The sequence below is a fragment of the Methylobacter luteus IMV-B-3098 genome, from assembly GCF_000427625.1.
In the GTDB taxonomy this organism is placed as follows: Bacteria; Pseudomonadota; Gammaproteobacteria; order Methylococcales; family Methylomonadaceae; genus Methylobacter; species Methylobacter luteus.
The window spans coordinates 57,672-173,014 of record NZ_KE386569.1 but is presented as its reverse complement, the minus strand read 5'-3'; the positions used below and the strand labels follow the sequence as shown (position 1 = coordinate 173,014).

Here is a 115,343-nt window from a genome sequence, read left to right as displayed (position 1 = left end):
TCTGGCTCACTTCTTGGCGATCGCGTTCCAGGCCGCCAGCCATGCCTGTGATTGATAAACTTCAGGCTTCTTGTCCAAGGCCCCCGTCAGGAGCAGACACAAGATCTGATTGATGATACCGAAAAAACACGCATACCCGAGGACCGGATCTATGTTACGAATTTCCCCGGCCTTAATACCGGCCTGAATAATTTTTATAATTTTTGCGAAAGGCGCTGTTTCCAGCAAGGGTTTTTCTTCCGGCAAAAACTCATGTATTTTCAGAACCAGCAAAAATTGCATCACATCGGGCGCTTCGCTAGTCAACCTGAACAGCAAATCGACGATTTCGTGCAATTGCTCCGATGATTTTTTATTTCTGCGCCGAATATCATCGATGGATATGTTCAAACTGTCGAAAATATTGGCATATAACGCCGAGGCAATCATCTGTTTGTTTTTGAAATGCTGATAAATACCACTCGTGGTTTTTATACCTGCTGCATCTTTGATGTCTGTTAACGAAGTATTGAAATAACCTTTTTCGGCAAATAGCTTTAAAGCCGCCAGTAGTATCTCATCCTGCGTTTCAGACTTTATCTGTATGTTTTCTTTTTCCTTATCCATTTTCTTCTTTCACAGCTAATTCAATATGCTGTATCTCATGTGTTAAAAAATCCAAGGATTTACCCGGATTCGCAGCATCATTACTGCTCCGTGATAGCTGTCAACGCAGCCCTTAAGTAATTAACCATAGACCACAGTGTTAATAAGACGGCAATATACAGAAGAACATAACCCACAATGTTTACCGGAATGCCAGCCAGATCCTCATGATATAACAATAGCGTAATGGCCAACATTTGGGCAGTCGTTTTCCATTTGCCTAATTGGGAAACCTTGACTTTTGCTCGCTTACCGATTTCCGCCATCCATTCTCTTAGTGAAGCAATCGTTATTTCCCTGCCGATAATAACGGCGGCGGCAATAGCCATATAAGCATTTGGCTGCTGCTGAACAATCAGCACCAGGACAATCGCCACCATCAATTTATCGGCCACCGGATCCAGAAAAGCGCCGAACGGCGTTTCCTGCGCCATTTTTCGGGCCAGATAGCCATCCAGCCAGTCCGTAATGCCTGCGATAATAAAAATCAGCGTACAGGCCAGGTTGGAGTATTGCCAGGGCAGATAAAAAATAACCGTTAATAAAGGAATTAATATAATTCTTAACAGGGTAAGCGTTGTCGGTAAGTTAAATGTCATCTTGATGATGGAATATATCGTAAATTCGTTGCGCTAATTGCTGGCTTATGCCGTCTATACTGCAAAGTGCATCCACGCCAGCCCGTGAAATACCCTGCAGCCCCCCAAACTGTTTCAATAAAACCTGACGTCGCTTAGGCCCCAACCCTGGAATAGATTCCAATAAGGACTGTTTTTTTGCTTTACCGCGACGCTGCCTGTGCCCCGTTATCGCGAACCGGTGGGCTTCATCACGGATATGCTGAATCAACAATAAACCACTAGCGCCGGGTGTTATATCAATAGGTTGATCCTGCTCAACCAGAATCAATTTTTCCATACCGGGTTTTCTATCCGGCCCTTTCGAAACACCCACTATCATAACATTGTTTATGTCTAATTCCGCTAATGCCTTTTGGGCCGCATATACCTGTCCTTTGCCACCATCGATAAATAATATATCGGGCGCAGCATGCTCTCCTTGCTTCAGCCGTTTAAAGCGTCTGAACACAGCCTGATGAATGGCGGCATAGTCATCGCCCCCGGTTATGCCTTCGATATTGAAACGGCGATACGCTGATTTTACCGGACCTTCCCTATCAAAAACAACGCAAGATGCAACCGCCTGGTCGCCCTGGGTATGACTAATATCAAAGCATTCCAGGCGTTTGGGCAACTCCTTGCAGCCCAGTTCTTCCTGCAGACTGAGAAACCGGGCATAAAGCCCCTGTTTATCCGATAATTTGCTCAGCAATGCGTTTTCTGCATTCGTGCAGGCCATTTGCAACCATTTTAAACGCTCTCCTCTGACTCTGGGAGAAATATTAACGGTATGCTTGGCCTGACCGGCCAACACTTCCGTTAACAGTTCTGTTTCCTCCATCTCATGGCTGACGATCAGTTCATAAGGCGCTTGCCTATCCAGATAATATTGCGGAATAAACGCTTGCAGAATGCTGACCGGCTCATGTTCATCGGTTATTTTAGGGAAAAACAGCTTATTGCCCAGATGCTGCCCATTGCGGATAAAGAATACCTGAATACAAGCCACGCCGGCCTTGGCGGCGCAGGCTATGATATCAACATCGCCGCGCTCGCCGTGGACGAAGTTCTTTTCCAGCACAGTACGCAATTTCAAAATCTGGTCTCTATAGATGGCCGCCCGTTCATAGTCAAGATCGGCCGCCGCCATCTCCATCTTAACGACCAATTGATCGATCAGCAGACTGCCTTTGCCTTCCAGAAACAGGATCGTACTATCCACATCCTGGGCATAGCCGGGTTTGTCAATCAACCCTACGCATGGCCCGGTACAGCGTTCTATCTGATATTGCAGACAAGGCCGCGTACGGTTGTTATAGACCGAGTCCTCACACTGCCGGACCGGAAATATCTTTTGCAGCAGTTTCAATGTTTCCTTGACGGCACCGGCACTGGGATAAGGACCAAAATATCGGCCGCGTTTGCTCTTTGCACCGCGATGCATGGTGATGCGCGGAAAATCCTGCTCAGTGGACAGAAAAATATAGGGATAGGACTTGTCATCCCTTAGGCAGATATTATAGCGGGGCTTATAACGTTTGATCTGCTGGCATTCCAGCAATAAAGCCTCGCCTTCGGTATGCGTGACAGTCACTTCGATCGCAGCCACCTTGGCAACCATGGCCTGTTGCTTAGGCGAGGCCGTTTGCGGTTTAAAGTAACTGGAAACACGGTTTTTCAGGTTTTTAGCCTTACCGATATAAATAATCTCGCCTTCATCGTTGAGCATTTTGTAAATGCCCGGACGCGTGGTCAGGCTTTTTAAAAACGCTTTTACATCAAAAGCGTTTTCTGAAATCTCGACATTCACTCTTTATCCAATAATGTCCCAATAGTACGAAAAACATCGGCGAACATCTCTTTTGTCAGCCTGTTGGTCTGCACGTTGTAGCGACTGGTATGGTAGGAATCAATCATCATTCGCCCACCCGGCAATTCATGCAATATATTATGACCAAATTTGGCGCAACTCAGTTTCAATCCATAGGCTTTTAGTACCGCCTGATGGGCAATAGTCCCCAGTGCCAGTATGACTGCGCCTAGCGGCAATGCTTTTAACTCGGCAGCCAGAAAATTGTTGCACAAGGCGATTTCCGCCCCGGTCGGCTTGTTTTGCGGAGGCAGGCATTTTACGGCATTGGTTATGCGACAATTTTTTAACTCCAATCCATCGGCCAACGATTCGGAAGTCGGTTGATTGCTGTAACCGAATTCATACAGCGCTTCATATAACAGCAGCCCCGCATAATCGCCTGTAAATGGCCGACCGGTAGCATTGGCCCCATGCATACCCGGCGCTAAGCCGACAACCAGCAACCGCGCATGGGGATCGCCAAACGGCGCCACCGGACGAGCGTGATAGCCGGGATGGCTCTGTTTAACTTCCAATAGAAATTCATCCAGCCTTTTGCACTGCCGGCACTCTTGATCGAATATTTTTGTTAAATTCATGCTCACAAAAAAGGGCCTTAACGGCCCTTTCTCTCTCTAGCAGCAAATATATTATTCTTTGTCTGCTTCTTTCATACTGAGTCTGACTCTGCCTTGGCGGTCGATTTCTAGAACTTTCACTCTAACCACATCGCCTTCGGACAATTTGTCGCTGACTTTATCGACATGCTCATCCGAAATTTGCGAGATGTGCACCAAACCGTCCTTACCAGGCAGTATCGTTACGAAAGCGCCGAAATCCATCAAGCGGGCGACTTTACCTTCATAGACTCTGCCCACTTCCACTTCTGCCGTAATTTCCTCGATCAGATGGCGAGCTTCTTCTCCGGCCGCTTTATCGACTGAGGCAATTTTAACGAGACCGTCATCGGTCAAATCGATACTCGCACCGGTTTGTTCGGTAATACCGCGAATCGTCGCCCCGCCTTTACCGATAACTTCACGGATCTTGCTCGGATCGATTTTGAACGTGATGATACGCGGCGCATAATCGGACATGTGCTCGCGCGTTGTAGACAGCGCTTTATTCATTTCGCCCAGAATATGCAAACGACCACGTTTTGCCTGTTCCAGAGCCGTCTTCATGATTTCGGCGGTAATACCGTCGATTTTGATGTCCATTTGCAGCGCCGTAATGCCGTTCTCGGAACCGGCCACTTTGAAATCCATATCACCCAGGTGATCTTCATCACCCATGATATCGGACAATACTGCAAAGCTGTCGCCTTCCTTAATCAGGCCCATGGCAATGCCGGCTACCGGCGTAGTGATAGGCACGCCCGCATCCATTAACGCCAGACTGCTGCCACAGACGGAAGCCATGGAACTTGAACCGTTTGACTCGGTGATTTCGGACACGACACGAATCACATATGGAAATTCATCCATATTAGGTAAAACCGCCTGAACACCGCGCTTCGCCAATCGGCCATGGCCGATTTCACGACGCTTTGGCGAACCGACGAAACCGGTTTCGCCGACGCTGAACGGAGGAAAGTTGTAATGCAACATGAAAGGCTCTTTATATTCGCCGGACAGCGCATCGATAATTTGCGCATCGCGTTGAGTACCGAGAGTCGCGACTACTAAGGCCTGCGTTTCGCCACGCGTAAATAGGGCGGAACCATGGGTTCTGGGCAGTACGCCGGTCCTGATCGTGATCGGTCTGATTGAATCCAGAGTACGTCCGTCGATACGTTTGCCTTCATTCAGAATAGAATTGCGGACTATCTTTTTTTCCAGATATTCGATAATGGCGCGAATATCCTGTTCCGCGTATTGTCCTTCGGCTGTCAGTTTTTCAACGGCCGCATTTCTGATGCCTTTCAACTGTTCTTGTCTGATCAGTTTTTCAGCCACTTGATAAGCGGCTTTAATGCCCGCCTCAACTTCCGCCGTTACCAATCTTTCCAGTTCGGCATTCACTTCAGGCGCTACCCACTCAACGATTCCGGCGCCGGCTTGTTGGGCAAATTCATTAATGGCATTGATGGCTGTCTGCATTTGCTCGTGACCGAACAAAACCGCCCCCAGCATGACTTCTTCAGATAAACCGTGCGCTTCTGATTCAACCATTAAGACGGCGTGCGCAGTGCCTGCAACGACCAATTCCAACTGGGAGTCTTTCAACGCTGCCGGGGACGGGTTTAATAAATAGTCACCGTCCTTATAACCAACGCAGGCAGCGCCTACCGGACCGTTAAAAGGCAATCCTGAAACGGCCAGCGCGGCAGAGGCACCCAGTAAGGCTGGAATGTCAGGATCAACTTCCGGATTCAATGATACGACGGTGGCGATAATCTGAACTTCGTTCGTGTAACCCTCTGGAAAAAGAGGGCGGATCGGTCTATCAATTAAACGAGACGTTAAAGTCTCTTTTTCGCTGGGACGCCCTTCTCTCTTGAAAAAACCGCCGGGAATTTTGCCGGCGGCGTAAGTTTTTTCCTGATAATTAACAGTCAATGGAAAAAAATCGCCGCCATTAGCTTCTTTTTTACCAACAACTGTGACCAGCAGTGAAGTGCCATCGACATCGATCATAACAGCACCGTCCGCTTGACGTGCTATTTCACCGGTTTCTAACGTAACGAGCCGATCGCCGTACTGAAATTCTTTCCTAATAGGATTCACTATAAGGTTCCTTTGTGTAAAGGTTATTTGAAGATTTATTCAATCCATGACTTGCTAAAGCAGAAACGGCACCAGTATGTGCCGTTTCTTTTGTGCTTTTTTATTTGCGTAAGCCTAGACGCTCAATTAATGAACGATAACGATTACCGTCTTTATTTTTTAGATAATCCAACAACTTGCGACGCTGATTAACCATGCGCAACAAGCCGCGACGTGAATGGTTGTCTTTTTTGTGTGTTGCAAAGTGTGGCGTTAAATGGGTAATGTGCGCGGTCAATAAAGCAATTTGTACTTCGGGTGAACCGGTATCAGTTTCTGACAGTCGATAGGCTTCTACGACTGCTTTTTTCTGTTCTGCAGTGAATGGCATTTATAATCCCTATTAAGATTAAAAAATTAAAAATAAAGCCGTCTATGACGACTATTGAATACACTGTTTCCACGATAGGGGGTAGAAACAGTTGTAATTTTTTAGCCCGAGAACTATTTAGTTCAGGCAGGCTCGTCGTTCAGATTGAACAATTTTTTCGGCGCTAGTTTACCATCCAATAGCATTTCTCCCAAGCCCAAAAAAACCCTGGCATGATACATGCGTACCATACCCGGCAAGGCTTCTTTGATCTGGAGCGCTTGCCCTTGCTTTATACGGATTGCTTCGCTCTCGGACAGTTGCACGGCGGGCAGGGACTCCAAGGGCTTATCGACATCAATCAGGCATTGCTGCAGTTCCTGCTCATCCATTTCGGACAACTGTTCCAGTGTCCTGGCATTTTCGATAACGAATTGACCGGCTTCCAGTCGACGCAATTGTTTTACCGTTCCGCCGCAACCGAGTTCATGGCCGATATCTTCCGCCAGCGAACGGATATAGGTCCCTTTCGAACAGCGTACATCCAGCGCCAGCTGGTCTTTGGAAAAGCTTAACAATTGCAAGTCGTATATCGCGATACGCCTGGCTTTTCGCTCTACGGTTTCACCGGCCCGGGCCAATTCATAAAGTTTTTTGCCGTGATGCTTTAAAGCCGAATACATCGGAGGCACCTGATCGATTTCACCGGTAAACTTTTTCAGACAGGCCTTGATATCATCAAGGGACAACTCAGGCACCGGCCTGGTCTCAAGAATCCGCCCCTCCGCGTCGCCCGTATCCGTCATGACTCCAAGCTGAATCAGCACCTCGTAGCGCTTATCATCATCGAGCATCAATGCCGAAACTTTGGTCGCCTCGCCAAAACACAGCGGCAACAGGCCTGTTGCCAATGGATCCAGACTGCCGGTATGCCCGGCTTTATTGGCGTCAAACAAACGCCTCACTTCCTGCAGGGCCTTGTTTGAAGAAACTCCCAGGCGTTTGTCCAGCAGCAGAATGCCGTGGACATTGCGCCCGGATTTGCGCTTACTCATGCCCGGCTAATTCCTGTCTTTTTTATCCAGATCACTTAAAAGTTCGGCAACCCGCATGCCGGTATCAAACGAATCATCGTAGTAGAAACGCAATTCGGATATATGCCTTAAGCGCATCCTTTTAGCTAGCTCATGACGGATAACAGGCGCCAATTCATTCAGCCATTTGACATTGTTCCGTTTACCCTGTTCATCGGCATTCAGGACCGTAACGTAAACTTTTGCCACAGCGAGATCCTTGCTGACTTCGACCTCGTTGATGGTAATAAAGCCCAATCTGGAGTCAGTAATATCCCGCTGCAGAATCAAGGAAAGCTCTTTCTGCATCTGTGATGAAACACGTGCGCTACGACCGAATTCTTTTGCCATAAAGGTTACAGTTCCCGTTTAACTTCTATACGTTCAAACACCTCGATCTGATCGCCGACCCTGACATCGTTGTAATTTTTCACACCAATGCCACACTCCATGCCCATCTTGACTTCAGTGGCGTCTTCCTTGAAGCGGCGCAACGATTCCAACTGGCCTTCATAGATAACCACATTGTTGCGCAGTACACGTATCGGCAGATTTCTCTTAACATATCCATCAATGACCATACAGCCGGCGATAGCTCCGAATTTAGGCGACCGGAAAACATCGCGAACTTCAGCAAGACCGACGATCTGCTCTTTAATTTCAGGTGCCAGCATACCGCTGATGGATTTTTTGACTTCATCAATCGCATCATAGATGACGCTGTAATAATGCAGGTCAATGCCTTTCTCTTCGATCAATTTCCGAGCCGTGGCATCAGCGCGAACATTAAAGCCCATCAGGATTGCGCCCGAAGCCAGTGCCAGGTTGGCGTCGCCTTCATTAATGCCGCCGACACCGCCATAAACGACCTTCACCTCGACCTCATCCGTAGAAAGACTGACTAAGGATTCGCGCAATGCCTCCAGACTGCCTTGAACATCGGTCTTGATGACCAGATTCAAACTCGCGGTTTCACCGCTGGTCATTTTCAAGAAGACCTCATCCAGTTTCGATGCCTGCTGTGCGGCATGACGACTGGTTTTGCTTCTGTCTTCACGGTGTTCGGCCAATTCTCTGGCGATTCGTTCACTTTGCACCACTAAAAATTCATCCCCGGCGTTCGGTGTGCCGGATAAACCGAGAATTTCCACCGGTGTACTCGGAATCGCTTCCTTAATGGCTTTGCCGTTCTCATTAAACATGGCTCTGACACGGCCGAATTCATGGCCGCACAAAACTATCTGGCCTTTTTCCAGCGTGCCTTTCTGCACCAGCACCGTTGCCACGGCGCCGCGGCCCTTATCCAGCCTCGATTCAATGACAATACCGGATGCGGCACCCTCAACCGGCGCAGTCAATTCCAGAATTTCAGCCTGCAGGATCAAGGCTTCGATCAACTCGTCGATCCCTTCACCAGTCTTAGCCGAAATTTTCAGGAACTGTACATCGCCGCCCCATTCTTCTGGCATGACATTGATAGCGGACAACTCCTGCATGACCTTATCGGGGTTGGCGTCGGGCTTATCGATTTTATTGATCGCAACGATAATCGGCACGTTGGCCGCTCTGGCGTGCTCTACGGCTTCTTTTGTCTGTGGCATCACACCGTCATCGGCAGCTACGACGACAATGACAACGTCAGTCACATCAGCTCCACGCGCACGCATGGCCGTAAATGCGGCGTGACCCGGCGTATCTAAAAACGTTACCGAGCCGTGATCGGTTTTCACCTGATACGCGCCGATATGCTGTGTAATGCCGCCTGCCTCGCCAGCAGCCACGCGTGTCTTGCGGATATAATCCAAGAGAGATGTCTTGCCGTGATCGACATGCCCCATAATCGTTACGATGGGCGCCCGTGGCAAGGCAACACGGTTATCCTCGGCTTTGGCTTCGGCCAGCATTTCCTGCTCAAGATCATCCTCGCTCTGCATAATGGCTTTATGACCCATTTCTTCAACCAGAATAGCCGCTGTTTCCTGGTCTATGCTCTGGTTGATCGTCGCCATCATGCCCAGTTTCATCAAATGCTTGATTACTTCAGCCGCCTTCACGCTCATTTTCTGGGCAAGATCCGAAACGATAATCGATTCAGGTATCGTGACGTCTTTCACGATAGGCGCAACCGGCATCTCAAACTGATGCCTGCTTTCAGGCTGTATAGCCGCACGCTCAAATTGCTTGCCGCCTTTTTTCTTGGCGCGTTTGCCTTCTTTACCGCCAGCGCGTGCGCCTTCTTCCTGTATTTTCTTCTTTTGCAGCATTTCCTGTTTCGCTGCGGCTTGCTGCCTTACTTTTTCAGCATTTCGTTTAATGGACTCTTCGAGGCGACGCTCCTTTTCTTCCTGTTTTTTCCTGACATCTTCGGCTTCTTTGGTTTTACCGGGCTTGTCGTGCTTGACTTTCTTTTCTTCCTTGATTTTTAAGGTTTCATACTCAATCTCGAATTCTGCTTCAGGCTCGGCCTCGATTTCAGGCGCAGCTGCAATCTCAGGTTGGACTTCAGACTCAACCTCTTCAACTTTGACTTCTTGACTCGCCTCGGCCGCTTTTGCCTGTTTCTCAGGCTGTTGAGACTCTTCGCCTTGCTTTAGCACTTCCTCTTGCTTCAGGCGCTCTTCTTCCTGCTTCCGGCGGGCCTCTTCCTCGCGCTCAAGCTGTCTTTGCTGCTCTTCCTGCGCCTGTCTGGCAAGTTCCAACTCTTTTTGTTCGTCAGATTCGCTGACTTCAGTCCGCTTGATATACGTCTTCTTTTTACGTACTTCAACGCTGATTGTCTTCGTCGTACTGCCCGGCACACTTGCCTGTTTAAGCTCGCTGACTTTTCTGCGTTTCAAAGTCACGCGTTTAGGCGTACCTTCATCGGAGCCCTCGGATTTACCATGCCGCTTACGCAAATGCGCCAGCAACTGCATTTTCTCATCATCACTAATTACATCATCAGGGGCGCTAGCGGATAATCCTGCTTCTTTCAGCTGCTCTAATAATCGTTCCAAAGGTATTTTTACTACCTCAGCTAAATGCCGTACTGTTTTTTCGCTCATTTCCTACCCCTTACTTACTCGCCTTTTCCTCGGCAAACCAAGGCTCACGTGCCTTCATAATCAATTTTGCCGCCCGATCTTCATCTATTCCGGAAAGCCTCAGCAAATCGTCCACCGACTGCTCCGCCAAGTCATCCATCGTAATAATGCCCTGACTGGCCATCTCGTAGGCCAGATCTCTGTTCATGCCTTCCATCTCCAGCAAGTCCTGCGCTGGCTCAGCTGTTTCCAGTTTTTCTTCCGAGGCAATGGCGCTAATCAATAAGGCATCCTTAGCCCTGCTTCTGAGCTCGTTAACGAGTTCTTCATCGAACCCTTCAATTTCCAGCATTTCACTGACCGGAACATAGGCCACCTCTTCAATCGTATTAAAGCCTTCCTCGACCAGAATGGCCGCGATCTCTTCATCGATATCCAGCTGTTCAATAAATAGGCGTTTTATTTCGCCTTCTTCAGCTTCGCTTTTTTCTTCGGCTTTAGATGCGTCGATAACGTTTAACTCCCATCCGGTCAACTGGGTCGCCAGCCGGACATTTTGCCCGCCTCGACCGATAGCCTGGGACAAGTTATCCGAACTGACAGCCAGATCCATGCTGTGCTTGTCTTCATCAATGACGATGGACTGAATTTCAGCAGGTGACATGGCATTAATAACGTATTGAGCATCACTTTGATTCCAAAGGATAATATCAACGCGTTCCCCGGCCAGCTCATTGGAGACCGCTTGTACTCTGGAGCCTCTCATGCCTACGCACGCGCCGACCGGATCCAGGCGCGGGTCATTGCTCCTTACCGCCACCTTAGCCCTGGAGCCTGGATCGCGCGCCGCCGCCAGAATTTCAATCAGACCTTCACCGGCTTCGGGCACTTCAAGACGAAATAGTGCGATAAGCAATTCCGGAGCGGTTCGACTGACGAATAATTGAGGTCCCCGAGGCTCTGAACGTACGTCTTTCAGATATCCTCTGATTCTATCACCGATGCGTACGGGCTCGCGTGGAATCATGTCTTCCTTGGCAATATAGGCCTCTATGTGCCCGCCCAGATCCAGATAAACGCTGCCTTTTTCAATGCGTTTTACGATACCGGTAATCAGTTCACCGACGCGACTTTTATAGGCTTCGACAATTTTCCGACGTTCGGCTTCTCTGACCTTATGAATGATGACCTGCTTGGCTGTCTGCGCGGCAATGCGCCCGAAATCAACCGACTCAATTTCCTCTTCAACGATATCGCCTACCTGCACATTCGGGTTGTCCAGCTGGGCTACTTCCAGAAGAATTTGTGTTTCCGGAAACTCCACATCTCCGTCGATATTAGGGTTGGCATCGACGACTTCCCAGCACCGGTACGTGACATAATCACCGGTTTTCCGGTCAATCACGACACGGGCTTTAATCTGATTTGCATGACGCTTGATAGTGGCCGCTTCTAATGCTGATTCTATCGCTTGAAAAACAATTTCTTTTTCAATATCCCTTTCATTAGAAAAAACATCTACTACCAACAAAATTTCTTTATTTGCCACTGCGTCCTCCTTTTTCAATTAAATAGTCAGGAACCAACCGCGCTTTGCTCATTGCGCTGAATGGCACCTCAAAAACCTCATCACCTTCCTGAAGCGTAACAATATCGTCTGTGACTTTTTCAATCCGACCTGTAATTTTTCTACGCCCAGCCAAGGATTTAAATAAATTCACCAATACCGTGCTGCCGATATATCGTTCGAACTGACTTATTTTAAAAAACGGTCTGTCCTCGCCCGGCGAAGAAATTTCTAACTGATAGTTGCCTTGTATGGGATCTTCGACATCCAGGACGCCGCTGATTTGATGACTGACACGCGTGCAGTCGTCAAGCAGAATACCGTTCTCACTGTCAATATAAATTCTTAACAGACCATGTTTAGGGTGTGGATTATATTCAATGCCTACACATTCATAACCTAAACCTTCAACAATTGGCTCGATTAGATTAACCAAATGCTCAGGAGCCTGTTTCATTTTTTCCTCGCTTATTTTCGCACATAAAAAAAGAGCCAGAGGCTCTTCCATAAACAATCAATAGAGGACTTCCAAATTACCAAAGTCCAGAAAATAAAAAACCCCATAAATGGGGTTCCTAAAAAGTGGTAGCGGGGGCAGGATTTGAACCTACGACCTTCGGGTTATGAGCCCGACGAGCTACCAAGCTGCTCCACCCCGCGATTGATAATTGTATTATAAAGACTTTTTCGGATTTGGCAACCTATTTTTGTATTTTACAGTGCTATAGAGCAATCTGCCGTTTCGCATTGCCTAAATCCAACCCCAGTCAACAGCCACCAATAACACGATAGCCGCAAATATGCCTGCCAAAACATCGTCCAACATGATGCCCAACCCGCCCTTTACACTTTGGTCTATCCATCTAATAGGCCATGGCTTGAGTATGTCGAATATTCTGAACAATACAAAACCCAGCACCAGCGCTTGCCATGTCGATGGAGCCAGCCACATCGTGATCAAATAACCTGCAACTTCATCCCAGACTATGCCGCCGAAGTCATGTTCACCCAGTTTTTCCGCCGCCCGGCCGCATATGCTTATACCGGAAATAATCACAATTAGCGTCAACAAGCTATAAACAACGATATCGGCCTGCGCAAACAGCCAATATACAGGTACGGCCGCCAGGGTACCCAAGGTACCGGGGGCTTTTTTCGACAGACCTGAACCAAAACCGAAAGCTAGAAATAAAACCGGATCCGACAGGATCTGTTTCGGCGTCAGTTTGTTTTTACCGAGTTGCGTATTAAGAAAAATGCTCAAAACCTTTTACCTGTAATGATTGAATGTTACCCGATTTGTTAAGTCGCAACCCGGGCTGAGACTCAATCACGCCAATTTTCCTGCAATCGATAGGCAGCAGCCCTGCTTTATCGGGTGATACGGAAAAGCACAATTCATAGTCATCCCCGGCACAAAGAGGCATCTGCCAGTCACCGGTATCGCTTATGTAGTCCAGTACGGCTGACGACAGTGGCAAGTCGTCCCAATTCAGGCAGGCACCCACATTGCTTTGCTCCAGAATATGCCCCAAATCCCCGGCCAAACCATCCGATAAGTCAATGCAGGCATTGGCTATGCCAATTAAGGACTGGCCGGCTACACAAGCAGGATCGGGCTTATTGAACCGCTTTAAAGCCGCATCGGGATTTGCGCAGTTATAGCCCTGCCTTATTTTCAACCCCAGCCCAGCATCACCCAGGCAACCGGTCATATAGATGAAATCGCCCGGCCTGGCCATTGAACGCGTTAAAGCCTGCCCGCGCGGCACCAGTCCCATGGCCTGCACGGTCAGCGTCAATGGGCCGGACGTCGTATCGCCACCGATCAGATCCACTGAATAGCGCTCAGCCAGTGCCAAAAAACCCGTGGCAAAAGCCGCCAGCCAATCCTCATCAACTCTCGGCAGGGTCAGCGCCAGCATCACGGAGACAGGTTTGGCCCCCATGCTGGCCAGATCACTCAAATTAACAGCCAGCAATTTATGTCCGAGCTGTTCGGGATCGGTTCCGGCAAAGAAATGCACATTTTCGACCATTGTGTCGGTCGTTACGGCCAACTCATAACCTTCAGGAATGGCCAGCAATGCGCAATCATCGCCAACTCCCAAACGCGTAGTCGGATTTTGTACAAGCTGGCTAGTAAAGAACCGCCGAATCAGGGCAAATTCCGAAACCGGCATTACGGCTGTTTACCTTCCGATCTGGTTTTAATTTCAAGCGCTCTTTGCTTCTGAGCCACTTTATCGAGGATGCCGTTAACGTATCTATGGCTGCCATCGGCGCCAAAATCCTTAGCGAGATTAATACCTTCATTCAAAACGACCCGATATGGCATATCCAGTCGATGCATCAGTTCGTAAACGCCGATGCGCAAGATGGCTCTTTCGACCGGATCGATCTTATCGACCGGACGGTCGACAAATTCGGACAAAGCCTGATCAATGGCGGCCAGATTTTTGGGAATGCCGTAAAACAGCTCGGTGAAATAGCTTTTTTGGGCATTTTTCAGCCGATCTTCCTCCAGGAACTGACGCTCGATTTCGCTGAGATTCTGCCCCGTCATCTGCCATTGATACAATGCCTGAACAGCACTTCTACGGGCATTGGTACGCGCTTGACTCATCAGACTTCCAGATTCTTGAACAGGCTTACCATCTCGATTGCCGACATGGCGGCTTCCGCGCCTTTATTGCCGGCTTTCGTACCCGCACGCTCTATCGCCTGCTCTATCGTATCGACAGTCAGCACGCCAAAGCTGACCGGCACATCGTATTGCAGCGAGACATTGGCCAGCCCCTTGACGCACTCGCCGGCTACATATTCAAAATGCGGCGTACCGCCCCGGATCACTGCGCCTATGGCAATAATCGCATCGTATTTCTTGGCTGCCGCTACACGCTGAACAACCATAGGCAGTTCAAACGCGCCGGGCGCCTTGACCAGATCAATATCGGCCTTAGCCGCACCATGGCGCACCAGCGCATCAATAGCACCGGCTTCCAGCTGCTCGACGATAAAACTGTTAAAACGGGATGCCACGATACAGAATTTGCCGTCCTGGGCCGATAAATTTCCTTCATAAGTCTTTATTGCCGACATTTTTCTTCTCAATTTAAATTGCTAATATTGTTTTCTGAAACGATACCCTCACCGGTATCGACACCGACATGCTCGGCCACTTCCAGATCAAATCCGGACAACCCGACATATCTTTTTTGAGTCCCTAACACTTTCAATTTGCGCACACCGAGGTCCGCCAATATCCGCGAACCGGTGCCCGTTGTCCGCCAGTCCATTGCTTCTACAACCTGCGCGGAGTTGGAAATGCCGTGATCTTCCAATTGATAATGATGAATCAACTCCACCAGGGATTTATTGTCTTCGCTCTGCCTGATGACCACCAGAACGCCGCGACCTTCCTCGGCTATTTTTTGCAAGGCTTCACGGATTGAAACGCTGCCGCCGCTACGCTTGGAGGCAAATAAATCATCGAGCAAATTGCGCGCATGAACTCGGACCAAAACCGGCTCATCGCCTGAGATCTGTCCCATCACCAGCGCCAGATGCAGATTGTTGTCATTGCGATCCTGATAAGCGTAAAGCCTGAAATCGCCGAATTCCGTTGGCAGGGCGCACTCGCTGATGCGCTCCAGGGTATTTTCGTGCTGGATACGATAATGGATCAAATCCGCAATGGTGCCGATCTTCAGGTTGTGCTGCTGCGCAAAGACTTCCAGATCCGGCCGCCTGGCCATCGAGCCGTCTTCATTAAGAATCTCGACGATAACGGCCGCAGGCTCCACACCGGCCAGGCGCGCCAGATCACAGCCCGCTTCGGTATGCCCGGCCCGATTCAATACACCGCCGGGCTTGGCCATTAACGGAAAAATATGGCCGGGCTGCACCAGATCTTCGGCTTTCGCATCGGCGGCAACGGCGGCTTGCACGGTACGCGCCCGGTCAGCTGCCGAAATGCCCGTTGTCACGCCCGTTGCCGCTTCGATAGAGACCGTGAAATTGGTCGAGTGCGCGGTTTTATTTTCATTGACCATCAGCGGCAGGCGTAACTGCTGGCAGCGTTCACTGGTCAAAGTCAGGCAAATCAGGCCACGCCCATAGCGGGCCATGAAATTGATGTCTTCGGGACGCGTAAATGCCGCCGCCATGAGCAGATCGCCTTCATTCTCGCGATCCTCATCGTCCATGATGACGACCATCTTGCCCTGACGCAGGTCTTCTATGATTTCTTCAATCGTATTCACTGATGCCCCTAGCCCAAAAAGCCTGCTTGTTGCAATAAAGCCTCTGTTACGCCACCCTGGGCACTAGACGCCGCATCACCTTTCATCAAGCGCTCCATATAGCGCGCCAGCAAATCGACTTCCAGATTGACCCGGGTTCCGGCCACCGCCTCACCCAGCGTCGTCTCCTTCAGCGTGTGCGGCACGATATTGACGCTGAACGTGGCGCCGTCCACGTCGTTGACGGTCAGGCTGATACCGTTGATACAGATAGAGCCTTTCTCGGCAATATATTTGGCCAGGTTATCGGGCGCTTTGAATTTAAACCGGAAAGAGCGTCCGTCCGGTTTTTTTTCCATGACTGTACCGATACCATCGACGTGTCCGCTGACGATATGCCCGCCCATGCGCGTAGAAGGCGTCAGGGCCAGCTCCAGATTCACCGAGGTGCCGACAGCGGCATCGCCTAACAAGGTCCTGGATAACGTTTCGTTGGACACATCGGCACAAAAATAATCCTTGCCCAGCTCGACAGCCGTCAAACAGACACCGTTAACGGCGATGCTGTCGCCCAGCGCGACGTCGTCAAGCGGCAATTTACCGGTGCTGATCTTGAACCGGCAATCGCCGGCCCGATGTTCGATGGCCGCTATTTTTCCGATGGCCAGTATGATGCCTGTAAACATGGAAATACCCCTGATTACTGCGATGTAAGTGTTAATTTTAAATCCGGGCCTACGTGTCTGACATCGCGCAAATGAAAACTCTTCTTGTCGCTCATCTGCCGCATGCCTGGCACTGTAAATAACCCTCGGCCTTGATCGCCCAGAACACAGGGCGCCATATAAACGATCCATTCGTCGACCAGGTTTTCGGCCAGCAAAGCCCCATTCAAAATGGCGCCCGCTTCTACCAATACCTCATTGACCTGCTGCCCAGCCAGAAAATTCAGGACCGCCTGCAGATCAAGCCGCCCCTGGTGACCGGGCAAACCGTAAACTTCGAAACCGGCTTGCTGCAACTGCTGCCACCGTTGTTCGTCCTGCGAGCAGGTTAAAATCAAACTGCGCCCCGACAGGTTCGTCATCTGCGCCGTCACCGACATCTTCAACTGTGAGTCCAGCACGACTCTGACAGGCTGCACGACTTCATCGTCCATGCGCGCGTTCAGCGCAGGATCATCAGCCAGAACGGTATTGATTCCGGTCAGGATCGCCGAACTCTGCGCCCTTAACTTATGCACATCGGCCCTGGCCTCGGCGGAAGTAATCCACTTGCTTTCGCCCGACGCCATGGCGGTCCGGCCATCCAGACTCATCGCCAGCTTGCTGCGCACAAAAGGGCGATTCTCGGTCATTCTTTTGATAAAACCACGGTTCAATGCCCGCGCATCCTGCTCCAATACGCCGCAACAGACTTCGATGCCGGCAGCTTTCAGCATCTCGAGTCCTTGGCCTGCTACGAGAGGATTTGGATCCTGCATGGCTGCCACAACCCGACTGACGCCGGCCTTTATCAGCGCGTCGCAGCAAGGCGGCGTTTTGCCGTGATGGCTACAGGGTTCCAATGTCACATAAGCGGTTGCGCCTCTGGCATCGGCCACGGTTTTTAAGGCTTCGACTTCTGCATGCCCCTGGCCGGCTTTAACATGCCAGCCTTCGCCTATGACAACATTATCTTTGACTAAAACGCAGCCGACGCGCGGATTCGGATCGGTCGTATAAAGCCCTCTTTTAGCCAGACTGATAGCTCTCGCCATATAAATGGCGTCCTGCTGTGTTGACCGTACCATTTATTTTTTCTGTAGATGCTCAATCATGTCGGTGAATTCACTGACATCCTGAAAACTGCGATAAACCGAGGCAAAACGCACAAAAGCGACATGATCGAGCACGCTCAGTTCTTTCATGACTTTCTCGCCCAGCTCCTGCGCCGATATTTCCCGCTCGCCCTTGGCCATCAGCTCTCTTTTTATGCGATTGATGGCCGCCTCGATATCATCGCTGCCGACTGGGCGTTTTTCCAGTGCCCGCAACATGCCCGACCGCAACTTGTTTTCCTCGAACGGCTCGCGAATGCCATTGCGCTTCACAATGCGGGGCAGCGTTAATTCGGCCGCCTCATAGGTCGTGAATCTTTCCTTACAGGCGATACATTCGCGTCGACGACGAACCTGATCGCCTTCATTCGCCAACCGGGAATCAATAACGCGCGTATCTTGTGCCCCGCAGAACGGACATCGCATAACTTAAGCCACTATTTTTGTGCGCCGGAAATCCAGCCTTCAAATTCAAAATTGCCAATTTTATAACACAATGCCCTGTCTCCGTATTTTATTTTCTGATATACCAGCCATCCTGCTTTAAATAATGATCGCGGGTGTATATAGTGCCATGTCTCAAACAACAATCACGACTCCGCTAAGATGAAAGAACAGGAAGGCGTCATCAAGTACCGGCTTAGCCACACGCAACAACCGATCACGCCTGCGTTGTCATTAACCGAGATCAATGCCTGGCGCACAGTGCTTTTCCGGCTCGGCCTTATCGGGCAACGCGCCGATAAATATGACAACCTCGGATTCGGCAATATCAGCCAGCGCCTGAAACCCGGCAGCAGTCAATTCATTATCAGCGGCACCCAGACCGGACATATCGAGCACTTAAAGCCTGAGCATTATTGTCTCATCACTGAAGCGGAACCTGAAAAAAACCGGATACAGTCGCTCGGGCTATGCCAACCTTCTTCCGAATCGCTGACACATGCCAGCGTCTATGCTCAAAGCCCTGCCATACAAGCTGTCATACACGTACACAGCCCTGAAATCTGGCGCCACACCGAAGCACTCAATCTGCCTCATACCTTGGCCGACATTCCTTACGGCACGGTTGAAATGGCGTTGGCTGTCGAGCAATTATTCCAATCAGGTAACTTGCGGCAGATTTCGCTATTTACCATGCTCGGCCATGAAGACGGCGTGGTGACGTTCGGCGGCACCTTACAGTCAGCGGCGCAGGAACTGATTAACCATTTATCATTGGCACTCGGCATTGAACAGTAATCCAATAATGAATAGAATAGCATTCTATATTAGCCATTATTAATAAAGATATGCCTGAAATACTGATTTACACATCCACTCTTTGCCCTTACTGCGTTATGGCCAAGCGGCTGCTCGACAAAAAAGGCGCCCACTATACTGAGCTCAATGTCGATAAGCAGCCTGGACTGAGAGAAGAAATGATGCGCAAAACCCAGCGGCGGACCGTGCCTCAAATTTATATCGGCGATTATCATGTCGGCGGGTTTGATGATCTTTACACGCTGGAGCAGCAAAAGAAACTGGATGCCTTACTGTCAGACGCATCTTAAGAACAACATTTTCTCGCGTTAAATGCTGTCATTTGTAAAATATTCGTTCAGCAACGAAAAAAGCCATTTTTTTCAGACATTCCTACAAACACGAGGCGTACGATGGATCACTACAAACTGGTTTTACCCGAACATCTGAATCATTACGGCTATTTATTCGGCGGCAATCTGCTGCATTGGATTGATGAAATTGGCTATATCGCAGCCAATCTTCAGTTTCCTGGCCATGAGTTTGTCACGATTGGACTTGATAATGTGGTGTTTAAACAGAGCATCAAGCTCGGTTCCATCCTGAAGTTTGACACTAACCTGACCAGGCTTGGCAAGACATCCGCAACTTACAATGTCAAAGTGTCGTGCGAAGACCGCGATACCGGCAGCATTGCCCAGGTTTTTGAAACCAATATCACATTCGTCAGCATTGACAAGACCGGCAATAAAAAGCCGATCAATGAGAACGATGCTGACCTGCAAGATCTTCAACAAGGGACTATCATCCCCTGATCCGTTACAGGTTCATGCAACGGATCAGGACTTATTCGGCCTCGTATCTGAATACGGCCTTTCTTGCCTAGCTTTCCAGACCTCTTAACAGGTCGTTTTTAATATCATCAATATTTTCGAGGCCTACGGAAACCCGAACCAGTCCATCCTTAATACCGGCCGCGGCGCGAACTTCCGGCGCCAACCGGCCATGAGTGGTCGAGGCCGGATGCGTGATGGTGGTCTTGACATCGCCCAGATTGGCGGTAATCGACAGCATTTTGGTGGAATCGATCAACCGCCAGGCCTGCTCCTTGCCGCCGTTCAGTTCAAAACTGACTACAGCGCCGAAGTGCGCCTGCTGGCGCCTGGCCAATTCATGCTGAGCATGGGATGTCAGGCCGGGATAGTGAACTTTGGCGACGCCCGGCTGCTGCTCCAGCCATTTGGCCAGTTCGAAAGCGCTGTCGCAGTGCGCTTTCATTCTGACAGCCAGCGTTTCCAGGCCCGATAAAAATACCCAGGCGTTGAACGGGCTCATGGTCGAGCCGCCCGTGCGCAGATAGGGATAGATATGCTTCTCGATCAGTTCCTCGCTGGCCACGACGGCGCCGCCGACGCAGCGCCCCTGTCCGTCTATGTATTTGGTTGCCGAATGCACAACAATATCGGCGCCCAATGCCAGAGGTTTTTGCAGCACCGGCGTACAGAAAACATTGTCGACAACCAGCAAACAGCCGTGGTTATGCGCGATTGCGGCGATGCGTTCGATATCGGCGATTTCGATCAGCGGATTGGATGGCGTTTCCAGGAATAGAAAGCGTGTATTTGGTTTGATGGCCGATTCCCAAGCCGCCAGATCGGTCAGTTCCACGAAATCGGTCTCGACGCCAAACTTGCCGAAATAATTCTGGAACATCAGCACGGTATTGCCGAAGACGCTACGCGAACAGACGACATGATCGCCGGCTTTCAACAAGCCCATGCCGACCGCCATGATGGCCGCCATACCCGACGCAAAAGCCAGACAACGCTCGCCTTTCTCCATCAGCGCAAGCCGTTCCTGAAAGGCATTGACGGTCGGATTCGTGAAACGCGAATAGATATTGCCGGCCTTTTGGCCGGTAAAGCGCAAAGCCGCTTCTTCGGCGCTGTCGAAGACATAACTGGACGTGGCGAAAATCGGCATGCTGTGCTCATCTTCATGAGTCCGCCTGTGCCCTGCTCTTATGGCCTGAGTTTCCAGAGAATATTCGTTCCAGTTAATGTCTTTCATCGTTTTTTAATTTATTAAGAAGAAAAAAGAGATCTCGATCAATGAGCGTTCCGCACCTTGTTGTGCCTCAACCGCAATTCTGCATTTCGATAATAAAATTCTGCGAATTGCGTTCTGCCTGCGCACTATCGTTACGCTGAGCTTCAATGCGCTCCAGATAGGCCTCATCGATATCGCCGGTAATGTATTCATTGCTGAAACATGAAGTGTCGAAATGCTTGATGTTCGGATTTCCTTTGCGGACGGCATCGATCAAATCGCCTAAATCCTGATAAATCATGCGGTCGGCCCCGATCGCTGCGCATACCTCTTCCTCGGAACGATTATGCGCGATCAGTTCGTGAGCGGCCGGCATATCGATGCCGTAAACATTCGGATAGCGAACAGGCGGCGCCGCGGACGCAAAATAAACTTTTCTGGCGCCGGCATCCCGGGCCATCTGGATAATCTGCTCGGAAGTCGTGCCCCTGACGACCGAATCGTCAACCAGCAATACATTCTTGCCTTCGAACTCCAGACCTATGGCGTTTAACTTTTGCCTGACCGATTTTTGCCGCATCTTCTGACCGGGCATGATAAAAGTCCGGCCGATATAGCGGTTTTTCATGAAGCCTTCGCGGAACTTGACGCCGAGCACATTGGCCATCTGCAAAGCGGCCGTGCGACTGGTATCGGGAATCGGGATGACGACATCAATATCATGATCCGGCCATTCGCGCAGCACTTTTGCAGCCAGTTTCTCGCCCATACGCAAACGGGCCTTATAGACGGAGATATCATCAATGATGGAATCAGGACGGGCGAAATACACATACTCAAAAATACAAGGACAGTGATCGACCGTATCGGCACACTGTTTAGTGTGCAATACGCCTGACTCCTCGATAAATACGGCTTCGCCGGGCTCAAGGTCTCTGATCAGTTCAAAGCCGAGTACATCCAATGCCACACTTTCCGAAGCAATCATGAATTCCGACCCCTGGTCAGACTTCCTTTCACCAAACACCACAGGCCGGATACCATGCGGGTCCCTGAAGCCCAGAACCCCAAACCCGGCAATCATAATTACAACCGCATAAGCGCCTCGGCAGCGCCGGTGTACGCCCGATACGGCCGCAAACACATCATCCACGCTTAATTGCAATTTACCCAATGTTTGTAACTCATGGGCAAAAACATTTAGCAGAACCTCGGAATCGGAGTCGGTATTAATATGGCGCTGGTCTTCGACAAACAAGGCTTTTTTCAACTCTTCGGTGTTAGTCAGATTGCCATTATGCGCCAGCGTCAAACCGAAAGGAGAGTTCACGTAGAAAGGCTGAGCTTCGGCGGAACTGGTACAGCCGGCCGTAGGATAACGTACATGGGCAATGCCCATATTGCCCCTTAGTCTCATCATCTGGTCATTGTTAAAAACATCCCGCGCCAGCCCGTTCTCTTTGCGCAAATGCAGTCGCCCTTTCTCACAAGTGACGATTCCTGCGGCATCCTGGCCTCGATGTTGCAAAACTGTTAAGGCATCATATAATTCCTGATTAACAGCTTGATGTGAAACGATAGCAGCAATACCACACATTCTTTTTTAACCTGATCCTTACAAATATTAATGATAATTAATATAACCTGCCACACCTGACGGGTTATGATCCCGCAGCCAAAGCGCGAGCGATTGAAAAGGTGGAATAAATTGAGATTCTTTCCACCAGGAATCTTCCGGCAACGATGTCAGCCCTGCCAGCATGATCATGACCGCGACAACAACCAACCCTCGGACAAAGCCAAAAATCATGCCGAGAAATCGATCGCTAACGGTTAATCCGTTATTATTAACTGATTCTTCTCCCAATAAAAAGCTGATCAGGGCACCGAGAATCAGCGTGATCACCAACAGGCATACAAACGATACGGCGATTCTGGCTAACGGGTAGCTGATAGCCGGCCCCAGAAAACGCGAAAACTCACGACTGAAATTCAAGCCCACCCAGACTGCCAAAACCCAGAACACTAATGAAAACGCTTCCTTGCCAAAACCGCGTATCAAGCCTATGACCAGATAAATAAAAACGAGGCCAATAATGACAAAGTCCACCCAGATCATACGCCTGCCCGCTTTATCTGCGTTTCAGTCAGTCTCACTCTGAGACCAGAATGGACTTGATCTTATTTTGCTTATTCAATTTTTCCTGCATGGCTATAGCGCGTTTTTGATCCAGCTCGGGACCGACTTTGAGGCGGTATAAAGTTTTTCCGTTAACCTGAGCAGTTTCCAGTGACACGGGAAAACCTTGTTTACGTAATTCAGTCCACAGTGTCGTGGCGTTTTCTTCGCGACTGAAACTTCCCGCACGTATGTACCAGCGCGTCAGACCAACACCTGATTTCGCAGGCGCGGCTTTTTGCGGTTCAGCGGGTTTATTTGTTTCTATCGGTTTTTCATGGACTGTCTCTCCATGCATTGATTTTGCGGCAACCGTTTTTGACTCTCTCACAGGCTTCTTAGCCACAACCGGCGCTTTAGCATCGACTGGTTTCTCGTGATGCGTTTTCTCCGGCATGACTTGGGGACCGGCTTCTATCGGTTCCTCGACCACTTGCGCGGCCTCTTCTACGATTCCAAACTCCTGCGCGCCTTCAGCATCCGCAGGGCCAGGATAATTCAGTTCTTCCTGACTCAATTCAGCCTGGGCAATTTCTGTTTCATTGAGAGGTCTGTCAGGATAAGCAGCATTCTCAGCGCTTGAAGATTCATCCTTCGCTGGATTCAGAACCTGCTCGGCATTAGCGGGCAATCTATCCGCATTTTCTTCGACAATCGGCGCCTCGGGAATAATCAATTCGCTGACGACTTGACCGCTATTATCGACAGGATCATCAAACAGCATAGGAATAAAAATGGCAGCCAGCGCCGTTACAACTACCGCACCGATTAATCGTTGTTTTAACTCTTGATCCATTTTATCAACTCACCTTTTTTCAAATTCAGCCAGGCAATCAGATACCAGAAAAAACGATCCAAAAACCAGCAGCAGATCGCCTTCCTGGGACTGGTTTTTTGCAGCAGCGAATGCGTCGGAAAAACCGTTAAAACCGAAAAATACATTAGACACTGAACTTTGCGCGAAAATCTCACGCATAAGCGTTTCCGTAGCCGCACGGGGATTGGCTAAAGGCGCAAAAAACCAGTCAAAGACCACCGGATGCATGATTTCAATCACACCGGCGATGTCTTTATCTTTCATCATTGAAAAAACGGCATGTATGCGCCTGCCGGGAAACGTCGCGGCCACATAATCAGCCAGCGTTCTTACCGCCTGAGGGTTGTGACCCACATCCAGCAGCACTGGAATTTGGTCATCGATCAATTGGAACCGGCCGGCTAATTGGACTTTCTCCAGCCCGTGCCGAATTGATGCTTCACTGACAGGTAAAATTTCAGCCATTTCGGCTACTGCCAAGATAACCGATGACGCATTACGAAACTGATGCTCGCCTTTTAAGCCCGGTTCGGGTAATTGGGTCAGTTGCCGGTCGCCTGCAAACCAGTCCCACCCCGTTGCCTGTTTTTTATAGCCAAAATCCTTGCCCAGGCAATAGAGCCGCGCCTGCTCGTCGGCAGCGACCTGCACCAAGGATGCCGGCGGCTCGGGGTCACCGACTATAGCGGGCGTAGCGACCCGGAAAATGCCGGCTTTTTCCCTGCCGATAGCTTCGCGGGTTTCGCCGAGCCAATCGACATGATCAATACAGATACTCGTTATCAGAGCCACGTTGGGATTGATAATATTGACTGCATCCAGACGTCCGCCCAGGCCGACTTCGAGCAATTGGATATCCAACTCCGAACGCCGGAATATATCCAGCGCCGCCAGGGTGCCAAATTCAAAATAACTTAACGAGATATCGCCGCGAACCGATTCGATCCTGGAAAAAGCCTCACAAATCAACTCATCCGATATCGGTTTACCGTCTATCTTGATTCTTTCGTTATACTTCAGAATGTGCGGAGAAGTATACGCACCGACGCGATAGCCCTGGGCTCTGTAGATGGCTTCAAGATAAGCGATACACGAGCCTTTGCCGTTAGTGCCAGCAACTGTAATGGTCGGAGGTTTAACTCCATCGGGATTAAGGGCATGAAAAACCCGTGCTGCCCGTTCCAATCCCAAGTCTATTGTCAGCGGATGTAAGCTTTCTTGCCAGGTCAGCCAGCCTTGTAACGAATCAAAATGCATCATTAACTGATAATGCCTGAATACTGATAGGCATAAGGGAATTACGCGTCCAGCTCGGATTGGGGGCTATCGGCAAATTCTTCGGTTTCGGCAATGGCTGCTACCGATTCAATCGGGGCAAATACGTCTACTACTGACTCGATCAGTGCTTCTGTTTCTGTCTCTACCCTGCCTGCCATCAGCATGGATAAAATGCTGGCTATTTTATCGCGCATCTCACGTCTGTCTATGATCATGTCGATAGCGCCATGTTCCTGTAAAAACTCACTGCGCTGAAAACCTTCGGGCAATTTCTCGCGGACGGTCTGCTCTATGACGCGAGGCCCCGCGAAACCGATCAGCGCCTTGGGTTCGGCCACGTTAATATCGCCCAGCATGGCTAGACTGGCCGACACACCGCCCATAGTGGGATCGGTCATAAAGGAAATGTAAGGAATGCCGGCTTCGGACAATTTCGTTAATGCGGCGCTGGTTTTTGCCATCTGGAATAATGAAAATAATGATTCCTGCATGCGCGCCCCGCCGCTGGCTGTAAAGACTACAAAAGGCGCACCCAGCGCAAGACTCGTATTGATGCCGCGGACAAATCGCTCGCCGACAACAGAGCCCATCGAGCCGCCCATGAAATTGAAGTCGAAGGCCGCAACAACAATGTCCTTGCCCTTCAGCTTGCCTTTCATGACCACCATCGCGTCGCTTTCCTTGGTTTGTTTTTGCGCTTGCGCAATCCGGTCCTTGTATTTCTTGCTGTCTTTGAACTTTAGAGGATCGGTAGGCTTCACATTCTTGCCGATTTCTTCACGCCCTTCCTCATCCAGAAACATATTCAGGCGCGCTCTGGCCGAAATGCGCAAATGATGTTCGCATTTCGGACAGACACTGAAGTTTCTCTCCAGCTCAATATTGTAAAGAATCGCATTACAACTGGGGCACTTGTTCCACAAGCCTTCCGGCACGGAATTTCTTTTGTTCGACCCGTTTATTCTGATTGTCGAAGGAACTAATTTCTTAAACCAACTCATTACTATACGCTCCGTAGCGCTTCATCATATGCTTACAACGGTAAACCGGCTCGTGGTAAACCATTACATCCGGTTATAAGCAACCGGATGTAATTGCGTTCTATACTATGCCTCAACTGTCCATTGCCTGACGCATGGCTGACAATAATTCAACAATTTCATGTTTAGCCCGTTCGGGTTCATGTAGATTCGCTTCAATTTTACTGATCAACGTACTGCCGATGACCACGCCGTCACCTATCCCCGCGATAGTCTTGGCTGTTTCAGCATCCTTGACGCCGAAACCGATACCGACCGGCAAACGGGTATTCGCCCTTATCTGCTTCAGCTTGTTTTCAACATCGGCCGTATTCAGATGGCCTGCGCCGGTGACGCCTTTCAGGGAAACATAGTAAAGATATCCGCTGCCCAGGGCGTCCATTTTTCTGATGCGCTCATCGCTGCTGTTCGGCGCCAGCAGGAAAATCGGATCGATGCCGCGCGCCTTGAGCAGGCCCATGCATTCCTCGCCTTCCTCGGGCGGCAGATCGACCGTCAATACGCCGTCAATCTGGGCCTGTTGCGCGGCATTGGCGAAAGCCTCATAACCCATGGCTTCAATAGGATTTAAATAACCCATCAATACCAAAGGTGTGTGTGTATCGGTTTTTCTGAATTCCTCAGCCAGGGCTAAAGTCTTGCGCAGGCTCATTTTCTGCACCAGCGCGCGCTCGCTGGCCCGCTGGATAACAGGCCCATCGGCCATCGGATCAGAAAATGGAACGCCCAGCTCGATAACATCGGCGCCGGCCTTAACCATCGCGTGCATCATAGGCACAGTAAAGTCAGGATGCGGGTCGCCGGCCGTGATAAACGGAATCAAAGCCTTGCGGCCGGCTTTAGAGAGTTCTTCAAATTTAGCGGCTAATCGGCTCACAGTGCTATGCCCTCGCGTTGTGCCATCGTATGCATGTCTTTATCACCGCGACCGGACAGATTCACAATGATGATTTCGTCCTTTTTCATGGTCGGGGCCAGTTTCATGGTATAGGCCATGGCATGGCTGGACTCCAGTGCCGGAATAATGCCTTCCATGCGTGTCAGGGCATGAAACCCTTCCAAAGCCTCATTATCGGTAATATTGACGTACTGCGCCCGGCCGGTATCCTTGAGCCATGCATGCTCCGGACCTACGCCCGGATAATCCAGACCCGCCGAAATCGAATGCGTTTCGATGATTTCGCCGTCGTCATCTTCCATCAGATACGTGCGGTTGCCATGTAAAACGCCCGGACGTCCCGCGCATAACGGTGCGGAATGGCGGCCTGTTTCGATGCCGTCACCGGCCGCTTCAACACCGTACATTTTGACCGAAGCATCATCGATAAACGGGTAGAACAGACCGATGGCATTGGAGCCGCCACCGACGCAGGCGACCAGCGCATCGGGCAGGCGTCCGGTCATTTCCTGGCATTGCTGCTTGGCTTCGCGGCCGATAATGGCCTGGAAATCCCTGACCATGGCCGGATAAGGATGCGGACCTGCTACGGTGCCGATAATGTAAAAAGTATTGTCGACGTTGGTAACCCAATCCCGGAGGGCTTCGTTCAGTGCATCCTTGAGGGTTTTTGAACCGGACTCGACCGCGACGACTTTAGCGCCCAGGAGCTTCATGCGGTAAACGTTCAATGCCTGACGCGCCACGTCGACAGCGCCCATGTAGACCACGCACTCGAGCCCCAGCCGTGCCGCGACCGTTGCTGTCGCAACACCATGCTGGCCGGCACCGGTCTCGGCGATGATGCGCGTCTTGCCCATGCGTTTGGCCAGCAATGCCTGACCGATTGTATTGTTGACCTTATGCGCACCGGTATGATTGAGGTCTTCGCGCTTCAAATAGATTTGCGCGCCGCCCAGCTCGCGGCTCCAGCGTTCTGCATGATACAAAGGCGAAGGACGGCCGACATAATATTTTAAATCGGCATCCAGCTCGGCAATGAAATCCGGGTCTGTTAAATACTGCTGATAGGCTGCATTTAATTCCTGAATAGGTGGTATTAATGTTTCTGCTACAAACATTCCGCCGTAGGGGCCGAAATGTCCCCGCTCATCGGGCATATTATATTTTTTTGTCATGTTATTAACTTTTGTCACCCTCATTAACTGCTCTTAAAAATGCCGCCATTTTCAGCGCATCCTTAATCCCTTTCTCCGCCTCCACGCCACTGCTGACATCGAGCGCATACGGCCTTACCGCCTGTACAGCCTGCTTTGCATTTTCCGCAGCCAGTCCGCCTGCCAGCACGATCGGCAAGGCGCACTGCCGCGGAATCAAATCCCAGTCAAACCGACTGCCCGTTCCGCCTTTGGCATCCGGATGCCAGGCATCCAGAAGCAATCCCGCCGCATCGTGATAGTGCTGCGTCAGAGCCGGGATATTGACGCCTTGCTGCATGCTGACCGCTTTCATATAGCGTTTACCATAAATCCGACAAGCCTCGGCTGGCTCATCGCCATGAAACTGGAGGCAATCGACCGGCACCCGTTCCAGAACCTCACGTATCCTCGCTTCCTGTTCATCGACAAACAAAGCCACAACGGAGACGAATGCCGGCAAGGCATTGACGATTTTAACAGCCTGCTCGATATCAACATTTCTTGGACTGGGTGGATAGAAAACCAGGCCAATCGCGTCCACGCTCAATTGAGCGGCACAAACGGCATCTTCAACACGGGTAAAGCCGCAAATTTTAACGCGAGTTCGCATAAAGTGATATGAGAATTTGTTCAAAAAACCAGCCGACTAGAATAACATAAAACCGAGCTGGTGGCGCCTGCAATATATAAAAAATTCGTTATTAAACAATCGCGAGTCCAATAAAAAAGGCTGACATAAGCCAGCCTTATGTTTGATGACGCAGAATAGGATCAATGCGTGTGAGTGTGGGTATGGCCATCGGATGCATGCTTATGATCGTGCGCATGGTTGTCTGTCGCATGCTCTTGATCGTGCGTATGGCCGGCCACTGCCTCTTCGTGATGATGCACAGGGGTATCTGCCGCATACTCATGATCGAGCGCATGACTGCTTCCCGTATGCTCAGAAGCGGGCGCTGGGCTATCTTCCGAATCCCCCTGACCATGCTTATGGCCATGATCATGATCATCCTCAGCATCCTGCTGACCATGCATGTGACCATCTTTCGGCTGTGTGACAGCTTCAACGCCCACGCCGTACTTATAAACCATCAGTCCGCCCAGATCGGAGCCCAATACTATCAAGCTACAAAGCAATGCAGTCAAAGTCAGAAAAAGACCATTTGCCACGCCCTGAATCAAACCTCTGCTTGCAATGCGCCAAATCGAAAGCAGAACAGCAATGACCAGCGCAGCAATGCCAATCTGTTCAAGACGCTCCATAATATCATGCACATTTTCCCCATGCGCTACAGAATCAGCGGCCATAAAGCCGGAAATCACTGCAAACACAGTGGCGACAGTGCCAAAATAAAGAAGCCAACTAGCGGCAGTGCGCCATTGCGCTTTTTTTGCCAGCGTGCCAACTAAATCCAAAGCAAAAAATGCCGATAAAAATGCGATAGGAAAATGCACCAACAGCGGATGAATATTATGCAAGCCCGCCAAGCCAGGCATAAGGACTGAAAAAATATCTGTCGGCTCTTTGCTTAAAAGCCCTTCGATAAAACTGAGAAAGCCAGCCACACTATTCGCAACGCCGCCGCCATGGTCGCCACCGCCATGAACCTGGAAAGATAAAAAGTTACTCACATCAATCATACTTGTCGTTTATTAGAAAAAAGAAACTAACCCGAAACATTGATAATTGCAAATCAGGCAACACACCTTTAATCTGACCATCAAATCAGTCAAACCGTTTGGCATCGGCCGGCAATTTATCAAATACCGCATGTTTGGCAATACAATAATGTTCAGGATAATAAACCGCACCTAAATAAAGCCCTTCGGGAGGCGCCGTGATGCCGCCCAGCTTACGGCTTTTCACCCTAAGCAATTCCCGGGTCCAATCTACAGGCTGTTTGCCCATGCCAATAGCCATCAATACACCAGCAATATTCCTGACCATGTGGTGCAAAAAAGCATTGGCGGAAATATCCATGATCACTTGATCGCCTTGTCGATAGACGTCAATAAAATGCATGATGCGCCAGGGACTTTTAGACTGGCAGCCCTGCGCCCTGAACGAGGAAAAATCATGATTGCCGATCAGATACTGCGCCGCCTGATGCATCTTATCGGCATCCAGCGGGTTATAGCACCAGGTGACCCGACCATGCTGCAAGGCCGGTTTAGCCGGACGATTCAGTATGATATAGCGATAAAAACGCGCGACGGCGCTGTATCGGGCATGAAAATCGCCTACCGCCGCTTTTATCCAGGTGATTTTAACATCATCGGGCAAATTGCTGTTGCCGCCTAACATCCAGGCATGCAATTCCCTTTTTACATCGACATCAAAATGCACAACTTGTTCAAAAGCATGCACGCCGGCATCGGTCCTGCCGGCACACATCACGGTAACGGGCTGATCCGCGACTTTCGACAGGGCCTGCTCGAGCGTTTGCTGAATACTGCGCTTATCGGGCTGCCACTGCCATCCTGAAAAGCCGCTGCCATCATACTCCACGCCTAAAACGATACGCATCATTTCAGACCCTTGCGGGCAATCGGCCCGCCGCCATAACACAACATTAAACTATACTCTCATTACCATTAATGGATATAAACCGGCATCCCGGCTTGCACGCGATCAAACAAATCCAGCACATCGGCATTTTTCATACGGATACAACCGTGCGACTCAGGCTTGCCGTTCATTAACTCATCGGGACAGCCATGGATGTAAATGTACCGCCAGGCTGTATCGACTTCGCCGTAGCGATTCTTTCCCGGCTCCAGTCCACCCAGCCACAGAATCCGCGTTAATATCCAGTCCCGCTGCGGATACTGCCCGCCCAATTCGGCGCTGTAAATTTCGCCGGTCGGCCGCCTGCCGACAAAAACCGCATGCAGCGGCTGACCGGCGCCGATTTTCGCCCTGACCTTGTGCCAACCTGTCGGCGTACATTCGCTGCCTCGGCGCTCGCCAGCGCCGTTTCTGGCTGTGGACACGGCATAACTTTGCAGGATTTGGCCGTTGTCTATAATACTCAGCTGTTGATGGCTGATTGAAATATCCAGAAATAAATCGGTTTTCATAGGCCCAATTGGATTTTTACCTTAAGTCGTAGCATTCGGTCATTGACCGCTTCCCGGTTTCACCGATACGCCAAACCGCTAAAAAACTAATTAAAGCGGCCGCCGAAACATAACCGCCCACCCAGGCCAGTCCGCCCTGATTAACCAGCAATTGCGAAATATACGGCGCACACGACGCGCCTAGAATGCCACCGAGGTTATAGGCGGCACCCGCCCCCGTGTAGCGCACCGCCACCGGAAACAACTCGGGCAGCAAAGCGCCCATCGGCGCAAAGGTTGCACCCATCAAGAAAAGCGACAGCGACAAAAATAGCGTGATTTGCAACACTGATCCGCTGCTCAGCATCGGAGCGAGCGCAAAACCCGCCAGAACGGCGACAAAACCGCTGATCAACAGCACGGGGCTGCGGCCGAACCTGTCACTGGCCCAGGCCGATAACGGCGTTGCGAGTGCCATGAATAAGATAGCCACACACAGCATGCCTAAAAATTGCTGCCGGGGAATCGATAATGTATTGGTCCCGTAACTCAGGCAGAATACCGTCGCGGTATAAAACAACGTGTAACAGACCACCATCGCCAGAGCGCCCAGCAACACGGCACGCAGGTGCTGCCTCAGCAAAACCGTCAGCGGCATTTTCAAAGGTGGCTGTTGCTGCAGAAGTGCTGAAAACTCGGGCGTTTCGGCTAGCTTCATGCGCACATACAAACCCACCGCGACCAGTACGCCACTGGCCAGAAAAGGCAGACGCCAGCCCCAAGCCTGAAAGTCCGCATCGTTCAAGCTGACCGCAAGCAGCCAGAAACTCAGCGTCGCCAGCAAAAAACCCACGGACGGTCCCAGTTGCGGAAACATGCCGTACCAGGCCCGGCGGCCGGCTGGCGCATATTCCGTGGCCAGCAGCACCGCCCCGCCCCACTCGCCGCCCAGACCCAGACCCTGCCCGAAGCGCAACAGGCAAAGCGCAACCGGCGCCCATGTGCCTAGCGTGTCATAGCCGGGCAGGCAGCCGATCAGGAGCGTAGACAAACCCATGACCAACAGTGAAGCCGCCAAAGTCGCCTTGCGCCCGATCCGGTCGCCGAAATGACCGAACAGCACCGCTCCCAATGGCCGCGCGATAAAAGCAATGCCAAACGTCAGAAAAGCGCTCATCGCCTGAACCGCCGGGTCGCTCTGCGGAAAAAACACGCGCCCGATCACCAAAGCCGAAGCCGTCGCATAGATATAAAAATCATAGAATTCAATGGCTGTGCCGATAAAGCTGGCAAAGGCTATATGGGCAATGGAAGGCGTCGTGTTTTGGGTTGTCATGGCTTATTCTAACTGTTGTATGCAGAAATTACAGGCGCAAAAAAACCATGAGCGTTACCGAAATTGGATACATAACTGAATTCTATAGGCGGCACTGCTTTATACGCCCATCCCTGGGCTATAAACAATCTAAACACTATTTCTTTTCGAATAAAGCGATCGATTCCACATGCCCGGTCTGTGGGAACATATCCATGACGCCGGCTTTGATCAGCTTGTAGCCTAACTCATTGACCAGTATGCCGGCATCGCGAGCCAGTGTTGACGGATTGCAGGATACATAAACGATCTGCTCGGGACTCCATTTTTTGAAATGAGGCAGCACTTCCGAGGCGCCGGCTCTGGACGGGTCAAGCATGATCTTGTTGTACTTGCGGTTGGCCCAGGGCTGATCGCTGATGTCCTTGCTTAAATCGGCGGCATAAAATTCCACGTTCTCTATGCCGTTATGGCGCGCGTTTTCCCTGGCGTGCCTGACCAGCGGCAGATCGCCTTCGACGCCGACGACGCGGCCGGCAAATCTTGCCATCGGCAGCGTGAAATTGCCGAGGCCGCAAAACAGGTCCAGAACCGTATCGTTTTCATTGAGATCCAGCGTATCCAGCACGCGGTTGATCATCTGCCGATTGATCTCGTAATTGACCTGCGTGAACATGGCCGGTCTGAATTTGAATTCCACGGACTGATCCGGCAACGCATAAGTCGGTATGACTTCCGGCTCGCCGTCCAGTGGCTCGATGGTGTCAGGGCCTTTCGGCTGCAGGCAGATGCTCATGCGGTGCTCTCGTCCGAACGCGCGCATGCGCTCCCTGTCGGCATCGGTCGGCGGCTCCAGCACGCGGATAGCCAGCACGCAGTCGTCATCGCCGATCGCCACTTCGATCTGCGGAATTTTATCTCTGATCGTCAAATCGGCGATCATCTCGCCCAACGCGGTCAGCCGCTTGCCCACGATCGGATGCATGACGATGCAACTGTCGATCTCGGCCAGATACGGATGGCGTCTTTCCCTGAAGCCCACCAGCACGCGATTTTTCTTGGCGACGTATTTGACGCCCATGCGCGCCTTGCGCCGATAGCCCCAATGCGGCCCTTCCAGCGGCTCCCACAATTGCGGAATCTCCACTTTACCGATGCGCCTGAACTGCTCGATCAGCAGATCCTGCTTGATGCGGATTTGCGCGCTTGAGTCGACATGCTGAAAGCTGCAACCGCCGCAGATGCCATAGTGCGCGCACTCGGCATCAACACGGTCATTGGCGCGGCTCAATAGATTGACCACCTTGCCTTCGGCATAATCCCGGCGGATTTCGGTATAGACAAACTCGACATCCTCGCCCGGCAACGACTCATCTATAAAGACGACCTTGCCTTCCACATGCGTGACGCCGCGCCCGTCATGCGCCAGCGATTCTATGGTGACCCTGACCGGTGTTTCCGGCAGCTGCTTTTTTCTCGATCTGTTACGTGACATGCTTACTTCTGCTTCCAACTTCCGTTAGATGATTGATACCACCAGCCGCGCTGAGCGTTATTGATCCAGCGGGTGGCAAAGGTTGATTTGATTTGGGCGACCCATTCGGGATGACCATTGGCTTTGGCAATGGCCTGGTAAAGATGCTCGCGGTCGGCATTTTCGGCCGCAACCAATTTGTTGACTTTGTTTCTGTCCTGCAGAGGCACTTTGCCGGCATCTCTTACTGTTAACAGCCCGTCTGCCTGTATGCCGATATAGCCGGCATCATAATAGCGCTTTAACGATGGAAAACGGCTTTGCATAACGGCGCGCGCCTGCCTGATTTCCGGGCTGTCAATGGATAAATTAGCCTCCTCGGCCTGCGCCGGCGAAACCATTACATTGATAACGCTGTCCAGCGACCGGAAAACAGCTACCTGCCAATCGGACAGACTGGATCTGGGCTCGGTTTTTTCCGGCGTCTCCTCTTCCTGGATGCCTTTGATGATTTCATCGGCAGCCTTTTCCGCGGCCGCGGCCGGGAAATAAATATTGATCGTCACACAGGCGGTCAACAATAATGCGCCGAATACGGCTATTTTTTTCATGATTTGCTCCCAATTATTCTATGCGTACTTCATCGGTAGTTGAAATACGTGCCAACCGCTCCATCAACACGTTCCAGTCAACCCGCGGATTATAGCCGATCACGTCGATCCGCGGCAGACCACCGCCTTTAATAAGATAATAGCCCTGCTGCGCCGCTTCCACGCCCATCATTTGGCAGACGCCTTCGTGCAGGTAACAGCCCACGCCGATCTTGTCGTACATGAACGTTTCAAAAAAACGCAGAAAACTTCTGGACAGGACATCTGCCGCACCTCCGCCGCCGATGCTGGCGATATTCCTGACCGCTTTCTGACTGATCCGGTGTCTGGAATCATCGTCATCGGGCGTGCCGAACCAGGCATAAAAACTGACCGGCTTCCAGTTTTCCATATACAACTGCTGGACATAGCCCGACAACCGCCCGGTGATGCCGCCGAACTCAAACCGGCGCGTCAATTGATCCAGATCCAGGTTGTCGATTTCCAGTTCGGCATGAAACTTCGGGAAATCGGTAAACAGTCCCGACGATGCCACGTTCGTGACCTTGACCTCTCCGCCAAAAACCTTGATGTTCAGCTCGCCTTCCAGGCTCAGCGTTTTGTCGCGGTAATCGACGCCGGGAATATGACCGCTGATCGTTCCGGACAACGGCGTCCAGTTCAGCGCGTTTGATAATTGCTCCAGCGACACCTTGTCGACATTGCCTTCGAAGTAAACCTCAGGCTCCCCCTCCGGCCTGCTCTGCCATTTAAACTCATTGACGGCGATAATACCGTCCAAAAAAGGCAACTTAGTCTTCTCGAGCAGACTGATAGTTCCTGCCCTGGCCAGAAATGAAAGCCGGGCCGGACCAGCAGGCAAGGCGCGTACCTGTAGTCGCTGCCAGACCAATTCCGAGGGTCTGTTAAAGGTTTCGTTACTGGACCAGTTGATGATGCCGGCGCCGCCCTGAATCGCCAGGCGCCCCGATTCATCGTTCACATCCAGGTCGCTAAAACCGGCGGTCAGACCGGTCAACGCATTCTGCGCGATGGAAAAGTCGGCCTTCATCCGTCCCGCCAGAGACACGCCTTCCAGTGCCGTCGCTTCAAACAGTGACTTTAGATAGGCCGCCGACAGCTCCGCCAGATCCTCGCTGGTCAGCGTCATATCGGCCTTTTCGACTTTTACGCCATGGTCATAACGAATCACCGCAGCGCCCTTTAATGCCGCCGCGCCCGGATGATGATAGCTGGCCGACTTGATCCCGGCTTGCCGGGTTTTATCATTCCAGTCGCCCTGCCCATCCAGCACAATCGTTTGCGCGCCCGCCGTCAGATAGAGCGGCTCGGCATAAATCGCACCACTGCTGACTTCCGTATGATTTTGCCATTGCCATATTCCGCCTTCACGGAAGGCTTCCAGCCGGGTCGCCAGATTCAGATTTTCGGCGGCAAAACGCGCATCAAGACTCTGTCCCGACAGATCTTTCAGATCGACCGCCACATTGATAGCATCGATGATGTCATGCGAGCCCGAGGCGTTGATCCAAAAACTGATGCGGCCGCCTTTCAGTTCAGCCGATGGCAACTTGATCAATTCCTGCATCAGCCTGGCATCGACCCTGCGGGCGCGGACTTTCAGCCGCCATTGATGGCCGATTTCCTCACCCTCGACCGCAAACCGGCCGCCGGCCCAATGCAGATTGGTGAACGTGAAGGTGCTGCGGTTTTCCGTCACCTGAAAAGAAAAATCGGCGGCCGGCGACTGCCAGCGTTGCGAGCGGATTTCAGCCCGCCCCTTGGCGCAGGCCATGGTCTTGTTCTCCCAGGAAAAAGCCGTGCAGCGGATATTGGCCAGATTCAGATCGTTAAAAGGCTTGGGCAGGGCCAGCTTGTCAATGGTCAGGTCCAGTTGCTGCGGACTTTTGGCCAGCTCCGTCAAGGCGACATGAACACCCTGCAATTGCCAGCCCCTGGCTTGAATGGTTCCGATATTGACCGAAACGGCATCCAGGGCATTGGCGGACGGCACGATCAAAAAACAGACAATCGCCAGGAAAATCCTCATCATCAGCAATGCAAAGGCAGCCGGCCACCCGGATCAGCCCGGAAAAACGCCGGTCGACAAATAGCGGTCGCCCCGATCGCAGATAATGACCACGATCACGGCATTTTCGACTTCGGCCGACAGCCTCAGTGCCACGGACACGGCGCCGCCCGATGAGATGCCGGCAAAAATGCCCTCCTCGGCCGCCAGCGCGCGCGTGACATTCTCGGCCGAAGTCTGATCGACATCGATAATGCGGTCGACGCGCTCGGCCTGGTAAATTTTCGGCAGATATTCCTTGGGCCAGCGCCGGATGCCGGGGATTTTGGACTCGCCCTCCGGCTGCACGCCGATGATCTGGATGGCCGAGTTCTGTTCCTTCAGGTATTTGGCCGTGCCCATGATCGTGCCGGTCGTGCCCATGGAACTGACGAAATGCGTGATTGTACCTTGCGTGTCACGCCAGATTTCAGGGCCGGTGCCTTCATAATGCGCACGCGGATTGTCGGGGTTGGAAAACTGGTCGAGGATTTTGCCTTTACCTGCTGCCTCCATTTCCCGGGCCAGATCGATCGCGGCCTCCATGCTGCCGGCCGCCGGCGTCAGAATGATCTCGGCACCGTAGGCTTTCATCGATGCCCGGCGTTCCTCGCTCATATTGTCGGGCATGATCAAAGTCATCCTGTAGCCCTTGATGGCCGCGGCCATGGCCAGGGCGATGCCGGTATTGCCGCTGGTCGCTTCAATCAGCCGGTCGCCGGGTTTGATTTCGCCTCTGGCCTCGGCATGCTTGATCATGCTGATTGCCGGCCGGTCCTTTACCGAGCCGGCCGGATTGTTGCCTTCCAGCTTGACCAGAATGGTATTGCTGGTGTCACCGGGTAAACGTTGAAGTCTGACTAACGGCGTATTGCCGACAAAGGATTCGATAGTAGGAAAAGTCATGGCTGTCATTATCGGGTAAAAAAAGATGAAGTGATTATCCCATAAAAAGGAACGGCACAGATTCGGTTTTTATTTGCCGATTCCCTATAAAAACTGATAGATTTCCCGCCTATTTAAACATTCATCCCTTGATATGCCTATGAACACCGATGATATCGCCCGCGTAAAATCCTATCTGCTCGGCTTGCAGGACCACATCTGCTCTGCCCTGGAAGGCGAGGAACCCGAAGCCCGGTTTATTGAAGACAATTGGGAAAGGCCGGAAGGAGGCGGCGGCAGAACGCGCGTGCTCGCGAACGGCCAGGTATTCGAGCAGGGCGGCGTGAACTTCTCTCATGTATCGGGCATTAATCTGCCGCCTTCGGCCACGGCCAAGCGTCCTGAACTGGCCGACCGCGAGTTTCAGGCCATGGGCGTGTCGCTGGTCATCCATCCCAATAATCCGTATGTGCCGACCTCGCATGCCAATGTACGCTTCTTTATCGCCGAAAAACCGGGCGAGCCGACCATCTGGTGGTTTGGAGGCGGCTTTGATCTGACGCCGTTTTATCCGTTCCACGAAGACGTCATACATTGGCATCAAACGGCGCGCGCCGCCTGCCAGCCTTTCGGAGACCAGGTCTATCCTGCCTACAAAAAATGGTGCGACGAGTATTTTTTCCTCAAGCACCGCAATGAAACGCGCGGCGCCGGCGGACTGTTTTTCGATGATTTGAATGAGTGGGGATTTGAACGCTGCTTTGCCTTCATGCAAAGCGTCGGCAATCATTATACCGAAGCCTATCTGCCCATCGTGCAGAAACGCAAGGATACGCCTTTCGGCGACCGAGAGCGCGATTTCCAGCTTTACCGCCGGGGCCGCTATGTCGAATTCAACCTGGTCTATGACAGAGGCACATTGTTCGGCCTGCAATCGGGCGGCCGGACCGAATCGATCCTGATGTCCATGCCGCCTGTCGCTCACTGGCGCTACAACTGGCAGCCGGAGCCCGGCAGTGCCGAGGCGCGGCTTTATGAGCAATATCTGCAGCCGCAGGATTGGCTGGCCGGCAACTGACGATCAGAAGATGGGACGCGGGAAGCACATAGCCCTTCCCGCGTCCGGACCGGCAGGCTTTCAAGGCCTCCCGTTAACGATGGGCTTATTGCAATGCGGAAAAGGTGTAAACGTAATCGTTGTCCTTCATAGGCATGTGACATGCAAAGCATTCCTTGACCTTGGCTTCCTCGTGCATGACCAGCTTGCTGCCGTCCCAATGCGCAAATCCCCAACCGCCGGTAGCGGCATATTTTTTACTGTCCTTGATCATGGCTTCGGCTCCGGCAAATTCGCCGGGCACGATCGCTTGCGGCCAATTGGGATGCGCGCGTTCTTTCCATACCACTTTGGCTAAAACCGTACCGTCCGGCCAGGGCTTGGTTTGATCCTTGCGCGCGGCTTCTATGGCCGTATCGTTGCCCAAAATGGCGCGCAAAGTTTCTTTCTCGGTCCGATGAGAAACCGACAGCAATCGCCAGTCTTTATATTCCCCGTGCGACGGCTTGGCAGCCGCTGGCGCCGTTTTGGTTTCCGCTACTGCCGTTGCCGATAGCGCCAACAACATCACGGTAAGAGAGAATCTCAACTTAAGATTCCGCATTTTTTTCATATTACCTCTCCATTCTGGATACATTTAAACTTCACAGCATTACTGTTGCTCTTCTTGAATCCGGATCAAAAGAATAGCCCTTCAACATAAGTTCAACCGCAGTTTTATATCAGAAAACAGCCTTCATACCTATCGTTTCATTAATAGCTTTAAATAGCTGACCATTCACATAATCTGATTTATGAATATATCAGACGGAATTTGCCTCAATATATTTAAAAACATCAATATTATCATACAGATAATATTTAACCCCCCCACAGGCTTGACTCAATACTCCAAAATTTCAGCATAAAAGTGGCCGATTTAAATTTTATTTAAGTAAAAGTACTTATTCTTCCATTTCCTCAGTCTTTCCCTAGGAGTCTGTCGGACAGGGTTCAGTATTATGATTCTTATTTGACCGATATGGATTATTGGCGGCATTGAGTCTTCGGTTCTGCCCAACCAAGAGCTATTTCGGGTTATTTTTCCGTTATCCGGCCGCCAGCACATGCATTCGCTTTAAATTGAAGGCCATAGTCACCAGTTTCCACTCACCAGCTACCGCATCAAGACCTCTCAGCGAGAATTGGCGGAAGCCCAGTACCTGTTTGATGATCCCAAATACCGGCTCGACCGTGCTTTTGCGTTTACCATAAAGCGTGCGGCCACTCTGGGTTTTGAGTTTCCAGGCCATTTTGACCAGCGGGTCATCGCTTTCAGGTTCCGGTGCATCCGGCGTCAGGCGTTCCGCCAATGGCAGATGATGGGCTTCCCGGCCCAGCGCGATGAGGGGTGTAATTTTTTGCTCCACACAGGCCTGGATGTTGTCTTTGCTGAAGTAGCCGTTGTCGGCCAGCAGCATTTCCGGCTTGCCGAGGCTGTCCGGCAAGGCGTTCAGCGCTTTCAGCATCGGCTCGACTTGCCGCTTGTCGTTGGTATGCTGGCTGAGCGTGGCGGCAACCACCAGCAGGCTGTCAACATCGACGGCCGCCTGGGCATTGTAGCCCTGCACGAAGCCGTCCTTGCTCGGCATGATCCGCGATGCTTCGTCGGTCAGGTTGATCTGGTCCTTAGCTTGGGGGCCGGTTTCGGGCGCCTTGGGCTCCTGGCCTCGGGGTTTTTTGCCCGCCTGGCGCTGGCGCTCCCGGTCAGCCAGTCTCTCCTGGTGGTCTTTTTGGGCTTGTTCGTCCCGTTCTTTAACCCGTTCGGCAATCTTGGCCTTGGCTTCCGCCAAGGCTTTCAAGCGATCTTCCCGACGCGCGACTTCCGCCGGCAAATCGATACCGTCGGCCAATTCTTCCTGATCAACGTCCGCTGCCTTTTTCAGCAGGGCCTGCACTTCCTCACGCAATTGCGCTTCCAGCTTTTCGATGTGGCCATGGGACAAGGCCTTGTGCTTCGAGGCATTGGCCTTGATTTTGGTACCATCCAGCGAAATCTGTCCCAGCTTGACGAGTTTCATCGTCTGCGCCAGTGTCAGCACTTGTACGAACAAGTCCTCCAACTCCACCAGAAAGGTCTTGCGGAAATGAGCCAGGGTGTCATGATCGGGATGATGATTGGCAGCAATGAACCGAAACGCCACTGAATCGTAGGTTGCCCGCTCGATCTTGCGACTGGAGAACGTGCCGGTCGCATAACCATAGATCAGCAGGGCCAACAGCAGTGCCGGATGATAAGCCGCTGAACCCCGTCCAGAATAATGGCCTGTCAGTTTTGATAGATCGAGCTGATCGATCACTTCGACGATAAAGCGTGCCAGGTGGTCTTCCGGCAACCATTCGTCCACGGACGGCGGAAGCAAATACTGTTGGTTACGATCAAACTGAATAAAGCGACTCATCAGAAATCATGGCGGTAAAATGATTGAACTCATCACTATTTTACAACTGATGAGATTTAAATGCTGATAAGTCCGACAGACTCCTAGAGAAATTAATTAACAATTATTATTAAAAAACGAGCAATACATCACATTTTTATCTTTCTAATCGCTCCAAAAATGTTATTTGCATCTCATTTTTTTGCGCATTTTTATATCCATCCTTTTTGATAGTTATATCTCTTTGCTTTTCAGGATATAACTCCCAACCGGATTATCTACTATGAAGTTCAAAAGTATTTTCACCACATCACTGCTTGCGTCATCAATTATTTCATTAACGCCCGCCTATGCCGAAAAAGGCCCTGCTCCCGATTTATTTGACGATTTCGGTATTCAGCAATTAAAGAACAAAATATTGTCCAAAAAGGCCATCAAAGGCAGGAACCGTACCGTTACGGTTCATCCCGATCTGCTATGGTCGGATAAATTGACGCTCAATCTTTTTGATGATGTTGTGGTAACAGCCGTTCGCGATCGTCTGATCGACAAGGTCAAAGGCAGCAGCACCTGGATCGGCCACGTTGAAGGCGAGCCTGAAAGCGAAGTCTTTCTGACCATTCGCGGTCAAACCATGTCAGGTACTGTTCAGGTAGGCGATAAGACCTACGAGATAGAATCCAAAGGCAACAATCAGCACGACATCACCCAAGTCGATCCAGATAAAAACCCGCCCCATAGCCATCCCCAGGAACCTGAAGATCTCCCCATCTCCGAAGGTGAGATTGATCCGGCATCAGCGCCCTCGGAACCCGCTACCAGCGAAGCCGCGACTGCCGGCACAGTCATTGACCTGATGGTGCTCTATACCCCGAAAGCCAAAGCCAATGCTTCCGGACAGACAGGCATTGAAGCCAAGATAGCCAATGCGGTAGCCAAAGCCAACCAGGCATACATCAACAGCAAGATCGATATGCAGCTTAATGTCGTTTATACGGGGGAAGTCAGTTATACCGAGACCGGCAATATGTCGACCACCCTGACCGATCTGAAAGGCACCAGCGACGGCAAAATGGACGCGGTTCATAACTTGCGCAACCAGTACGGCGCCGATCAGGTCGCGCTGGTCACCGCCGACACCAACGCTTGCGGCATCGCTTATGTCATGAATAACCCAAGCAGCTCGTTTGCCCCCTATGCATTCAGTGTCGTGCATGATGACTCCACCTATGCTTGCCTTTCCGATAATACCCTCGCTCATGAATTAGGGCATAATCAGGGCGATCAACATGACAGGGCCAATTCATCCAATCCCGGCGCCTACGATTATTCTTACGGCTATCGGTTATGTCAGACCGGCGGATTCCGGACGATCATGTCCTATAGCTGCACCGGCGGCTCCCGGGTCAGCTATTTTTCCAGCCCGAATGTATCACTGCCGTCCGGCCAGGTGACGGGCAGCTCGACAGAAAACAACGCGCTATCGATGAACAACACCAAAGCCATCGTCGCGGCATTCAGGTCCGCGGCCCCTGTCACCACTGTTTCCACGGTTCCCAGCGCGCCCGGTAATTTGGCGGCTGCAGCGCTTTCCGACAGTGAAATCTCTTTAACATGGTCCGACACATCCAGTAATGAAACCGGCTTCAGACTGGAAAGATCCGCCAATGGCGGCAACTGGACCGAGATCGCAGCAACCGGCGGCAACACAACCGGCTTCACCGATACGGGCCTTGTTGCATCGACAACATACCAGTACCGTATCCGCGCCTATAACAGCAACGGCAATTCAAGCTACTCCGGTATCAGCAGCGCAACCACAAAGGCCACGGGTTCCTCGGCGTGCACCAAAAATACGCCGGCATTGACCATGGCGCCGAGCGCCTTATACAGCAAACCGGGAGCGACTATAAAATTCAATATTGCCTTGAAGAATCAGGATACATCGACTTGCGGCATCAGCACGTTCGCATTAACCGGTAATGGCGGTGTTGCGATAGGATCTTACGCCCTAAGCCCTGCGGCCTCCACTTCCGCTGTCTGGTCTGTCGCCGCGCCAAGCACTAACGGCCCTTATACAAGATCGGCGACTGCTTCGGCAACAGGCCATACCAGCGTGACAAAGTCAGCGACAGTCACTGTGGACGGCATTGCGCCTACTGCGCCGGGCAACCTGAAAGCGTATGTCTTCTATAGAACCTGGGTGGCGCTTTCCTGGACGGCGTCAACTGATTCGGGCTCTGGCATTTCCAAATACGTTGTTAAACGTAACGGCACTACCGTAGCCACCACAACCAGTAACACATATACTGACAAACCAGGCACCAAGGGTACTTTTACTTATACAGTGACAGCCTATGATAAAGCGGGCAATATGAAAGGAAGCAGCGTTTTAGTTACAGTCAAGTGACGGCATAATAGAAAAAAGTACATACTGCTTTTAAAAGAAAAGGGCGCTTCGGCGCCCTTTTTTGTGCATAACACCTTCCGAAAGTCGGCTCTGAAAAAAGAGGCGTAAAACCTTGAGGACAAATTTTTCAAGGACAAAAAAACGGAGCCCGAAGGCTCCGTTCTTAATTAATCTTCCGATGCGACGTTAATCTTTTTCGGTTGGACCGCTTCACGCTTTGGGATTACGATTTCAAGCACCCCGTGTCTTGATCTGGCACTGATGCCCTCGGCGTTGGCCGTATCAGGCAAACTGAACCGGCGGTAAAAAGAACCATAAGTCCGCTCGACACGCTTATAGTTTTCGCGCTCGGTCTTCGCTTCGGTTTTCTTTTCACCCCTGATAGTCAATACGCCCTCTTCCATGCTCAGATCGATATCTTCCGGTTTCACGCCGGGCAAGTCGGCCAGCAACACATATTTATCGCTTTCCTCCTTGATATCGACCGCAGGCGCCCATTCCGCCGTTGCGATTGAGCCCTCGCCGCCGGCCGTGCCTTCATACGCCCGTTCCAGCTCTTTTTGCAATTGATTCAGTAAACTCCAGGGTTCATAACGAGTAATAGCCATAATCATCTCCAGATAGAGTCAAATTACCAGTAATAAATCGAAAAACCGTTTCAATTCGGCATTCGCTGATGATATGAGGCGACCTGGCAATTTTTCAAGCCGCACAGATGCTGAAATTTTTAGGCTTGTATTCGCCTCACCCATGGAACGAATACAGGCGATGAATGAAATCGCTACCCTGCCATTGCCTGCTTTGGCAGGCAGAAGCTTCGCTGCAAAGCTCAATCCTCTACATATCCAGCGGACTTCTTACCCCACGCCCGCCCTTGTTCAAGACATGGGTATAAATCATCGTCGTCTGTACATCCTTATGACCAAGCAGTTCCTGGACCGTGCGAATGTCATAGCCGGAATCGAGTAAATGCGTCGCAAACGAGTGGCGTAGCGTATGCGGCGTGGCCAGCTTTGTTATACCGCTGGCCTGCACCGCCTTTTTCATCGCCCGCTGCAATAATTTTTCATCAATATGATGCCGACGCTCGATGCCGCTGCGCGGATCAAGTGAGAAGCTGCCGGAAGGGAAAATATATTGCCAGGCCCATTCAGTCGACGCATTAGGATATTTGCGTTCCAGCGCATCCGGCAGATAAACCGATGCCTTGCCCAGTCGGCTATCATCATCGAACAAGGCGCGACGCTGTTGCAAATGCGCTTGCAGAGAAACCTTCAACGACTCCGGCAACATCGTTACCCGATCCTTGGCGCCCTTGCCGTCGCGGATCAAAATCTCGCCGCGTTCAAAATCCACATCCTTCACCCGGAGGCGCACGCACTCCATCAAGCGCATGCCCGTGCCGTACAGGAGATTGGCCATCAAGCCATGGATTCCGCTCATCCGCACCAATACAGCCCTCACCTCGGTGCGCGTCAACACATTCGGCAAACGTTGCGGCTGCTTGGCGCGCACGACATTATTCAGCCACGGCAAATCGATTAACAGCACCTCTTTATACAAAAACAGCAAACCGGATAACGCCTGATTTTGCGTTGAGGCCGACACTTTTCCTTCCACTGCCAGATGCGTTAAAAAAGCTTCCACCTCGGCCATTCCCATCTCTTGTGGATGACGTTTCCCGTGAAACAGAATGAAACGCTTAATCCACTGTACATATTGCCTTTCGGTACGAATGCTATAGTGCTTGACACGGATACGCTCGCGGACCTGATCAAGGAGTTTTGGAGGTGTGTTTTGAGTTTGCATAAATAAGGTTGATATCAATATAGCGATTACTATAGAATCACACCTAACGGATTGCAAGAGTGGCATTATACACCTGTGATTTCATTTTTATATACACCTGAGAAGGTGTCTACTTATAGTTAGACCACACACTCACATGGCCTCTTCTGCAGAACTCTTCCAGCAACAACTTGGTGCACAAGTTGCCGCGCTATTGGGTGGCAAATACAAGTTCTTTAAATCCCGTCTGGAGCTTCGTGCCGAAGCGCCAGACGGGCACAACGTCATTATTCTTTCAGGTTCAAACAAGTGGTCGCCACACATATCCTTGTCCTTCTACTTCGGACGTAATTTTTCAGATGCCAAGAGAGTGGAAAAGCTTTTGGGCGAGCACCAGTTTTACTATCACATCCAGCAGTACTCTTTGAATCGCGAATCCATGCAAGGCTTGACCTATCGCGGCCCTTATACGTGGTCCGTCGATATAACGGCTCCACCTGATTCTTTAGCGTCAGAATTAGTTGCAGCCATCCATGGAATTGCAGACCCATTTTTTGAACGCTTCGCCACAATCAAGGCCGCTCGTGATGCACTAGCCGCCGATGATCCTTGGTGCTTTGGCGGGAAACCGTTCTGGAGGCAACTTTTGCTTCTTGATTTGGCCATGGAAAATCAAACGCATTTCGAGCGCTGGGCTGAGAGGCTTGACGATTTCACTCGAAGCCAGGCTGATGAAGAACTCTCCAAATACCGAGCGGCGGCGCCAAATGTGGTCTAACCTAGCGCTCAACCTCCCCCTGTGTCAGGATAACTGTCGCCTCTAATTTTCATTGATTGACTATTAGAGGTAATGAAATTGAAAAAGAAGACTTATTATACGAAAGCTTTTCGCCAACAGGCGTTGGAGAAAGTTTATAACCGGGGCGATCGTACCGTTCAAGCGATTGCCGATGACTTGAACATAAACAGCTGGACGTTGAAGAACTGGATGAAATTACCGAAAAACGTGGTTGAGGGCCAAGCCGACCTGATGACAAAACGACCTCAAGACTGGAATCAGAGCGAACGTTTTCAACTGATCCTGGATAGTCAGGGCAAGGCAGGGGAAACATTGCATGCCTGGTGCCGGGAACAAGGGATTTTTCCGCATCATTTACACGCCTGGCGTAAAGCCTTTGAAACCGGCACGTCGGAGACTGCCGTCAGTCGCGCTGACTGGCGAGAACTGCAAGTGAGCCATCAAGCGTTACAGCGGGAGCTGAAGCGCAAGGAAAAAGCCTTGGCGGAAGCGGCGGCCTTACTGGTTCTGCAAAAAAAGTATCAGGCGCTCTGGGAGGAAAAGGACGCATGATTTCCCTGTCAGAGCGCCAACAAATTGTGTCTTGGCTAGACGAAGCCCACGCCGCCGGAGCCCGTCGGCATCGAGCCTGCGACTTATTGGGGATCACCTTGCGCACGTTGCAGCGCTGGCAGCAATCGGGTGAAGTCGCGGAAGACGGTCGTCGCGGCCGCCAGCTGATTCCCGCGAACAAACTCAGTGAGCAGGAGCGTCAGTCCGTGTTGTCGGTAGCCAATTCGGCCGAATTTGCCGCGCTGGCGCCCAGCCAGATCGTGCCGATTCTGGCCGAGCGGGGTCAGTATCTGGCTTCGGAATCGACCTTCTACCGGATCTTGCGCGAGGCGAAGCAACTTCAGCATCGCCAGGCCAGTCGGGCGGCCACCGACTGCCGCAAGCCGAAAGCCCTGAAGGCCACGGCGCCCAATCAGCTGTACAGCTGGGATATTACCTATCTGCCCACGGCCGTCAAAGGGGTATTCCTGTATCTTTATCTGTTTATGGATGTTTACAGCCGCAAGATTGTCGGTTGGCAGGTGTACGAACGCGAAAGCAGCGAATGGGCGGCGGACATTGTGCGGGATATCGTGCANCGGGAAGGCNTCCCCCGTCAGCAGGTGACCCTGCATTCTGACAACGGCGGCCCCATGAAGGGCGCCACGATGCTGGCGACCCTGCAGGCCTTGGGCATCCTGCCGTCGTTCTCGCGACCGGCGGTGAGCAATGATAATCCGTATTCGGAAGCCTTGTTCAAGACCCTCAAATATCGGCCGGACTATCCGGTCCACCCCTTTGCGGATTTGAATCAGGCCCGACGCTGGGTGGCTGGCTTTGTGGACTGGTATAACCATGAACATCGGCACAGCGCCATTCAGTTTGTCACGCCAGATCAGCGGCATAGCGGACAAGACTTCGCGATTTTGAAACAGCGAAAGGCGGCCTATCAAGCCGCCAAAAAGCGCCGTCCGGAACGCTGGCGGAGCAAAACACGAAATTGGGAGCCTGTACTTGAGGTCTATTTGAACCCTGACCAGAAGGACAAAAATATAATTCGGCAGGCGCTGAAAAAAGCGGCCTGATTTAACTGTTGAGGCGACAGTTATTTTGACAATTACCGACCTCGCTCCCTTCGGTCGCTGGACGCTGCGCGATAAAGCCGCGCAGCGCCGGTTAGCTCTTCGTTAGGCATTTCGGAGTTGACTTCCAGAAACTTATCTGTAACGATGCATACTATGAATACAAGCTGTTCGCGCCAATCTTTTCGAATTATTTCCATCATTCCATAGGAATGGTGGGTTTTGACGCGACAGTAGTTTTTCAAACCCGCCCAAGAGGCGGGTTTTTATTGTCAGCTTCTTGGGCTTTAGCTAAAGCCATAGGAAGCAACATGAAAAAAGTAGCAATATTTGGTAATGCGGGAGGAGGCAAGTCTACGCTGGCTAAGCAGTTGGCCGAAGCCACTAGCCTTCCCCTATACTCTCTGGACAAAATAAAATACCAGGCAGGGGGCGGAGAAGTTCCACATGCTGAATATCTCAACATCCATTCTGGTCTCTTAATGCAAGAGGAATGGATCATTGATGGATTTGGTTGCATCTCATCAGCATGGGAACGTTTCTCTGTTGCAGATACGCTAATTTTTATTGATCTACCGTTATTAACACATGGCATGTGGGTGACAAAGCGGCTGCTAAAAGGTTTATTTGTAAATCCCGAAGGTTGGCCTGATAACAGCCCAATATTCAAGGGGACACTTAATAGTTACCGGGTTCTTTGGCTGTGCCATAGAAAACTGACTCCCGCATACCGACAACTTGTTTCCGACTCTATGAAATCAAAGAAAGTTCTTCACTTGAGGTCGCCACGCGCCATTAGGGAGTTTCTAAATGGCATTCGGTCTGAATAATAGTCATCACATAGACATGCCTAACAATCGCGTAAATTCGGACTGCCCAAAGCTGCGCCGCTTCGCTCTGCATCTTTGGGCAGCCTGTTATGGGAAGTGTTAGGCACTCAAAAAAGGAACGGCAATGCACCCGATAGAACTTCTGATCAACAAGGCGGATACCGCGATAAACCAAGAAGATTTCTCGACTTTGATCGACATCTATTCCGATGATGCTGTCCTTGTGGTTAAGCCGGGAATGAATGCTGTGGGAAAAGAACAGATCAAGAAAGCATTTGAAGCAATTGCGGCTCACTTCGAACACAGTCTGGATGTTGAGCAAGCTGGGATGGTAATCCTGGAAACTGGAGATACTGTGTTGGTGCTGGCCAAGACTGTTGTCTCAGCAAAGAATCTCCCGGCTACAGAACGGAAGGCTACCTATGTTTTCAAAAAAGGCAACGACAATCGGTGGGTGTGCGCGATTGATAATTCCTATGGTCACGATCTCCTTGAAGCAAATGCCTAACCACGCCATCAACTCGGACGCGCAAAAGCTACGCTGCGCTCTGCATTTGCGCGCCGGTTATGGCAAACGTTAGAGAGCAAGCATAGAAATATGGTAACAGACGATTTTGTGAGTGAGCTCAATGACTGGGATGGTAAGCTTTCAGATGATGAATGGTATTTCTGTAAACTGAGAGAGCGCTTGGTTAATTCGCTGAATCAAGAAGAAGCATTTAACCAAATACCAAGCATCGTCGAAGTGATTTTAAAAAATAGCGATGAATTCGTATGTATGGAGGGTTTTGAGCTATTGCTTTCTATAGTGAGAAAATCGGAAACGACGGAGGCTCCGCCTAAGCTAAAAGAGCAATGGGAAATATTAAAGGCACATATGAATCAATTTGGTGACTACGAAAAGCGTAAATTTGACGAACTGTCGCATTGGTATCGAATAAATGCTCTCTAACACTACGCTCAACTCGGACGCTCGCTACCGCTCGCGCCGGTTAGCTCTACGTTAGAGTGCTATGGCAACCCATTGCTGCGAAACTATGAACTACTGGGCAAACTTCAAGTGCTCAGAACACCCTGACGTTTTCGCGTGTCCAGATAACGTCGTTTTCTTCAAGTCGCGCCCGCGCCAATATGGGATTATTGTTCACGATGGAGGTTCTTCCTTTATTGAGATAAAGTTTTGTCCGTGGTGCGGTTCTTCGTTACAAGAGAGGAATAAAAAATGATTCATCTAAGGTTCGGCACTCTAACCCTGCGCTCAAGCGGGACTGCGCAAAAGCGGCGCAGCCCCTTAGCTCCACGTTAGCGCCATACAGGGACAACCATGGAATTACTAGTACAGCTTCTAATTGGCATTGCATGGCCCATTGCCGTGATCTGGATCGCGTACCTCTTCAAAGGAGAGTTACGTTTGCTGCTCCAACGCATGTCCCAGTTCAAATACAAAGATGTTGAAGCCAAGTTTGAAGGTGGTCTCGCTGAGGCAGAAGCAAAAGCAATTGCAATTGAAAAATCCACCCCATCATTACCACCTCGACCGGAATTAACTTCAAAACTAGAGCAGCTACGCCGCATTTCCGATGTTTCACCCCGTGCCGCGATTCTGGAGGCTTGGGTGTTAGTTGAGGAAGCGGCGGGCAAATCAGGCTTCGTACAAGGCGCAACTATTCCTCGTGTAAACCCACATCTGTTTGTTGAAGAGCTTGTGCGCCTTGGTAAATTACCAACAGGTAGTGACAAGCTGCTTGATCACATGCGTAGACTACGTAATCAGGCAGCACACCTATCGGATTTCAGTCTCAATCAAGACGAAGCTGATAGGTACTTGCAACTAGCAGCAAGAATGTCGGAGCTCATTCTTAATGCCGAATAGCGCTAACATGGCGCTCAACCGGAGCGCGGTTATAATCCGGTTTTATTTTTCAGCTTTCCGTGCCGCGCCCGGTTAGCTCTACGTTAGGCTTAAAAGGGAGTAACAATGGATAATCAAAGCATTAACCAAGCATCAAAGAAAAGACTGCTACTATCCTGGTATCTTGATTTCTTGTTCTTTATGACCCTATGGGTTCTGCTTTCCTATTTTTTGGGCCTCGATGAAAGCATGCCGTTCTGGGAGCCCTATGTCGTATTTGTGGTTATACGCCTCATAACTTCAAAATTTATTGGCTCGATCGGGTATACGTTCCTGAGTATCAATAAAGACGATATGTCCGTCAATAACGATATTTTAATAAAAGAAAATTGGCTAACTATACTGCTCGGTGTCTTATTAGTTCTCGAAGGAACAAAGCAACTTGTAAGATGGACTCAAATGTTTGTTTCACAACCTGCGTTTGGCTTTTTTCCTGATGAAACAACACAGATTGTAATACATCTAGCTTTTGGGGTGTTTTTCATTTTGGCAGGATACTGGTTCTTAAAACTCGATGTAAAAGGCATCATTGTAGGTATTGGGGTTGCGCTGCTTAACCTTGTTTCTGACGTATTAAGCTGGAAACTATGGGATCCTGTAGTGGAGCAAATGGTGCTGAAGCGGAGAGAGGTTCAAGGATTGCCTGTAAGAGAGGGAGAGATAGAAATGATGCAATCTTTTATGCCTGAAGGAATGGTTGTTGTTGCAACAATAGGAATAATCGCAATGGCAATAACATATCCGAGATTCAAAAATGCCTAACATGGCGCTCAACCGGAGCGCGGTTACAATGCGGTTTTATTTTTTCAGCTTTCCGGGCCGCGCCCGGTTAGCTCTACGTTAGCGAGCAAAGAATGAAGATCTCCGGCCACGGTCTTGAATCAATTTTTACTTTCTCCTCCCCAGACAGTGAGGGGTGGATGAAGACCATTGTTCAAATTCGTGCGCCTAAGTTTGAAGGCAACTTTTCATGCACGGTTGAAAAGAAGGAATGGAGTAGTTTCATTCAAACCCTAAGGCATCTCGAAGCATCGGTTGGGGAAAATGTCGAGGCTTCATGGGGTAACATGGAAGAAAATATTGAGTTCCACTTTGCGTTGCACAAAAACGGCGCGTTAGAGGTGGTGTACAAATTTAGCCCCGAGAATTTCAGTCTTGGACCAACGCTTTCCGGTATGTTTACGGCTGATCAAACCTTTTTGCAAAGTTGGGTTAAGTCTGGTGAAGAGGTGCTAGAAAATGCCCGCTAACCCTGCGCTCAAGTGGACGCTCCGCTTCGCTGCGCGCCCCTTAGCTTCACGTTAGGCACTTAAATCTTCGAAATACGTAATAAGATAAGGATAAAATTATGTCAAGAAAAGCTAGCTGTTCCTGCGGAGAACTTCAAGTTGAAGTAAACGGCGAACCAAAAATGGTTGTTGCCTGTTCCTGCACTAACTGTCAAAAAAGAACTGGGTCAGTTTTTGGAGTAAGCGCCTATTTTTCAAATGATCAGGTGGTAGCTAAAAATGGGAAGTTTAAGTCTTTTACAAGCACAGGTGATTCCGGTGGTAAATTAGAGCGCCATTTTTGTCCCAATTGTGGTTCTACTGTTTTCTGGGAGGCTGGTTTTGTTCCACAATCTGTAGGCATAGCAGTTGGTTGTTTTTCTGATCCCAAGTTTCCTCAACCTATAGCCGCTGCTTGGTGTGCATCAAAGCATGAGTGGGTATCCTTTCCAAATGGTATGCCCACTTCAAATAGCCAAGATTTTTCCAAAGGTGCCTAACAAATAGCTGCAGCTGACCATTTGCCGCGGGGCTTTTTTGGGGGCCGCTTCGCTATTTTCCCCCAAAAAAGTCCCACGTCAAATGGCAGCTGAGCATGGCGTTAGGTGCAACAAGGGGCGCGTCTATGAAAGAGCGAAACACGGAAGTAAGCATCGAGATAGATCGCTCAAAGTGGCACAAGCCGTCGTATCTTGGCCACTACGATGAAAAGGCAACTCATTACGAGGGGCTCCGCGCTCGTTGTTTGAAGTGTGGCAAGTCGTTCGTCTTTTCAGCGGAAGCACAAAAGCAAGCCTTTGAAGTAGAACAGAGATATCCATGCTGGCTCCCTACGCTCTGTCCAACTTGCAGCCAAGAATGGAAGGTTCTTGAAGAAACAATTCTTCAATACGAGCATTCTTGGGAAGCCAATCGTAGGGTGTTGGCTCGTGATAGGGAATTCTTGCGCAAGTGGTTGGCACTGCTGCAGGAAGCACGCCCCTATGGAAAGAAGCACTTTGAATCTCGCGTTCGTATGCTCGTCAAAACCATCGCGAAATCTGAATGAGCGGCCGAATAGCACCTAACAAGCTCGTCAACTCGGACAGGCGAAAGCGGCGCCGCTGCGCTCTGCCGCTTCCGCCTGCCGGTTACGCGCAGCGTTATGCACCTTAGGAGGTTCGTATGTTGAAACGTCTATTGCTTGTCGGCATACTTTGCGCTCCTGTCGCTGCCTGGGCATTCTTTAAGCCTGTTCGAGTGGTTGCACCTGAACTGACTGGGGTTTCCTGCATCAATGACACATTGTGTACAGATGATGTGTCCCGATATCAGGAAGCTGCCAAGCTGTACGATGAGGCTTTGCATTTTGTCGAGTTATCTGTTGGATCGATTGAGAATAAACCCCGCGTCATTTTCTGCAGTTCTGACACCTGTTCTCAATTCTTTGAAATGGGGCAACGTGCGGGCGTGAATGTAGGCACATTTGGTATTGTCATCAGCCCTCGCGCATGGAAACCGTACTATGTTCGCCATGAAATGATTCACCACCTTCAGAATGAGAAACTTGGCATGATACAAGCATGGCGTGAACCCAAATGGTTTATGGAAGGTATGGCGTACTCTCTCAGCGAAGATCCCCGCCAAAAGCTATCCGAGCCTTTTGAGCAGTACCGCTCTCAATTTGAGGGTTGGTATAGTCTGGTAGGCAAAGAGCGGCTATGGACAGAGGCCAATAACTTATGAAATTGCATAACATTACACTCAACCGGAGCGCGGTTACAATGCGGTTTTATTTTTTCAGTCTTCCGGACCGCGCCCGGTTAGCTCCACGTTAGCGCCCAATACATCAGGAGTCACTATGAACGATCAAGACACACCTGTAGCCGTTGTGGCAACACAGGTTGCACCACGTTCGAAACTCACAAACTATCCAGAACCCTTCGCCTCACGCATGAAGGGGCGAGAGAAGAGCCCTCTCGGCGACGTGTTTGGTCTTTCAAACTTTGGGGTAAATCTAACGCGCCTTTTGCCCGGTGCTGGTTCAGCCTTACGTCATGCTCATGCTAAGCAAGATGAGTTCATCTACATATTGAATGGTCGCCCCGTGCTACTTACCGATACAGGGGAAACGCAACTTTCGCCTGGCATGTGCGCGGGATTCAAAGCTGGCACAGGCAATGGGCACCAGTTGCTTAATCGCACAAATGAAGAAGTGATTTACCTTGAAATTGGTGACCGCAGCGCAGGAGATTCCGTCGTGTACCCCGACGATGACATACAGGCGGTTTTTGTCGAGGGTAAATGGCAATTTGCACACAAAGACGGTACGCCATATTGAAGTCCGCGCTAACCCGGCAGTCAACACGGACGCTGCGCGATAAAGCCGCGCAGCGCCGGTTACTTTTACGTTAAAGAGCACATGGACGCTGAGAATACTCATCAAGTTTTCGACTGGCTGTGGTCTTCCGGACAGCTTTCAGAACGTGATATTGTCCGGTTGCCCACGCTGGGCATTGAGGTCGTCGTAAACCTTGCTCTTCCAACTTCTTCCAACGCTTTGCCCGGAGAAGCTGAACTCATCACCAAGCAAGGCCTGGCATATATCCAAATTCCCGTGGGATGGGAGAGACCTGAACCTGAACAGTTCGTCCAGTTTATTGGTGTACTCAACGCCTTTGCTAAGCGCAAGATTTGGATACACTGCGCCAAGAACATGCGCGTATCGGCCTTTATCTACCTCTACCGCAAGCACGTACTTGGCGAGAGCGAGGAGCAGGCATCTTTTCCCATGCGAGAGGTCTGGAGTCCAAACGAAACTTGGCAAGAATTCATAAACTGCGTAGCGGCGTTGCACTCTAACCATGCGCTCAACCGGGACTGGCTTACAGCCAGCCCCTTAGCTCCACGTTAGACCTCACATGAATAGCCCACTTCGTTGCGCCATCATCGTGGGAGCCGCCGTGTTTGCGGTTCATCTCGCATTGGCTTTGGCATTGTTCATTTCCATCCACGTCGGAGGCGGCGCACAGGCCGAATTCGCGTGGTTCTGGTTCATGTGGCTGGACTACCCGATAAGCAACTTCGCATGGAAATTCTTGGCAACAACACCTCCTGTCGTGGCCCTCATGGACTGGGGTTACACCTGGGGCAGCGGTCCGAATTTTCGGGCGCTTTTCATCCACGGCCTCATCGGGGGGGCTCAGTGGTTTCTTGTTGGAGCGCTCGTCGGTTCCTTCTTCTGGCCGCGAACCGGGTATATCGCCACATGGAGGCAACGTGAGGTCTAACATGGCGCTCGACCTCGCTCCCTTCGGTCGCTGGACGCTGCGCGATAAAGCCGCGCAGCGCCGGTCAGCTCTACGTTAGACAGAAGGAAATTATGAAGCACCTACTCGCTGTGGTATTTGTACTGTTTACATTTCGAGCCTATGCCGTTGGTTGGGAAGAAAGCGACAAAGTAGCTGCCATATTTAAAGGCTCCGGCGTGAACGGCACGTTCGTTCTCTATGATGTCATCGAGCAACGGCTAATTGGCTACGACAAAGCTCGCGCTGAAACACGCTATATTCCGGCTTCAACGTTCAAGATTCCCCACTCGCTGATCGGACTTTCAGTTGGTGCGGTAGAAAGTGTTGACGAGGTTCTGCCTTATGGCGGCCAACCACAGCCGTTCAAGACTTGGGAGAAGGATATGGGATTGCGCGATGCGATTACTCTGTCCAATGTCCCGATCTACCAAAGTTTGGCCCGACGTATCGGCTTAACGCGTATGAGCGAGAATCTTTCAAAGCTTGATTTCGGAAATGCAGAAATAGGTACTTCCATCGATACCTTTTGGCTGAATGGCCCACTCAAAATCAGTGCTGTGGAGCAAACTCGTTTTCTTGCTAAGTTGGCTCAGGGGGCATTGCCGTTCCCCCAGTCGGTTCAGAAAAGCGTTCGCGAAATCGTCCTAATGGAGCGGGGAGAAAATTGGGCGCTATATGGTAAAACGGGTTGGGAAAACGCTCCTAACCGAGGTATTGGTTGGTGGATCGGGTGGGTACAAAAAGGCGATCGTGTATATGCGTTTGCATTGAACATGGATATTCAGCACGCAACCGATGCCAACAAACGTGTAGAACTGGGCAAAGCAAGCCTTAAAGTGTTGGGGATACTGTGACAACTAAACAGATGACTAACAATCGCATGCACTCGGACAGCAAAAAGCGCCACTTCACTCTGCCTTTTGCTGCCGGTGATGCACTGCGTTAGCTGTAAAGACTATGAACATTGAAGAATTATCCGAACAGCTTTACGAAGACCTGAATGGGTTCATTAATTCCATAAGCATTAATAATGAATATATGACAGTAGCTATGGAATGTGATGATTGGGCGAACCAGGAACGTAAGCTCAATATTCAGCTTCTGTGTAAAGGTGTGCGTGAAAGCACCATTAATGTTGGCCCTATTAGTTTTGTTAAGTGGCAAGGTGAGCATGTAGTGCTTTCTGAATACAGCGAAGAGCATGTTCATCTTTACTTTTCATCTGCGCCGAAAGATCCGTACTCTGTTATTGGTCATCTATACACAGCCCACCAATCTTTCTTTTCAGATTGGCGTCCCTTCACAATGCATATCCATGCAAGTGCAACCATTCTTACTGGAGGAAACGGTTTGTTAGCCAGAGGGCCTCGCTCACTTATAGAAATTTTAGCCTCCTCAGTTGAAGGACAATTACATGTCAATATCGTAAAGAGCTATTCACCAAACTCAAAATATATGGCTTTAATAATTGATGATACTTTTGTCATCTGCGAGTCAATCTCTTTGGTAGAATCAACAGCTAACATGTCATTCAACCGGGACGCGCTACCGCGCGCCCGTTAATTCCAACGTTAGGTCGCTATGCACTACACACTCACTCCCCGTGGTAACGCTGCTCTAATGGCCCTCATGGCTGCCGCATTGCTCGCTTGCTTTCTTACTGGGAACGGCCCGTCATTGGCCATCCTGGCAGTGTTTATGGTCGCGGGCGCCTTTGCCGGCCTACTTCAAAACATCGCCCTTCGTCGCAATGTCAGCCAGTTCCAATCTGCAAGCTCTGCGTTCCAAGTTCGCGCCGTACTTGTTTCATCGTTTCCGGGCAAAGCATCTGTCGCTCTGCTTTGGTTATCCGGCTTGGCTCTGATTCTGTTGCTTGTAAATGGTGGGCAACACGCAACTATCCAAACAATCGTTGGTGCCTATGCTACGTTCTCCTTTGCCCGTGAGACCGCAGCTTTTCCTGCTCTCTTCGTACTGCAAAGCGGGCAGTTTCATGTCTAAGCACCACGCGTCTAACCCGGCGCTCAACCTCGCTCCCTTCGGTCGCTGGACGCTGCGCGATAAAGCCGCGCAGTGCCGGTTAGCTCTACGTTAGCGCCCAATACATCAGGAGTCACTATGAACGATCAAGACACACCTGTAGCCGTTGTGGCAACAGAGGTTGCACCACGCTCGAAACTCACAAACTATCCAGAACCCTTCGCCTCACGCATGAAGGGGCGAGAGAAGAGCCCTCTCGGCGACGTGTTTGGTCTTTCAAACTTTGGGGTAAATCTAACGCGCCTTTTGCCCGGTGCTGGTTCAGCCTTGCGTCATGCTCATGCTAAGCAAGATGAGTTCATCTACATATTGAATGGTCGCCCCGTGCTACTTACCGATACAGGGGAAACGCAACTTTCGCCTGGCATGTGCGCGGGATTCAAAGCTGGCACAGGCAATGGGCACCAGTTGCTTAATCGCACAAATGAAGAAGTGATTTACCTTGAAATTGGTGACCGCAGCGCAGGAGATTCCGTCGTGTACCCCGACGATGACATACAGGCGGTTTTTGTCGAGGGTAAATGGCAATTTGCACACAAAGACGGTACGCCATATTGAAGTCCGCGCTAGCCCGGCAGTCAACACGGATGCTGCGCGATAAAGCCGCGCAGCGCCGGTTACTTTTACGTTATGCGTCTTGAGAGACTCGTATGTTGAAACAACTATTACTTACCGGCATGCTATGCATCCCTGCTGCTGTCTGGGCATTCATTAAGCCTGTTCGAGCTCGTAGCTCGTAGGCTGGGTTGATAAACCCAGCATTTCTAAGCCGCCAAAGCTGGGTTTCCGCAAAGCTCCAACCCAGCCTACATGCTAAAAGATGGTACTTACCTTGCCAAGGAATATGGAGGCCAAGGCCGTTATGCATTCATTACGCACAGCCATGGCCATTTCGAAGGCGGCGATATTGGAGAAGCTATTTGTACCGATGGCTTCTTGGTTTCGAAACTGCCTGCTAAATTCGGCAAGATAAAAAAAGCGCTTAAGTCAACTGATTATGTTTTAACAAAGTGCGACGAAGCAATGTGATTTTATGAATCTCGCAATCCTCGCGCTATACGCCAATACGGCTAACCCGTAAGGCGGATTCGCTTCAGCAATCCGCCATCATCAATTCGGCAATGGCAGTTTGCTAGCGCGAAACTGCCCTACGTCTTCGGCGATTTTTCAAGCCGCACCACGGGCGTTAAAATCTTTAAGCCTGTGCGGCCTCTACACTCTGATTGACAGACTGTTTAACCCACCCAAACCCTGGCGTTCCTGAACATGCGCATCCACGCGCCATATTCCTGCCAGTCATCCGGATGCCATGAGTTTTGCAGCGTTCTGAAACAACGTTCCGGATGTGGCATCATGATGGTAAACCGGCCGTCGGTCGTGGTCAGGCCGGTGATGCCGAGCGGCGAACCGTTGGGATTGGCCGGGAAGTGCGTCGTCACTTCGCCATAGTTATCGACATAGCACAAAGCAACGGCTCCGGCATCCAGGGCCACGGCAGGGTCCATGGCGAATTCGGCGCGGCCTTCGCCATGCGCAATCGCCACGGGCATTCTGGAGCCTTCCATGCCGGCGAGCAGGATGGACGGCGATTTTTTAACTTCAACCATGGCCACGCGCGCTTCGAATTGCTCGGAAGTATTTCGCATAAACCGTGGCCAATGATCGGCGCCGGGGATGATGTCTTTCAATCCCGACATCATCTGGCAACCGTTGCAGACGCCCAGGCCGAATGTGTCCTGGCGCTGGAAGAACGCCGCAAACTCATCGCGCGCGCGCGGATTGAACAGGATCGATTTGGCCCAGCCGCCGCCCGCGCCCAGCACGTCGCCGTAAGAGAAACCGCCGCAGGCCACAAGGCCTCTGAACTCAGCAAGGCTGACGCGGCCTTCGATGATGTCACTCATGTGTACGTCGATGCTGGTGAAGCCGGCGCGGTCGAACGCCGCCGCCATCTCGACATGGCCGTTGACGCCCTGCTCGCGCAGAATCGCGACCTTGGGTTTAGCCGCGGCAACGAAAGGCGCGCTGACATCGTCGTTGACATCAAAAGTTAACCGGACATTCAGGCCCGGATCGTTATCGTCGGCGATGCGCTCGAACTGTTGCTTCGCACAGTCCGGATTATCGCGCAGAGCCTGCATGCGGTAGCTGAGCTCGGACCAGACGGCCTGCAGTTCAGCGCGGCCGGCCGAATAAATCAGTTTTCCGGCATGACTGATCGACAATTGCGGCTCTTCAATGACATTACCAATGACATAAGTGCAATCTATCAAGCCGGCATCGCGCAGCAAGTCGATGACTTCCTCGCAATCATTCTGGCGAACCTGTATGACGGCGCCGAGTTCTTCATTGAACAAGGCCGCCAGCGCATCATCGCCCAGGCTGTCCAGCGTCATCGACGCGCCCAGCCGCCCGGCGAACATCATTTCGGCGACCGCAGCCAGCAGGCCGCCGTCGGAACGGTCATGATACGCCAGCAACTTGTCCTGGCAGTTCAACTCCTGAACCGCATCGAAAAAGGCTTTGAATAAAGCCGGATCGTCGAGGTCGGGGCACTCGTTGCCGATCTGTTTGTAAACCTGCGCCAGCACGGAACCGCCCAGGCGGTTTCTGCCGGCGCCCAGATCGATCAGGATCAGCACGCTGTGCTCGCCCGGCGTGGCTCTTAACTGCGGCGTCAGGGTTTTGCTGATATCGGACACCGGCGCGAACGCGGTGATGATCAACGACAGCGGCGACGTCATGGTCTTCTCGCCGGACTGGTCTTTCCAGACCGTCTTCATCGACAGCGAGTCCTTGCCTACCGGTATGGCGATGCCCAGTTGCGGACACAAGTCCATGCCGACCGCCTTGACGGTATCGAACAAGGCTGCGTCTTCGCCCGGAAAACCGGCCGCAGCCATCCAGTTCGCGGACAGCTTGATTTTCTGCAGTGAATCAATGCTCGCTGCCGCCAGATTGGTCAAGGCCTCGCCTATCGCCATGCGGCCCGATGCCGGCGCGTCAATCACCGCAATCGGCGTACGCTCGCCCATGGCCATAGCTTCGCCGGTCAGGGCATGAAAGCCCGAAGCGGTCACGGCCACATCGGCCACCGGCACCTGCCAGGGACCGACCATCTGATCGCGCGCCACCAGGCCGGTCACGGAACGGTCGCCTATATGAATCAGGAAGCTTTTGTCGGCAACGGCCGGGAACGACAGCACGCGCTTGACGGCCTCGCTCAGTTCGATGCCGCTCGTATCGAGCGCGCTCAACTGCGGCTGCACATGCTCCGCCTGACGGTGCATTTTCGGCGGCTTGCCGAACAGCACCGACATCGGCAGATCGACCGGGTTGTTGCCGAACCAGGCATCGTTCAATACTAAATGCTCTTCATCCGTCGCTTCGCCTATGACGGCATACAAACAATGCTCGCGCTCGCAGAAGGACTTGAACAATTCCAGGGATTCGGGCTTGATGGCGACGACATAGCGCTCCTGCGCCTCGTTGCACCAAATCTGCATCGGCGACATGCCTTTGTCGGCATTCTGCACGTTGCGCAATTCGAAGCGTCCGCCGCGCTCGCAGTCATGAATGATTTCCGGCACGGCATTGGATAAACCGCCCGCGCCGATATCGTGGATCGACACAATCGGCGTCTCGTCGCCGAGGGAATTACAATGATTGATGACCTCCTGGCAACGGCGTTCCATTTCCGGGTTCTCGCGCTGCACGGAGGCAAAATCCAGCATTTCGGAGCTCTCGCCGGAGGCCTGCGAAGAGGCCGCGCCGCCGCCCAGACCGATCAGCATGGCCGGGCCGCCCAGGATGATGATCAACGAACCGGCCGGAATCGGCTGTTTCTTGACCAGCATCGGGCGGATGTTGCCCACCCCGCCCGCGATCATGATCGGTTTATGATAACCCCTGAATTCATTGCCGTTACCGCCCGGCGCGGGTTGTTCAAAGCTGCGGAAATAGCCGGCCAGATTGGGCCGGCCGAATTCGTTATTGAAGGCCGCGCCGCCGATCGGGCCTTCAAGCATGATATCGAGGGCTGATGCGATGCGCTCGGGCTTGCCGTTGTCCTCTTCCCAGGGCTGCAAATACTCGGGCACTCTCAGATGTGATACGGAAAATCCGGTCAGGCCGGCTTTCGGCGTGGAACCCCGCCCGGTCGCGCCTTCGTCCCGGATTTCGCCGCCGGAACCGGTGGCCGCGCCCGGATGCGGCGAAATGGCCGTGGGGTGGTTATGCGTTTCCACCTTCATCAGCACATGCGCCTCTTCTTCGACATAGGCATATTCATGCGTTTTGGCGTTGCGAATGAAAACCTGCGCGGCCGAACCTTCAATCACCGAGGCGTTATCGCTATAGGCCGACAGGATGCCTGCCGGGCTTTTTTCAGCCGTGTTGCGGATCATGCGGAACAACGACTGCGCCTGCGCTACGCCGTCTATGGTCCAGTCGGCATTGAAAATCTTGTGGCGGCAATGCTCCGAGTTGGCCTGGGCGAACATCATTAATTCAACATCGGACGGGTTTCTGCCGAGTGCCTTGAAACTGTCGGTCAGGTAATCGATTTCGTCGTCCGACAACGCCAGGCCCAGTTCAACATTGGCTTTGATCAGTGCTTCACGGCCCTGCTCGATGATCGCCACGCTTAATAACGGTTGAGGCTCATGATGGGCGAACAGATCGGGTTCGGCTTCGCCGTCTACCACGGTCTGCGTCATGCGGTCATGCAGCAAGGCCGCCAGGCGTTCCTTGATAGCGGCCGATAGCGGCGCCTGGGCATCGAGCGTGTACTCAACGCCGCGCTCGATACGTTTGACGGCCGATAAGCCGCAACGCTGGGCAATCTCGGTCGCCTTGCTGGACCAGGGTGAAATCGTGCCGGATCGCGGAATAACCAGTAAACGCTCGGTCCCGCTGACATCGGCCGGTAGAGAAGCGCCATAGGACAGCAGGTGGTTCAATACCGTTGTCTGGCTGTCATCCAGATCACTTTCCAGATCGACGAAGTGCACAAACCGTGCCGAGACCGTATTGATCGTTGAATCCATAGCCTGCAGCTCAGCCAGCAGTTTTTGAATGCGAAAGTCAGAAAGTGCAGAGGTTCCGGGGATTTTTAGCATAGAAGATAATGATGAAGAATTAAAAAAATAATCTTTGAGGGCGACTTCGGCCGCCCGGCGTTGCAAGTGCGCTTGGGCACTTTTTCGTATAGACAAACTTTTTGTGCGGGCGTACTCAGCACAACATAAAAGAAGCTTAGTCAGACTGATCAGCGGCCATTGTTTCCTCTAGCAGGGTCAGCAATTTTAAACCGGGGCCTTCGGATATTGGTTGCCGGTCTTCATCCAGAACAACAACTTCCGAACTTTGGTTATTGGCAACCAGCTTGAGAATGTATTCCTTCTCGTTAGCCTGAACACCTTTGAACAGAAAAACGACCTCATCCCATACCGATCCGTCTTCTATGGTCTGCTCATCGGGGTCATACTGGACATGAAACAGCGCGTCTTCCTGATTGCGCTCGGTGACTTCCAGCGATTTCCGGCTTAGCGCCTTGCCGACCATGCGCCAGGCTCTTGAGACCGGCGCACCGATGCGTAAGCGGGTCTCTCCGCTGTCGAATTTAACCAACTCAACCGGAATGACGCGTGGTGTTTCGCCCTCTTCTTCCACTGAAGGCTCAACGGGCGCTGCCTGTGCCTGTTCGGGCGCAGGCATGGACTCAGCCGAGTCGGCATCCGACGCGCTTAACGCCGCGTTCTTATCCAGATCGGGCGGCAGTTTCAGCGGCGGAATTTCAGTGGTGAACTGATAATCTTTTTCCTTATCCGGAAAGTAACTTTGAATGTAGCCGCAGGCCGTTAAATTACTCAACATAGCGGCAACAGCGATAAGCGAGCCTAATCTGGATTTCATCATGGGCTTATATAACTTCAGCCTGACGCATCGCCTCGCGCACGGCACCAAAGCAGTCCTCGGTCAGCCAGGTCAACGGCAGGCGTATGCCTTTGCCCATCAAGCCCATTTCGGCAACGGCCCATTTGACCGGAATCGGATTGGATTGGATGAACAGGTTTTTATGCAAGCCCGCCAGTTTGGCGTCAATTGCCGAAGCCGTTTCTCTATCGCCCTTAATCGCCGCCATAATCATTTCATGGACCAATTTGGGTGCCACGTTGCCGGTCACGGTGATCGTGCCGTTGCCGCCCAGCAAGCAGAATTCGCGGCTGGTCGCATCGTCACCGGTATAGATGGCAAAATCGTCCCCCGTTAAATCGCGGATTTTTTTAACCCGGGACAAATCGCCGGTCGCTTCCTTAACGCCGACGATATTCCTGACGTGGGACAGACGGCCTACCGTTTCCGGCAGCATATCGCAGGCGGTGCGGCCTGGTACGTTGTATAAAATCTGCGGAATATCGACGGCCTCGGCGATGGCTTTATGATGCAGATACAAGCCTTCCTGGGTCGGCTTGTTGTAATAAGGTGTCACGATCAGACAGGCATCGGCGCCGACTTCCTTGGCCCGGCGTGTCAGGCTAATAGCTTCAGTGGTTGAGTTGGCGCCGGTTCCAGCAATGACGGGGATCCGGCCGCCGACATAATCGACAACCAGTTTGATGACTCCACAATGTTCATCTTCGTCCAGTGTCGCCGACTCGCCTGTCGTGCCTACCGCAACGATCGCATCAGTCCCCTGCTCAATATGATATTCCACCAGTTTTTTCAGACTGTTCCTGTCCACCGCACCGCTTTCCTCCATCGGCGTTACTAAAGCTACGATACTACCTTGAATCATGAAATCTCTCGATCAGAATTAAAACTGTTACAAAACTGCCGCCATTATAACAAGCAAATAAGCAAAACTCAGCCAGCCTGTAAGTACAAATTACATTATAACCTCAATATTTAGCCAGAAATCTGTCCAGGGCATTGGCAAAATCCTGCCTGTCCCGCTGTCCGAGCGGCGATGGCCCGCCCGATACCTGCCCGGCGCTGCGCAATTCGTCCATGAGATCCCGCATGGCTAACCGCTCTTTGATGTTGTCCCTGGTATAAAGCTCGCCGCGCGGATTGAGGGCATGAGCATTTTTCGCTATGACCTCGGCAGCCAGCGGAATATCGGCAGTAATCACCAGATCGTTTTCCTGTAATTGCCGGACAATATAATGATCAGCCGCATCAAAGCCGCCCGGAACCTGCACGGCTCGAATCACTCGCGATGGCGGCGTGGCCAAAAAGTGATTGGCGACGAGAATAAGCGCAAGTTGCTTGCGTTCAGCCGCGCGAAACAGAATATCCTTGATCACATTAGGACACGCATCCGCATCCACCCAAATCTTCATATCCGCTCCAAGTCCTGATCAATTTATGCAAATACTAATATAATGCGGTACAATGCCCGGTTATACAAACACTCCTCTGCGCGCATGCGCCTTCCATTTCCTACAGGTAAATACATGTCCAACGATGTTTCAACATTACCCTCTTTCCGTGACTTAGCGCTGAGCGAACCGGTGCTACGCGCATTGGATGATGTCGGTTATGAAACACCTTCGCCGATTCAGGCGCAAACCATCCCGCATTTGCTGGCAGGCAAAGACGTCCTGGGGCAGGCGCAAACAGGCACCGGCAAAACAGCAGCCTTCGCGTTGCCTATCCTGTCGCGCCTGGATCTCAAACAAAAAGACCCGCAGGTTCTGGTGCTGGCGCCAACGCGCGAACTGGCCATTCAGGTGGCGGAAGCGTTTCAACGTTATGCCGCGCATTTAAAAGGCTTCCATGTGCTGCCCATTTACGGCGGACAGGATTACAGCTCCCAACTGCGCCAGCTCAAGCGCGGCGCTCATGTCGTGGTCGGCACGCCGGGACGGGTCATGGACCACATGCGCAAAGGCACGCTAAAACTGGACGGCCTGAGCTATCTGGTACTTGACGAGGCCGACGAAATGCTGCGCATGGGCTTTATCGATGACGTGGAATGGATCCTTGAGCAGGTTCCTGAACAGCGGCAGATAGCGCTGTTTTCAGCGACCATGCCGACGGCCATCCGTAAAATCGCGCAGGAATATCTGGTTGATCCGGTCCAAGTCACGATCAAAGTCACGACCACCTCGGCCGAAAACATACGGCAACGGTATTGGATGGTCAGCGGCGTGCACAAACTGGACGCGTTGACGCGCATCCTGGAAGTCGAAACGTTCGACGGCATGATTATCTTCGTCAGAACCAAAACCGCCACCGTTGAACTGGCCGAGAAACTCGAAGCGCGCGGCTTTTCCGCCGCCGCCATCAACGGCGACATGTCGCAGGCCCTGCGCGAACGCACGATTGCCAATCTGAAAAACGGCAAACTGGACATTTTAATTGCTACAGACGTGGCGGCTCGCGGCCTGGACGTAGACCGTATCACGCATGTCGTCAACTATGACATCCCCTACGACACCGAATCCTATGTTCACCGCATCGGCAGAACCGGCCGCGCGGGCCGCACCGGCGACGCCATTCTGTTTATTGCTCCACGGGAAAAAAAGCTGCTCGGCAATATAGAAAAAGCGACCAAGCAAAAAGTTGAGGAAATGGGTCTGCCTTCGACCGAAATCATCAACAACAAGCGTATCGCCCGTTTCAAACAGAGTATTACCGACACTCTGGCAGCGGAAGAACTCAGCTTTTTCAGCCAACTGCTGGAACAGTACCAGCAGGAACATAATGTTTCGGCACTCGAAATAGCCGCCGCCCTGGCGAAAATGGTTCAAGGCGATACGCCGCTGTTGATGCAGCCGCCTAAAAAAACCAAGGAAAGCAGAGAAGACAAACCGGCCAGATCAGAGCGATCACACAAGGAAGAGCGAGCGCCGAAAGACCGCAAATCCAGACGCGGCAGCGCAGACATTGAAATGGAATTGTTCCGCATCGAAGTTGGTCACATGCATGGCGTGAAACCCGGCAATATCGTCGGCGCCATAGCCAACGAGACCGGCCTTGACGGCGAGCATATCGCGCGCATTAAAATTGAAGATGACTACAGTATGGTGGAACTGCCCGCCGGCATGCCCAAGGCATTGTTTCAGGAGCTGAAAAAAGTGCGTGTGGCCGGCCAAGCGCTCAACATATCGAGAATTGAGCCAGGGGCCGGAAAAATGGACGATGGCGCGAAAAAAGCGGTAAAAAGCAAAAAAAGGATGAGTTCCACCTCCAAGCGCGCCAAATCAAAAGCCGCTGATTGATAAAAAACATTAAAGGGCGACCAGCCGGTCGCCCTGCAACAGCATAGACTTACTGATTCCAAATGCAGGCGCCGCCGCTGGCTTTATCGACAGCTTCCAGACGCTGTTGATGCGCCTGTAGTTCCTCTTCATTGCAGCGAATGACTTTCAGCGCGGGTCGTTCAGTCGATAAAACGCTATACACTCTGTTCATGCCAACCTCTTCCTGCTCCGCCAGATCTTCGTCAAGCAAGGAAAACTGACCGCCGGTCATGACCAGGAATACGTCGGCCAGAATCTCGGCATCCAGCAACGCGCCGTGCAAATCACGGTGGCTGTTATCGATGCCATAGCGTTTACAGAGCGCATCCAGACTGTTTCTCTGCCCTGGATGCTTCTTGCGGGCAAAAGTCAGAGTATCGAATACCCCGCTGTAATCGGCGACATTGCCGGTCTCATTATTGAGCCGCGAAAATTCATGATTGATAAACCCGACATCGAACGGCGCATTATGAATGATTAACTCGGCGCCACGGATAAACGCGATAAAATCCTCGGCAATATCCTCGAAGCGCGGCTTATCCTCCAAGAACTCGTTGGTAATGCCATGCACCTCGATAGCGCCCTGATCAATGGTGCGGTCAGGGTTGATATAGACATGAAACCGGTTCTGCGTTAAACGACGATTAACCAGTTCCACGCAACCGATCTCAATGATTCGGTGCCCTTCCTGAGGATTAAGTCCTGTGGTTTCGGTATCGAGCACCACCTGCCTGACTTTCGGCTTTGCCATCTGTCTACTCTTGAAATTTAAATAAAACGCTTAGACTCATCATCCTGCAAACGGACCGCCATGACATCACATTTTGCATCATGCAGGACACTATTCGCCGTTGAACCCAATAACAACGCAAGGCCATGCCGGCCATGCGAGCCCAGCACGATAAGATCGACTTTTTCACGCTCGGCAATCGATACAATCTCCTGGTGAGGAACGCCCCAGACCAGCCATCTATGAGCGCAATCAACACCTAACTCATCCGCTGTTTGCATTAACTGGGCTTTCTCCGTTTCCAGCAAACCATAGCCCGAATCCTGATCCAGTGGGATCACGGTGCCGTAAGCCGTATCGGGCATGGGAATATTATCCAGCACATGAATAATGCTCAACCAGGCCTGATATTTTCTTGACAGCGCCTTGGCTTTTCGGGCTACCGTCCCGTCATGTTCGGAATAATCCACGGCCAGTAAAATATGCTGATAATCGTTCATAACTTTCACCTGATTTAGCGGCCTTAAATTAAGCCCGTAAAGCTCAATATAGAGGGATTTAGCCGACTAATCTATTTAACAAGAAAGTCCCGCATCATGCCCATATCCTCATGCTCAAGATTATGGCAATGGTACATGAATACACCTTTATAATCATTAAATGGCTTCAGAATCGTGACCTTCTCTCCCGGCATGACCAGCACGGTATCTTTCCAGCCACTGTCAACAAAACCCGCTTCTACCGATTCATACGCCGGTTTAAAGCGCGGATCAATTTCACGCTTCAGCACCTGGAATTGCTCGCCATGAATATGCATGGGATGGGGCATTGCCATCATCCCCCCCATGCCCATGCCCATGCCGCCACTAAAACCATTGTCGAATGCGATGACTTGCAGGGTATTAACCGGAATAATCTCATCAGCCCGGATATCGTCCATTTCATAGGAGCGGCCATTCAGCAAGGCGGACATATGGCGCATGGATAACAGAATGTTCCTGGGGGTGTCGGCATTAGCCGCATCCTGAAGGCGTAGTGGTTTTATAGCGGTCAAGTATTCGGGCAGTTTATCCTGCGCCTGCGCCTGCCTGGAAACCTTGACCTTCAGCACGGCATAATCACTGCCTAAAGGCAAGTCGCTGCCGGCCATCATCATGCCACGACCGCCCATCATGCCGCCACGCATGCCTCCCATCATTCCGCCTCGGCTCCCCATCATTCCTCCGCGCATGCCTCCCATCATCCCGCCATGCATGGAAGCCTCAAATGGAAGACTGCGCAAAGTCATCTCGGACCCTACATTTTTACCGCTGAAGTCCACCCAGATCTCCCGCCGCTCTCCCGGAGCCAGCATGACATAGGCACGTCGTTCGGGACGTTCCAGCAAACCGCCATCAACACCAATGACCGTCATAGGCGTACCGTCATCCCAGGCCAATTTGTAAATACGCGAATTGGAACCGTTCAATAATCTCAGCCGGTAGGCCCGGCTGGCAACCGGCAGAACATAATCGGGTTGACCATTGACCACGATCTGATTCCCCAGAAACCCCTGCATGCGCTGCATCATGTGATTGCTGTAGTGCAACTGGTTCTGGTCATCGAAGGTACGATCCTGAATAGCCAGCGCCACATCATATTCGCCCCTAGGCAGATCCAAAGCCCGTTCTTCCTCATCACTGACGATAAAGAGTCCTGCCAGACCCGAATAAACCTGCTTGGCAGTGACGCTGTGCGTATGCGCATGATACCAATAGAATCCGGCACGGTTCAGAACCTTGAACTCATAAACGAATGTCTGCCCCTGATTAATCGCATACATGGGATTGCCGTCCATCTTGGAAGGAACATGCATACCGTGCCAATGCAAAATGGATTGTGCCGGCAAGTTGTTCTTCAGGATAATTCTGACCCTCTGCCCTTTTTGCAACTGTATGGTGGGCGCGATATAACTTTCAGCATGATTGACTATAGCGGTTTCAGGACCTTTCAGAACTTTGCCGAAAACTTTCCAGACCCGCGTCTCAGGCCCTCTAAAAATAGGTATATCGACAACTTCCTGCGTTAATTCAATTTCCACATCCGGTTCAAAATCGCTGGATGCCTGATTGCCCATGCCTATCATGCCTTGTGCATATGACAAAAACGGGTAAACAGTAGCCATTGCGGCCGTCAGCCCAGCAAATTTCAGCAATCTGCGGCGTTGAATATTGATCGTGTTTGGCATTTGCATACTCCGGATATTGAGCAAAATAAGTTTATGGTAATTTTGTAATACATAAAGTCTTGCCTGTAAAGCAGATTCTCAATACTGCTCTTGCTACAGCTTAATTTAATCGTAGAAGGACCTGAACGAGCTTGAGGAAATATGATTATCTGATCTTATCAAGTTATAGAACATCTATCCATTACTTGGAAACATACCCTGAGTTTTTGAAGAAATTCAGGCTTTCATCGACATGAAAATGATCCTGCCTGTGGCGTGCCAATGAAATGGGATAGCATTCCCTAATCAATCTTGGTGTTTTTTTACTGGAAAATTTTCCACGCCATTGACGGTCAACACTGTCCGATCTCCAAGGCTAAGCGACTTTATGCTGCAACAGCGCACGATGCGCATTAGAGGCTATTGGATTAACTTTCCTGTATATAAACGATGCCGATATCGCCGATCCGTCTGATTCAGTTGCGCCACTGTGATTCAGGAACAGCATGGCAAATTCCCTGTCGAAAGTTTATAGAATCAAACAGGAGAAGACAGTGAGAAGAATTTATTTTTTGTCGCCGAACATTGAAACGACTCATAAAATTGTTGACGAATTACATGCGGAGGGAATTGAAGATCGCTATATCCACATATTAGCCAAACGGGACACCCCCCTGGAGGATCTGCCTGAAGCAACGGTATTTCAGAAAACCGATTTTATACCGGCGGTGGAGCGAGGCGCGGCGCTGGGTGGCACAACAGGCTTGCTGGTGGGACTTATCGGTTTACGCCTCGCGGGATTCGTGATTGCCGGCGGCCCCGTTCTTGGCGTTTTGCTATACGGGGCGACCATCGGCGCCATGATGAGCGGTTTGGCCGGTCTCCAGGTTGGAAATTCAAAAGTCAAAAAATATGAGGAAGCTATTGAACGCGGCGAACTGCTGGTCATGGTCGATATCCACAAGGAACGCATCGACGCAATTAGTCAATTAATTACTAAACATCATCCTGGCGCTCAATTTGAAGGTATTGAGCCGCTTTTACCGCCGTCTTATAAATAGTCCTTATAAATCAGCCTGAAATCAGGAGGATTTCAGGTGATAACCATAAAAATTGCCATGAAAATGGCTGTCGCTAGCCAAAACCGAAAAGAAATTACCGGTTACGCGGGCGGTGCACAAATTTTGGATTTATCAAATGCGGCATGAGATGATCGCCAGATTGACATTCGCCCGCCTGGTGAAGTGGCGACGGGGCGCGTCATTGACGCCTTCGTTGGAGGCCACTCTGTTGCTTCGATTGACGCTGACCAAACCGCCGCCGGTGCGACTGACGCTGAGTTTGCTGCCGAATTCATCTATCGCCCCATCTTGGCAGTAAAGTTTTGATAGCAAGCCACCGCTAGCACATCTTAAGGGATACACTCACTGAGCTTCACTCAACGGATGTTTTTATCCATTTCACGCTCAAGGGGGGCTTCAAACTCCTCCAGAGCCAATTGCTTTTGGCTGCGATTCCGGATCATAAGTGCAAAGTTTTTGGCAGGATGGAGTCTCTTTTTTTGCGTTTAATCATATCCACCCATCAATAAAATATAATCTATATCAACGATTTATACTTTATTTAAAGATTCCGATTATTTCAGTTAAAGAAACAAATTATCCAGTTTTTTAAGCATTGTTAATGGCGGAAATTTACGTATAGTTTTAATTGGAGTTCTTAACGACAGATTTAAAACTAGAGGATATTGATATGAATAATTTTCAAAAAGATATTCTGATCGGCCTGATTTTCATCACCGGTATTTTAGGTTTTATTTCAGGCGAATTTATCATTTCAACCGTACTGTTTGCATCCGCCGCTGTTGCCAGCAACGTCCTGCATTATGAAAAATAGGTTGCGGATTACCTATCTGATCAAGTTTTATTTGATATGTGACAGTAGAATAATGACTTTATCTCGTCATTTTGTTTGAGAGAACTCCCGGTATGCGCCGGGAGCCCTTTACCACGATCTCGTCAAATTAATGCCGGTTGCCTATGTAAGAGCCTGCCGCTGCACCGAGGCCGGCTGCGATAGGATCGCCTCGACCTACTTCATAGCCCAGAGCGCTGCCTAAAACACCACCAACAAGCCCTGCCCCGGTACGCTGGTCATAATAACCCCTGTCCGGATAGTAGTTAGCCTGTGGCTGAGGGTAGTAATGGTGGACCTCAGGCTGCGCGTAGTGATGGTGAACAATTTCACGCTGAGGATAATAATGATAAACCTCTGTATGCGGTTGATAATCCCAACCGCGATGGTGATGATGCCCGTGATGATGATGGTGATGATGGCCATCAGCAGATGCAAAAGAAGAATATCCTGCTATTGCCAAAGTCAATTGCGTCAAGATGAATAATTTTTTCATTGTATCCCTCTCCTTTGTGATTCGATAAAGCCTAATCGGGAGATTCGTTAAGCTTCCGGTTTTATTTATTTTGGCTTAATTCTATGACTTATTTCTTAACACTAGCTGAACATAATTTCCATTGTAAAAAATTACTGGGACACGGCTTTATCAAGATTTATTAATGGCGAAAGCAAGCAGGCTTGTCATGTCATAGCCGCAAATTTGACTAGGGCTAAAACAAAAAAGGCCCCGATAAATCGGAGCCTTTGGAATTCATGGTGCCCAGGGGCGGAATCGAACCGTCGACACGAGGATTTTCAGTCCTCTGCTCTACCGACTGAGCTACCTGGGCTTTTTTGAGGTGATGCTGTTTTTCTTGTTAATTTTTTTGTAATGGTGCCCAGGGGCGGAATCGAACCGTCGACACGAGGATTTTCAGTCCTCTGCTCTACCGACTGAGCTACCTGGGCGGTACTACAAAAGAGCGCCATTAAACCCGATTATCTGATCCCCGTCAATAAAAATATAATTTCATTCCGAAGAACCTGCGTTCAGCGGGCTTTCTTCCCTTCGGAACAATCTGATAATAAAACGAAATACTTTTTTTATGCCTATCCATAACCGCGGCAACAACCAGACCATCAGCAGGACAAACAATACCAGCGCTATTAGAAACAGCACCGGATGATTGATACAAGCCCAGACTCCGCCAATAACCGCCACATCCTCGCCTACAGATGCAAACCAGTTAGTGAAAGGTTCTGGCGAAGTATTGATCAGTACGCGCGTGCCGGCTTTGGTTGCATGTGTGCCGGCCGCCAGACCGCCGCCCAGTATTGCCGCCGCCAATTCAACCGCAGGATTTAAATCACCGACAGTACCGGCTGCCAGCATCGCTCCGGCGGGAATGCGAATAAACGTGTGTATAGTGTCCCAGCCGGTATCGACGCCGGGCATTTTGTCGGCGAAAAACTCAATAAAATACATGACCCCGGCCGCCCCCATGACCATCGGGTTTGCGACTATCTGTAAATCCGGCGGCAAATTCAGATTACCGGTATTGGCAAGATAACCCAGAGTGAACAGCGTCGCATAAAGATTAATGCCGCTGGCCCAGGCCAGCCCCATTGTCAATGCCAGCGTCGTTGAAATTTGATCCAGCGCTTCCATAGAGTGCCCTTTTTGTTAAAAAAATTGCGTTCAGCATAGTCTATTTTGCTGAACTTCCAATTAACGCAAAAATCTTAATGACTGTTGCATCAATGTTTAGTCACTTTATTTTTTACCACATTTAAATCGAGACCATGTAGAATTGGCACAATCATTTTCGTAACTTTGGGATTTTAAAGTGAGTTTTAGAGGTACAACCATACTTTCTGTTCGCCGCGGCGGCAAAGTGGTGATTGGCGGTGATGGCCAAGTCACCTTAGGCAATACAGTCATGAAGGGCAACGCCCGTAAAGTGCGCCGTTTATATCATGACAAGGTTATTGCCGGTTTTGCCGGCGCTACGGCTGATGCGTTCACTTTGTTCGAGCATTTTGAAGGCAAGCTGGAAAAGCACCGTGGCAACCTGACGCGCGCCGCCGTGGAAATGGCCAAAGATTGGCGCACAGACCGCGCCCTGCGCAAACTGGAAGCCCTGCTGACGATTGCCGATGCCAAAACCTCCCTGATTCTTTCCGGTACCGGCGACGTCATCGAACCCGAGCATGACTTGATGGCCATTGGTTCCGGCGGTGCTTTTGCGCAGGCAGCGGCACGCGCCTTGTTGGAAAATACCGATTTAAGCGCTCGCGAAATTGTCGAAAGATCGTTAAGGATAGCCGGCGATATCTGTATTTATACCAATCACAATTTGACCATAGAAGAATTGGACGCAGATCCTAGTGAGTAAACGAATGACTCAAATGACCCCTAAAGAAATTGTAAGCGAACTGGATAAGCACATCATCGGCCAGGCCAGCGCTAAACGCTCTGTCGCTATCGCGCTGCGCAACCGCTGGCGCCGCCAACAGGTTGATGCTGCTTTACGCGAAGAAATCACTCCGAAGAATATTTTGATGATCGGTCCTACCGGCGTTGGTAAAACCGAAATCGCCCGCCGCCTGGCACGTCTGGCCAATGCGCCTTTCATTAAAATAGAAGCGACCAAATTTACCGAGGTCGGCTATGTCGGCCGCGATGTTGAATCGATTATCCGTGATCTGGCCGATACAGCCGTCAAAATAACGCGCATGGCGGAAATGGAAAAGGTTCAGAATCGCGCTTACGATGCCGCCGAAGAAAAAATATTGGATATTCTGCTGCCGCGGGCCGGCAGCGGCATGCTGTCCGATACTGAGGAATCAACCCGCCAGAAAATGCGCAAGAAACTGCGCGAGGGCGATCTGGATGACAAGGAAGTAGAAGTCGATGTGCACGTCGCGCCCGTAGGCGTCGAGATCATGGCGCCTCCCGGCATGGAGGAAATGACCAGCCAACTGCAGGGCATGTTCCAAAATCTGAGCACGGGTAAAAGAAAATCGCGCAAGATGAAAATCGGCAAAGCCTTGAAAGTTCTTCAGGAAGAAGAAGCCGCCAAGCTGATCAATGAAGAAGACATTAAAGCGCGCGCCGTGGAAGCCGTGGAACAGAACGGCATCGTCTTTCTCGACGAAATCGACAAGATCTGCAAACGTTCCGAACTCGGCGGCAGTGGCGGCGAAGTCTCCCGCGAAGGCGTGCAGCGCGATCTGTTGCCATTGGTTGAAGGCAGCACCGTCAGCACCAAATACGGCACCATCAAAACCGATCATGTTCTGTTTATCGCATCCGGCGCCTTCCATTTGACCAAACCCTCTGACCTGATTCCCGAACTGCAGGGCCGGTTCCCTATTCGCGTTGAACTCGATGCGCTGACGGCCGATGATTTCGTGCGCATCCTGACAGAACCGAATGCGTCATTGACCGAACAGTACCAGGCCCTGCTGGCAACGGAAGGCGTTTCAGTGACGTTTGCCGCCGACGGAATCCAGCGCATTGCCGAACTGGGCTTCCAGGTTAATGAAAAAACCGAGAATATCGGCGCCAGACGACTGCACACGATCCTGGAACGGCTGCTGGAAGACATTTCCTATAACGCACCGGACCTTACCGAGAAAACCATCGTTATTGATGCCGCTTATGTCGACGGACATCTTGCCGAGTTCGTGCAGGATGAAGACCTGAGCCGTTATATTCTGTAATTATCATGCGACTGACCGTACCCCCCTGTCACACCATTCCCACTGAAATCAAGCTGCATCAGGTGTCCCGCCTGCTTGAAATCAGTTTTGACGACGGCAGCGTTTTCAAGCTGCCGTATGAATACCTGCGCGTCTACACGCCATCGGCTGAAGCGGTCGGTCATGCACCGGGCCAGGAAGTGCTGCAGGTCGGCAAGGAAGACGTCACGATTGCAGAAATCAAACCGGTAGGCAACTACGGCATCGCCCCGGTATATAGTGATGGCCATAACACCGGCATTTACACATGGGATTTGCTGTACAAGCTAGGCGCCGAATACCCGGCCTTATGGGCCGACTATCTCCAGCGACTGGAGGCGGCCGGGCATCAACGCAAAACATCGCCACTACCTACAGAACATTAGAATACCAAGCATGACAATGACAAATAACAACACCACCCATTTCGGTTTTAAACAGGTAGCCAAAGAGGACAAAGTCAAGCTGGTCCGCGGCGTATTTGATTCCGTGGCGGGTCAATATGACATCATGAACGACCTGATGTCGATGGGCATCCATCGCATCTGGAAGCGCATTGCCGTGCAGCTGAGCAATGTACGCAAAGGCGAGCGGGTGCTCGATCTGGCCGGCGGCACCGGCGATTTGACCATGCTGTTCGAAAAACGCGTCGGCCAGGATGGCCAGATAGTTTTGGCCGACATCAATTCCGAAATGCTGCGCACGGGCCGCGACCGGCTGATTGATAAAGGACTGGTCGGCAATATCCGCTATGCGCAAGTCAATGCCGAATGCCTCCCCTTTGAAGACAATACCTTCGATTGCGTCTGCATAGGCTTCGGCCTGCGCAATGTAACCGACAAAGATGCAGCCTTGCGCTCCATGTACAGAGTGCTGAAACCCGGCGGCCGCGTCATCGTGCTGGAATTCTCACATCCGACCGACAAGGTCACCGAAAAAGTCTACGATTTTTATTCGTTTAATCTGCTGCCCAAAATCGGCAAGATCGTAGCCAAGGATGAAGACAGTTACCGTTACCTGGCCGAATCCATCCGCATGCATCCGAAACAGGATGAACTGAAAAAAATGATGGAAAATGCCGGTCTTGAGCGTTGCGAATATTTCAACATGACGCAAGGCATCGTGGCCGTGCACAGAGGTTATAAAATCTGACATGGCGATCAAACCGTTGCTGGCCGGTGCATTGGAAGCCGCGCTTAACCAGTACCTCGCGCTGGACCCGGATAGCCGCTATTTTCTGGAGCCATTGGCCGGGAAAGTCATCGCCGTTACGATTTTGCCGTTCAATGAAACCCTTTATCTGTGCCCGACGAAGGAATCCATTCAGTGTCTGGATCATTTTCCCGATCAGCCCGACACTCGATTGACAGGCTCGGTCTGGGCACTGGGCCTGATGGGGCTCAGCTCGAAACCGATGCGTTCCGTTTTTTCCGGCGACGTGAAAATTGAAGGCGACATGCACACCGGTCGCAAATTTCAGGAACTGTTCGATAAACTGGACATTGATCTGGAAGAAAAACTGTCGCATTACACCGGTGATATTATCGCGCATCAGATCGGCCGTTTTTTCCGCGCCGGCCAGCGCTGGGGAAAGGATTCCATTGAGACCTTCAGGCTGAACGCAGCGGAATTTCTGCAGGAAGAAACCCGCGATTTGCCGGCTGGGCCGGAAATGGATATTTTTTATCACCAGGTTGATGAGCTACGCACCGATTTTGACCGCCTGTTAAGCCGGGCTGAACGTCTGGACGATGCGTTAACGAATTTAAAGCAGAAATAAATCCGGCCTTGCCCTACTGATACCCTCTCTGGTGGGCATGAAAAGCCACACCCACCCTAAAAACTAAAGGTAAATACGTGATCCGCCCCAAATTATTATTGCGCCTGATCCATATTAACTGGGTCCTGGTCTTTCACGGCCTGGACGAAATCGTTTTAAAAACCCATTTATTCCGCCCCGTTCGTTTTTTAGCCGTTTTCTCTCCCAACTACTGGCTCAAACGACAAACCGCCTCGCGTGCCGTGCGCATTCGTCGGGCTTTGGAAGATCTCGGTCCCATTTATGTCAAATTCGGCCAGGCGTTATCGACCCGGAAAGACCTGCTGCCTGATGACATTGCCGATGAACTGGTCAAGCTACAGGATCGGGTTCCGCCGTTTCCGAATGAAATCGCCCGTGGCATCATTGAAAAAGAACTCGGCATGCCCGTCTCTGATGCCTTTGCCGAATTCAATCCTGAACCTTTGGCTTCGGCCTCAGTCGCCCAGGTTCACACGGCCGTATTACACAGCGGCGAACAGGTCGTTGTTAAGGTTCTGCGTCCCGATATCGAAGAACGCATTCACTCCGACGTAGGCCTGCTTTATGAACTGGCCCGCTTCGCCGAAAAATTCTGGCCCGATGCAAGGCGATTGCGCGCGCTGGAAGTCGTTGCCGAATTTGAAAAAACAACGCTGGATGAACTTGACCTGATTCGCGAAGCCGCCAATGCGACCAAACTGCGCCGCAACTTCGAGAACTCCGAGATTATTTACATACCGGAAGTCCACTGGCCGCTGACGCGCCAGAAAGTCATGGTTATGGAGCGCATTCAGGGCATTCCTGTCGGCGAGATCGCAGCGTTGCGGGAAGGCGGCGCCGATTTTAAACTGCTGGCTGAACGCGGCGTGGAAATCTTTTTCACACAGGTGTTCCGCGACAACTTCTTTCATGCCGACATGCACCCCGGCAATATCTTCGTCGATCTGCCGGCCAAATACATCGCTGTCGATTTCGGCATTGTCGGCTCCCTGTCCTTGTCCGATCAACGCTATCTGGCCGAGAATTTTCTGGCCTTCTTCAATCGCGATTACCGCCGGGTCGCACAAATGCACGTCGAGTCCGGCTGGGTGCCCGGTTCAACACGCATAGAAGAGTTCGAATCAGCCATACGCAGCGTGTGCGAACCAATCTTCGAAAAACCGCTCAAAGACATTTCCTTCGGACAATTGCTGCTGCGCCTGTTTCAAACCGCGCGGCGTTTTGACATGCGTGTGCAACCGCAACTGGTATTGCTGCAGAAAACCCTGCTCAATATCGAGGGGCTCGGGCGTGAACTCTATCCCGATCTGGACTTATGGCAGACGGCCAAGCCTTTCCTGGAAAAATGGTTCCATGAACGCATGAGCCCTAAAGCCAAAATCGATAAAATCATCAAACAATTCCCGGAATTGGCCGAGCAGTTTCCGGAAATTCCCTCGTTGATTTATAAGGCCCTGGACAATGCCGCACACGCAAGACCCAATGCCGAAGCGCACAACCGCGAACTCGCCCTGTTGCGCCAGCAAATGGAGAGCAATCACCGCCGGACGGTATGGGCCATCCTGGCCAGTGCGGTTATGATCAGCATGGCGGTTTTCTTTCAATGAGCCGGAACAAAGCCAAAGTATGATCAGGCTTTGTATGAAATAATTGTCAAAAAATACCAATAAAAACATAAACAGGAGAGTCTATTATGTCGATTAAGAGAATGGCCGATCTGGATTTATCAGGCAAACGCGTACTGATTCGTCAGGATCTGAATGTGCCTGTGAAAAACGGCAAAGTCACCAGCGATATCCGTATTCAAGCCAGCGTACCGACAATTCAAAAGGCCTTGGCAGGCGGCGCTGCCGTCATATTGCTATCGCATCTGGGCAGGCCCGAGGAAGGGCAATACGCGGAAGACGCGTCACTAAAGCCGGTAGCCGAGCGCTTGTCGGAATTGCTCGGCCAGCCTGTCAGACTGGAGAAAGACTGGCTGGACGGCATTGACATCAAGAGCGGCGAAGTCGTACTCTGCGAGAACGTGCGTTTCAATGTCGGCGAGGGCAAGGACAGCGATGAGCTGGGCCGCAAAATGGCCGCGCTCTGCGATATCTTTGTAATGGACGCCTTTGGCACCGCGCACAGGGCGCAGGCCTCGACGCACAGCGTCGCCAAGCACGCGCCTGTCGCCTGCGCCGGCCCTTTGTTGGCCAGCGAACTGGATGCGCTGGGCAAAGCGCTGGAAACGCCGGTCAAACCTTTGATCGCGATTGTCGGCGGCTCCAAGGTGTCCACTAAACTGACGGTCCTGAAATCATTGTCTGAAAAAGTCGATCAACTGATCGTCGGCGGCGGCATTGCCAATACGTTTATTGCGGCCGCAGGCTTTCCTGTCGGCAAATCGCTTTACGAAGAAGACCTGATTGAAGAAGCCAAGCAACTGATCGAAATGGCCAAAAAGAATGGCTCGGATATCCCTATCCCGGTCGATGTGGTTTGCGCGAAGGAGTTCTCGGAAACCGCCATCGCCTCGGTCAAGAAAGTCGAGGACGTTGAGGCCGACGACATGATCATGGACATCGGTCCCGAAACGGCAAAGCACTATGCGCAGCTGCTGAAATCGGCCGGCACTATCGTCTGGAACGGCCCTGTCGGCGTGTTCGAATTCGACCAGTTCGGTAACGGCACGAAATCGCTGGCTACGGCTATCGCGGAAAGCAGCGCCTTCTCGATCGCTGGTGGCGGCGACACGCTGGCGGCTATCGACAAATACGGCATTAATGATAAAGTGTCCTATACCTCTACCGGCGGCGGTGCGTTCCTGGAATTTCTTGAAGGCAAAGAGCTTCCGGCCGTTTCCATTTTAAAATCACGAGCCTAGAGGTTTAAGTCCGGCGGTGTTTTTTATATAATGCACCGCCCTTTCATTTAAGTCAGTTAAAGACGACTCAATGAAACCGATCCCCGTCAGCCCGGTCGAACGGACTGACCCCCCTTTTAATTTATCAGGTTTAAAAATGGCCAGAGTCACGATCGAAGATTGTTTAGAAAATGTAGAAAACCGTTTCAAACTGGTTTTATTAGCCAGTACCCGAGCGCGTCAGCTCAGTAAGGGTGCGGATGAATTTGTCCAGCGCAATAAAGACAAGGATACGGTTGTCGCTTTACGCGAAATTGCGGCCGGCCATGTCACACCAGACAATGTCAACCTGCTGCATCGTACGGGCGACAGTCAGGAAACGACCAGCACCATGTTTTAATCGCTTCAGCCATGTTGAATATAGTCGCCGACACTATCGAACTGGAACGCCCTCAGGACAAACTGATCCGGCGTTTATGCGAGATTTTGAGCGACTATCTGGATCAGGCTCAGATCGATGAAATTGTCCGCGCTTATGAATTTGGCGCAACCGCTCACGCTGGCCAATTTCGTAAAACTGGCGAAGCCTATATTTGCCACCCTATTTCCGTTGCCATCAGCCTGGCTGAAATGCGCATGGACGCGCATGGCATCATGGCGGCCATCCTGCACGATGTCATTGAAGACACCCCGATCAGCAAGAAAGAGTTAGCCAAACAGTTCGGCCAGGAAGTGGCGGAACTGGTCGACGGGGTGACCAAACTCACCAAAATCGACAGCAAATCGCATGCCGAGGCGCAGGCCGAAAATGTCCGTAAAATGTTTATGGCCATGGCCAAAGACCTGCGCGTCATTATGGTCAAACTGGCTGACCGGCTACACAACATGCAGACGCTCGGCGCCATGAAGCCCGCAAAAAAGCGCCGCATTGCCCGTGAAACGCTCGACATCTATGCCCCGATCGCCAACCGGCTGGGCATGAACAATATCCGGCACAAGCTCGAGTCGTTGGGCTTTGAAGCAATGTACCCGCTGCGCCATGCCATTCTGAAAAACGCTGTCAGAAAAGCTCGCGGCAATCGCCGCAAGATTGTCGATACGATAGAAAACGCGATAAAAAACCGCCTGGAACAGGCCGGCCTGCACTGCGAGGTAGCTGGGCGCGAAAAGAATCTTTTCAGCATCTACCAGAAAATGCTGAACAAGAAGATTTCTTTTTCGGATGTTTTCGACGTCTATGCCTTCAGGATTTATTGCGACGATGTCGATAATTGTTACCGCGTCCTGGGCATCGTGCACAATCTGTACAAACCCATTCCGGGCCGGTTCAAGGACTATATCGCGTTGCCCAAGGCCAACGGCTATCAGTCCCTGCACACGATACTGATCGGCCCTTACGGCGTACCGATCGAAATCCAGATCAGAACGCACGAAATGCACCGCATGTCGGAATCGGGCATCGCGGCGCACTGGCTGTATAAATCCGACGACGATAAACCCGAGAAATTCCAGGCGGGCGCCAACGAATGGCTGCGTGAACTGCTGGAAATCCAGAAGTCGGCCGGCGATTCGCTGGAGTTTATCGATAACCTGAAAGTCGACCTGTTCCCGCAGGAAGTGTTTGTCTTTACGCCTCAGGGCGGCATTATCAAACTGCCGCGCGGCGCGACCATTATCGATTTCGCCTATGCCGTCCATACCGATATCGGCAATGCCTGTGTTTCCGCCCGAATCGACAAGCAACTGGTGCCGCTGCAATCGACGCTGGAAAATGGCGTCACGGTGGAAGTCATCACCGCTTCCTGGGCCCGGCCCAATCCGCTTTGGCTCAACTATGTCATTACCGCCAAGGCCCGCTCCAGCATACGCACGTATCTGAAGCACTTTAAACAGCAGGAAGCCATCAATCTCGGCCGCCGTTTGCTGGAAAAAGAGCTGCAAGCCATGCATCTGCATCTGGAAAGCATCGAGCAAGCCCGCATACTGGCGCTGCTCGATGCGATGTCCATGCACAATCTGGAGGAATTGCTCGAAGACATCGGACTGGGCAACAAAATGCCGTTCCTGATTGCCAAGCGCCTCACGCAGGATGACGTGCATGCAGCCGTCAAACTCGATAACAGCGAGAGCGGCGTAAAAAATCCGCTGATCATCAAAGGCACGGAAGGCATGGTCATTACCTTGGCCAAATGCTGCCGGCCCATTCCGGGCGATTCGATCATCGGCTTTTTCAATCCCGGCCGCGGCATTGTGGTGCATCACCACGAATGCCGTAACCGCATCGAAGCCAGAAAAAAACAGACCAGCTGGCTGGATGTCGAATGGAGTCCCGACGCCGTCGGCGACTTTCCGGCCGAAATTCGCATAGAAATACTGAATCAGCGCGGCTCCCTGGCGACGATTGCTTCGACGATCTCCGAGCTGAATTCCAACATCGAGAATGTCTCCGTGGTCGATCAGGACGACCGCGTTTCAGTTGACTTGATCACGTTGACGGTCAAAGACCGTGTGCATCTGGCCCAGATCATGCGCAAGCTGAAGGAATTATCGATTGTGCTGAAAATCAACCGGGTCAAAGCTTAGAAATAGTAAGGCATCTGTCGCTATCGTGAGCAAGCCGGTTCTTAAGCATTAGCTTTTCCGGTCATCTACCTAAAATCAATCTTCATCTATCCGCTATAAACACCGCCCCAGTTTGCAGGGCGAGTTTATTCGTCCTTTGAAAGCAGACAACACAGCATTTTTAAGCCAACTTAGCCATTTGCCCACGCTGGACCCAAGAAAATTTCCGCCAGATTCCTTATAATGCGCATGTAAGTGCGATTCTCGCCCAACTATTTAACTACTTTGCTAACAGATACACAGGAATAACAATGACAAAAGAAATCATCCAGACCGATAAAGCGCCTCAGGCCATCGGCACCTATTCGCAAGCGGTTAAAGTCGGCAACACCGTTTATCTTTCAGGCCAGATTCCATTGGTTCCGGCCACGATGACCATCATCGACGGCGACATCTCGGCGCAGATCACACAGGTATTCGAAAACCTGAAAGCGGTGGCCGAAGCGGCCGGCGGCGATCTGTCCGATATCGTCAAACTGAACGTGTTTTTAACCGATCTGTCCCACTTCCCTATCGTCAATGAGATCATGGGCCGCTATTTTCAGGCGCCTTATCCGGCACGCGCCGCGATCGGCGTGGCTGCATTGCCTAAAGATGCCGGCGTGGAAATGGATGGTATCATGCAGCTGAAAGCGTAACCCATCCAGCCAAAGCTTATCCTTTAAACCTGCCAATGAAGAACCCGGATTATCTGCATCAATCGGTCGCTTCATTGGCGGGCATAGGCGGCCAAACTGCGCAGCGCCTGGAAAAACTCGGCATCCGCACGATCCAGGACCTGATTTTTCACCTGCCGCACCGCTATGAAGACCGCACGCGCGTCTATCCTGTCGGCTCGTTGATGCCGGGCATGACCGTGCTGATCTGCGGCCGGGTTGAATTCACGGACATTCTGCCCCGAGGCCGTAAAAGCCTGATCTGCCGCATCAGCGACGGCACCGGATTCATCAGCCTGAAATTCTTTCATTTCAGCGCCAGCCAGCACAATGCGCTGCAGCCGGGCACGCTGATCAGCTGTTTCGCGGAAGTGCGCCACGGCTTTGCCGGGTTCGAAATGGTTCACCCCGAGTATAAAATCATCTCAAGCCCGGACAGCTGCGTGACTGAAACCTGCCTGACGCCCGTTTATCCGCTGACCGAAGGCCTCAGGCAGGCGACGTTAAGAAAAGCCATCAAACAGGCCCTGTCTATCTGCGTCCAGGAAAACCGGCTGTTGCCGGACTGGATCCCCGAGTCGATCTTAAAGCGCTACCATTACCCTTCCCTGCTGGAGGCCATACGAACCCTGCATGCACCGGATGAGTCGATCTCGATGACGGCCCTGCAGAACGGCAGCGTACCAGCATTGAAACGGCTGGCCTTCGAAGAACTGCTGGCTCATCACCTGAGTCTCAGGCAATCGAGAAATAAAATCAAGGTCTGGCAAGCGCCCCGGCTTCCTGGCAATCCGGTCATCAGTGAACATTTCATCCGCGTCCTGCCTTTCAGCCTGACCCGTGCGCAACAGCGCGTCATGGCCGAAATAGAGGCCGATTGCTGCCAGAGCCATCCGATGATGCGACTGGTTCAGGGCGATGTCGGCTCCGGCAAGACCGTCGTGGCCGCCTATGCGGCCTTGCTGGCGCTGTCGGCAGGCTTTCAGGTTGCGATCATGGCGCCGACCGAATTGCTGGCCGAACAGCACTTTCGCAGCTTCAGCAACTGGTTCGAGAATTTCCAGACGCAAGTGGTGTTTCTGACCGGTCAACTGAAAGGCAGCTCAAGAAAAGACACCTTGCAAGCCCTGACCGACGGCAGCGCCGGCGTCATCATCGGCACACATGCGCTGTTCCAGGAAAGCGTCAACTTTCACCGGCTGGGCCTGATTATTATCGATGAGCAGCACCGCTTCGGCGTGCACCAGCGGCTGGCGCTCAGGGAAAAAGGTCAGCAGACAGGGCTACGTCCGCATCAGTTGGTCATGACCGCGACCCCGATTCCACGCACGCTGGCCATGCTGCAATATTCGGATCTCGACATCTCGATCATCGACGAACTGCCGCCGGGCAGGAAACCGATCGTCACGAGCGTCATCCCCGCCGAGCGGCGCGACGACGTCATCGCGCGCATCGGCAATTGGGTCGCCCGGAAAAGACAGGCCTACTGGGTCTGCACGCTGATCGAGGAATCGGAAGTGTTGCAGTGCGAGGCAGCCGAGAAAACCGCCGAACGACTGACCCAGGCTTTGCCGAGTGTGCGCATTGGTCTGGTTCACGGACGCATGAAAGCAGCCGAAAAGGAGGCCGTTATGCAGGCCTTCAAGCAGCATCGGCTCGATCTGCTGGTTGCGACTACCGTCATCGAGGTCGGTGTCGACGTGCCCAATGCCGGCCTGATGATTATTGAAAACCCGGAAAGGCTGGGCCTGTCCCAGCTGCATCAGTTGCGCGGCCGCGTCGGTCGCGGCGAAGGTGATAGTTTCTGCCTGCTCATGTATCAGTCGCCTCTATCCGATACGGCCCGCCAGCGGCTCGGCATTTTAAGGGACAGCAATGACGGTTTCGTGATCGCCGAGAAAGACCTGCAACTGCGCGGTCCGGGTGAGGTCATGGGCACGCGGCAAACAGGAGCCATGCATTTTAAAATTGCCGATTTATCCCGCGATTCGGACTTACTGGATAATATCCAGCAGATCGCTGACACTTTTTTCAATGAATCCCCCGAAGCCGTACAGCCATTGATCGATCGCTGGCTGGGCGATGCAACAGACTACGCAGAGGTTTAGACCCGTTGGCCAACAAAAGCTTTTTATTCACGCAAGAACCCGGCTGGTTCGAGAACCGCCCGGGCACCCGCCATTGCCTTCCCGAAGACGTTCAGTCCTGGACTTATGAGACAGGCTCATTGACACAGCGCCTGCGCGATTATCACGGTGATGCCGTCGCCGTCAAAGTGCTTCAGCAACAATGGCGCACGCCGTTTTTAAGCGAGCGCAGGCTACTGAAATTACCCGAAAACCGCTACAGCCTGATTCGTGAAGTGCTGCTGCATGCCGACGGCAAGCCGCTGATCCTGGCCAGAACCATCATCCCGGCCCGAACCCTCAAAGTCGCCAAGCGCAGTTTGGCGCACCTGGGTAGCCGCCCGCTGGGCGAAGTGATTTTTTCCTACCCCAAGCTTGCGCGCCTGGAAATGGACGTGGCCCTGACCAGCCCGGCCATCTGGACCCGGGCAGCGATTGCCGAAGCGGGTATTACCGGACCGGTATGGGGCAGAAGAACCGTCTATGCCATTCGGCGCCGGCAGATGCTGGTCAGTGAGTTCTTTCTGCCGGCCGCGCTAGCGGTTTTGTAGTCGCGCCGTATAAAGCCACACATCAATCGAACTTTACGGCCGCTTAATGGCACTGGGATGGCGAATCAGCATCGAAAAGCCGTTCTTGTTTTTATTGAGCCAGCCGCGAACTTCGACATTCCGCCCCAAATAGCTGTTCATGTCCGGAAACAGCGACAACCACTTGCGCTCAATGCGCGCTTCAAACCGGTTGGAAAACTCCAGATAACTGTATTTCCGGCTGTTGCGGATATTAGAAACCTTGCCCACCAGCCGCGTCCATCCCGCATATCCCTGACCGGCAAGACTACTGACCGGCATGGCTGCATATTCAGCACGTTGCCAAATACCCAGTCCGGCCTGCTCGACCTGATCCTGGGCTTTGACCAACGTTTCGGCATGCAACAGATTGGGTGGATAAATACTGACGGCTGCAAGCCCTGCCGCGACCAGCTGCAGATTGATATGCTCATTGTCCTCGGTGAACAGATGCGCCAGAGTTCTCTTATATTTATCAGTTTTCTCGATATCGGTTTCCAGACGGACTTTGTCGTACTGTAGCTTATTGGTCAGCCAGAGTTTCGCCTCATCACCTCCGGCCTGGGCGTCTTCATTTCTGTGCCGGACTTCCGGCGTATTGATACCTAATAGCCGAACCTTACGACCATCCTCCAGCAGTACCGTATCGCCGTCGAATACTTTTTTAACGCGGTAAAAGGAATAACCCGGCTTGATATCGATGACTTTCGCATCAGGAAATGACCGGTCAGAGAAATGCTGGTTGCCACGGCCGTCCTGCCATTGATAGATTTCAGCGCCTGCCCAGGACGGCCACGCCAGCAGTAAAATCAGTAAAAACTTCATGAACCTGCCTGTATTATAATGATTGAAAATAATCTGTGTCCCAACCTGACAACCTCTACCGCCTTATGCTCACGATCATCCAACGCGTCACCACCGCCAAAGTCACCGTCAATAACGAAATCATAGGCCAAATCGGCAAAGGCATCATGGCGCTAGTCGCCGTTGAAAGAGATGACAGTGAAAAAGAAGCGCAACGGCTGCTGGAGCGCATACTTAACTATCGCATTTTTGCCGACGACAATGATCGCATGAATTTGAGTCTGCGCGATATCGACGGCGGCCTGTTGCTGGTCCCGCAATTCACCCTGGCCGCCGATACCAACAGCGGAAATCGCCCCAGCTTCACTCCGGCCGCATCGCCGGAAAAGGGGCAGCAGCTGTTCGGCTATCTGCAACAGATAGCCAGCGCGACTTACCCGCATGTCGAATTCGGCCAATTCGGCGCTGACATGCAGGTTGCGCTGATCAATGACGGGCCGGTGACGTTCACCTTAAGAACGACAAGCTAACCACGATAACTGAGCTTGGCTGCTAGCAAGCGGGGATAATTGAACTATATTGACTTTTTTATAATAACTGATGTTACGCACGGATCGTTTTTTATGTCATTTTCCGCGCCAAGCACAGCAGCTCTTAAGCCTATCCTGCCAAATGTTCGCACTGCATGCGTCTCGGCGAAATCCGACTGCAGGCCAAAGCCCTGCTCTGCCCAGACAGCACGCTAAGCTCCCGCTACCAATCATCCGTTTTGTCGTCCTCATAAGGCTGAGATTTAACATTTTTGGGAATTTTCGGCATTTTTGCCGTTCTGAGTAAGATCAACGCGCCGCCTAAAACAAAAAGCAGAGCGATGATGAATAATATTATCCACATAGAACACTCCTGAATTGACAGATAATCAGCCCGATACCAGCGACGGCTCAGGCGCGCCGCCCGTGCAATAACTTTAACCGATCGGCCGGGCACGAAGCTATATCCCTTAATCGACGCAAATTACGATAGAATATAGTCAATCAAGACCATTTATATAAATTTCATGAAACAAGTTGAACTGCTTTCTCCCGCCGGAACCCTGAAAAACATGCGCTATGCCTTTGCATTCGGTGCCGATGCCGTCTATGCCGGACAGCCTCGCTACAGCCTCAGAGTACGCAATAATGATTTTCTTGAAGACAATCTGGCCAAAGGTATCAGTGAGGCGCATGCGCTGGGTAAAAAATTTTTCCTGGCCACGAATGTGATTCCTCACAATGCCAAAATCAAAACCTTTCTGACCGATATTGCACCCATTATCGCCATGAAACCGGATGCCTTGATCATGGCCGATCCGGGGCTGATCATGATGGTGCGCGAAACCTGGCCCGACATGCCTGTCCATCTGTCCGTGCAGGCTAACACCGTCAATTATGCCACGGTAAAATTCTGGCAGACCATGGGTGTTGAGCGCATCATTCTGTCACGCGAACTGTCTTTGGATGAGATCGAGGAAATCCGCCAGCGCTGCCCCGACATGGAACTGGAAGTGTTTGTGCACGGCGCGCTGTGTATCGCCTATTCCGGCCGTTGCCTGTTGTCGGGTTATTTCAACCACCGCGATCCGAACCAGGGCACCTGCACGAATTCCTGCCGCTGGAAATACGACACGCTGCCCGCGCATGAAAATGCCGAAGGCGACTACGTGCTCGATGGCGGAGCCCTGTCCATGGCTGACATCAGCACGGCCAGTTGCGGCGGCGCGGATCGGCATCCATTGGCGGACAAGGTTTATTTCCTCGAAGAGGAAGGCCGCAAGGGCGAACTGCTGCCGGTCATGGAGGACGAAAACGGCACTTACATCATGAATTCGAAAGACCTGCGCGCCATCGAGCACGTGCAGCGTCTGGTTGAGATCGGCGTGGACAGCCTTAAAATCGAAGGCCGCACCAAGTCGCATTACTATGTTGCACGTACGGCGCAGACCTACCGCCAGGCCATTGACGATGCCCTGGCGGGTCGAGCCTTCCGGCCCGAACTGATCGGCGTGCTGGAAAACCTGGCCAACCGGGGCTATACGGACGGCTTTTATCAGCGCCATCATACGCATGAATACCAGAACTATATCACCGGGTATTCAAAAAGCCATCAGCAGCAGTTTTGCGGTGAAATCAGAAGTTATGACAAGGAAACTGGCTTGGCCGTGATCGATGTCAAAAACAAATTTGCGGTCGGCGATAAAATCGAAGTGATTCTGCCGGAAGGCAACCGGGACATTACCGTGGAACGCATGCTGGACATGTATGGCCGCGATATGCAGGAAGCACCGGGCGGGGGTTATGAAGTCAAGATACCGATGCCTGAAACCACCAGTAACCACGGCCTGATCGCGCGTTACTTCGCTTGATCAATTAATCACAGGTGGCCAAACCGGTCGCCCTATACCCTGGATTTTGACTATGAATTTCACGACTGCCGATCTTTGCGATGCCCATTCGGAAGAAGAACATTTCCAGATTGCCGAGCCCCTGTTCAAATCCTATGGCGCCAACCCGGCTTTCTATGGCCGGATCACCACGCTGAAAGTTTTCGAAGATAATGTGCTGGTCAGGCGAACGCTGGAAGAGAAAGTCGAAGACCGGGTCTTGGTCATCGACGGCGGCGGCTCGCACCGCTGCGCCCTACTGGGCAGCAATCTGGCCAGGCTGGCCGTCGACAACGGCTGGCAGGGCATCGTCATTTATGGCTGCCTGCGCGATTCCGCCATTATTGACCAGCTCCCTATCGGCATACGCGCGCTGCATACGCATCCATTGAAAAGCCATAAGAGAGGCATTGGGGATCGCGATATGCTCGTCACTTTTGCCGGGGTCAACTTCAAAAAAGATCATTTTTTATACGCCGATACCGATGGAATTATCGTGTCGGATACAATGTTGAGTTAGAATAAAATCAAATTAACCAAGTAAAGAAGTCAAGATATGCAAATTGTACTCGCTAACCCACGCGGATTCTGTGCCGGTGTAGACCGGGCCATCGAAATTGTTGACCAGGCCCTGGAAACGTTCGGAGCGCCAATCTACGTCCGCCACGAAGTGGTTCACAACCGTACTGTAGTTGAAGGCCTTAAACAAAAAGGCGCTATTTTCATTGAAGATTTATCCGACGTGCCGGTCGGCTCCTACCTGATTTTCAGCGCCCACGGCGTATCCAAGCAAGTACAACAAGAAGCCGAAGAGCGTAATTTAACCGTTTTCGATGCCACTTGTCCGCTGGTCACGAAAGTACATTTGCAGGTCGCCAAACACGCCAAATCCGATCGCGAAGTCATCCTGATCGGCCATGCCGGCCACCCGGAAGTGGAAGGCACAATGGGACAATATGAAAAATGCACCGAAAACGGAGGCATTTACCTGGTTGAAACGCCGGAAGATGTTAAAAATTTGAAAGTCAATAATCCGGATAACCTGGCTTACGTCACGCAGACAACCTTGTCGATGACCGACACCAAGATCATGGTCGACGCCTTGAGAGCGCGTTTCTCCGGCATTCAGGAGCAGAAAAAAGACGACATCTGTTACGCGACCCAGAACCGCCAGGATGCGGTCTATGAACTGGCCAAAACTTCCGACATTATCCTCGTCGTCGGCTCGCCCAACAGCTCCAACTCCAACCGCCTGCGCGAGATCGCCGAACAGCTCGGCAAACCGGCCTATCTGATCGATACAGCGAAAGACATGAAACAGGACTGGTTCAACGGCGTTAATGTAGTCGGCGTCACGGCTGGCGCCTCGGCACCGGAAGTCCTGGTTCAGGAAGTCATCAATCAGCTCAAGCAATGGGGCGGTGAATCAACTACCGAGATCCAAGGCATAGAAGAAAAAGTCGTGTTCTCTTTGCCCAAGGAATTAAAAAAACACATGAACTGACCGTGCATTCCGGGTGACCGTTCCGGCGGTCACCCAAAGGCATTTCCCTTCTGACTGCCCAAGTCATTGTTTTCACGAGCAGAATGCTCAAACTGCAAAAAAGACTGGCAACGCAATATTATTTATTGCTAATATGTTTTTTCATTTTTTTCAGGAGACAACCATGACCTTAACCCCAATGGATCTTGTTGCCCAAGCCAAGCAACATATCACTGAAATAAACATTGATGATGCCAAAAACGAACTCGGGAAGAGCATGATTCTGGACGTCAGGGAACCGGCCGAATACACGGCAGGCCACCTGCCCGAAGCTGTCAATATTCCACGCGGGGTACTGGAATTCAAAATAGGCTCGCACCCCGATTTTCAGGATAAGCAGGGTGAGAAAATTATCGTTTACTGCCAGACCGGCGGCCGCTCGGCATTGGCGGCTGAAGCGTTGAACAAGATCGGATACAACAATGCTGTCAGCATGGCCGGCGGATTCAAAGCCTGGTCAGACAACGGCAATGAAGTGAAAGTGTGACAGAACTCGAATCTGTACGTCTGGACAAATGGCTATGGGCTGCGCGTTTTTTTAAAACGCGCAAGCTGGCCTCTGATGCCGTTTCCGGCGGCAAGGTCCATCTGAACGACCAACGCACAAAACCCAGCAAGGAAATCAAACCCGGCGCAAAGCTTTCCATCAGCAAAGATCACTACACCTGGGACATTACCGTCATCGCGATCAGCGAGCAGCGCCGTCCGGCCAAAGAAGCAGTCCTGCTCTATGAGGAAGCCGCCGAAAGCCAGGAAAAACGCCAGCAGCAAATGATTCAGCAGCGTGAACAGCGGGAATTATTCGGCCTGAACAATAGGGATCACAAACCGAACAAGAAAGAAAGGCGCCTGATTCATCGCTTTAAGCAAGGGTGACTACAAACAGGTTGGCGGCTTAGGCAAGCCGGCCAGTTTGCAGGCGTATTTTAACGGTCCTTCGGGAAACAGCTTATGCAAATACCGGCTGTTGCCTTTTTCCTCGCCCAATGCCTTGGCAACGGCTTTGGTGAATACCCGCGCGTTCGGCAAGTGCTTGAACTGCCGATAGTAATCGCGGATAAACAGGATGATTTCCCAGTGGCGCTCATCCAGCTCAATATTATCTGATTCCGCCAATCGCCTTGCGACCTCTTCATTCCAGTCAGCAGCATTGACCAGAAAGCCCTGATCGGTGACATCCAAAGACCGGCCCTGAACGGTCAAGACCATGACTGAATCACGTGATTGTTGACAGCCAGCTCGACCAGCCCGGCATAATCAATGATGTCAATGCCTTCGACCAGTTCATCAGCGGCAATGCCGCGCACAGCCACATCCTCCGACAAGACACACAGGCGGTTCGTGCCGAGCAGCTGCGTCAATGAGGCGCTCAGCAGACCATCCCGAAGAATCCGCAATACCGCGTTTTCAAGAAACACCACGACATCGCCGGCCTCAATGCGTTCCAGAACGGCTGTCTCTATCGGTGACTGAAAAACAAGGTGCAACACGTTAATGGTTATCCGTTAATTTAAGCCCGATAATGCCGGCAATGACCAGCGTAATGGACAGCAATCGGTACAGGTCGGTCGATTCCTTGAATAGAAAAATGCCGATTATCGCCACGCCTACTGCGCCCATGCCTGTCCAGACCGCATAAGCGGTTCCAAGCGGCAGGGTTTTAATGGCCAGCATCAGCAGATAAAAACTGCAGCCCCCCGATATCATGGTGATGATACTGGGCCAGAGCTTGGTAAAGCCTTCGTTATATTTAAGGCTTAAAGCAAACACAATTTCTGCGAGACCCGCAGAAAACAACAGCAACCACGCCAACGCACACCTCTTAATTCATGCATAAAAAATATCGCCTATTTTACAATAGGCGACTCAATAGCATGAGGAATTTTAATAGTACCCATGATTACCAGACATTAACGGGCAAAAACCGGTCAGCCTGAGATTAATAATATCTTCCATAACCGTGCCTGTCATAATAGCCATAATGATCATTGCGCTTCAGATCGGAAATCCGCTCGGAAACATGATTCAATCCGTTGTTTAAAATGCGGCGTTCGGGCCTGGTCAGCATGCCATCGCTTTTAAATCGGCTCTCGACCCTGGCGATTTTTTGCTGCTGTTTTCTGAGAGCGAGTACTTCTCTGGGCGAAAGTTGCCCGCGATGAATGCCTTTCTCGATTTGCCGCCGCTGATTCTGCTGACGAACGTCAATCCAGTCGCCCTGTCTGTCATAATGATGATAATCAGGTGAGTAGTGGCCTCTGAAATCAGCCTGCACAAAAGATGTAAAAAACAAACCTGCAATTAAACCGATAACTCTTAAACTTTTCATGGCAAACCTCCATCGTTAGGGTTGACTGTAGATTAAGAAGCACGGCATGAATGCAAACTGAACGCTGCAAGAAGTGATAAAATCCCCACATGACCATTATTCTCCCATCCGCTCAGCGCAAAATATATACGGTTACACAGCTCAACAGGGAAACCAGCCAATTACTTGGCGATCATTTTCTGACCGTTCTGGTCGAAGGCGAAATATCCAACTTAAGCACGCCCTCCTCCGGCCATCTTTATTTTTCATTGAAAGATACCAATGCACAGGTCCGTTGCGCCCTGTTCAAAAACCAGCAGCGCAAGTTCGGATTCAAACCCGAAAACGGCAAGCAAGTCATTGTCAAGGCGCAAGTCAGCCTTTATGAACCCAGAGGCGATTACCAGCTTATCGTCGAACAGATCGAAGAAGCCGGCGACGGCGCCTTACGCCGGGCTTTTGATGCCTTAAAGCTCAAACTGCTGACGGAAGGTCTGTTCGATAGCGCCAATAAGAAAAATCTGCCCGTCCTGCCGAAAACCATCGGCGTTATCACCTCGCCGTCGGGTGCTGCCATCCGGGACATTCTGACCGTTCTGCGCAGGCGTTTCGCGGCTGTGCCGGTCATGATCTATCCGGCAGCCGTGCAGGGAGACAATGCCAAACATGAGATCGCCAAAGCCATAGCCACAGCCAACAGGCAAGCCCTGTGCGATGTGATTATTCTTGGCCGGGGCGGCGGTTCACTCGAAGATTTATGGGCTTTCAATGAGGAAATCGTGGCGCGCGCCATTTTTGCCAGCGACATCCCGATCATTACCGGCATAGGCCATGAGACTGACTTTACCATTGCCGACTTCGTCGCCGACCTGCGCGCGCCGACGCCCTCAGCCGCGGCGGAACATGCCGTGCCCGATCAACAAGCCTGGCTGGCGCAATTCGTTTATCTGGAATCGCGGTTGCATCAACTACTGCAGCGAAAGCTAAACCAGACCCAGCAGACATTGGACTGGCTCAGCAGACGACTGCAACAGCAGCACCCGGGGCAGAAACTGGCAAGAAACATGCAGCGCATGGATGAACTGGAATCAAGGCTTCATCAAGCCATGCATGCCAGGCTGCGCCAGCATGCCAGCCTGCTGGAAGCCAGAACGGCCAAATTGTGGCAACACAGCCCCATCATTACGATAAACAGCCATACACAGCGGCAACACTACCTCAACAAACGCTTGACCAGCGCCATGCGATATCGTCTGGAACAACTGGACCAACGTTTATTGAACGCCAGTCAGACCCTGAACGCCGTCAGCCCCCTGGCAACGCTGAACCGAGGCTATGCCATGGCCATCCATTTGCCGTCCGGCCAAATTATCAGGTCCACCGACCAGCTCAAAGCAGGCGATTTGATCCGGACTCGCCTCGCCCAGGGCCAATTCACGAGTCAAATCAAAACCATTGATTAGAATATCCTGATCATTCTGATACGAATCATTTTATTTTTGTTGCGATAAAGCCAAAACACCTATAAAGTTGCGCGATTTTATCGCGTGTCGGGTCCAAACAGACCCAAAATCTTATTGGGTTGTTGATACTATTATGAGAATACTGATTCTTGGCGCCGGCATGACCGGTGCTTCGGTCGCCGAGGCACTGGCGAGCGAAGAAAACGATATTGTTGTCATCGATTATAAAACCCATCTGCTGGATGCCTTGAAGGAACGCTTCGATATCGCCACGGTCGTTGGCAATGCCGCCCACCCCAGCGTTCTGGAACAAGCTGGCGTATATAATACCGATATGGTCATTGCCGTAACCGACCGCGATGAAACCAATATGCTGGCCTGCACGATCATCAACAAGCTCTATAGCCGCCCGAAAACGATCGCCCGCATCCGCGCCATCGATTACCTGCAAAATCCCAAACTGTTCGCTCCCGGAGGCATTCCTGTCGATATCGTGATCAGCCCGGAGCAAATCGTCATGGAATCGATACGCAACCTGATTGAACTGCCGGGCGTCTTGCAGATTACCGATTTCGCCGACGGACTGGTGCGGCTGTTTTCGTTGAAAGTGGGCCCGGACGGCTTTTTAACCGGCAAAAAAATCAAGGAACTGAAAGGTCGCCTGTCAGGCGGCAAAATTCGTATAGCGGCTATTTTCAGGCAAGGACGACCTTTGGTCGCGAATGGCGAGGCCTTTATCGCCACCGGTGACGAGGTGTTCATCGTGGCCCCGCGCAAGGAAGTGCAGCAAGTATTGAAAGACCTGCGGAAACTGGAAGCTCCGTTAAAACGCATTATCATTGCCGGCGGCGGACATATCGGTAAGCGTCTGGCGCTGGCCCTGGAAAAAAACCATCAGGTCAAAATCATCGAACGGAATCCGGAACGCGCCCAAAAAATCGCCAATGATCTTAATCGCACCGTGGTACTGCAGGGCGATTGCACCGATGAATCCCTCCTGCTCGATGAGTCCATCGATAAAACCGACCTGTTTTGTGCGGTTACCGACCATGACGGCGAAAACATTATCTCGGCTTCGCTGGCGAAACAGTTGGGCGTTCGCAAGGCAATATGCCTGCTCAACAACCGATCTTACACAAAGTTACTGCCCGGCACCGGCATCGACGTGGCTGTCCAGCCCAACGTTGAAACGTTGGGCAGCATCCTGAAATACGTCAGACGCGGCGATGTGGCGCGCGTCAGTTCCTTATGCGGCGGCACCGCCGAAGCAATCGAGGCCGTCGCACACAAAGGCAATGGCGAGAACTCGGTAGTAGGGCTGCAAGTGGACGCCATTCAGTGGCCGGAAGGCATCGTACTGGGTGCTTTGATCCGCGACCGGCAGGTTATTTCCATACATCATGACACAGTCTTCGAGGAAGGCGATCATGTCGTGATGTTTGCACTGGATAAAAAACTAGTCACTTATATTGAGCAGAAATTTCAACCCCTCAGTAAATAACCCTTTCGGCGATGCTCTATAAAGTCGTTTGGCCTAAGCCCGTGTTGTCATCGCTACATGACTAAATTGTCGTATTTCGAATATATACGTCATTTATCGCAGTTGTGCTTTTAAACCATTACACAATTCCAGCATTTTCATGAATGTCATTTTTACTATTATCCATATTTTTGGCCTGGTCACGATAGGCTTTAGCGCCTTGATGGCTACCTGCCTGATGACATCATTGATCAGCCATGACGGCGCCACGATCGCTTTTTTTGAAGGCACAGGGATTACTTTGCTGCTGGGCGCTTTAATGTTTTTTCCAAGTCTACGCACATCTAAAAAAGTATCCAGGCAAACAAGTTTTCTTTTGGTGTCTATGACGTGGTCGCTGATTCCGGCGTTTTGCACGCTGCCATTCATGATCTATATGCCGGAAATCAGTTTTATCGATGCGTATTTCGAGACAGTCTCCGGCCTGACCACTACCGGCGCATCGACACTGAGCGGACTGGATCATTTACCGATGTCGCTCAACCTCTGGCGCCATGAACTGAATTGGATCGGTGGCATGGGCATCATCATTTTGGCGGTAGCCATCCTGCCTATCCTCGGTATCGGCGGCATGCAGTTATATAAGGCCGAAGCGCCAGGCGCAGTCAAGGAGTCCGAGTTGCCTCCGCGCATAGCGCAAACGGCAAAAGCCCTGTGGCTGGTCTACGCAGGCTATACTGTAATCTGCATCATCGCATTGAAACTGGCCGGAATGACCTGGTTTGATGCAGTCTGCCATGCGTTTTCCGCTATGAGTTTAGGCGGATTTTCAACGCATGACAGCAGCATCGGCTTTTTTAACTCGCCTGCTATTGAAATGGTATTAACTGCATTTCAATTACTGGCAGCCATTAATTTCGCGACCCACTTCATTGCAATCCGAAAACAGACCCTGAAACCTTATGCCAAGGATATGGAAGCGAGAAGCTTCCTGATATTGATGTTTGTCAGCTGTATTGCAGCAACTACAGCCTTATGGTACCAGGGTACGTATCCGGATTATTTAACCGCATTACGTCACGCTTCATTCAACCTGGTCACTATCGCCACCTCCAGCGGCTATTCCAGCCAGGATTTCAACCAGTGGCCTATTTTCGTGTCAATGCTGATGTTATTCCTGAGCTGTATTTCCGCATCTTCCGGCTCTACCGGCGGCGGCATACGCATGATCCGCACAATTATTCTGGTGAAACAATCACGCCTGGAGCTCTACAAATTTATCCATCCTTTTTCAATTAAGCCTTTGAAAATAGGCAACAATATTATCAATCACAATATTGTTGCGTCCGTGACCGGGTTTATTTTTCTGTACTTTATCAGTATCGTTATCATGGTTTTCACGCTGCTGCTGAGCGGCATGGACTTCCTCAGCGCATTCACAGCCATTATTGCCAGCTTTAACAACACGGGCCCCGGCCTCAATCAAGTCGGTCCTGCGACTAATTACGCCAGCCTGACCGATTTCCAGACCGGTGTTTGCATCATTGCCATGCTGCTGGGACGCGTGCAGATCTTTTCGATGATTATCTTGTTTGTGCCTGAGTTCTGGAAAAAATAAGGCGATGATTACCTTTGTCTTTAGACTACGGTTTAGTAAAGGACCATTGCTGTAATACTTTATAAAAAACACCTTCCGGCACACTGCACGATTCCATCAGACAAAATGATTCGGCATGCCAGGTAATGGGTGTGAAATCCTGTTCGATGGCCCGAGCTTGTCTGGCCAGGGTAATATGCGGCGTATACGGCCTCGTATCGGTTTGCACACCGCAGTCCGCCGCCGCTTTATCCAGCGCTTCCGCCAACGCCACCACCTCCTGCCCGAATTGCTGACAGGTCAGGCATAAAATCCTGGGCCTGCTCCAGTAACTCAACCGGTCAAACGTCAATGTAAAAGGTTCGATGGAAATGCCTGCAACGCTTTTCCTGATCGCAGCTTCAGTCGCTTCATCAACATTGCCTAAAAAAACCAGCGTCGCATGCAGATTTTGTGCGGGCACCCACCTTACCCCCTTAGCGTCGATGGTTTTCTGTAACCGCATGAGTTCTTGTCTGGTTTCATCGTCCGGCCATAATGCAAAAAATAGCTTTTTCATGAGCGAACCCTCTCAATGCTGAAAAATTCCTTGTATAAATATTCAGCGCATCAGTCAAGCAAAGTTCAAATTAATGAATTTCATGACCCTTAAAACGAAAAAAGCCGCAGCCCGCTCTAAGCGGGCTGCGGCTTTTGCTTTCGATAAATGCCTCAGCTTACAGCTTAGCCAATACGGCTGCGACCGTTTCACCCATCGAAGACGGCGTCGGACAAATCGTAACGCCCAGCTCTTTCAGCATCGCGACTTTCTCTGCCGCGCTTTCGCCCGCCGATGAAATAATCGCGCCGGCATGTCCCATGCGACGGCCTTCGGGCGCCGTTAAACCGGCGATATAAGCCACGACCGGCTTGCTCATGTTTTGCTTGGCGAAGATGCCGGCTTCCACTTCTTGCGGACCGCCGATCTCGCCGATCATGACCACGACCTTGGTTTCCGAATCCTGTTCGAATTTCTCCAGGATATCGCGGTGCGAGCTGCCGTTGATGGGATCGCCGCCGATACCGACCGAAGTGGAAACACCGATGCCCAAACGTTTCATCTGGTCAGCGGCTTCATAGCCCAAGGTGCCTGAACGCCCGACGATACCGACATTGCCCTTCATATAGATGTGTCCCGGCATAATGCCGAGCATGGCGCGTCCGGGACTGATCGTACCGGCGCAGTTAGGGCCGGTCAGCACCATTCTTTTCTCTTTGGGGAATCGGCGCAGAAAGTTTTTCACTTTCATCATGTCCTGTGTAGGAATACCATCGGTGATCGCTACGCAGTATTTGATGCCCGCATCGGCCGCTTCCATGATCGAGTCGGCCGCGTAAGCAGGAGGAACAAAAATGATACTGGCTTCGGCGCCGACTTTCTGCACGGATTCCTTGACCGTATTAAAGACGGGCAGCCCCAGATGCGTCTGCCCCCCCTTGCCCGGCGTGATGCCGCCGACAACATTGGAACCGTAATTAATCATGTCCTGGGCATGAAAAGTACCGATTTTGCCGGTAAAGCCCTGAACAATAATGCGTGTGTTTTCGTTAATTAAAATAGCCATTTATAGTTTCCCCTTAGCCAGCTTTTGCGACAGCTTCATTACGCGCTTGAACGGCTTTTTCAGCAGCTTCTGCCAATGTTTCTGCCGTAATGATAGGCAAACCACTTTCAGCAATAATTCTACGTCCCTCTTCCACGTTCGTGCCGGACAAACGTACGATCAACGGAATTTTCATATCGATTTTCTTGACCGCTTCGACCACGCCTTCAGCGATCCAGTCACAGCGGTTGATGCCGGCGAAGATGTTGACCAGCATCGCTTTGACGTTTTCATCGGCCAATACCAGGCGGAAGGCTTTTTCGGTACGCTCGGCTGAAGCGCCACCGCCAACATCGAGGAAGTTGGCAGGCTCACCGCCGGCCAGTTTGATCATGTCCATCGTCGCCATGGCCAGACCGGCGCCGTTAATCATGCAACCGATATCGCCGTCCAGGCCGACATAGCTCAAACCGCGGTCTGCCGCAGCCATCTCGCGCGCATCTTCCTGGGTCTTATCGCGCAGCTCGGCTACTTTCGGCTGACGGAACAAGGCATTGTCGTCAAAGCCCATTTTCGCATCCAGGGCAATCAGCTCGCCGCTGCCGGTAACAACCAGCGGGTTAATTTCCAGCATGTTGGCATCCAGATCGCGCAGCGCACGGTAGCAGCCTTTAATTGTCTTGACGGCATGGCTCAGCATGGCCGCATCCATGCCCAAGGCGAAGGCCATTTCACGCGCCTGAAAATCCTGCAGACCTACCGCCGGCTCAATGTAGATTTTAGTAATCGCTTCAGGATTGGTTTCAGCCAGTTCCTCGATTTCCATACCACCCTGCGCCGAGCCGACCATGACGATACGCTCGGAACTGCGGTCCACCAAAAAGCAGAAATAAAGCTCTTTCGCGATATCGGTTCCGGCTTCAACATACAGTCTTGAGCAGACTTTACCGGCCGGTCCTGTTTGATGCGTGACCAGTCTCTTGCCCAGCAGCGCTTCCGCGGCCGCCTCAACTTCTCTGTCTGTTTTGCAGATTTTAATGCCGCCGGCTTTACCACGAGCTCCCGAATGAATCTGTGCCTTTACAGCCCAGACATTGCCGCCGATTTCCCTGGAGCGTTGCACCGCTTCTTCCGGGCTGTAAGCCATTCCACCTTCAGCGATTTTAACTCCGTAACCGCTTAAAATTTCTTTCGCTTGATACTCATGAATATCCACAGCATCTCTCTCTAAATTAATATTTTAAAAATTATCAGCAATAGGCCTGTTTGATAAGTGTGGCCCCGTCTCTGTTGTTATTTATTATCTGGTTTTAGCAGCAATGGCTTCAGCAGCTCTCACGACATTGTTCGCCATTCTTTCCGATGCCGCGTCGATCAAGCGGCCATCGAGCGCCGCCGCGCCTTTGCCCTGTGCCGCCGCTTCCTTCAAAGCGGCTAGTATGCGTTGTGCTTTCTCGACTTCAGCCGCAGGCGGTGTAAACACTTCATTGGCCAATTCCACCTGAGACGGATGAATCGCCCATTTACCCTCGCAGCCGAGCGCTGCCGCGCGTCTTGCGGCCATTTTATAACCTTCGGGATCTTTAATGTCGCCAAATGGTCCGTCAATAGGGCGCAGGCCGAATGCACGACAAGCGACAGTCATGCGGCTGATTGCGGCATGCCACTGATCGCCCGGATAATCGGGGTTCAGGCCGCCGATGTTGGTGGTTCTGGCGCGGTTGCTGGCCGCATAGTCGGCCACGCCAAAATGCAGGGCCTCCAGGCGACCGGAAGCGCCACTGCGCGCGATATCTTCAACATTGGCCATGCCCAGCGCCGTTTCGATCAGCGCCTCAATGCCGATTTTATTTTTTAGTCCCTGCTGCATTTCCAGCTGATTGAGCATCGCCTCAACCATATAGACATCGCCATAAACGCCGACTTTCGGAATCAGGATGGTGTCAATTTTGCTACCGGCCTGCTCGACCAGATCAACCACATCGCGCACCATATATTGAGTATCGAGACCGTTGATACGTACTGAAAGGGTAACCCCATGACCTTTCCAATCCAGATCGTTGATCGCTTCGATGACATTTTTACGTGCTTGCAACTTATCATCGGGAGCAACCGCATCTTCAAGATCAAGAAAGATGAAATCCACGCCGCTCTTCATCGCTTTTTCGAACATACCGGGGTTTGAGCCCGGAACAGCTAGTTCACAGCGTTGAACCCGTTGAACTGACGCTTCATATAATGTGTGACTCATTGATACCTTCCAATTTTATAATTAAACTAGGGACCCTGTTTTCAGTGCTTGCACGGCCTTCTCCGGCTTAAGCCGGACATAAATTAACCGACCATTTTACTTTCAGAGTCGTCAAAGTCAATTTTTAAAGCGCATGTTACCAATCAGTTCTTGCCGATTTATAGCGGCTATGTCATTATTGGGCGTTTTTTTGAGCTTTTATCTAATGCTCAACCTTGTTTTAATTTGATATTCTACTAATTATTTTTAAAGAGGCGATACAATGGCTGGTCGTAACCACCTATATATTCCTGGCCCTACCAACGTGCCAAGTGAAGTTCTGAATGCTATGCATGTCAACATGGAAGATCATCGCTCACCTATCTTCCCCAAGCTGCTGAAGCCTCTTTTACAGGACCTTAAAAAAGTATTTAAAACAGAAACCGGGCAGGCATTTATTTTCCCCGCCACCGGTACTGCAGGCTGGGAAATTGCCTTAACCAATACCTTAAACCCGGGCGATAAGGTATTGATCTATCGTTTCGGCCAATTTAGCCACTTATGGGCTGAAATGGCAAAACGCCTGGGCTTCAATGTTGAAATTCACCAGGAAACCTGGGGCAAAGGCATTCCTCTGGACAAATTGGAAGCCCGTTTAAAAGAAGATACAAAACACGAAATCAAAGCTGTTTTGGCGACCCACAATGAAACGGCAACTGGCGTTACCAGCGATATCGGCGGCGTGCGCAAAGCCATGGACGCGGCCAACCACCCTGCCCTGTTATTCGTTGACGGCGTCAGCTCGATTGCCAGCCTGGATTTCCGTATGGATGAATGGGGTGTTGACGGCGCTATCAGTGGCTCGCAAAAAGGCTTTATGCTGCCGGCCGGCGGCGCATTTTTGGCTTTCAGCCAGAAGGCATTGCACGCAACTGAAGCATCCACCTATCCGCGTTGCTTCCTGGATTTAAGAGACCAGATGACGGCGAATAAAGACGGCTATACACCGTATACGCCTGCACTGCCTATCCTCTACGGCCTGCGCAAGTCGCTGGACTTGTTATTGGAAGAAGGGCTGGAAAATGTTTACGCCCGCCACTATCGCCTGGCCGAAGGCACGCGTAACGCCGTTGCCGCATGGGGATTGAAGTTATGCGCACAACCCGGTTTTGAGTCGGATACGGTATCCGCGATTGTTGTACCTGAAGACAAAGATGCTCGTGATGTAATCAGCACAGCATTCAATAAGTACAATATCTCATTGGGTGCGGGTCTGTCAGAAGTCGCTGGCAAGGTTTTCCGTATTGGTCATGTCGGCGACATGAATGACGTGTCCATGCTGGGCGCGATCGCCGGCGTTGAAATGGCGATGCTGGATAACGGCTTCGATATCAAGCCTGGCTCAGGCGTTGCTGCCGCGATTGAATATTACCGGTCCACGGCAAAATAACGCGACTGCATAATCAGCATAGAAACCCAAACAAAGGCATCCCGTTATTAACGGTGATGCCTTTGTGCTTTATAGCGTTACTTTTTTCAAATCCCAAAATACAAGTTTCTTACTTGGAGGATATTAATGAGCAAACCTAAAGTCTTCGTCACGCGCAAGTGGCCCGAATCCGTTGAAGCCAAACTGAAAGAGCTTTATGACGTTACTTTAAATGAATACGACCGCCCGCTGTCTGCCGCTCATTTCAAAGACGCGCTGCAAAGCTACGATGCCGTATGCCCGACCGTTTGCGACTCATTCCCGGCGGATGTCATTAATGTCCCGAACAAGCGCTGCAAGATCCTGGGCAACTTCGGTGTCGGTTTCAATCATATCGACATCCATGCCGCCAAGGAACAGGGCCTGGTTGTCACCAATACACCCGGCGTATTAACCGAAAGCACCGCCGATATCGCCATGACCCTGTTACTGATGTCGGCGCGGCGCGGCGCCGAAGGCGACCGTTTGGTTCGCGCCAGACAATGGACCGGCTGGTGCCCGACTCATATGATGAGTTCCGATGTCACGGACGCCACATTAGGCCTGATCGGTTTTGGCCGCATTGCTCAGGCCATGGCGCGAAAAGCCCATCATGGTTTCAATATGAAAATCTTTTATTTCAGTCCCCGTGCCGCAGATCAGCAAGTCGTTAATGAGCTCGATGCGACGCGCTGTGATTCAATTGAAGAGCTTATGCAGGTCTCCGACTTCGTTTCGCTGCACTGTCCGGGAGGCGCCGAAACGCGGCATTTAATCAATGAAGAGCGGCTTAACCAAATGAAACCGACGGCTCATTTGATCAACACTGCGCGCGGCGATGTCGTCGACAGCAAAGCGTTAATCAAAGCCCTGAGAGAAAAAAGAATCGCTGGCGCCGGCCTGGATGTTTATGAAGGCGAGCCCAACATTGACGAAGGTTTTCTAACATTGGACAACGTATCGCTATTGCCTCACTTAGGCAGCGCCACTATTGCTACGCGTACGGCCATGGGAGAAAAAGTACTGAAAAATCTGGCGGCCTTTTTTGCTGGACAGGAACCACCCGATCGGGTCGTTTAATTAAAGAAAGGGCGGTTAAACCGCCCTTTTTTGTTTTTACTGAAAAAGATTTTCAAAGTAAATGCCTGATAGAATCCCTTTCCTCTTTTAATTCGGCCTCCGTAGCCCGCATTCTTTGCATACTGAACTCGTTGATATCAAGCCCTTTGACTATATTGATCTGGCCATCAACGACCGTGACAGGGTAGGAATAAACCAAGCCCGGCTCGATGCCGTAACTGCCATCCGATGGCACCGACATACTGACCCAATCGCCTTCCTTGGTGCCCAAGGCCCAGTTGCCCATCTGATTGATCGCGGCATTGGCCGCCGATGCGGCACTGGACTGTCCGCCTCTGGCTTTTATGATCGCCGCCCCGCGTTGTTGAACGGTAGGTATAAATTCTTTTACAAACCAGTTATGATCAACCAGCGACAAGGCTTCCTGACCTTTGACCCTGGCATGATGCAGATCAGGATACTGGGTAGTGGAATGATTGCCCCAGATAGTCATGTTTTTTACATCGGATGGCAATACGCCGCACTTTTCAGCCAATTGACTTATTGCCCGGTTATGGTCCAGCCGACTCATGGCGGAAAAATTCTCCGGCTTTAAATCCGGCGCATTATTTAAAGCGATCAAGGCATTGGTGTTGGCTGGATTGCCTGTTATCAGTATTTTTATATTCCGGTTGGCCACTTCATTCAAGGCCTTGCCTTGAATCGCGAAAATCTCCGCATTGACCTCCAGCAAGTCTTTACGCTCCATGCCGGGCCCGCGCGGACGCGCACCAATCAAAAAAGCGTAATCGACGTCCCTGAACGCCACTTTAGGATCGGCCGTGACTTCAATGCGATGCAGCAGCGGATAAGCGCAATCCTTCAATTCCATGACCACGCCCTGTAAAGCATCCATAGCCGGCGGAATTTCCAGCAAATGCAGAACGATCGGTTGCTCAGAACCAAGCAGTGAACCCGCCGCCAAGCGAAATAGCAATGAATAACTGATTTGCCCTGCCGCACCTGTAACCGCGATATGAACGGGTGTTTTCATCTGTTTTCCTAGTTTCTATAATGTTTTTCAGAACTTATGGTTAAGTTCCAAATGATCGGAAATCATATAACATCCAACTCTTTTATATTCCCGACACCACATATCTATTTAATACCCAACTATCCATACTACATAACTACAGCACAATTTAAATAAATAATAACGAAAAGCCCACGTTCCACGCAACCTAATAAGCCCTCACCCCTCAAAACATGTCAAATAATGAGCACTACCTCTCAATGCCGCATAAAGTAATGCTTAAATGGAGCACTAAAGGGTTTATCGAGTATAATGCCGCGATTTACGAATCGTATTTCTGGGTAATTTTCTAAACCACTCTCAGGTAAGTTAATGAAAAAACTGCTATTCCAATTCGATACAGACGCTCACCCCTCCGTTTTCGATACTGTTGTAGGCTATGATGGCGGTGCGGATCATGTGGTCGGGTACGGAGGACTGACACCGGACAACATCACTTCCCTAGTGGAAGGCACTATTTTCACGCGCGCACCTAAGGAAAAGAAAAACACAGCCATTTTCGTCGGTGGCAGCGACATGGTCGCAGGCCAGGAGCTCTTTACGGCCGTACAAAAGCATTTCTTCCCCGGCTTCCAGGTCTCTATCATGCTGGACAGCAACGGCAGCAACACCACCGCGGCCGCAGGCGTGGCCAAACTGGCTACCAGCGGCACCATAGCCGGTAAAAAAGCCGTGATACTGGCCGGCACAGGCCCGGTAGGCCAGCGCGCGGCCGTCATGCTGGCACAGGAAGGCGCCGAAGTCTCGCTGACGTCCCGCACGATGGAGCGCGCCGTACAAGCCTGCAATGCCATGAAAGCACGCTTCGGGGTTGACTTGATCCCTGTTGAAGCGACTGATAACGAGGCCAGAGCCAAAGCCATCGAATACGCGAACATCGTTTTTGCGACCGGCAAGGCGGGCGTCGAACTGCTCACAGCCGACCAATGGCAAAACAACAGCCATATCGAAATGATGGCCGACGCCAATGCAACGCCCCCGATCGGCATCGGCGGCACAGATATGATGGACAAAGGCATCGAACGCCACGGCAAAATCATCTGGGGAGCTATCGGCTTTGGCACGTTGAAGCTGGCTTTACACCGTGCCTGCATAGCCAAACTGTTTGAAGATAACAGACAGGTTTTTGATGCCGAAAACATCTTTGCTCTCGCTATGGAAATGGCTTGATCGCCTGACAGAAGTTGATATGAGCAATTCCGCCAATCCCGCCTCAATCGATGCCATCAGAAAAAATGCACTCAACATTTTTCAAGCCGGCATTGAGGCCTCCAACCCTTATAAAGCCGTTAAACGCTGCCTTACTGCTGGCGATCATCATATCGAAATCCGGTTAAATTTAAATGACAGCAATCAGAAACTCCTGGGCAGGTGGTCAAAAGTTCATATGATTGCCTTCGGAAAGGCAGCCTGCGCCATGGCCAGGGCCGCCCAGGAAATCATCCCGGCGCATCTGCTGGCAGGCCGGGGCATTGCCGTGACTAACTATGAAAATGCAACCGCCATCGATAACTTCGAGGTCATCGGCGCATCGCATCCGCTGCCCGATGCGGCCGGGCTTAAAGGCGCTCGATTGATTGCCGATCAGGTGCGCGGCGCACAAAAGGATGAGCTCGTGCTGGTGCTGGTCAGCGGCGGCGGCTCGGCACTGATCCCCTACCCGGTGCCTTCAATTAGGTTGGAGGAGAAAATTGCCACGACGGATCTGTTACTGGCCTGCGGCGCCAACATCAATCAGATCAACTGCGTACGCAAGCATTTATCGCTAATCAAGGGCGGCGGCCTGGCTAAAATGGCGGTACCGGCCGATCTGCATGCACTGATTTTATCCGATGTTTTGGGAGACGATTTAAGCGCCATCGCCAGCGGGCCTACCGTGCCTGACGATACCACATTCGCCGATGCCATCGATGTTTTCAAATCCAAAGGCGTCTGGGACAAAGTACCCGCCAATGTCCGGCATCATCTGGAACAAGGGCTGCAAGGCAACGTATCCGAAACGCCTAAATCGGGCGACAAAGCGTTTAAGCATAGCACTCACACGCTGATCGGCAGTAATGCCATCAGCGTCGGCGCGATCATAAAAGCATCCGAAGACCTCGGTTACGAAGCAACACTCTATAACGATCACCTGTGCGGCGAAGCCAGAGACGAAGCTGAAAAGCTGGTCCTCCATGCCAAGCGGCTCATCGATAACGGCATCACAAAACCGGTTGCCTTGTTGGCAGGCGGTGAAACGACAGTCACCCTGAAAGGCACCGGACGCGGCGGCCGCAACCAGGAGATGGCGCTGGCCTTCGCTTGTGCCGCCGAGAAACACGGCTTAACCGGCAACTGGACCTTTTTAAGCGGCGGCACCGACGGACGGGACGGACCGACCGATGCAGCCGGAGGCCTGGTTGACCCGGACACGATCCAGCGCATGCGGCAGACCGGCATTGATCCGCAAACGCTGCTGAATAACAATGACGCCTACAGCGCCTTAAAAAACGCCGGAGACTTACTTGATACGGGCGCAACCGGGACCAATGTTGCCGACCTGCAGGTATTGCTGATCCATCCACAATCTTGAATACAAAAACTCTATATCGGGAGACATAAATGTTTAAAAAATCCATGACAATCGCCGGTTTTGATGACGAATTGTTCCAGGCGATGGAAGAAGAGCGTCATCGTCAGGAAGATCATATCGAGCTGATTGCCTCTGAAAACTACGCCAGCCCGCGCGTGATGGAAGCACAGGGTTCCCTGCTGACCAACAAATATGCCGAAGGCTACCCGGGCAGACGTTATTACGGTGGTTGTGAATTTGTCGACAAGGCCGAGCAACTGGCGATTAACCGCGCCAAGGAACTGTTCGGCGCCGACTACGCCAACGTCCAGCCCCACTCCGGCTCTCAGGCCAACATGGCCGTGTTCATGGCTCTGATTCAGCCCGGCGACACCATTTTAGGTCTGGCGCTGTCCGATGGCGGCCATTTGACGCACGGCGCCAAACCGAACTTTTCCGGCAAGATCTACAATGCCATACAATATCATCTGGATCCGAAGACCGGCCTGGTTGATTACGACGAAGTCAGACGCCTGGCGCTGGAACACCGCCCTAAAATGATCGTGGCCGGTTTTTCCGCCTATTCACGCGTCATGGACTGGGCGCGCTTCAGAGAAATCGCCGATGAAGTCGGCGCTTATCTGTTTGTCGATATCGCGCATGTTGCAGGCCTCATTGCCGCCGGACTGTATCCCAACCCCATGCCTTATGCCGATGTCGTTACCAGCACCACGCACAAAAGCCTGCGCGGCCCTCGCGGCGGCCTCATCCTGTGCAAAAGCAACCCGGACCTGGAGAAAAAGCTCGACTCCAATATTTTCCCGGGCATTCAGGGCGGCCCTTTAATGCATGTCATCGCGGCAAAAGCCGTGGCTTTCAAGGAAGCCATGCAGCCTGAATTCCGCACTTATCAACAGCAAGTGATCAAGAATGCCAAAGCCATGGCCGAAGTATTCATGAATCGCGGCTTTGACGTCGTTTCGGGCGGCACTGACAACCACCTGATGCTGGTTTCGCTGATTCCTAAAGGCATCACCGGTAAAGCCGCTGACGCCGCCTTAGGCAAAGCGCATATTACCGTTAATAAAAATGCCGTGCCTAACGACCCTGAATCGCCTTTTGTCACCAGCGGCATTCGCGTCGGCACGCCGGCACCGACGTCGCGCGGCTTTAAAGAGCCACAAATGATTGAAATCGCCAACCTGATGTGCGATGTCATGGAAAACATGGATGACGAAAACGTCATCGCCGCAGTGCGCGAAAAAGTCAGCCTGCTGTGCGCTCGCTTCCCTGTTTACAGTGAATAAGCTGTAAAAAACAGATTAAGCCCTTACATGGCCTGCTTCATTAATCTGAATGAAGCAGGCTTTTGACGTTTACTGAATTGAAAAATCACATCAGATCGGGAGGTACTATGTCTGATATTGAAATCGCCCAGAAGGCGAACATGAAACCCATCATCGGATTGGTTAAAGAGCAATACGGCATTGATGCCGAGTATCTGGACCCTATCGGCCATTACAAAGCGAAAATGTCGCTGGAATACGTCAATAGCCTGAGCGACAAGAAAGACGGCAAGCTGATTCTGGTGACGGCGATCAGCCCGACTCCGGCCGGTGAAGGCAAAACCACCACAACGGTGGGGCTTGGCGATGCCTTGAACCGCATCGGCAAAAAAGCCATGATGTGCCTGCGTGAGCCATCCCTGGGCCCTTGCTTCGGTGTCAAAGGAGGAGCAGCTGGCGGCGGATACTCGCAAGTCGTGCCGATGGAAGACATCAACCTGCATTTTACCGGTGATTTCCATGCGATCGGTGTAGCGCACAACCTGCTGTCAGCCTTGATAGACAACCACATCAACCACGGCAACGAGCTGGACATAGACCCCCGGCGCATCCAGTGGAAGCGCGTCGTCGACATGAACGACCGCGCCCTGCGCAATATTGTCGTCGGCATGGGCGGTCCCGCCAACGGTTATCTGCGTGAAGACGGCTATGACATCGTCGTCGCCTCCGAAATCATGGCGATTCTGTGCTTGGCGACAAGCCGCGCCGACCTGAAAGAACGCCTCGGCCGCATCGTGATCGGCTACAAATCCGACAAAGTGACGCCGGTTTATGCCCGCAACCTGAAAGCGCACGGCGCGATGGCGGCCTTGTTAAAGGACGCGATCAAGCCGAACCTCGTGCAAACACTGGAAAACAACATCGCGATCATCCACGGAGGCCCGTTCGCCAATATCGCGCACGGCTGCAACACGGTCACGGCGACCAAAACCGCCCTGAAACTGGCCGACTATGTCGTCACCGAAGCCGGCTTCGGCGCCGATCTGGGCGCTGAAAAATTCATCGACATCAAATGCCGCATGTCTGACCTGAAACCGTCGGCCGTCGTGCTGGTCGCCACTGTCAGGGCACTGAAATTTCATGGCGGCGTAGCCAGGGAAGAACTGAATGTCGAAAATCTGGCGGCTCTGGAAAAAGGCTTTGAAAACCTGGAACGGCACCTGAGCAATATCAACAACCATTACGGCCTGCCCTGCGTGGTCTGCATCAATCATTTCACATTCGATACCGATGCCGAAATCGCATTGCTGAAAGCAAAATGCGAAGCCTTGGGTGCAAAATGCGTTGTTTCCAAACATTGGGCTCAAGGCAGCGCCGGCGCCGAAGAACTGGCTCGGGAAATCGTCAACATCGTGGATAACCGCGAACCGGGCTTCAGCTATGTTTATGACGAGAACCTGAGCCTGTGGGAAAAAATCGAAACCATCGCCACCAAGCTGTACGGTGCGGCAGGCGTTACGGCCAATGCCAAAGTCAAGGGACAATTGGCGGCCTGGGAAGCCGACTATGGCAAATTCCCGGTCTGCATGGCGAAGACCCAGATGTCATTCTCGACCAATCCGAACGCTAAAGGCGCGCCTAGCGGCCACACGGTCGAAATCAGGGATGTCAGGCTGGCCAACGGTGCCGGCTTCATCGTCGCCATTGCCGGCGACATGATGACCATGCCGGGCCTGCCTAAGGTGCCGGCCGCGGAACGGATTGATATTGATGACAACGGCAAAATTACCGGCTTGTTTTAACCTTAATCGGCTCCACTAGAGCAATTATCTTTTAGATAAAAACATGATATAAACTAACCTCTTGTTAAACGAAATGAGCCATTTTTATCATGCCCAAGCCTTATTCCGAAGATTTACGCAGCCGGGTGGCTGAAGCGGTTGCCGCAGGCCACACCGTGCGGGCCGTGGCTTTACAATACAAAGTCAGTCCGGCCTTTGTCTGCCGAATGCACGCCTTGTGGCGTGAAACCGGAGCCGTTCAAGGCAAGCCCTTTGGCGGCTACAGACGCTCGCGGCTGGAACCTTATGAAGCCGCCATCAAGGAACAGTTAGCGAGTAGTCCGTCGATGACCTTGCAGGAACTGCAGGCTTGGCTGGGACGCGAACACAGCCTAAGTGTTTCGATCTCGGCCATTGATAAGTTTATTAGGCGCAAGCTGGGCTATCGCTATAAAAAAAACGCTGGTCGCCAGTGAGCAGCAACGCGCAGATGTCGCGATGGCCCGAGAGCAATGGCAAGCCTGGCAGCAAACCTGCGATCTGTCGAAGTTGGTGTTTCTGGATGAAACGGGCGTCTCCACGAACATGATCCGTCGCTATGGCCGGGCCTTGGGTGGCGCCCGCTGTCGGGATGCGGCACCGGCAGGCCATTGGCAAACCCTGACCTTCATTGCCGGCTTGCGTGCCGACCGGCTCACCGCGCCCTGGTGTCTGGACCAGGCCATGACGGGCGAAGCCTTCAAGGAATATCTGCGCTCGCAACTGGGACCGACCTTGAAGCCCGGCGACATCGTCATCTGTGACAATCTGTCCGCCCATAAGGTGGCGGAAGTCCAGTCCATTGTTGAAGCGCACGGGGCGACGATCCAATATCTGCCGCCCTATAGTCCTGAGCTGAATCCGATCGAGCAAGTCTTCGCCAAACTGAAGGCGTTGCTGCGCAAGGCCGCCGAGCGCACTTACGACAAGCTCTGGCAACTCATTGGTAAGCTGTTGGATGAGTTTCAAGCGGATGAGTGCCTCAATCTCTTCAGGCATTCAGGCTATGTTTCTACGTAATAGATAATTGCTCTAGCCTGGTAAAAAAAAGCCTCTGACGGTTAACCGTCAGAGGCTTTTTTTATTTGTAGCAGAGTCTGCAGGGCGGGTTAGACGCGCTAATCACTGAATGTTCCGCCAGCAGTCGCTCTCCGCGGGTCGTAACCCGCCTACGCTAGAGGATTAACCGGTATAATAGGCGTTAAGCCCTTGCATAACCGCCTCTTTATCGATATCCGCGCCCATGTTGATCATGGCATCGACAAAGCGGCCGATGATGTCGCTAATCGCTTCAACGGTCAGCTGATTCAGGATACCGATGCGTATCTGCACTGGTTCTGACAAGGTCGTCCAAATCGCAAAGCCTTCGGCCCGACACTTAGTGACCAGCTCTTTTTCCTTACCGGCCAGATTACCGGGCAAATTCAATACGACCAGACTGGTCATATTGGAAGTGACTTCGCACCCCATGGCTTGAACGGCCTGCTTCAGTGCAGCCTCATGATAAGCATAGTCGGCCGCCTTTTGCTTGACCGTATGTGTCAGCAGAATGCGCAAAGCTTCATGGAACGCGGCCACGGCATAAGACGAATGCGTACGGTGATAAACCGCCGCCGCATCCTGCCCGTCCACGATGCCCCAGTGACGCGCTTCCAGAATAGGATGGTGCACATAGGTGTAACAGCCGCGTCTGGCTAAAAGGTTAATTGCTTCATCTCTGAAACTGACCGGCGCATAAGTCAACGGCAGGCTCAATACGCCTTTTTGCGGGCAAGACGCCCAAGCGACGATGGCCGGATAGTCATCGATGCTAAAATCGGCGACGCCCAGGCTGGATACCGCATCGACAATGCCCATGACGCCATGTTTGGCGCAGGCGTCATTAAAACCTTTCAGGTCATTGACACGACCGCTACCAGTTTCCCAGTGCGCCATAAAAGCCCACATCGGTTTGTGTTTAGCCAATTCCGCATCGACGATTTCGCCGGTCACGGATTGCCCATGGGGCACATTGACCACCGTCACATTGGCAGGTTTTGGATTTAATGGATCAGCCGCCAAATCCTGAATACTGGATGCCTTCATGCGGATCGCCTGCCCGTCAATGCCGCTAAAAGTACCGTTAACGAACGCGACAACTTTATCGCCCGGAAGAATCAGACTGAATACACAATCCAGGCCGCTGAAACCGGTACCGGCAACACCGTAAGTATAAGTATTTTTTGTACCCCATACTTCGCGGAGCATCTGTTTAGCTTCAATCATCCCTCTCACAACATCGGCTTGCATGTGATCGGCAACACCGGTTTTGCACAAGCGCTCGAGCACCCTGGGATCTGTGTTACCAGGACCGGGACCGGCGGCTAGCGTATTGGGGATTTCCAAAGCTGGAAAAATAGTCATTGAAAGCTCCTAAACTAATTACTGTATAACGAGAGAGTAGAGACAGAACCAATCCATGTGCCTACTACTCAGACACGACCTGACAAGTCAGGCCGTGTCATCATAGCAAAAAACAATTAACTGGATCTTGCATCAAACCCGCAAATTGTGACTGAGTTTTGCATAAAACCCATGAATTAACTGTTTATCAAGCGAAAATGACTTAACTACAGGCATTTCCGTCTTTATTTCACCAGGCTCAGCAAAATACCGGCGGCGACCGCCGAGCCGATCACGCCGGCCACGTTCGGGCCCATCGCGTGCATGAGCAGGAAGTTGTGCGGATTGCTCTCCAGGCCCAGCTTGTTGGCGACGCGCGCCGCCATCGGCACGGCCGACACGCCGGCCGCGCCGATCAGCGGGTTGATCAGCGTCTTGCTGAATTTGTTCATCAGCTTGGCCATCAGCACGCCGGCCGCCGTGCCGATCGCGAACGCCGCCGCGCCCAGGGCCAGAATCCCCAAGGTCTCCATCTGCAAAAACGCCTCGGCGCTGAGCTTGGAGCCGACCGACAGCCCCAAAAAGATGGTCACGATGTTGATCAGCTCGTTCTGGGCGGTCTGGCTGAGCCGGTCGACCACGCCGCAGGCGTTCATCAGGTTGCCCAGCGCGAACATGCCGACCAGCGGCGCGGCCGACGGCAGCAGCAGCGCGGTCAGGGCGATCAAGAGCAGCGGGAAGACGATCTTCTCGGTGCGGCCGACCGTGCGCATCTGCTGCATCTCGATGCGGCGCTCGGCTTCCGTGGTCAAAGCGCGCATGATCGGCGGCTGGATCAAGGGCACCAGGGCCATGTACGAATAGGCCGCGACCGCGATCGCGCCGAGCAGGTCCGGCGCCAGGCGCGAGGCCACGTATATCGCGGTCGGGCCGTCGGCGCCGCCGATGATGGCGATGGCCGCCGCATCCTTCAGGCTGAATTCCAGGCCCGGCACGATGTTCAGCGCCAGGGCGCCGAGCAGGGAGGCGAAGATGCCGAACTGCGCGGCCGCCCCGAGCAATAAGGTCTTCGGGTTGGCCAGCAGCGGCCCGAAATCGGTCATGGCGCCGACGCCCATGAAGATCAGCAGCGGAAACAGCCCGCTCTTGATGCCGAAATACAGGTAATAGAGCAGGCCGCCCTCGTCGGCGATGCCGGCGACCGGGATGTTGCTGAGGATCGCGCCGAAGCCGATCGGCAGCAGCAGGAGCGGCTCGAAGCCTTTCTTGATGGCCAGGAACAGCAGCAGGAAGCCGACCAGCATCATGAGCGCCTGGCCGCCGGTCATATTGTACAGGCCGGTGCTGTGCCAGAGTGAAAGCAGATTGTCCATCGGATGAGTCTCGTCTGATAATCAGGGAAGGCCCCGCCTCGGGCGGGGCGGTGCTATTACAGGCTGATCAGGGTGTCGCCGACCGTGACCGCGGCCCCTTCCTTGGTATGCACGGCGCTGACGATGCCGCTGGCCCGCGAGCGCACTTCCGTTTCCATCTTCATGGCTTCCATGATCACCACCACATCGCCCTCGGCTACGGCGCTGCCGACCTGCACCAGCACTTTCAGGATCGTGCCGGCCATCGGCGCCTCGACCGAGACGCCGTCGCCGGCTACGGCCGGGGCCGTGATGGCCACCGGCTGGATGCTGACGGCATTGCCGCCAGGGCCGACCGCGACGTTGAAATGGCGGCCGTCGACGTTGACGCTGTAGGTTTCCACGGCCTGGGCCGCCGGCGCCGGGGTGGGCGCGGGCGACACGGCCGGGGCCGGCACGCTGCCCGGCACCGGCTCGAAGGCGGCCGGATTGCCGCGGTTGGCCAGGAATTTCCAGCCGACCTGCGCGAACAGGCCGTTGATCAGCGCGTCCTCCTCGACATGCTCGCTGAGTTTGACGCCCTCGGCGCGGGCCTTGTCCTGCACCTCGGCGATCAGTCTGGCCATTTCCGGCGCCAAGAGGTCGGCCGGCCGGCCCGTGATCGGCTCGGCGCCGGCCAGCACGCGCGCCTGCAGCTCGGCATTGACCGGCGCCGGCGTGGCGCCGTATTCGCCCTTCAGCACGCCGGCCGTTTCCTTGGTGATGGTCTTGTAGCGCTCGCCGGCGATGACGTTCAGGACGGCCTGGGTGCCGACGATCTGCGAGGTGGGCGTGACCAAGGGGATGAAGCCCAGGTCCTCGCGCACGCGCGGGATCTCGGCCAGCACGGCGTCGAACTTGTCCTCGGCGCCCTGCTCCTTGAGCTGGCTTTCCATGTTGGTGAGCATGCCGCCCGGCACCTGCGAGACCAGGATGCGGCCGTCGACGCCTTTCAGGCTG

At 51.8% G+C, this 115,343-nt stretch carries 120 protein-coding genes, 3 tRNA genes and 1 pseudogene (1 of these 124 only partly in view); 57 read left to right on the top strand and 67 right to left on the bottom strand.

The window, feature by feature from the left end:
* Positions 1–6 precede the first annotated feature (6 nt).
* From METLU_RS0102815 to nrdR, 20 genes are all read right to left on the bottom strand, one after another.
* A complete protein-coding gene (locus tag METLU_RS0102815; protein WP_027156905.1) occupies positions 7–606 on the bottom strand; it encodes a TetR/AcrR family transcriptional regulator in 600 nt (199 codons plus the stop codon).
* Positions 607–686: 80 nt separating this feature from the next.
* Positions 687–1,250 (bottom strand): CDP-diacylglycerol--glycerol-3-phosphate 3-phosphatidyltransferase, encoded by a 564-nt coding sequence (pgsA, locus tag METLU_RS0102810; protein ID WP_027156904.1) that lies wholly within the window; start codon positions 1,248–1,250, stop codon positions 687–689.
* The gene (gene uvrC, locus METLU_RS0102805) at positions 1,234–3,075 is read right to left on the bottom strand and encodes an excinuclease ABC subunit UvrC (protein ID WP_027156903.1); all 1,842 of its coding nucleotides are present in this window, start codon (positions 3,073–3,075) and stop codon (positions 1,234–1,236) included. The genes pgsA and uvrC overlap by 17 nt, the downstream gene beginning before the upstream one ends.
* Positions 3,072–3,716 (bottom strand): uracil-DNA glycosylase, encoded by a 645-nt coding sequence (locus tag METLU_RS0102800; protein WP_027156902.1) that lies wholly within the window; start codon positions 3,714–3,716, stop codon positions 3,072–3,074. The genes uvrC and METLU_RS0102800 overlap by 4 nt, the downstream gene beginning before the upstream one ends.
* Before the next feature lie 51 nt (positions 3,717–3,767).
* Positions 3,768–5,846, bottom strand: coding sequence for a polyribonucleotide nucleotidyltransferase (gene pnp, locus METLU_RS0102795; protein ID WP_027156901.1), 2,079 nt, complete (start codon positions 5,844–5,846; stop codon positions 3,768–3,770).
* 100 nt (positions 5,847–5,946) lie between these two features.
* The gene (rpsO, locus tag METLU_RS0102790) at positions 5,947–6,216 is read right to left on the bottom strand and encodes a 30S ribosomal protein S15 (RefSeq protein WP_027156900.1); all 270 of its coding nucleotides are present in this window, start codon (positions 6,214–6,216) and stop codon (positions 5,947–5,949) included.
* Between the two features lie 122 nt (positions 6,217–6,338).
* Positions 6,339–7,250 (bottom strand): tRNA pseudouridine(55) synthase TruB, encoded by a 912-nt coding sequence (truB, locus tag METLU_RS0102785; RefSeq protein WP_027156899.1) that lies wholly within the window; start codon positions 7,248–7,250, stop codon positions 6,339–6,341.
* A 6-nt stretch (positions 7,251–7,256) separates the two neighbouring features.
* On the bottom strand, positions 7,257–7,619 hold the full coding sequence (gene rbfA, locus METLU_RS0102780) for a 30S ribosome-binding factor RbfA (RefSeq protein ID WP_027156898.1): 363 nt from the start codon (positions 7,617–7,619) through the stop codon (positions 7,257–7,259).
* Between the two features lie 5 nt (positions 7,620–7,624).
* On the bottom strand, positions 7,625–10,312 hold the full coding sequence (infB, locus tag METLU_RS0102775; protein WP_027156897.1) for a translation initiation factor IF-2: 2,688 nt from the start codon (positions 10,310–10,312) through the stop codon (positions 7,625–7,627).
* Between the two features lie 10 nt (positions 10,313–10,322).
* Positions 10,323–11,840 (bottom strand): transcription termination factor NusA, encoded by a 1,518-nt coding sequence (nusA, locus tag METLU_RS0102770; protein ID WP_027156896.1) that lies wholly within the window; start codon positions 11,838–11,840, stop codon positions 10,323–10,325.
* Positions 11,830–12,315, bottom strand: a complete 486-nt coding sequence (gene rimP, locus METLU_RS0102765) for a ribosome maturation factor RimP (protein WP_027156895.1) — start codon at positions 12,313–12,315, stop codon at positions 11,830–11,832. Before rimP ends, nusA begins: the two co-directional genes overlap by 11 nt.
* A 126-nt stretch (positions 12,316–12,441) precedes the next feature.
* Positions 12,442–12,518 (bottom strand) — tRNA-Met (locus METLU_RS0102760).
* 91 nt (positions 12,519–12,609) lie between these two features.
* Complete coding sequence (locus METLU_RS0102755; RefSeq protein WP_027156894.1) at positions 12,610–13,122, bottom strand: phosphatidylglycerophosphatase A family protein; 513 nt, start codon at positions 13,120–13,122, stop codon at positions 12,610–12,612.
* Entirely contained in the window at positions 13,106–14,041 is a 936-nt protein-coding gene (gene thiL / locus METLU_RS0102750) for a thiamine-phosphate kinase (RefSeq protein ID WP_027156893.1), read from the bottom strand. Before thiL ends, METLU_RS0102755 begins: the two co-directional genes overlap by 17 nt.
* A complete protein-coding gene (nusB, locus tag METLU_RS0102745) occupies positions 14,041–14,484 on the bottom strand; it encodes a transcription antitermination factor NusB (RefSeq protein ID WP_027156892.1) in 444 nt (147 codons plus the stop codon). Before nusB ends, thiL begins: the two co-directional genes overlap by 1 nt.
* Positions 14,484–14,960 carry a 6,7-dimethyl-8-ribityllumazine synthase gene (gene ribH / locus METLU_RS0102740; protein ID WP_027156891.1) on the bottom strand — a complete coding sequence of 159 codons (477 nt, stop codon included), beginning with the start codon at positions 14,958–14,960 and terminating at the stop codon, positions 14,484–14,486. The genes nusB and ribH overlap by 1 nt, the downstream gene beginning before the upstream one ends.
* Before the next feature lie 8 nt (positions 14,961–14,968).
* Entirely contained in the window at positions 14,969–16,123 is a 1,155-nt protein-coding gene (ribBA, locus tag METLU_RS24340) for a bifunctional 3,4-dihydroxy-2-butanone-4-phosphate synthase/GTP cyclohydrolase II (protein ID WP_051299747.1), read from the bottom strand.
* Between the two features lie 8 nt (positions 16,124–16,131).
* Positions 16,132–16,788, bottom strand: a complete 657-nt coding sequence (locus METLU_RS0102730; protein WP_027156890.1) for a riboflavin synthase — start codon at positions 16,786–16,788, stop codon at positions 16,132–16,134.
* 14 nt (positions 16,789–16,802) lie between these two features.
* Positions 16,803–17,894 carry a bifunctional diaminohydroxyphosphoribosylaminopyrimidine deaminase/5-amino-6-(5-phosphoribosylamino)uracil reductase RibD gene (gene ribD, locus METLU_RS0102725; protein ID WP_027156889.1) on the bottom strand — a complete coding sequence of 364 codons (1,092 nt, stop codon included), beginning with the start codon at positions 17,892–17,894 and terminating at the stop codon, positions 16,803–16,805.
* Positions 17,895–18,347, bottom strand: coding sequence for a transcriptional regulator NrdR (gene nrdR, locus METLU_RS0102720; RefSeq protein ID WP_027156888.1), 453 nt, complete (start codon positions 18,345–18,347; stop codon positions 17,895–17,897). It abuts the gene before it with no gap.
* 180 nt (positions 18,348–18,527) lie between these two features.
* Here nrdR and METLU_RS0102715 point away from each other — a divergent pair, with 180 nt between their 5' ends.
* The 3 genes from METLU_RS0102715 to METLU_RS0102705 all read left to right on the top strand — a co-directional run bounded on the left by METLU_RS0102715 (position 18,528) and on the right by METLU_RS0102705 (position 19,978).
* A complete protein-coding gene (locus METLU_RS0102715; RefSeq protein WP_027156887.1) occupies positions 18,528–19,163 on the top strand; it encodes a class II aldolase/adducin family protein in 636 nt (211 codons plus the stop codon).
* 50 nt (positions 19,164–19,213) lie between these two features.
* The gene (gene grxC / locus METLU_RS0102710) at positions 19,214–19,474 is read left to right on the top strand and encodes a glutaredoxin 3 (RefSeq protein WP_027156886.1); all 261 of its coding nucleotides are present in this window, start codon (positions 19,214–19,216) and stop codon (positions 19,472–19,474) included.
* A 102-nt stretch (positions 19,475–19,576) separates the two neighbouring features.
* The gene (locus METLU_RS0102705) at positions 19,577–19,978 is read left to right on the top strand and encodes an acyl-CoA thioesterase (protein WP_027156885.1); all 402 of its coding nucleotides are present in this window, start codon (positions 19,577–19,579) and stop codon (positions 19,976–19,978) included.
* Between the two features lie 67 nt (positions 19,979–20,045).
* Here the strand turns inward: METLU_RS0102705 and METLU_RS0102700 are convergent, their stop codons facing one another.
* From METLU_RS0102700 to cysM, 17 genes are all read right to left on the bottom strand, one after another.
* Positions 20,046–21,233 carry an O-succinylhomoserine sulfhydrylase gene (locus METLU_RS0102700; protein ID WP_027156884.1) on the bottom strand — a complete coding sequence of 396 codons (1,188 nt, stop codon included), beginning with the start codon at positions 21,231–21,233 and terminating at the stop codon, positions 20,046–20,048.
* Between the two features lie 67 nt (positions 21,234–21,300).
* Positions 21,301–22,809 (bottom strand): amidophosphoribosyltransferase, encoded by a 1,509-nt coding sequence (purF, locus tag METLU_RS0102695; RefSeq protein WP_027156883.1) that lies wholly within the window; start codon positions 22,807–22,809, stop codon positions 21,301–21,303.
* 27 nt (positions 22,810–22,836) lie between these two features.
* Entirely contained in the window at positions 22,837–23,331 is a 495-nt protein-coding gene (locus METLU_RS0102690; protein ID WP_027156882.1) for a CvpA family protein, read from the bottom strand.
* 34 nt (positions 23,332–23,365) lie between these two features.
* Positions 23,366–24,187 (bottom strand): SPOR domain-containing protein, encoded by an 822-nt coding sequence (locus METLU_RS0102685; protein ID WP_027156881.1) that lies wholly within the window; start codon positions 24,185–24,187, stop codon positions 23,366–23,368.
* Between the two features lie 9 nt (positions 24,188–24,196).
* Complete coding sequence (gene folC / locus METLU_RS0102680) at positions 24,197–25,468, bottom strand: bifunctional tetrahydrofolate synthase/dihydrofolate synthase (protein WP_027156880.1); 1,272 nt, start codon at positions 25,466–25,468, stop codon at positions 24,197–24,199.
* Positions 25,469–25,506: 38 nt separating this feature from the next.
* A complete protein-coding gene (gene accD, locus METLU_RS24335; RefSeq protein ID WP_231383688.1) occupies positions 25,507–26,493 on the bottom strand; it encodes an acetyl-CoA carboxylase, carboxyltransferase subunit beta in 987 nt (328 codons plus the stop codon).
* 106 nt (positions 26,494–26,599) lie between these two features.
* Entirely contained in the window at positions 26,600–27,403 is an 804-nt protein-coding gene (gene trpA / locus METLU_RS0102670; protein WP_027156879.1) for a tryptophan synthase subunit alpha, read from the bottom strand.
* On the bottom strand, positions 27,400–28,602 hold the full coding sequence (gene trpB, locus METLU_RS0102665; RefSeq protein ID WP_027156878.1) for a tryptophan synthase subunit beta: 1,203 nt from the start codon (positions 28,600–28,602) through the stop codon (positions 27,400–27,402). Before trpB ends, trpA begins: the two co-directional genes overlap by 4 nt.
* A 4-nt stretch (positions 28,603–28,606) precedes the next feature.
* Positions 28,607–29,233, bottom strand: coding sequence for a phosphoribosylanthranilate isomerase (locus METLU_RS0102660; RefSeq protein WP_027156877.1), 627 nt, complete (start codon positions 29,231–29,233; stop codon positions 28,607–28,609).
* 161 nt (positions 29,234–29,394) lie between these two features.
* Positions 29,395–30,264 carry a DUF2231 domain-containing protein gene (locus METLU_RS0102655; RefSeq protein WP_027156876.1) on the bottom strand — a complete coding sequence of 290 codons (870 nt, stop codon included), beginning with the start codon at positions 30,262–30,264 and terminating at the stop codon, positions 29,395–29,397.
* A gap of 85 nt (positions 30,265–30,349) precedes the next feature.
* Positions 30,350–31,150, bottom strand: coding sequence for a tRNA pseudouridine(38-40) synthase TruA (gene truA / locus METLU_RS0102650; RefSeq protein WP_027156875.1), 801 nt, complete (start codon positions 31,148–31,150; stop codon positions 30,350–30,352).
* Positions 31,151–31,218: 68 nt separating this feature from the next.
* Positions 31,219–31,704: a L,D-transpeptidase gene (locus METLU_RS0102645; RefSeq protein ID WP_027156874.1), complete on the bottom strand. Its 486-nt coding sequence runs from the start codon at positions 31,702–31,704 to the stop codon at positions 31,219–31,221.
* A 16-nt stretch (positions 31,705–31,720) separates the two neighbouring features.
* Positions 31,721–33,019, bottom strand: coding sequence for an MFS transporter (locus METLU_RS0102640; protein ID WP_027156873.1), 1,299 nt, complete (start codon positions 33,017–33,019; stop codon positions 31,721–31,723).
* A gap of 136 nt (positions 33,020–33,155) precedes the next feature.
* Positions 33,156–34,493: a 23S rRNA (uracil(1939)-C(5))-methyltransferase RlmD gene (gene rlmD, locus METLU_RS0102635; protein ID WP_027156872.1), complete on the bottom strand. Its 1,338-nt coding sequence runs from the start codon at positions 34,491–34,493 to the stop codon at positions 33,156–33,158.
* A 2-nt stretch (positions 34,494–34,495) separates the two neighbouring features.
* Positions 34,496–35,083, bottom strand: coding sequence for a YdbL family protein (locus METLU_RS0102630; protein WP_027156871.1), 588 nt, complete (start codon positions 35,081–35,083; stop codon positions 34,496–34,498).
* 13 nt (positions 35,084–35,096) lie between these two features.
* Positions 35,097–37,136 (bottom strand): hypothetical protein, encoded by a 2,040-nt coding sequence (locus METLU_RS0102625; RefSeq protein ID WP_027156870.1) that lies wholly within the window; start codon positions 37,134–37,136, stop codon positions 35,097–35,099.
* 30 nt (positions 37,137–37,166) lie between these two features.
* Positions 37,167–38,057, bottom strand: a complete 891-nt coding sequence (gene cysM, locus METLU_RS0102620) for a cysteine synthase CysM (RefSeq protein WP_027156869.1) — start codon at positions 38,055–38,057, stop codon at positions 37,167–37,169.
* Positions 38,058–38,196: 139 nt separating this feature from the next.
* On the opposite strand from cysM, the gene hemF reads away from it, so the two are divergent.
* Positions 38,197–39,114, top strand: coding sequence for an oxygen-dependent coproporphyrinogen oxidase (hemF, locus tag METLU_RS0102615; protein WP_027156868.1), 918 nt, complete (start codon positions 38,197–38,199; stop codon positions 39,112–39,114).
* 85 nt (positions 39,115–39,199) lie between these two features.
* Here the strand turns inward: hemF and METLU_RS0102610 are convergent, their stop codons facing one another.
* On the bottom strand, positions 39,200–39,706 hold the full coding sequence (locus tag METLU_RS0102610) for a cytochrome P460 family protein (protein ID WP_027156867.1): 507 nt from the start codon (positions 39,704–39,706) through the stop codon (positions 39,200–39,202).
* A gap of 475 nt (positions 39,707–40,181) precedes the next feature.
* The gene (locus METLU_RS0102605; protein ID WP_027158166.1) at positions 40,182–41,534 is read right to left on the bottom strand and encodes an IS1182 family transposase; all 1,353 of its coding nucleotides are present in this window, start codon (positions 41,532–41,534) and stop codon (positions 40,182–40,184) included.
* A gap of 262 nt (positions 41,535–41,796) precedes the next feature.
* On the opposite strand from METLU_RS0102605, the gene METLU_RS0102600 reads away from it, so the two are divergent.
* Positions 41,797–43,923, top strand: coding sequence for a M12 family metallo-peptidase (locus METLU_RS0102600; protein WP_027156865.1), 2,127 nt, complete (start codon positions 41,797–41,799; stop codon positions 43,921–43,923).
* Between the two features lie 167 nt (positions 43,924–44,090).
* Here the strand turns inward: METLU_RS0102600 and METLU_RS0102595 are convergent, their stop codons facing one another.
* From METLU_RS0102595 to METLU_RS0102585, 3 genes are read right to left on the bottom strand one after another with little or no spacing between them, the layout of a single operon-like run.
* Positions 44,091–44,531 carry an Hsp20/alpha crystallin family protein gene (locus tag METLU_RS0102595; protein ID WP_027156864.1) on the bottom strand — a complete coding sequence of 147 codons (441 nt, stop codon included), beginning with the start codon at positions 44,529–44,531 and terminating at the stop codon, positions 44,091–44,093.
* A gap of 18 nt (positions 44,532–44,549) precedes the next feature.
* Positions 44,550–44,756, bottom strand: coding sequence for a hypothetical protein (locus tag METLU_RS0102590; RefSeq protein WP_027156863.1), 207 nt, complete (start codon positions 44,754–44,756; stop codon positions 44,550–44,552).
* A 4-nt stretch (positions 44,757–44,760) separates the two neighbouring features.
* Positions 44,761–45,732 carry an integron integrase gene (locus tag METLU_RS0102585; protein WP_027156862.1) on the bottom strand — a complete coding sequence of 324 codons (972 nt, stop codon included), beginning with the start codon at positions 45,730–45,732 and terminating at the stop codon, positions 44,761–44,763.
* Between the two features lie 136 nt (positions 45,733–45,868).
* Here METLU_RS0102585 and METLU_RS0102580 point away from each other — a divergent pair, with 136 nt between their 5' ends.
* The 20 genes and pseudogenes from METLU_RS0102580 (at position 45,869) to METLU_RS0102490 (ending at position 58,492) form a co-directional block, all read left to right on the top strand.
* Entirely contained in the window at positions 45,869–46,489 is a 621-nt protein-coding gene (locus tag METLU_RS0102580; protein ID WP_027156861.1) for a hypothetical protein, read from the top strand.
* A 72-nt stretch (positions 46,490–46,561) separates the two neighbouring features.
* Positions 46,562–48,126 (top strand): annotated as a pseudogene (locus METLU_RS0102570) (IS3 family transposase).
* 308 nt (positions 48,127–48,434) lie between these two features.
* Positions 48,435–48,953 carry a P-loop NTPase family protein gene (locus METLU_RS0102565; RefSeq protein WP_027156858.1) on the top strand — a complete coding sequence of 173 codons (519 nt, stop codon included), beginning with the start codon at positions 48,435–48,437 and terminating at the stop codon, positions 48,951–48,953.
* Between the two features lie 124 nt (positions 48,954–49,077).
* Positions 49,078–49,461 (top strand): YybH family protein, encoded by a 384-nt coding sequence (locus METLU_RS0102560; protein ID WP_027156857.1) that lies wholly within the window; start codon positions 49,078–49,080, stop codon positions 49,459–49,461.
* A 90-nt stretch (positions 49,462–49,551) separates the two neighbouring features.
* On the top strand, positions 49,552–49,905 hold the full coding sequence (locus tag METLU_RS0102555) for a hypothetical protein (RefSeq protein ID WP_027156856.1): 354 nt from the start codon (positions 49,552–49,554) through the stop codon (positions 49,903–49,905).
* Between the two features lie 61 nt (positions 49,906–49,966).
* Positions 49,967–50,179 carry a DUF6980 family protein gene (locus METLU_RS29100; RefSeq protein WP_081679003.1) on the top strand — a complete coding sequence of 71 codons (213 nt, stop codon included), beginning with the start codon at positions 49,967–49,969 and terminating at the stop codon, positions 50,177–50,179.
* 98 nt (positions 50,180–50,277) lie between these two features.
* Positions 50,278–50,826 carry a DUF4145 domain-containing protein gene (locus METLU_RS0102550; RefSeq protein WP_027156855.1) on the top strand — a complete coding sequence of 183 codons (549 nt, stop codon included), beginning with the start codon at positions 50,278–50,280 and terminating at the stop codon, positions 50,824–50,826.
* 105 nt (positions 50,827–50,931) lie between these two features.
* Positions 50,932–51,627 (top strand): hypothetical protein, encoded by a 696-nt coding sequence (locus tag METLU_RS0102545; RefSeq protein WP_027156854.1) that lies wholly within the window; start codon positions 50,932–50,934, stop codon positions 51,625–51,627.
* 92 nt (positions 51,628–51,719) lie between these two features.
* Complete coding sequence (locus METLU_RS0102540; protein WP_027156853.1) at positions 51,720–52,115, top strand: WapI family immunity protein; 396 nt, start codon at positions 51,720–51,722, stop codon at positions 52,113–52,115.
* Positions 52,116–52,213: 98 nt separating this feature from the next.
* The gene (locus tag METLU_RS27110) at positions 52,214–52,633 is read left to right on the top strand and encodes a GFA family protein (RefSeq protein WP_081679002.1); all 420 of its coding nucleotides are present in this window, start codon (positions 52,214–52,216) and stop codon (positions 52,631–52,633) included.
* Positions 52,634–52,758: 125 nt separating this feature from the next.
* Positions 52,759–53,181 carry a hypothetical protein gene (locus tag METLU_RS0102535; protein WP_155920420.1) on the top strand — a complete coding sequence of 141 codons (423 nt, stop codon included), beginning with the start codon at positions 52,759–52,761 and terminating at the stop codon, positions 53,179–53,181.
* 116 nt (positions 53,182–53,297) lie between these two features.
* Positions 53,298–53,858, top strand: a complete 561-nt coding sequence (locus tag METLU_RS0102530) for a membrane protein (RefSeq protein WP_027156851.1) — start codon at positions 53,298–53,300, stop codon at positions 53,856–53,858.
* 115 nt (positions 53,859–53,973) lie between these two features.
* Positions 53,974–54,453 carry a cupin domain-containing protein gene (locus METLU_RS0102525; protein WP_027156850.1) on the top strand — a complete coding sequence of 160 codons (480 nt, stop codon included), beginning with the start codon at positions 53,974–53,976 and terminating at the stop codon, positions 54,451–54,453.
* Between the two features lie 81 nt (positions 54,454–54,534).
* A complete protein-coding gene (locus METLU_RS24330; protein WP_051299745.1) occupies positions 54,535–55,026 on the top strand; it encodes a protein tyrosine phosphatase family protein in 492 nt (163 codons plus the stop codon).
* A gap of 7 nt (positions 55,027–55,033) precedes the next feature.
* The gene (locus tag METLU_RS0102515) at positions 55,034–55,402 is read left to right on the top strand and encodes a hypothetical protein (RefSeq protein WP_027156849.1); all 369 of its coding nucleotides are present in this window, start codon (positions 55,034–55,036) and stop codon (positions 55,400–55,402) included.
* A gap of 92 nt (positions 55,403–55,494) precedes the next feature.
* A complete protein-coding gene (gene blaOXA, locus METLU_RS0102510) occupies positions 55,495–56,277 on the top strand; it encodes a class D beta-lactamase (protein ID WP_027156848.1) in 783 nt (260 codons plus the stop codon).
* Positions 56,278–56,380: 103 nt separating this feature from the next.
* Positions 56,381–56,986: a hypothetical protein gene (locus METLU_RS27740; protein WP_155920418.1), complete on the top strand. Its 606-nt coding sequence runs from the start codon at positions 56,381–56,383 to the stop codon at positions 56,984–56,986.
* A 66-nt stretch (positions 56,987–57,052) separates the two neighbouring features.
* Positions 57,053–57,424 (top strand): hypothetical protein, encoded by a 372-nt coding sequence (locus METLU_RS0102500; protein WP_155920415.1) that lies wholly within the window; start codon positions 57,053–57,055, stop codon positions 57,422–57,424.
* 117 nt (positions 57,425–57,541) lie between these two features.
* Complete coding sequence (locus METLU_RS0102495; protein WP_027156845.1) at positions 57,542–58,021, top strand: cupin domain-containing protein; 480 nt, start codon at positions 57,542–57,544, stop codon at positions 58,019–58,021.
* 252 nt (positions 58,022–58,273) lie between these two features.
* Positions 58,274–58,492, top strand: coding sequence for a hypothetical protein (locus tag METLU_RS0102490; RefSeq protein WP_027156844.1), 219 nt, complete (start codon positions 58,274–58,276; stop codon positions 58,490–58,492).
* Positions 58,493–58,698: 206 nt separating this feature from the next.
* On the opposite strand, the gene purL is transcribed toward METLU_RS0102490, so the two are convergent.
* The 4 genes from purL to METLU_RS0102470 form a co-directional block, all read right to left on the bottom strand.
* Positions 58,699–62,583, bottom strand: coding sequence for a phosphoribosylformylglycinamidine synthase (purL, locus tag METLU_RS0102485; RefSeq protein WP_027156843.1), 3,885 nt, complete (start codon positions 62,581–62,583; stop codon positions 58,699–58,701).
* Positions 62,584–62,719: 136 nt separating this feature from the next.
* Positions 62,720–63,382, bottom strand: a complete 663-nt coding sequence (gene bamC, locus METLU_RS0102480; protein WP_231383532.1) for an outer membrane protein assembly factor BamC — start codon at positions 63,380–63,382, stop codon at positions 62,720–62,722.
* A gap of 4 nt (positions 63,383–63,386) precedes the next feature.
* A complete protein-coding gene (dapA, locus tag METLU_RS0102475) occupies positions 63,387–64,262 on the bottom strand; it encodes a 4-hydroxy-tetrahydrodipicolinate synthase (protein WP_027156841.1) in 876 nt (291 codons plus the stop codon).
* A 103-nt stretch (positions 64,263–64,365) separates the two neighbouring features.
* On the bottom strand, positions 64,366–64,809 hold the full coding sequence (locus METLU_RS0102470) for a YaiI/YqxD family protein (RefSeq protein WP_027156840.1): 444 nt from the start codon (positions 64,807–64,809) through the stop codon (positions 64,366–64,368).
* A gap of 114 nt (positions 64,810–64,923) precedes the next feature.
* On the opposite strand from METLU_RS0102470, the gene METLU_RS0102465 reads away from it, so the two are divergent.
* Positions 64,924–66,693 (top strand): DEAD/DEAH box helicase, encoded by a 1,770-nt coding sequence (locus tag METLU_RS0102465; protein ID WP_027156839.1) that lies wholly within the window; start codon positions 64,924–64,926, stop codon positions 66,691–66,693.
* 49 nt (positions 66,694–66,742) lie between these two features.
* Here the strand turns inward: METLU_RS0102465 and dnaQ are convergent, their stop codons facing one another.
* The 3 genes from dnaQ to METLU_RS0102450 form a co-directional block, all read right to left on the bottom strand.
* Positions 66,743–67,465 (bottom strand): DNA polymerase III subunit epsilon, encoded by a 723-nt coding sequence (dnaQ, locus tag METLU_RS0102460; protein WP_027156838.1) that lies wholly within the window; start codon positions 67,463–67,465, stop codon positions 66,743–66,745.
* A gap of 17 nt (positions 67,466–67,482) precedes the next feature.
* The gene (locus tag METLU_RS0102455; RefSeq protein WP_027156837.1) at positions 67,483–67,944 is read right to left on the bottom strand and encodes a universal stress protein; all 462 of its coding nucleotides are present in this window, start codon (positions 67,942–67,944) and stop codon (positions 67,483–67,485) included.
* A 71-nt stretch (positions 67,945–68,015) separates the two neighbouring features.
* Positions 68,016–69,671, bottom strand: coding sequence for a multicopper oxidase family protein (locus METLU_RS0102450; RefSeq protein WP_027156836.1), 1,656 nt, complete (start codon positions 69,669–69,671; stop codon positions 68,016–68,018).
* Between the two features lie 533 nt (positions 69,672–70,204).
* On the opposite strand from METLU_RS0102450, the gene METLU_RS0102445 reads away from it, so the two are divergent.
* Entirely contained in the window at positions 70,205–70,711 is a 507-nt protein-coding gene (locus tag METLU_RS0102445) for a hypothetical protein (RefSeq protein ID WP_027156835.1), read from the top strand.
* Between the two features lie 132 nt (positions 70,712–70,843).
* Here METLU_RS0102445 and METLU_RS27735 read toward each other — a convergent pair whose 3' ends face one another.
* The gene (locus tag METLU_RS27735) at positions 70,844–71,044 is read right to left on the bottom strand and encodes a hypothetical protein (protein WP_155920412.1); all 201 of its coding nucleotides are present in this window, start codon (positions 71,042–71,044) and stop codon (positions 70,844–70,846) included.
* A gap of 358 nt (positions 71,045–71,402) precedes the next feature.
* On the opposite strand from METLU_RS27735, the gene METLU_RS28235 reads away from it, so the two are divergent.
* Positions 71,403–71,546 carry a hypothetical protein gene (locus METLU_RS28235; protein WP_196806482.1) on the top strand — a complete coding sequence of 48 codons (144 nt, stop codon included), beginning with the start codon at positions 71,403–71,405 and terminating at the stop codon, positions 71,544–71,546.
* A 127-nt stretch (positions 71,547–71,673) separates the two neighbouring features.
* Here the strand turns inward: METLU_RS28235 and METLU_RS0102425 are convergent, their stop codons facing one another.
* The 4 genes from METLU_RS0102425 to METLU_RS0102410 all read right to left on the bottom strand — a co-directional run bounded on the left by METLU_RS0102425 (position 71,674) and on the right by METLU_RS0102410 (position 73,212).
* On the bottom strand, positions 71,674–72,060 hold the full coding sequence (locus METLU_RS0102425) for a hypothetical protein (protein WP_027156834.1): 387 nt from the start codon (positions 72,058–72,060) through the stop codon (positions 71,674–71,676).
* 258 nt (positions 72,061–72,318) lie between these two features.
* Positions 72,319–72,394, bottom strand: a tRNA-Phe gene (locus METLU_RS0102420).
* Positions 72,395–72,436: 42 nt separating this feature from the next.
* Positions 72,437–72,512 (bottom strand) — tRNA-Phe (locus tag METLU_RS0102415).
* A 61-nt stretch (positions 72,513–72,573) separates the two neighbouring features.
* Positions 72,574–73,212: a DUF4126 domain-containing protein gene (locus METLU_RS0102410; RefSeq protein ID WP_027156833.1), complete on the bottom strand. Its 639-nt coding sequence runs from the start codon at positions 73,210–73,212 to the stop codon at positions 72,574–72,576.
* Between the two features lie 178 nt (positions 73,213–73,390).
* Here METLU_RS0102410 and hslV point away from each other — a divergent pair, with 178 nt between their 5' ends.
* From hslV to METLU_RS24325, 12 genes are all read left to right on the top strand, one after another.
* Positions 73,391–73,939, top strand: coding sequence for an ATP-dependent protease subunit HslV (gene hslV / locus METLU_RS0102405; protein WP_027156832.1), 549 nt, complete (start codon positions 73,391–73,393; stop codon positions 73,937–73,939).
* Between the two features lie 4 nt (positions 73,940–73,943).
* Positions 73,944–75,269: an ATP-dependent protease ATPase subunit HslU gene (gene hslU / locus METLU_RS0102400; protein ID WP_027156831.1), complete on the top strand. Its 1,326-nt coding sequence runs from the start codon at positions 73,944–73,946 to the stop codon at positions 75,267–75,269.
* 5 nt (positions 75,270–75,274) lie between these two features.
* Entirely contained in the window at positions 75,275–75,673 is a 399-nt protein-coding gene (locus METLU_RS0102395; protein WP_027156830.1) for a gamma-butyrobetaine hydroxylase-like domain-containing protein, read from the top strand.
* A gap of 16 nt (positions 75,674–75,689) precedes the next feature.
* The gene (gene ubiE, locus METLU_RS0102390) at positions 75,690–76,439 is read left to right on the top strand and encodes a bifunctional demethylmenaquinone methyltransferase/2-methoxy-6-polyprenyl-1,4-benzoquinol methylase UbiE (protein WP_027156829.1); all 750 of its coding nucleotides are present in this window, start codon (positions 75,690–75,692) and stop codon (positions 76,437–76,439) included.
* A gap of 1 nt (position 76,440) precedes the next feature.
* Positions 76,441–77,067 carry a ubiquinone biosynthesis accessory factor UbiJ gene (locus tag METLU_RS0102385; protein WP_027156828.1) on the top strand — a complete coding sequence of 209 codons (627 nt, stop codon included), beginning with the start codon at positions 76,441–76,443 and terminating at the stop codon, positions 77,065–77,067.
* Between the two features lie 77 nt (positions 77,068–77,144).
* Complete coding sequence (ubiB, locus tag METLU_RS0102380; RefSeq protein ID WP_027156827.1) at positions 77,145–78,695, top strand: ubiquinone biosynthesis regulatory protein kinase UbiB; 1,551 nt, start codon at positions 77,145–77,147, stop codon at positions 78,693–78,695.
* Positions 78,696–78,781: 86 nt separating this feature from the next.
* On the top strand, positions 78,782–79,954 hold the full coding sequence (locus tag METLU_RS0102375; protein ID WP_027156826.1) for a phosphoglycerate kinase: 1,173 nt from the start codon (positions 78,782–78,784) through the stop codon (positions 79,952–79,954).
* Between the two features lie 136 nt (positions 79,955–80,090).
* Positions 80,091–80,333 carry a DNA-directed RNA polymerase subunit omega gene (gene rpoZ, locus METLU_RS0102370; protein ID WP_027156825.1) on the top strand — a complete coding sequence of 81 codons (243 nt, stop codon included), beginning with the start codon at positions 80,091–80,093 and terminating at the stop codon, positions 80,331–80,333.
* Positions 80,334–80,344: 11 nt separating this feature from the next.
* On the top strand, positions 80,345–82,516 hold the full coding sequence (locus METLU_RS0102365; protein WP_027156824.1) for a RelA/SpoT family protein: 2,172 nt from the start codon (positions 80,345–80,347) through the stop codon (positions 82,514–82,516).
* A 290-nt stretch (positions 82,517–82,806) separates the two neighbouring features.
* Complete coding sequence (locus tag METLU_RS0102360) at positions 82,807–83,193, top strand: RidA family protein (protein WP_027156823.1); 387 nt, start codon at positions 82,807–82,809, stop codon at positions 83,191–83,193.
* Between the two features lie 35 nt (positions 83,194–83,228).
* Positions 83,229–85,319 (top strand): ATP-dependent DNA helicase RecG, encoded by a 2,091-nt coding sequence (recG, locus tag METLU_RS0102355; protein ID WP_027156822.1) that lies wholly within the window; start codon positions 83,229–83,231, stop codon positions 85,317–85,319.
* Between the two features lie 5 nt (positions 85,320–85,324).
* Positions 85,325–85,888 carry a chorismate--pyruvate lyase family protein gene (locus METLU_RS24325; RefSeq protein WP_027156821.1) on the top strand — a complete coding sequence of 188 codons (564 nt, stop codon included), beginning with the start codon at positions 85,325–85,327 and terminating at the stop codon, positions 85,886–85,888.
* A 33-nt stretch (positions 85,889–85,921) separates the two neighbouring features.
* Here METLU_RS24325 and METLU_RS0102345 read toward each other — a convergent pair whose 3' ends face one another.
* The gene (locus tag METLU_RS0102345) at positions 85,922–86,731 is read right to left on the bottom strand and encodes a thermonuclease family protein (protein ID WP_036242795.1); all 810 of its coding nucleotides are present in this window, start codon (positions 86,729–86,731) and stop codon (positions 85,922–85,924) included.
* Between the two features lie 65 nt (positions 86,732–86,796).
* Between METLU_RS0102345 and dtd the strand changes: the two genes are divergently transcribed.
* From dtd to METLU_RS0102310, 6 genes are all read left to right on the top strand, one after another.
* Positions 86,797–87,240, top strand: coding sequence for a D-aminoacyl-tRNA deacylase (gene dtd / locus METLU_RS0102340; RefSeq protein ID WP_027156819.1), 444 nt, complete (start codon positions 86,797–86,799; stop codon positions 87,238–87,240).
* Positions 87,241–87,767: 527 nt separating this feature from the next.
* Positions 87,768–89,111 carry a prephenate-dependent tRNA uridine(34) hydroxylase TrhP gene (gene trhP / locus METLU_RS0102330; RefSeq protein ID WP_027156818.1) on the top strand — a complete coding sequence of 448 codons (1,344 nt, stop codon included), beginning with the start codon at positions 87,768–87,770 and terminating at the stop codon, positions 89,109–89,111.
* A 52-nt stretch (positions 89,112–89,163) separates the two neighbouring features.
* Entirely contained in the window at positions 89,164–89,649 is a 486-nt protein-coding gene (rraA, locus tag METLU_RS0102325) for a ribonuclease E activity regulator RraA (protein WP_027156817.1), read from the top strand.
* A 36-nt stretch (positions 89,650–89,685) separates the two neighbouring features.
* Entirely contained in the window at positions 89,686–90,633 is a 948-nt protein-coding gene (ispH, locus tag METLU_RS0102320) for a 4-hydroxy-3-methylbut-2-enyl diphosphate reductase (RefSeq protein WP_027156816.1), read from the top strand.
* Between the two features lie 163 nt (positions 90,634–90,796).
* Complete coding sequence (locus METLU_RS0102315; RefSeq protein WP_027156815.1) at positions 90,797–91,159, top strand: rhodanese-like domain-containing protein; 363 nt, start codon at positions 90,797–90,799, stop codon at positions 91,157–91,159.
* A complete protein-coding gene (locus METLU_RS0102310) occupies positions 91,156–91,548 on the top strand; it encodes an RNA-binding S4 domain-containing protein (protein WP_027156814.1) in 393 nt (130 codons plus the stop codon). Before METLU_RS0102315 ends, METLU_RS0102310 begins: the two co-directional genes overlap by 4 nt.
* Here METLU_RS0102310 and METLU_RS0102305 read toward each other — a convergent pair whose 3' ends face one another.
* The 4 genes from METLU_RS0102305 to METLU_RS0102290 all read right to left on the bottom strand — a co-directional run bounded on the left by METLU_RS0102305 (position 91,549) and on the right by METLU_RS0102290 (position 93,001).
* Positions 91,549–91,881 (bottom strand): TusE/DsrC/DsvC family sulfur relay protein, encoded by a 333-nt coding sequence (locus METLU_RS0102305; RefSeq protein ID WP_027156813.1) that lies wholly within the window; start codon positions 91,879–91,881, stop codon positions 91,549–91,551.
* Positions 91,872–92,162 (bottom strand): sulfurtransferase complex subunit TusB, encoded by a 291-nt coding sequence (tusB, locus tag METLU_RS0102300; protein ID WP_027156812.1) that lies wholly within the window; start codon positions 92,160–92,162, stop codon positions 91,872–91,874. Before tusB ends, METLU_RS0102305 begins: the two co-directional genes overlap by 10 nt.
* Before the next feature lies 1 nt (position 92,163).
* Positions 92,164–92,484: a DMT family transporter gene (locus METLU_RS0102295; protein WP_027156811.1), complete on the bottom strand. Its 321-nt coding sequence runs from the start codon at positions 92,482–92,484 to the stop codon at positions 92,164–92,166.
* Positions 92,485–92,611: 127 nt separating this feature from the next.
* On the bottom strand, positions 92,612–93,001 hold the full coding sequence (locus tag METLU_RS0102290) for a hypothetical protein (RefSeq protein ID WP_027156810.1): 390 nt from the start codon (positions 92,999–93,001) through the stop codon (positions 92,612–92,614).
* Positions 93,002–93,090: 89 nt separating this feature from the next.
* On the opposite strand from METLU_RS0102290, the gene xseA reads away from it, so the two are divergent.
* From xseA to METLU_RS0102275, 3 genes are all read left to right on the top strand, one after another.
* Positions 93,091–94,443 carry an exodeoxyribonuclease VII large subunit gene (xseA, locus tag METLU_RS0102285; RefSeq protein WP_027156809.1) on the top strand — a complete coding sequence of 451 codons (1,353 nt, stop codon included), beginning with the start codon at positions 93,091–93,093 and terminating at the stop codon, positions 94,441–94,443.
* A 133-nt stretch (positions 94,444–94,576) separates the two neighbouring features.
* Positions 94,577–95,944 (top strand): Trk system potassium transporter TrkA, encoded by a 1,368-nt coding sequence (trkA, locus tag METLU_RS0102280; protein WP_027156808.1) that lies wholly within the window; start codon positions 94,577–94,579, stop codon positions 95,942–95,944.
* A gap of 139 nt (positions 95,945–96,083) precedes the next feature.
* The gene (locus METLU_RS0102275; RefSeq protein WP_027156807.1) at positions 96,084–97,541 is read left to right on the top strand and encodes a TrkH family potassium uptake protein; all 1,458 of its coding nucleotides are present in this window, start codon (positions 96,084–96,086) and stop codon (positions 97,539–97,541) included.
* Positions 97,542–97,566: 25 nt separating this feature from the next.
* Here the strand turns inward: METLU_RS0102275 and thpR are convergent, their stop codons facing one another.
* The 4 genes from thpR to METLU_RS0102255 form a co-directional block, all read right to left on the bottom strand.
* Positions 97,567–98,079, bottom strand: coding sequence for an RNA 2',3'-cyclic phosphodiesterase (gene thpR, locus METLU_RS0102270; protein WP_027156806.1), 513 nt, complete (start codon positions 98,077–98,079; stop codon positions 97,567–97,569).
* 157 nt (positions 98,080–98,236) lie between these two features.
* On the bottom strand, positions 98,237–99,124 hold the full coding sequence (gene sucD / locus METLU_RS0102265; RefSeq protein ID WP_027156805.1) for a succinate--CoA ligase subunit alpha: 888 nt from the start codon (positions 99,122–99,124) through the stop codon (positions 98,237–98,239).
* 13 nt (positions 99,125–99,137) lie between these two features.
* Positions 99,138–100,319: a malate--CoA ligase subunit beta gene (locus METLU_RS0102260; protein ID WP_027156804.1), complete on the bottom strand. Its 1,182-nt coding sequence runs from the start codon at positions 100,317–100,319 to the stop codon at positions 99,138–99,140.
* 84 nt (positions 100,320–100,403) lie between these two features.
* Positions 100,404–101,354 carry an HpcH/HpaI aldolase/citrate lyase family protein gene (locus METLU_RS0102255; protein WP_027156803.1) on the bottom strand — a complete coding sequence of 317 codons (951 nt, stop codon included), beginning with the start codon at positions 101,352–101,354 and terminating at the stop codon, positions 100,404–100,406.
* Between the two features lie 262 nt (positions 101,355–101,616).
* Here METLU_RS0102255 and METLU_RS0102250 point away from each other — a divergent pair, with 262 nt between their 5' ends.
* Together METLU_RS0102250 and METLU_RS0102245 are read left to right on the top strand one after the other, a co-directional pair.
* Complete coding sequence (locus METLU_RS0102250; RefSeq protein ID WP_027156802.1) at positions 101,617–102,783, top strand: aminotransferase class V-fold PLP-dependent enzyme; 1,167 nt, start codon at positions 101,617–101,619, stop codon at positions 102,781–102,783.
* A 126-nt stretch (positions 102,784–102,909) separates the two neighbouring features.
* The gene (locus METLU_RS0102245) at positions 102,910–103,881 is read left to right on the top strand and encodes a 2-hydroxyacid dehydrogenase (RefSeq protein ID WP_027156801.1); all 972 of its coding nucleotides are present in this window, start codon (positions 102,910–102,912) and stop codon (positions 103,879–103,881) included.
* Between the two features lie 52 nt (positions 103,882–103,933).
* Here the strand turns inward: METLU_RS0102245 and METLU_RS0102240 are convergent, their stop codons facing one another.
* Positions 103,934–104,914: a malate dehydrogenase gene (locus METLU_RS0102240; protein ID WP_027156800.1), complete on the bottom strand. Its 981-nt coding sequence runs from the start codon at positions 104,912–104,914 to the stop codon at positions 103,934–103,936.
* 351 nt (positions 104,915–105,265) lie between these two features.
* On the opposite strand from METLU_RS0102240, the gene METLU_RS0102235 reads away from it, so the two are divergent.
* From METLU_RS0102235 to METLU_RS0102210, 6 genes are all read left to right on the top strand, one after another.
* A complete protein-coding gene (locus METLU_RS0102235; RefSeq protein WP_027156799.1) occupies positions 105,266–106,123 on the top strand; it encodes an NADP-dependent methylenetetrahydromethanopterin/methylenetetrahydrofolate dehydrogenase in 858 nt (285 codons plus the stop codon).
* Between the two features lie 19 nt (positions 106,124–106,142).
* A complete protein-coding gene (locus tag METLU_RS0102230) occupies positions 106,143–107,525 on the top strand; it encodes a glycerate kinase type-2 family protein (protein ID WP_027156798.1) in 1,383 nt (460 codons plus the stop codon).
* A gap of 29 nt (positions 107,526–107,554) precedes the next feature.
* The gene (gene glyA / locus METLU_RS0102225) at positions 107,555–108,811 is read left to right on the top strand and encodes a serine hydroxymethyltransferase (protein WP_027156797.1); all 1,257 of its coding nucleotides are present in this window, start codon (positions 107,555–107,557) and stop codon (positions 108,809–108,811) included.
* A 107-nt stretch (positions 108,812–108,918) separates the two neighbouring features.
* Positions 108,919–110,592, top strand: coding sequence for a formate--tetrahydrofolate ligase (locus METLU_RS0102220; protein ID WP_027156796.1), 1,674 nt, complete (start codon positions 108,919–108,921; stop codon positions 110,590–110,592).
* Positions 110,593–110,681: 89 nt separating this feature from the next.
* Positions 110,682–111,047 carry a helix-turn-helix domain-containing protein gene (locus METLU_RS0102215; RefSeq protein WP_027156756.1) on the top strand — a complete coding sequence of 122 codons (366 nt, stop codon included), beginning with the start codon at positions 110,682–110,684 and terminating at the stop codon, positions 111,045–111,047.
* Positions 110,986–111,630, top strand: a complete 645-nt coding sequence (locus tag METLU_RS0102210; RefSeq protein WP_196806481.1) for an IS630 family transposase — start codon at positions 110,986–110,988, stop codon at positions 111,628–111,630. The genes METLU_RS0102215 and METLU_RS0102210 overlap by 62 nt, the downstream gene beginning before the upstream one ends.
* 162 nt (positions 111,631–111,792) lie before the next feature.
* Here METLU_RS0102210 and METLU_RS0102205 read toward each other — a convergent pair whose 3' ends face one another.
* From METLU_RS0102205 to oadA, 3 genes are all read right to left on the bottom strand, one after another.
* The gene (locus tag METLU_RS0102205) at positions 111,793–113,013 is read right to left on the bottom strand and encodes an alanine--glyoxylate aminotransferase family protein (protein ID WP_027156794.1); all 1,221 of its coding nucleotides are present in this window, start codon (positions 113,011–113,013) and stop codon (positions 111,793–111,795) included.
* Positions 113,014–113,237: 224 nt separating this feature from the next.
* Positions 113,238–114,365, bottom strand: coding sequence for a sodium ion-translocating decarboxylase subunit beta (locus METLU_RS0102200; RefSeq protein ID WP_027156793.1), 1,128 nt, complete (start codon positions 114,363–114,365; stop codon positions 113,238–113,240).
* Positions 114,366–114,421: 56 nt separating this feature from the next.
* Positions 114,422–115,343, bottom strand: the 3' portion of a protein-coding gene (gene oadA, locus METLU_RS0102195; RefSeq protein WP_027156792.1) for a sodium-extruding oxaloacetate decarboxylase subunit alpha. Its footprint extends 860 nt past the window's final position; 922 of the gene's 1,782 nt are visible here — the last part of the coding sequence; its start codon lies beyond the right edge, outside the window — the gene reads right to left on this strand; the stop codon is at positions 114,422–114,424.

Coding starts and splice junctions, on each gene's coding strand:
- METLU_RS0102815 (WP_027156905.1), bottom strand. CDS start 606: ATGGATAAGGAAAAAGAAAACATACAGATAAAGTCTGAAACGCAGGAT.
- METLU_RS0102800 (WP_027156902.1), bottom strand. CDS start 3,716: ATGAATTTAACAAAAATATTCGATCAAGAGTGCCGGCAGTGCAAAAGG.
- rpsO (WP_027156900.1), bottom strand. CDS start 6,216: ATGCCATTCACTGCAGAACAGAAAAAAGCAGTCGTAGAAGCCTATCGA.
- truB (WP_027156899.1), bottom strand. CDS start 7,250: ATGAGTAAGCGCAAATCCGGGCGCAATGTCCACGGCATTCTGCTGCTG.
- rbfA (WP_027156898.1), bottom strand. CDS start 7,619: ATGGCAAAAGAATTCGGTCGTAGCGCACGTGTTTCATCACAGATGCAG.
- infB (WP_027156897.1), bottom strand. CDS start 10,312: ATGAGCGAAAAAACAGTACGGCATTTAGCTGAGGTAGTAAAAATACCT.
- rimP (WP_027156895.1), bottom strand. CDS start 12,315: ATGAAACAGGCTCCTGAGCATTTGGTTAATCTAATCGAGCCAATTGTT.
- thiL (WP_027156893.1), bottom strand. CDS start 14,041: ATGCCGGTTTCGGAATTTGCCCTGATTCGGCGGTTCTTTACTAGCCAG.
- nusB (WP_027156892.1), bottom strand. CDS start 14,484: ATGAGTCAAGCGCGTACCAATGCCCGTAGAAGTGCTGTTCAGGCATTG.
- ribH (WP_027156891.1), bottom strand. CDS start 14,960: ATGTCGGCAATAAAGACTTATGAAGGAAATTTATCGGCCCAGGACGGC.
- METLU_RS0102730 (WP_027156890.1), bottom strand. CDS start 16,788: ATGTTTACAGGCATCATACTGGCCATCGGAAAAATAGCGGCCATCGAA.
- ribD (WP_027156889.1), bottom strand. CDS start 17,894: ATGGTACGGTCAACACAGCAGGACGCCATTTATATGGCGAGAGCTATC.
- nrdR (WP_027156888.1), bottom strand. CDS start 18,347: ATGCGATGTCCGTTCTGCGGGGCACAAGATACGCGCGTTATTGATTCC.
- METLU_RS0102715 (WP_027156887.1), top strand. CDS start 18,528: ATGAAAGAACAGGAAGGCGTCATCAAGTACCGGCTTAGCCACACGCAA.
- grxC (WP_027156886.1), top strand. CDS start 19,214: ATGCCTGAAATACTGATTTACACATCCACTCTTTGCCCTTACTGCGTT.
- METLU_RS0102705 (WP_027156885.1), top strand. CDS start 19,577: ATGGATCACTACAAACTGGTTTTACCCGAACATCTGAATCATTACGGC.
- METLU_RS0102700 (WP_027156884.1), bottom strand. CDS start 21,233: ATGAAAGACATTAACTGGAACGAATATTCTCTGGAAACTCAGGCCATA.
- purF (WP_027156883.1), bottom strand. CDS start 22,809: ATGTGTGGTATTGCTGCTATCGTTTCACATCAAGCTGTTAATCAGGAA.
- METLU_RS0102690 (WP_027156882.1), bottom strand. CDS start 23,331: ATGATCTGGGTGGACTTTGTCATTATTGGCCTCGTTTTTATTTATCTG.
- METLU_RS0102685 (WP_027156881.1), bottom strand. CDS start 24,187: ATGGATCAAGAGTTAAAACAACGATTAATCGGTGCGGTAGTTGTAACG.
- folC (WP_027156880.1), bottom strand. CDS start 25,468: ATGATGCATTTTGATTCGTTACAAGGCTGGCTGACCTGGCAAGAAAGC.
- trpB (WP_027156878.1), bottom strand. CDS start 28,602: ATGACAAAAAAATATAATATGCCCGATGAGCGGGGACATTTCGGCCCC.
- METLU_RS0102660 (WP_027156877.1), bottom strand. CDS start 29,233: ATGCGAACTCGCGTTAAAATTTGCGGCTTTACCCGTGTTGAAGATGCC.
- METLU_RS0102655 (WP_027156876.1), bottom strand. CDS start 30,264: ATGATTGATGTGAGTAACTTTTTATCTTTCCAGGTTCATGGCGGTGGC.
- truA (WP_027156875.1), bottom strand. CDS start 31,150: ATGCGTATCGTTTTAGGCGTGGAGTATGATGGCAGCGGCTTTTCAGGA.
- METLU_RS0102645 (WP_027156874.1), bottom strand. CDS start 31,704: ATGAAAACCGATTTATTTCTGGATATTTCAATCAGCCATCAACAGCTG.
- METLU_RS0102640 (WP_027156873.1), bottom strand. CDS start 33,019: ATGACAACCCAAAACACGACGCCTTCCATTGCCCATATAGCCTTTGCC.
- rlmD (WP_027156872.1), bottom strand. CDS start 34,493: ATGTCACGTAACAGATCGAGAAAAAAGCAGCTGCCGGAAACACCGGTC.
- METLU_RS0102630 (WP_027156871.1), bottom strand. CDS start 35,083: ATGAAAAAAATAGCCGTATTCGGCGCATTATTGTTGACCGCCTGTGTG.
- METLU_RS0102625 (WP_027156870.1), bottom strand. CDS start 37,136: ATGATGAGGATTTTCCTGGCGATTGTCTGTTTTTTGATCGTGCCGTCC.
- cysM (WP_027156869.1), bottom strand. CDS start 38,057: ATGACTTTTCCTACTATCGAATCCTTTGTCGGCAATACGCCGTTAGTC.
- hemF (WP_027156868.1), top strand. CDS start 38,197: ATGAACACCGATGATATCGCCCGCGTAAAATCCTATCTGCTCGGCTTG.
- METLU_RS0102610 (WP_027156867.1), bottom strand. CDS start 39,706: ATGAAAAAAATGCGGAATCTTAAGTTGAGATTCTCTCTTACCGTGATG.
- METLU_RS0102605 (WP_027158166.1), bottom strand. CDS start 41,534: ATGAGTCGCTTTATTCAGTTTGATCGTAACCAACAGTATTTGCTTCCG.
- METLU_RS0102600 (WP_027156865.1), top strand. CDS start 41,797: ATGAAGTTCAAAAGTATTTTCACCACATCACTGCTTGCGTCATCAATT.
- METLU_RS0102595 (WP_027156864.1), bottom strand. CDS start 44,531: ATGGCTATTACTCGTTATGAACCCTGGAGTTTACTGAATCAATTGCAA.
- METLU_RS0102585 (WP_027156862.1), bottom strand. CDS start 45,732: ATGCAAACTCAAAACACACCTCCAAAACTCCTTGATCAGGTCCGCGAG.
- METLU_RS0102580 (WP_027156861.1), top strand. CDS start 45,869: ATGGCCTCTTCTGCAGAACTCTTCCAGCAACAACTTGGTGCACAAGTT.
- METLU_RS0102565 (WP_027156858.1), top strand. CDS start 48,435: ATGAAAAAAGTAGCAATATTTGGTAATGCGGGAGGAGGCAAGTCTACG.
- METLU_RS0102560 (WP_027156857.1), top strand. CDS start 49,078: ATGCACCCGATAGAACTTCTGATCAACAAGGCGGATACCGCGATAAAC.
- METLU_RS0102555 (WP_027156856.1), top strand. CDS start 49,552: ATGGTAACAGACGATTTTGTGAGTGAGCTCAATGACTGGGATGGTAAG.
- METLU_RS29100 (WP_081679003.1), top strand. CDS start 49,967: ATGGCAACCCATTGCTGCGAAACTATGAACTACTGGGCAAACTTCAAG.
- METLU_RS0102550 (WP_027156855.1), top strand. CDS start 50,278: ATGGAATTACTAGTACAGCTTCTAATTGGCATTGCATGGCCCATTGCC.
- METLU_RS0102545 (WP_027156854.1), top strand. CDS start 50,932: ATGGATAATCAAAGCATTAACCAAGCATCAAAGAAAAGACTGCTACTA.
- METLU_RS0102540 (WP_027156853.1), top strand. CDS start 51,720: ATGAAGATCTCCGGCCACGGTCTTGAATCAATTTTTACTTTCTCCTCC.
- METLU_RS27110 (WP_081679002.1), top strand. CDS start 52,214: ATGTCAAGAAAAGCTAGCTGTTCCTGCGGAGAACTTCAAGTTGAAGTA.
- METLU_RS0102535 (WP_155920420.1), top strand. CDS start 52,759: ATGAAAGAGCGAAACACGGAAGTAAGCATCGAGATAGATCGCTCAAAG.
- METLU_RS0102530 (WP_027156851.1), top strand. CDS start 53,298: ATGTTGAAACGTCTATTGCTTGTCGGCATACTTTGCGCTCCTGTCGCT.
- METLU_RS0102525 (WP_027156850.1), top strand. CDS start 53,974: ATGAACGATCAAGACACACCTGTAGCCGTTGTGGCAACACAGGTTGCA.
- METLU_RS24330 (WP_051299745.1), top strand. CDS start 54,535: ATGGACGCTGAGAATACTCATCAAGTTTTCGACTGGCTGTGGTCTTCC.
- METLU_RS0102515 (WP_027156849.1), top strand. CDS start 55,034: ATGAATAGCCCACTTCGTTGCGCCATCATCGTGGGAGCCGCCGTGTTT.
- blaOXA (WP_027156848.1), top strand. CDS start 55,495: ATGAAGCACCTACTCGCTGTGGTATTTGTACTGTTTACATTTCGAGCC.
- METLU_RS27740 (WP_155920418.1), top strand. CDS start 56,381: ATGAACATTGAAGAATTATCCGAACAGCTTTACGAAGACCTGAATGGG.
- METLU_RS0102500 (WP_155920415.1), top strand. CDS start 57,053: ATGGCTGCCGCATTGCTCGCTTGCTTTCTTACTGGGAACGGCCCGTCA.
- METLU_RS0102495 (WP_027156845.1), top strand. CDS start 57,542: ATGAACGATCAAGACACACCTGTAGCCGTTGTGGCAACAGAGGTTGCA.
- METLU_RS0102490 (WP_027156844.1), top strand. CDS start 58,274: ATGCTAAAAGATGGTACTTACCTTGCCAAGGAATATGGAGGCCAAGGC.
- purL (WP_027156843.1), bottom strand. CDS start 62,583: ATGCTAAAAATCCCCGGAACCTCTGCACTTTCTGACTTTCGCATTCAA.
- bamC (WP_231383532.1), bottom strand. CDS start 63,382: ATGATGAAATCCAGATTAGGCTCGCTTATCGCTGTTGCCGCTATGTTG.
- dapA (WP_027156841.1), bottom strand. CDS start 64,262: ATGATTCAAGGTAGTATCGTAGCTTTAGTAACGCCGATGGAGGAAAGC.
- METLU_RS0102470 (WP_027156840.1), bottom strand. CDS start 64,809: ATGAAGATTTGGGTGGATGCGGATGCGTGTCCTAATGTGATCAAGGAT.
- METLU_RS0102465 (WP_027156839.1), top strand. CDS start 64,924: ATGTCCAACGATGTTTCAACATTACCCTCTTTCCGTGACTTAGCGCTG.
- dnaQ (WP_027156838.1), bottom strand. CDS start 67,465: ATGGCAAAGCCGAAAGTCAGGCAGGTGGTGCTCGATACCGAAACCACA.
- METLU_RS0102455 (WP_027156837.1), bottom strand. CDS start 67,944: ATGAACGATTATCAGCATATTTTACTGGCCGTGGATTATTCCGAACAT.
- METLU_RS0102450 (WP_027156836.1), bottom strand. CDS start 69,671: ATGCCAAACACGATCAATATTCAACGCCGCAGATTGCTGAAATTTGCT.
- METLU_RS28235 (WP_196806482.1), top strand. CDS start 71,403: ATGAATAATTTTCAAAAAGATATTCTGATCGGCCTGATTTTCATCACC.
- METLU_RS0102425 (WP_027156834.1), bottom strand. CDS start 72,060: ATGAAAAAATTATTCATCTTGACGCAATTGACTTTGGCAATAGCAGGA.
- METLU_RS0102410 (WP_027156833.1), bottom strand. CDS start 73,212: ATGGAAGCGCTGGATCAAATTTCAACGACGCTGGCATTGACAATGGGG.
- hslU (WP_027156831.1), top strand. CDS start 73,944: ATGACTCAAATGACCCCTAAAGAAATTGTAAGCGAACTGGATAAGCAC.
- METLU_RS0102395 (WP_027156830.1), top strand. CDS start 75,275: ATGCGACTGACCGTACCCCCCTGTCACACCATTCCCACTGAAATCAAG.
- ubiE (WP_027156829.1), top strand. CDS start 75,690: ATGACAAATAACAACACCACCCATTTCGGTTTTAAACAGGTAGCCAAA.
- METLU_RS0102385 (WP_027156828.1), top strand. CDS start 76,441: ATGGCGATCAAACCGTTGCTGGCCGGTGCATTGGAAGCCGCGCTTAAC.
- METLU_RS0102375 (WP_027156826.1), top strand. CDS start 78,782: ATGTCGATTAAGAGAATGGCCGATCTGGATTTATCAGGCAAACGCGTA.
- rpoZ (WP_027156825.1), top strand. CDS start 80,091: ATGGCCAGAGTCACGATCGAAGATTGTTTAGAAAATGTAGAAAACCGT.
- METLU_RS0102365 (WP_027156824.1), top strand. CDS start 80,345: ATGTTGAATATAGTCGCCGACACTATCGAACTGGAACGCCCTCAGGAC.
- METLU_RS0102360 (WP_027156823.1), top strand. CDS start 82,807: ATGACAAAAGAAATCATCCAGACCGATAAAGCGCCTCAGGCCATCGGC.
- recG (WP_027156822.1), top strand. CDS start 83,229: ATGAAGAACCCGGATTATCTGCATCAATCGGTCGCTTCATTGGCGGGC.
- METLU_RS0102345 (WP_036242795.1), bottom strand. CDS start 86,731: ATGAAGTTTTTACTGATTTTACTGCTGGCGTGGCCGTCCTGGGCAGGC.
- dtd (WP_027156819.1), top strand. CDS start 86,797: ATGCTCACGATCATCCAACGCGTCACCACCGCCAAAGTCACCGTCAAT.
- trhP (WP_027156818.1), top strand. CDS start 87,768: ATGAAACAAGTTGAACTGCTTTCTCCCGCCGGAACCCTGAAAAACATG.
- rraA (WP_027156817.1), top strand. CDS start 89,164: ATGAATTTCACGACTGCCGATCTTTGCGATGCCCATTCGGAAGAAGAA.
- ispH (WP_027156816.1), top strand. CDS start 89,686: ATGCAAATTGTACTCGCTAACCCACGCGGATTCTGTGCCGGTGTAGAC.
- METLU_RS0102315 (WP_027156815.1), top strand. CDS start 90,797: ATGACCTTAACCCCAATGGATCTTGTTGCCCAAGCCAAGCAACATATC.
- METLU_RS0102305 (WP_027156813.1), bottom strand. CDS start 91,881: ATGGTCTTGACCGTTCAGGGCCGGTCTTTGGATGTCACCGATCAGGGC.
- METLU_RS0102290 (WP_027156810.1), bottom strand. CDS start 93,001: ATGAAAAGTTTAAGAGTTATCGGTTTAATTGCAGGTTTGTTTTTTACA.
- xseA (WP_027156809.1), top strand. CDS start 93,091: ATGACCATTATTCTCCCATCCGCTCAGCGCAAAATATATACGGTTACA.
- trkA (WP_027156808.1), top strand. CDS start 94,577: ATGAGAATACTGATTCTTGGCGCCGGCATGACCGGTGCTTCGGTCGCC.
- METLU_RS0102275 (WP_027156807.1), top strand. CDS start 96,084: ATGAATGTCATTTTTACTATTATCCATATTTTTGGCCTGGTCACGATA.
- thpR (WP_027156806.1), bottom strand. CDS start 98,079: ATGAAAAAGCTATTTTTTGCATTATGGCCGGACGATGAAACCAGACAA.
- sucD (WP_027156805.1), bottom strand. CDS start 99,124: ATGGCTATTTTAATTAACGAAAACACACGCATTATTGTTCAGGGCTTT.
- METLU_RS0102255 (WP_027156803.1), bottom strand. CDS start 101,354: ATGAGTCACACATTATATGAAGCGTCAGTTCAACGGGTTCAACGCTGT.
- METLU_RS0102250 (WP_027156802.1), top strand. CDS start 101,617: ATGGCTGGTCGTAACCACCTATATATTCCTGGCCCTACCAACGTGCCA.
- METLU_RS0102245 (WP_027156801.1), top strand. CDS start 102,910: ATGAGCAAACCTAAAGTCTTCGTCACGCGCAAGTGGCCCGAATCCGTT.
- METLU_RS0102240 (WP_027156800.1), bottom strand. CDS start 104,914: ATGAAAACACCCGTTCATATCGCGGTTACAGGTGCGGCAGGGCAAATC.
- METLU_RS0102235 (WP_027156799.1), top strand. CDS start 105,266: ATGAAAAAACTGCTATTCCAATTCGATACAGACGCTCACCCCTCCGTT.
- METLU_RS0102230 (WP_027156798.1), top strand. CDS start 106,143: ATGAGCAATTCCGCCAATCCCGCCTCAATCGATGCCATCAGAAAAAAT.
- glyA (WP_027156797.1), top strand. CDS start 107,555: ATGTTTAAAAAATCCATGACAATCGCCGGTTTTGATGACGAATTGTTC.
- METLU_RS0102220 (WP_027156796.1), top strand. CDS start 108,919: ATGTCTGATATTGAAATCGCCCAGAAGGCGAACATGAAACCCATCATC.
- METLU_RS0102215 (WP_027156756.1), top strand. CDS start 110,682: ATGCCCAAGCCTTATTCCGAAGATTTACGCAGCCGGGTGGCTGAAGCG.
- METLU_RS0102205 (WP_027156794.1), bottom strand. CDS start 113,013: ATGACTATTTTTCCAGCTTTGGAAATCCCCAATACGCTAGCCGCCGGT.
- METLU_RS0102200 (WP_027156793.1), bottom strand. CDS start 114,365: ATGGACAATCTGCTTTCACTCTGGCACAGCACCGGCCTGTACAATATG.